A 106398-nucleotide genomic window follows, 5' to 3' on the forward strand; every position below is an offset into this window, starting at 1 on the left:
GATTCGTCGCCCGCGAGATCTACCGCCACCTACCCCGCACGATCCAAACCACTGAATCGCTCCCACAGACCGCTTGACGATCTATAGGAGCTTCCCTTCGGACGGTGATGACCGACCGGGTCAGCTTCTGCGCGCCATCCCGACCGGTCGTTCAGAAGCAGGTCACGCCACGCCTCGACGAGAGCGCCCACAGCCGCATCGCACCACCCGAATCCAACGCTCGGATCGCCGCTGGTCCTGTCGGCGCGCCCTTGACCGACGGAACGAAGCGTCAAGTGCGGACGCTTTGGTGGGAATCGTCGGTGTCCACTGCCAACGGTGCGTGACATCGGTCGGTTCCCGTCGTTCTCGGCGCGTTGGGCGGTCCGCGCGCGGCGCGGGCACGCTCGACCACACCGTGCGGTCGACCGCCCTCACCAGTGTCCCATCGACGCTCCGCGAGGGCCCGCGGTGTCCGGACACCCACCGGTTCAGCGCTCGACGGAGAGCCTGAGGAAGTGCGCTGAGCAGGAGATACACGGATCATGGTTGCGGATCGCCCGCTCGCTCAGCGCGGCCAGCTCGGCGTCCTCGGCGGGCGGCCCGACGACCAGGCGGGCGCGCACCACGCGCATCACGTCCGACTCGATCGCGCCCTGGTTCTGCGCGGTCGGAGGTACCAGGACGGCATCGCTCACGGTTCCGTCGGCGGCCAGCGTGTAGCGGTGGTAGAGCAGGCCGCGCGGCGCTTCGGTGGCGCCGTGGCCGGTTGCGGCGCGGGCGGGGACCGGGAGGTGCGGACGCGCCGGGGCACGGTACTCGTCGATGATCCGCAGCGCCTCGTCGACCGCGTACAGCACCTCGATCGCCCGGATCACGATGCTGCGGTGGGGGTTGCGGCTGACCGCGCCGGTGCGGGGGTCGCCGAGGCCGCCGGCCATGGCGAGGTCCAGCAGTTCGGCCGGCAGCAGGTGCCCGCTCACCGCGAACCGGGCGAGCGAGCCGGTCAGGTGCCGGCGGCCGTCCAGCCGGGCATGCAGCGCGGTCGAGTACAGCACCTGGTGCTCGACCACGTGAGTCCCGAACTCGGCCAGGGGGAAGGTGCGGACGGTCCGGCGGTCGCCGTCGGTGCGCAGCACGGTGGGGGTGCCGGACTCGATGGCGTAGCGGTCGGGTTCGGCGAGTGCGAACAGGTCGGCGTCACAGACCGCGTCGGGGAAGTCGAAGCCGCTCACCCAGCGGACCGACTCCACCGCGTCGTCCCGCACCCGGCGCAGGAGTTCGGCCAGCGGCCGCAGTTCGGCCTGGGTGGGCACCCGGTGGAAGCCGCCGAGCCGGACGTTGACCGGGTGGATCGCGCGGCCGCCGAGCAGTTCGACGATCGCGTTGCCGGCCTGTTTGATCCGCAGGCCGCGGGCCACGTCCTCGCGGTGGGTGCGGGCGAGTGTGATGGCGCTGTCGCAGCCGTGGAAGTCCGGGGCGTGCAGCAGGTGGACGTGCAGGGCCTGGCTCTCGATCCACTCGCCGCAGTACAGCAGCCGACGCAGCGCGGCCACCTGGCCCTCGACGCGCACCCCGCAGGCGTCCTCCAGCGCGCGGCAGGCGCTGAGCTGGTAGGCGACCGGGCAGATGCCGCAGATCCGGGAGGTGAGGTCGGGCGGTTCGGTGTGGCCGCGGCCGCGCAGGAACGCCTCGAAGAACCGGGGCGGTTCGTAGATCGCCAGTCGGGCGCCGGTGAGTTCGCCGTCGCGCAGCACCAGGTGCAGCGAGCCCTCGCCCTCGACCCGGCCGAGCGGGCCGAGGTGCAGCTCACGGGTGTCGTCGCCGGTCACCGCTCCGCCTCCTCGGCGATCTGCCGCGCGGCGGCGTCGAACTCGGGGGCGGCGGTGTTGAAGGTGCGCAGCACCCGCACGGCACCGGGTCCGGCCAGTCCGTCGCGGCGCAGCAGCGGGACGAAGGCGGGGAGGTTGGTCGAGTTCGACGGGCCGAAGCAGCCGTAGCAGCCGCGCGCGTAGGCGGGGCAGAGCGCGCCGCATCCGGCGTGGGTGACCGGCCCCAGGCAGGGCGTGCCGTGGGCGACGGTCACGCAGACGGTGCCGCGCCGCTTGCACTCGAAGCAGACGCTGTGCCGCGGCACGTCGGGCGTGCGGCCCGCGAGGTACGCGGTGATCACCTCGACCAGTTGCCCGCGGTCGATCGGGCAGCCGCGCAGCTCGAAGTCGACCGGGACGTGGGCGGCGATCGCCGTGGAGGTCGCCAGGGTCTCGACGTACTCGGGCCGCGCGTACACCACGGCCCGGTACTCGGCCACGTCCGCGGTGTTGCGCAGGGCCTGGATGCCGCCGGCGGTGGCGCAGGCGCCGATGGTCACCAGGTACCGGGACGCGGCCCGGACGCGGTGGATGCGCTCGGCGTCCTGGGCGGTGGTGATCGAGCCCTCGACCAGCGAGAGGTCGTACGGGCCTGGGGCCGGCGCGGTGGCCGCCTCCAGGAAGTGGCTGATCTCCACCCGCTCGGCGAGGGCGAGGAGTTCGTCCTCGCAATCGAGCAGGGTGAGCTGGCAGCCGTCGCAGGAGGCGAACTTCCACACCGCCAGCCGGGGTCGGTCCATCTCACAACTCCCTCACCATGAGCTGGTGTTCTGCCGTGTCCCAGGTGACCACCGGGCCGTCGCGGCAGAGCAGCAGGGGGCCGAGCTGGCAGTGGCCGCAGTGGCCGATGCCGCAGTGCATGGTGCGCTCCAGGGAGACCTGCACCCGGTCCGGGGCGAACCCGCGGTGCACCAGGTCCCGGGCGACCGCCCGGATCATCACTTCGGGCCCGCAGAGGAAGGCGGTGGTGCGGGTCGGGTCGATGCCAGCCCGGTCGAGCAGGGTGGTCACCACGCCGACCTCGCCGCGCCATGCGCCGTCCGGCCGGTCGACCGTTGTCAGCACGCGGGCGCCCGCCGACCGCCAGCGGTCGAGGTCCGCGGGGTGGAGCAGGTCGGCGGGTGTGCGGGCGCCGACCAGGACCGCCACGGCTCCGGTGCGGTCCCATTCGGCGAGTGCCGACTCCACCAGCGGCCGCAGCGGTGCCAGGCCGATGCCTCCGGCAACCACCAGCACGTCCGCCCCGGGCGTCCCGGGCAGCTGCCACGCGGTGCCGAATGGTCCGCGCACGCCCACCGTCTCCCCCGGCCGCAGTCCCTGCAGCGCACGGGAGACCGCGCCGACCGCGCGTACGGTGTGCGCCAGTCGGAGGCCGTCGATCCCACTCACCGAGAACGGGGCGTCACCGACACCGAAGGCGTAGACCATGGCGAACTGTCCCGGTGCGAACGGCCCGAGGGAGTCGCCCGTCGGCTCGATCACGAGCGTGGCCGTGTCCGACGTGTCCACCGTGCGCGCCACGACCCGGTAGGGGACGGGCAGTTCGGCTGCGGCGCCGTCCGTGTGGGCCGTCACCACGCAGACCCGTTCCCTTCGGCACCCGGTCCGCCGGTGTAGAGGTCGAGCAGCCGGGTGCGGGCCGCGTGCAGCCGCGGTCCGATCGCCTGGGCGCCGATCAGGCGCATCAGGTCGAGTCCGAACGCCGGGTCGTCGTCCATCGCCTCCCGTACGGCCCGGGCATCGAACTCGGTCGCCTCCACCGCGCCCCGGGCCACCGCCCCGAGCTGCCAACGGTACGGCTCGAACATCCATGACCAGCCGAGGAGTTCGCCATCGCCGAGGGTTTCGACGACGAGCGCGCCACGGCCCGGCGCGTGGACGTCGAGCGCGACCAGGCCGCTGCGGACCAGCCAGAACCGGTCGGCCGGCCCGCCCTCCTCGAAGATCCGGGTACCGTCGGGCCAGGCGACGTCGCGGCCGAGGGCGAGCAGGCGGTCCCGGTGCGCGGTGGCCAGGCCGGCGAGCAGGTCCGTCACGGCGCCTGCCGCAGGTCGTCCACGGCCCGGCGCTCCTGGTCGAGGGCGTGGGCCTCCTCCGTGATGTCGATCCCGACCGGGCACCAGACGATGCACCGGCCGCAGCCCACACAGCCGGAACTGCCGAACTGGTCGTGCCAGGTACCGATCTTGTGGGTGAGCCACTGCCGGTACCGGCTGCGCGGCGACGAGCGGACCGGACCGGTCGGCAGGTGGGTGAACTCCAGGTCGAAACAGGACTCCCAGCGCCGCCAACGCTCGGCGTGGTCACCGGTCAGGTCGGTGACGTCCTCGGCCGTGGTGCAGAAGCAGGTGGGGCACACCATGGTGCAGTTTCCGCAGGTCAGGCAGCGCGCGGTGACCTCGTCCCAGCGCTCGGCGTCCAGGGTGTCGCGCATCAGGGCCTGCAGGTCCACCGGCGGCATGGCGCGGCCCATCCGGTCCGCCGCCTCACGCACGACCCGGTCGGCCGCGTCCCGGGTGTCCGGGTCGGACGGGCGGCCGGGCAGCGCCGCCAAGACCTGTTCGCCCTCCGGGCTGCCCGCCCGGACCAGGAACCGGTGGCCGTCCTCGTCGACCAGCTCGGTCAGGGCCAGGTCGTAGCCCGGTCCGGCCGCAGGTCCGGTCCCCATCGAGACGCAGAAGCAGGTGGCGCCCGGCTCGGTACACTCCACGGCCACCAGGAACGCCCGGGTGCGCCGGGACCGGTACCGCCCGTCGGCATGCGGTCCGCCGGTGAGCACTCGGTCCTGGATCGCGATGGCCCGCAGGTCGCAGGGGCGCACGCCGAGGAAGGCGTAGGAGACGGTCGGCGGCGGGTCGGCGCGGAACGCCGGGCCGCCGTCGGCGGCCCGGTCCGCGCTCCACTGGCGCTCGCGCTGCGGGTGCAGGAACGCCTTCCACGAGTTCGGCCCCGCGCTGTGGGCGAAGGCCGCGCCGTCGGGACGGGGGCGGAGCCGGTAGTGGCCGGCCTCCAGCTCGACGCCCCAGCCGTACGGCAGCTCGTCACCGGATGCCAGTTCGGCCAGGACGACGGCGCCTTCGCGCACGGTCGGCCCGACCACGGTGCGGCCCTGCGCAGCGAGCACCCGGATCAGCGCGTCGAGCCCCGCCCGGTCGATGACCGCGGCGGCCGCCGGAGCACTGGTCATGAAGGTAACCTCCCGGTGCTGATGGGCGCCACCGGGCAGCCAGGCCCGACGTCGCCCGCCCATCCTGCGCCGCCGACGCCGGAAAGCCGCGCAGCGGCCCGCCGCCGCGCCGGACCGACGCCACGGCTCCCCCGGACGGGCGACGTGTCCGGGTCGACCGCGGCGCCGGACGGTCATCGCCGACCCGCGCGGTGCCTAGCCACGATCGCGCGCACCGCCGCCGCGGCATCGGGGACGGCCTCGGCGACGGCGGGGCCGAGTCCATGCCCGAGTCCGAAGGCGCTCCCCCCGATCGCCAGCAGGACCAGCTCGCGGGGCACCCGGTCCAGGGCCTCGGCCAGCGCGAGGGCATGGCCGAGGCCGAGGCCGTGCGACCCGGCTGCGGCCGGCTCGGCGGTCACCGTCCCGGCCACAGACGCCCCCGGCCCGGTGAGCCGCAGCCGGTGCAACCGGCCCGCCCGCTCCGGCGACACCCTGACCGCGTCCAGCACGACGGCCAGCTCCGCACCGTCCCAGAGCTCGATCAGACGCGCGGGTTCACCGTCACAGGCCGCCAGGCGCGCCACCGGGTACGGGTCGGCGGCCAGCACGTCCACCACGGCGGCGCCCACGCCGTCGTCGCCCCGCAGCCGGTTGCCGACCCCGATGACGACGATGCGACCGGGCGGCGAGGCCCGCCCGGCGGTGCCACCCATGCGTCCTCCCCAGCGGCGCCGACCCGGACGCCCGGGTGGCTCCGATCCTGCACCCGGAGGGCCCCATTGGCCCCGCGGCGCGCGGGTCCGCCCGGTCGGACAGCAGCGGAGGAGCCGATCGACACGAGCGGCCGGAGCCCGGTCAGGGTCTGTCAACCCGCGATCGGGGCCGACCGGCACCGGTCGCCGTAGCGGCCGGCGGGCGGGACGGACAGCAGACCAGCCCGTCCGAGCCTCTCGGAGGTCGCCGTGAACGCCCCGATCACCGTCGGATACGACGGATCACCCGAAAGCACCGCCGCCGCGCAGTGGGCCGTGCGCGAGGCGGAACTGCGCGGGCTGCGCCTGGAGCTGCTGCTGGCCTGGCCCTGGATGGCCGAGGAGATGCTCGGGCAGCCGGACGTGGCGCCGGTCGGGTTGTCGACGACGACGGTGTCGTAGCCTCGGCGATGCCCCGGGACGCCCTGGGAGGTGAGGACCATGCCGACGGCGAAGCGGTCGATGCGCCCGGCGGTGCCGACGGCTCCGCCGCTGCTGCCGGAGTAGGTACGACTCCGGTCGGAGGAACGATGATCGACCCTGGAGAGTCCCGTTCCGTCGTCGTCGGTGGACGTGCGGGACAGCGCGCGGTCGGACCCGGGTGCGTCAGGTCCGCCCGGTGAGGAAGGCAGCGGCGCTGCTCAGGGTGGTCAGGCGGGGGTAGTCGTCCTCGTCGATCCGACAGCCGGCGCGCTCGGTCAGTCGTTCGACGAGGCTCAGGAAGTCCAGCGAGTCGAGTTCGAGGGCTTCCCGGAAGGCGGTGTCGGGTCCGATCGTGGTGAAGTCTGCATCCGGGACGATCTCGGTGAGCGCCTCCTGGACGAGGAGCAGGGCCTGGTCACGGTTCACAGTTCCTCCGGTGTGCGCAGTAGCCGTTCGAGCACCATCAGGTAGCGGGCGCCGGTGGCGCCGTCGCTGGCCCGGTGGTCGGCGGAGAGGGTCGCTGTCACCACGGGACGCACGCCGAGCAGGCCGTCGACGGCCCAGGGGCGGTCGACCACCTTGCCCAGGCCGACGAGGGCGACCTGGGGAGGGTGGATGACACCGAAGACCGCTTCCACGCCTTGGTCGCCGAGGCTGGTCACGGTGATGGTGGGGTCGGTGGTCTCGGAGCCGCGCAGCCGACCGGACCGGGCCCGGGCCACCAGGTCCCGGAGCCGGGCCATGAGTTCCGCCGGCGACAGGTCGGCCGCGTGGTGGATGGCAGGAGCCACCAGGCCGCTGCCGCGCAGCGACACCGCGACGCCCAGGTGGACCTCGGGCGCCGGGACGAACCGGCCGTCGGCGAAGAAGCCGTTGAGCTGGGGAACCTCACGGGCAGCCCGCGCTACGGCCTTGAGCAGCAGGGCGGCGGGGACCAGGCGCTCGGAGACCGGGAGCCCGCGGTTCTGCTCGCGCAGCCACGCCACCGCCGGGCCCAGATCGATGGTGGTGGACAGGTAGTAGTGCGGGATCTCGCGCTTGGAGCGTGTCATCAGGTCACCGATGGCACGGCGCATCGCCTCGGAACGATCGGCGGTCTCGGCGTGCCGGTCGGGGGTGGGCGGCACTTCGACGGTGGGAGCGGTCCGAGCGGCGGGAGCGGTCTCGGAGCCGGTCAGCACGGCCCGGACGTCGGCGACCCGGATCGCACCGTCCGTTCCGGTACCCCGAACCCCCGCGAGATCGACCCCACTCTCCGCGGCCAGGCGCCGTGCCATCGGCGTCGAACGGACCCGGCCTGTCGTCCTCGCCGGCGGGGGCACTGCGGGCGCGGCAGCGACCGGGGGCGCGGTCACCGCCCGGCCCTGCGGCGACGCAGCCTCGGCCTCGGGCTCAGGCTGCGGGGCGGCCGGCACGTCGGCACGGGTGATCCGGCCGCCGGGCCCCGTGCCGTGCACGGAACTCAGGTCGACCCCGCGCTCCTCGGCGAGGCGACGTACCAGCGGGGTCGGTGCTGGCGCGCGTGCGGCTGTCGGCTCGGCGGGTGCCGGCGGGGCTGGCCGCTGTGTGACAGCGTTCACCGGGTTGATCACTGCCAGCGGCGTCCCGACCGGCACGGTCTCGGCCGGCTCGACCAGCAGGCGCTCCACGACACCGCTCTCGAAGCACTCCACCTCGATCGCGGCTTTGGCGGTGTCGACGACGGCGACGATGTCACCCTTGTGCACCTGGTCGCCGGGGTGAACGAGCCATTCGAGCAGGGTGCCCTCGGTCATGTCGGCGCCGAGTGCGGGCATCGTGAACTCGGCCATCTCAGCCCACCGCCCTGAGCGCTGCCGCCACGATGTCGGGGACCTGGGGCAGCGCGGCCTGCTCCAGTTGCGCGGCGTACGGCACCGGCACCTCCGCGCCGCACGCCCGCTCGACCGGCGCGTCGAGGTCGTAGAAGGCCTGCTCGGTGATACGTGCCGCGACCTCGGCGGACAGGCCGCCGCTGCGCCAGCCCTCGTCGACGATCACCGCGCGGTGGGTGCGACGCACCGAGCCGATGACGGTGGCATCGTCGAGCGGGCGCAGGCTGCGAAGGTCGACCACCTCGGCGTCCACCTGGTCCTGGGCCGCGAGTTGCTCGGCGGCGGCCAGGGCCTTGCCCAGCGAGCCACCGTAGGTGACGAGGCTGACGTCGGTGCCGGGTCGGCGTACTGCGGCGCTGTCGAGGTCGACCGGTCCGGGGTCGTCCGCGGTGTTGTCGGTGCCGTTGTAAAGGGAGCCGTGCTCGAAGACGATCACGGGGTCGGGGTCGGCCAGTGCCGGGGCGAGCATCCACCGCGCGTCGGCCACGGTGGCGGGGGCGAGGACCCGGATGCCGGGGATGTGCGCATAGAAGGCTTCGAGACTGTGCGAGTGCTGGGCAGCGAGTTGGCGTCCGGCGCCGGTGGTCATCCGGATCACCAGCGGGACCGCCACCTGCCCGCCGGACATGTGCAGCAGCGTCGCCGCGTTGTTCAGGATCTGGTCCAATGCGAGCAGGCTGAAGTTGACCGTCATGATCTCCACGATCGGACGCAGCCCGGCGATCGCCGCACCGATGCCGGCCCCGACGAAGCCCGACTCCGAGAGCGGGGTGTCCCGGACCCGCTCGGGGCCGAACTCCTCCACCAAACCCAGACTGACACCGAAGGCCCCACCGTAGCGGCCCACGTCCTCACCCATCAGGAAGACCCGCTCGTCGGCCGCGAGCGCCTCCCGCATCGCTTCCCGCATCGCCTCGCGGTAGCTCATCGACTCGGCCCGACGGGCCCCGCCACCGGTCATGACGACCCCCCAGCCGGGCTGTACACAAAGCGCAGCAGATCCTCCACCGGTTCGGTCCCGCCCTGTCGCGCGTGGTCGAGAGCCGTGGCCAGCTCCTCGCTGACCTCCTTCTCCACCGCGGCCAGCGCCTTGTCGTCAAGGCCGTCCTCGGCCCGCATCCGGGTGCTGAGCACCTGGATCGGGTCACGCTCCTTCCAGCGCTCGACCTCTGCCTTGTCCCGGTAGCGGTCCGGGTCGTACATGGAGTGCGCGCGGAAACGGTAGGTGCGCAGTTCCAGGAAGACCGGTCCGGTGCCGTCCCGGATCGCCCGGGCGGCCCGTGCGACGGCCCGCTCGACGGCCAGCACGTCCATCCCGTCGACCTCCCAAGCCACCAGGCCGTACGAGGCCGCGCGTGCGACCAGGTCGGTCTGGGCGTGTTCGCGGTTCAGCGCGGTGCCCATGGCGTAGAGGTTGTTCTCGCAGGCGAGCAGCAGCGGAAGGTCCCAGAGTGCGGCAAGGTTGGCCGTTTCGTGGAACTCGCCCTCGGCGAGTGCGCCGTCGCCGAACAGGCAGCAGGTCACCTGTTCCTGTCCGCGTATCCGGTCGGCGAGGGCCAGCCCGGCGGCGACCGGCAGGCCGCCCGCCACGATGCCGTGGCCCCCGTAGAACCGCCGGCTCACGTCGAACAGGTGCATCGAACCGCCCCGGCCCCGACTGCAGCCGGTCACCCGGCCGAGCATCTCGGCGAACACCGACTCGGCGGGGATACCGCGGGCCAGCGCGTGGCCGTGCTCGCGGTAGGTGCTGACCACCGCGTCTTCAGGTCCGAGAGCGCCGAGGACGCCCGCGGAGACGGCCTCCTCGCCGATGCACAGGTGGACGAAGCCCCGGACCTCGCCACTGCTGTAGAGCTCGACACAGCGCTCCTCGAACTGTCGGATGCGCACCATCTCCCGCAGGAGATCTCGGCGGTGGGCCGCCTGCGCGGCGGGTCCGCTGCGGCTGCGCGCACGGGTCCTGCCACGCGCCGCGGTCGGTGCTGCCGCCGTTCGGCGCGGGCTCATCGGGACTCCTCCAGGGCCGAGGTGTCACCCTCCGGCAGGCCCAGCTCACGGGCTTTCAGCAGTCGGCGCATCACCTTGCCGCTGCGGGTCTTGGGCAGGTGCTGGTCGAAGGCGATCTCGCGGGGCGCGATGGCCGGTCCGAGTCGCCTGCGCGCGAAGGCGGTGATCTCGCGGGCCAGGCCGGTGCCCGGCTCGAATCCCGGTTTGAGGGAGACGAACGCCTTGACGATCTCGCCGGCGACCGGGTCGGGACGGCCGATCACCCCCGCCTCGGCGACCGCCGGATGCTCCATCAAGGTGCTCTCGACCTCGAACGGCCCGATCAAGTGGCCGGCAGACTTGATCACGTCGTCGGCGCGGCCGACGAACCAGTAGTAGCCGTCCTCGTCGCGCCGGGCCACGTCGCCGGTCAGGTACCACCCGCCGGCGAAACAGGCTGTGTAGCGCTCCTGTGCGTGCAGGTAGCCGCGGAACATCGACGGCCAGCCCGGCCGCAGCGCCAGCTCGCCCTCCCGCCCCGGCGTCCTGATCTCCCGTGCCTGGCCTTCCGTCACTACTGCTCGCCCGTCCGGCCCTCGTTCCAGCAGGCCTGCCACGACGCCGGGCAGCGGGCGGCCCATCGAGCCGGGCCTGATCTCGGTGGCCGCGAAGTTCGCGATCATGATCGCGCCGGTCTCCGTCTGCCACCAGTTGTCGTGTACCGGCAGACCCAGGACCTCCTGCCCCCAGCGGACCGCCTCCGGGTTGAGCGGTTCGCCGACGCTGGCGATGAACCGCAGCGCCGACAGGTCGAAGGATCGCGGCAGGTCGGGCGGGCTCCCCCGAGGGCTTGCCCGCATCAGCATCCGGATCGCGGTCGGAGCCGTGTACCAGACGCTCACCCGCTCCTCGGCAAGGATGCCGTACCACCGGCGGGCCTCGTACTCCCCTGCGTCGACCACCATCGTCACCCCGTGGGTGAGCGGCGCGATGATCCCGTAGGAGGTGCCCGTGACCCAGCCCGGGTCGGCGGTGCACCAGAACACGTCGTCGGGATGCAGGTCGAGGGCGAACGCGGCGGTGGCGTGGTGGGCCACCACGGCCTCGTGCACGTGGATCGCACCTTTCGGGGTACCGGTGGTGCCGCTGGTGAAGTGCAGCAGCGCCATCTCCTGCGGGTCGGTGTCCGGGATCGTGAAGTCCTCGGACGCCTGCGCCAGCAGCGCGTCGAAGGAACGGGTGCCCGGCAGCGGCTCGGCGCACGGTCCCACGATCAGCACCGTTTCCAGCTGCGGCACCTGCTCGCGCAGCGCAGCCACCTTCCGCCGGTAGAGGTCCTCGGTCGTGACCAGGACCCGCACACCGCCGAGCCGCAGGCGCTCCTCGACCGGGACCGGTCCGAAGGCGGGGAAGAGCGGGCAGAACACCGAGGTGTTCTTCAGAGTCCCGAGAGCGGACACGTACAGCTCCGGACACCGGCTCAGCAGCGAGGCGACCCGGTCGCCGCGGCCGACACCCAGTGAACACAGCACGTTCGCGAAGCGGTTCGTCCGGCGGGCCAGCTCGTCGTACGTCACCGTGCCGACCTGCCGATCCACGGCAACGCAGCGCAGCGCGGCGTGTTCGCCGCGTCCGGCGGCGACGTGCCGGTCGACCGCCTCGTACCCGATGTTGAGCCCCCGACCGCCCGGCAGCCCGTCGAGCGCCGCACGCGCCGACTCCCACGAGAAATCGCACCGGGCCCGCTCGTAGTCGGCGAGATTGGGCGCGATTCCTGGCACCGTCCTGGCCCGAATGGCCTCGGCTTCCATGGCCGCTCCCTTCCGGATCGCCGACAGGGCCTCTTCCAGCCTGGCAGACACAGGACCGTCCGGCCTGGGGGGCGCGGCACGGCCCGACCGCCCGCCCGCCCGCCCGCTCCGGGAACGCCGTGGGTAACCCGTCAGTGCAGGAGATCCTGCACTTGGGTGGGCCGGTCACGACGGCAGTAGGCCCGTTCGGCCCTGTCGCTCGCTCCGGGTGCGGGGCAGGCTCGCGGTAGGAGGGTCGAAGACCGGCCCCCCGCCTCCCGGTCGCTCTGCTCGCGGCGGCACGTTCCCGGGCCCGGCTGTTGCCGCAGGTCCGCCAACGGAGGGAGCCGAAACGACCGCCTTGATCGCCCGACTCGCGGCCAAGCCCGTTCACCTGCCTGCGGCCGACCCCGTACACGTACCGGCGCCCAGGGGGGCAACCGGGATCCCGTAGACATCACCGTCCCCTTCCGGCCGAGGCCGAGGGGACACGGCGGCCGCCGGCGACGGATGGAGCGCAGCACACGGAAGGTCCACGAGAAGATGACGCAGCCGTTCCACACACCGCATCACGGGTCGCAACGCATCGTCGAGCGCTGGAGGGCCATGGCGGCCGACCGCCGCGCGCGGGCCGCCGCCCGGCGGTGGCGGCACGTCGGCACCGAGCCCCGCTGGGCGCGCAGCGATCTTCCGGCCCGGCGGCTACTCGGACGGATCTTCGTCCCGTTCTTCCTGCTCGGGACCATCGTCTTCACGTTGCTTGCGGCGAACGCACTCCCCGCACCGCGCGCCGACCGTCCGTTCTTCACGGGCCTCGCAGTGCTGTGCGCCGTGTCCACGGTCGTGGCGGTGATCGACCTGGTCGTCGTCCGGCGCCGGATGGCAGAGCAACGACGGTGGCACCGCTGACGCGGCCGAGCGGAGGACAGGGTCGCGTGGCCGTGGCAACCCCACCGCGGGAAATCGACCGAGTGCCGCCGCGGCAGCTGAGGATCGGCGGTACCCGTCGCAGTCGCGATCGGCGGCGGGCCTGCCTACGGTTGACATCAGCACGACGCCGATGCGTCCGCCTCCTGGAAGCGCAATGCGTCGAAGGTGTGGTCGTCCAGCAGGGGAATCGAAGGTGGGCCGGGTGGATCCGGAGGATGGATCCGGGTGGGCGGAGGTTTCAGACCGCAGCCACCGAATCGACGATGAGATGGACCGGATCGTCGAACGTCTACGGGACCTGGCCCACACCCAGCGCCGTTTCCAGGACCTGCTGGACGCGGTGATAGCGGTGGGCCGGGACCTGGAGCTGCCGGTCGTGCTCCGCCGGGTGATCACCACGGCGATGGGCCTGGTCGACGCCCGCTACGGTGCACTCGGCGTGCTGAGCGAGGACGGCGAACACCTGGAGGAGTTCATCCCCGTCGGGCTGAGCGAGCCGCAGGTCGCAGCGCTGGCCGGCGTCTCGCTTCCGCACGGCCGCGGACTCCTGGGACACCTCATCGACCACCCCGAACCGCTCCGTGTCGCGGACATCGGCGCCCACCCGGACGCGGTCGGATTCCCGCCGGGCCACCCGCCGATGCGGACACTGCTCGGGGTGGCGCTCACCGGCCGTGGACGGGTCTACGGCAACCTCTACCTCTGCGAGCGGCGCGACGGACAGCCCTTCGACGACCACGACCAGGACATCCTCGTGGCGCTTGCCGGCGCAGCCGGCCTCGCCATCGAGAACGCCCGCCTCTACCGACAGGTCCGCGCCAACGCCGAGCACTTCCAGCGTCTCCTCCTTCCCAGCCTGCCCGATGTGGCGCCCTTCTCCGTCGCGGCGATCTACCGGCCCGCCGCCGTCCCGGACCACGTCGGCGGCGACTGGTACGACGCCCTGATGCTCCCCGACGGCGCCTGCGGCCTGGTCATCGGCGACGTCGCCGGACACGACCTGAAATCCGCCGCCACCATGGCCCAGACCCGCAACATGCTGCGCGCCCTCCTCTACGACCGCCGCACCCCGCCCAGCGGTGTCCTGACGCAGCTCGATCGAACCCTCCAGGCGATCACCGACAACCCGGTCACCACCACCTGCCTCGCCCGCATCGAACCCGCCCAGGACGGCTGGACGCTCCACTGGAGCAGCGCCGGACACCCGCCACCGCTCCTGATCGGCCCCGACGACACCGCCCGCTACCTGCACGGCGACCCCGGCCTGCCCCTCGGCGTCGACCCGGACGTGCCCCGCCCCGACCACAAGCACCCCCTGCCCGGCAACGCCACCCTCGTGCTCTTCACGGACGGCCTGGTCGAGCACCCCCACCGCTCCCTGAACGCCGGCCTCACCACCCTTGCCCAGGTCGCCGCCGCCCACGCCGCCCTGCCCCTCGGAGACCTGTGCCGGACCCTGGCCGACGCCCACCTCTCCGATGGACGCGACGACCTCGCCGTCCTCACCCTGCGCACCCCGCCCACCGCACCTGATCCGAGGAGCGAGCACGACATCCGCCGCTGCGGACCCGTCCATGGCGACGTCGCAGTTCGGCCCGCCGACGCCGAAGCGGCGACCGTCGGCGGGCACGGACGGCCGGGGGCAGTTCGGTCATGAGCCGGTTTGCCGTCCTATTCGCACCGCGGGGTAGAGGGACTCGGCCACCTCTCGATCGAACGGTTCGGTGTCGGGGGTGAGCACCGATGCGGCGGCCACGGCCACCCCGAGGGCACAGGCCTCCACCGGATCGTCGCCTGCGGCCAGCCGAAGCGTGAGGGCGGCCACCATGGCGTCTCCGGCCCCGGCATCGCTGAGCGGCTCGCCGGGCGACGGCGGGGCTCGCAACTCGGTGTGACCGTACCTGGTCGAACAGAGTGCGCCGAGTTCCCCGAGGGTGGTGACGGCGATCTCAGTCGCTCCTGCGGCGAGTAGTGACTCGTTGACGCTGCGGGCGTCGTCGAAGCTCCGGACCGCCCGGCCGACGAGGCCGGCGGCTTCGTGATTGTTGCACCTCCGCAGGAAGACGCCCTCGTGGAGCGACTCGCGCAGGGCCCGCCCCGAGGTGTCCAGCACCAGCCGGGCCCCGGACTCCTTGACCCGGCGGGCGACAGCGGCGTAGAAGGTCTCGGGCAGGCCGCTGGGCAGGCTTCCACTGGCCACGACGTACTGGTGACCGCCGGCTGCTCGGCCCAGCGCGTCCAGGAGACGCTCTCCCTCCGCGTCGTCCAGGCGCGGGCCTGGCGGCACGATGTGATAGCTGCGGCGTGACTCGGTCTCGAACAGCACGAACGCTTCGCGGGTCTCACCCGCGATCCCGACGGGGAGGTGGTCGACCCCCTCCTCGTCCAGTAGCCGGTTGAGGCGCTGGCCGACCTCGCGGCCGGCAGTGTGGACGGCAATCGCCCGCCCTCCGAGCCGCGACACGCCCCGGGCGACGTTGATCCCTCCGCCGCCGGCGGCCACGAACCTGACCCTGGCACGGGTCTTGCCGATGTCCGCCAGGCGGTCGACCTCGCAGCAGATGTCGACGGTGGGGTTCACCGTCAGGGTGAGGATCGGGGGCACGGTCTCCGGCCGCGGACTCCTCCCGCCGCTACCTGCCGCAAGCGGACCGGACACGTCAGGGCCGTTCATCGCGGTGACACGGCGGTTGCGATGTCGGTCGAAGGCCACCAGTACCCACGTCGGTGGAGCAGGGCGCCGACCATCTCGATCTCCTCATTCGGTCACTCCTTCCATCGTGCTGCGCGAGCGCAGGAGGCACGATCGGGGGAACCCCGCAGCCCCCGATGGGCGAATCCCACCTGTGCCACCCGCGGTCAGGCCCGTTCGGCGGCGGCCACGTGCTCCTTCACGGCCACGAGGCTGTCCGGCGCCACCGAGATCGAGTCGATCCCGGCACTCACCAGGAACCGGGTGAACGCCGGGTCGTCACTGGGCCTCTGGCCGCGCAGGCCCACCGGGCGGCCGACCGCGTGCGCTGTGGCGATCAAGGCCTCGATGCTCCGAGTGACGGCAGGATCGGTCTCCGCCCGCTACGCCTCCGCGCGGGAGCGCATCTCGCTCGCGACCTGGTGGGCCCAGCTCTGGATCTGCTCCGGGTTGCGAAAGTCCCCGCCCTTGCCGTGCCGGACCAGTGAGCGGGCGATCCGGCCGGGTGTCCCCGCAGTGATGCTGCCACCGAAGGTGACGTGCCCCTGTGCGTGCAGACGCCCCATCTCCTTGGCCACACCACGCACGGGCGGGATGTCGTGCTGCTCGGCGGAGCTGTCCACCGGACCGCTGCTGAACAGCCAGACCGGCCGCTCCACCAGCGCCTCGGCATTGCGATGGGCACAGCGGAGAGCGTCGCGATGCCAATGCCCGGCGTAGAGCGAACTGCCGAGGATCACGGCGTCGTACCCGGCCACGTCACGGACGTCGGCCGCTGGGACGACGGCCGCCTCGAAGCCGTCCCGATCCAGTGCCCGGCCGATCTCGTCGGCGATGCCCGCCGTGGCGCCGTGTTTGCTGCCGTACGCGACCAGGATCTTCTGCTTCTTCATAGCGAGCCTCCGTCGAGACTGTGACCGGTCTGGTCCGGACCGGCCGGCACATCCAGGATGCGGCGGCGCACACTCCCGCACCAGGGCCGACCGCCCCGCGCATGGGGGCGGTCGGCCCTCCTACCGCAGGTCTGCGGCGCACTGTGATGGAGCCACGGAGATGAGAGCCGGGAGGCACGCGATGAAGGTGTTCGTCGGATTTGCGAGCGCACGGCTCCACGCGCGGTGTTGCAGAGCGCATCGCATCGGCGCTGAGGCTCCATGGCCATCAGGTCGTTGTCGGCCCCCTCGACCGGCACACCGACCCGCGAGGCTTCGCCGCCGCCGTGCTCGGCTCCGGCGTGACCTTGACGACCTCGGGGGTCATCGTCTCGCCCACGGTCCGGCGTCCCATCACGCGCTCTCCGGAAGACCCGCCAGATCAAGGATCTCGGAGACCGGCCTGCGGGGTGTCGCCGCGCCGGGCGGGCCGTAGCCGACCCGGACCACCATCTGCACATGGCCGGGTCCCTCGGACGGGTCGCGGAGCAGCCTGCGGGTGTCGGGCCACTCGACCGCCTGGTGCAGCACGGAGACCCGCACCCCGCGGGCGGTCGCCAGCAACCAGGCGTGTTCCAGCGCCTGACCGGCGCGCAGCCAGTCCTCCGGCCGGTCACCGTGAGTGGTGAGGGTGCACACCTGCGGCAGCGCCTCGAAACGCTCGGACGGCACCGCCGGCACGGGCCCGGTGAAGCTGCGCATCGGCACCCGGGCCTCGTGGTCCAGAGGCCCGAGGGCAGCGGCGGGGATTCCGTCGGTTGCGGACTCCTCCAGGCGCAGCCAACCGAGGGTCTCGGCCTGGCGAACGACGTCGGCGGCGATCCGCTGCTCGGCCTCGGCGGTGAGCGCCAGGACCTGGCGGACCCCGGCCTCTTCCAGCGGGGAGAGCACCACACCCTCGGCTCCCGCGGCCGCGATCAACTCCCCGAGCACGGCCTCGGGCACGTCACGGTTGGTGAACGGACGGCGGCTGGAGTGCCGGTGCGGGATCGCCGCGTACAGGTCCGGGTCGAGCGTCGATGCCGACTCCGAGAACTCAAGAACAGCGGCCAGCTCCGGCTCCGCCGGGTCGGGCAGCAGCCGCACCGCCGCTCCTCGTCCGAGATGGTCGGCAGCCGTCCGAAGGTTGAACAGTGCAGCACCGACCGATATCCACCGGGCCCGCCCGGCCGGGTCGGTGACCGGGACGGCGCGGGCCGGATCGCCGTACACCTCGAGACCGCGCGCGTCCGCCGTGGGACGGAAGCGCCACGGCTGGCTGTTGTGCAGCGAGGGTGCCGCTCCCCCGGCGGCGGCCAGCAGACGGTACTCGGCGGGGGTCAGCGACGGCTCGGTCATGGCGGTCATCTCCTTGCTCCCCGGGCAGCGGCTCGAGACGGTGCGATCGACGAGTCCGATGTGCCACGGGTCGCGACGCCTGTCGGGAAGCTCAAGGCGCCTACGTCGGTCGGCATCGACCTCTACGACCAGCATGTCCGCAGCAGCACCGTACGACCATTCGCGATGCATTCGGGCTGCGCCGTCGCCCCGGCGCGCCCCTCCGTCCTGCGCCCGATCGAGGGGCGGGCCAAGGGCAGGCGGCCCGTTCGTCGTGGGCCCGTCGGCCCTCGCGCCCGACCGCTGCCGGACTTACGGTGCCGGTATGGGCACGGCGGCCGGCCACGGCTCGCCGACCCCGCACGGGTGGAGGAGAACCATGGCGTCCGCCAGCGAACGCCGTCCGATCGTGTTCGGCGTAGACGCCCTCGAACCGGAGCCCATGGCGCTGGCCTGGGCCGCCGACGAGGCCGACCGGCGCGGCCTGCCTCTGCGGCTGCTCAGCGCCTTCTCGGTGACCGTCCCGGTGAGCGCCCAGGCGCACTGCCCGGTGGTCGTGGTGCGCGCACCCGAGCACATCACCCAGGACCCGCCCTACGTGGTGGTCGGGGTCGACGGCAGCGAATCGTCGGCTGCCGCCGTCGACGTCGCCTTCGACCTGGCGGCCCGGCGGGGCCCCGCGCTGCGGGCGGTGTGGGTGTGGCAGTCCCAGCTGATCGCGCGCTTCGACGAGGAGGGGGCCGTCCGGACGTTGTGGCGGCTACTGGCCGAGACCACGGCCGGGCGGTCCATGTCCTCTCCCGACCTGGAGCTCACCCATGAGGTGATCCGCGGCCACCCGGTCGAGGAACTGGCCAAGGCTTCCGAGCACGCCCTGGCCATCGTGGTGGGGCGTCGCGGCCGCGGCGGGTTCGCCGGTATGCGGCTCGGCTCCGTTCCGCACGGGCCGCTGCACCGCGCCCACTGCCCGGTCGTCACGGTTCCCCGGCTCCCGTCCTGACCATGTCCTCCGAGGCAGCGGACACCATCCACCAAGCCGGGGAGGCCGCGGCAACCGACGGCCCGGACCCGCGCGAGCCGCTCGCCCTGCTCTTCCGCGATCTGCGAACCTCCCCGCAGGGCCTCACGGAGCGTGAGGCGGCGCGCCGCCTGACGGTCTACGGACCCAATGCCCTCGCACGGCGCGGCGGACGTCGCTGGCCCCGGGAGCTGGCACAGCAGTTCACCCACCCGCTGGCGCTGCTGCTGGCGTTCGCCGCGCTCCTGGCAGCCCTCAGCGGCGCTCTCGCGCTGGCGGCGGCAATCCTGGTGGTGATCCTGCTCAACGCGCTGCTCGCGTTCGTTCAGGAGCGCCAGGCCGAGCAGGCCGTGGAAGCGCTCGCCGACTTCCTGCCCGAGCAGGCGACCGTGGTGCGCGCCGGAGTGCGTCGCCAGGTCACTGCGGCCACGCTGGTGCCCGGTGACGTCCTGGTGACCGAGGAGGGCGACCAGGTCTCCGCCGACGCCCGCCTGCTGTCGGGTGGCGTGGAGGTCGACCTGTCCGCACTGACCGGCGAGTCCGTCCCGGTGTTCCGCTCCGCCGAGTTCGCGGATGACTCCGGGCCCGTCCTGGGGGCGCGCGACCTGCTCTTCTCCGGCACCGCCTGTACGGGAGGACAGGCTCTGGCCGTGGTCACCGCCACCGGTATGCACACCGAGCTGGGTCGGATCGCGGCGCTGAGCCAGCGCACCCGGCGGGAGGAGAGCCCGCTGGAGCATCAGGTCAAGCGAGTCGCCCGGCTGATCGCCGTGATCGCCATCGGCGTGGGGGTGGCGTTCCTGCCGATGGGCCTCGCCGCCGGGCTGTCCCTGGCGGCGGCGGTGTCCTTCGCGATCGGTCTGCTGGTCGCCAACGTGCCCGAGGGCCTGCTGCCGACCATCACCCTCGCCCTCGCCGCCGGGGTCCGCGACCTGGCCCGCCGCGGTGCCGTGGTCAAGCGGCTGTCCGCGGTGGAGACACTGGGCTCGACCACGGTCATCTGCACCGACAAGACCGGAACGCTGACCGAGAACCGGATGCGCGTCACAGCTGTCTGGATCCCCGCCGGTGAGGTCCCCCTCGACGGCGCTCCGCAAGCGCCCGCCGACCTGCTCCCGCTCGCCGACGCGGCCGCCACCTGCACCACGGCCGACCCGGGAGCCGGCCACGGCGACCCGACCGAACTCGCGCTGCTCGAGCTGGCCGCCCGCCTCGGCATGCCCTGCCCGCCCGAGCAGCGAGAGCGTGGACGCCGGGCGGTGTTCCGCTTCGACCCGCACGTCAAACTGATGACCACCGCCGACGAACGCGACGGCAGGGTCGTCCTACACAGCAAGGGCGCCCCGGAGGAGGTCCTCACCCACGCCGTCGACGTGCTCGACCACGGCACCGTACGCGCGCTCGCCCCCGCCGACCGCAGCGAAGTCGTGCAGGCCGTCGGCCGACTGGCCGCGCGCGGGCTGCGGGTCCTCGCCGTGGCTCGGCGGCCGCTCGCTCCCGGGCAACAGCCACCGGCCCGCCGCGAGGACGCAGAGCAGCGGCTGTGCCTGATCGGCCTGGTCGCCATGGCCGACCCACCCCGGCCGGAGGTCGCCCGATCCATCGAACAGGCCCACCGCGCCGGGATCACCGTGCATGTCGTCACCGGTGACAACGGCCTGACAGCGGCCGCCGTCGCCGAGCAGGTCGGCATCGGCCACCGCGGCATGCGCATCGTCACCGGCACGGAGCTGGATGCGATGGGCGACGACCGGCTGGACGCGCTGCTGGGCCGCGGCGAGGAGGTGATCTTCGCGCGCACCTCGCCGGAGGCGAAGCTTCGGATCGCCGATGCTCTGCGCGCCGAGGGCCACACAGTGGCGATGACCGGGGACGGCGTCAACGACGCCCCCGCGCTCCGGCGGGCCGACATCGGTGTGGCGATGGGTCGCTCCGGTACGGACGTCGCCCGTGAAGCCGCGACGATGGTGCTGACCGACGACAACTTCGCCACCATCGTGGCGGCGGTCGAGATGGGCCGGCGGACCTACGACAACATCCGCAAATTCATCGTCTACATCTTCAGCCATGCGGTCCCCGAGGTCGTCCCGTTCCTGGTGTTCGCGCTCGCGGGCGGCACCGTTCCGCTGCCGCTGACGGTGATGCAGATCCTCGCCATCGACCTCGGCACCGACACCCTGCCGGCCCTCGCCCTCGGCCGGGAGAGGGCCGAGCCCGGGCTGATGGACCGCCCGCCCCGCCCGCGTGACGAGCGGGTGATCCGAGGAACCATGCTGGCCCGCTCCTGGGGGTTCCTCGGTCTGATCTCCGCCGTCCTGATCATGGGCGGCTACTTCCTCACCCTCACCTCGGGCGGCTGGCACCCCGGCGACCCGACCGGCGCGGGCACCGCGCTGCACCTGACGTACCAACAGGCCACCACCGTCGCCTGGCTCGGCATCGTCTTCTGCCAGATCGGCACCGCCTTCGCGGCCCGCACCGAACACGCCCCACTGCGCGCGATCGGTGCCCTCAGCAACCCGCAGCTGCTCGGTGGCATCGCCTTCTCACTGGCCTTCGCCGCCACGATCGTGTACGTCCCCGCCCTGCACCGGCTGTTCGGCACAGCGGCGCTCACCCCGACGCAGCTCGCAATCGTCGTCCCCTTCCCGTTCGTGGTCTGGGGTGCGGACGAGCTGCGCCGGGCCCTCGTCCGGCGCCGTACTGCCGCTCTCCCGGTCCCGGTGCCGTCTGCGCCCGCCCCTCCCCTGCCGGTCCGGCCGGCTGCCGAGGAGCCCGGCCACCACCCGCTGACCGTCCTGCTCGCCCGCCACGGCTGGAACGCCCACCGCCTCGTCCACGCGCTGGGCGTCAGCGAGCACGCAGCGGCCGAGATCGTCGCCCACGCCCGCCGGATCGCCGCCGAGCACGGGCACCGGATGTCCTGACACGCCGGTCCCCCGACACCGCCCCGCTCACGGCGCTGCCGCTGCTCACCGCCCCGGAGCGCCGGGGCCGACCCGGTCGGCCCACCGTCCCGCCCCCAGTGCGACTACCGTGACCACGGCTCCGAGGCACAGGACACGCTGCCACACGCCGGCCCCCAGCAGGTGCTCGTTCGGCGGCCGGCGCGGGCGCCGCATCGCCCGGCCGGAGACGGGCTCCGACCGCGGCCCCGGTCAGCCCATGGGTGAGGAGGTTGATCCAGAGGATCTGGCCCGCGCGCAGCGGCAGCGCGAGGCCCAGGAACGGGCCCAGGAGCATCACCAGGATCTCCGCCGCACCGCCGGACATCGCGTAGACCAGGAAGTGGATCGGTGCGCGCGAAGACCCGCACCCGCGAAAGGTCCGGCACGGCCCCAGCGGCGAGCTCCCGACCGGCGTCCACGCGGGCCGCCGTCTCACCGTCCTTCAGCAGGCCCGCGCGGTCGGCGATCGCGCGGGCGGTGGCGGGGTGGTCCCCGGTGATCAGCACCGGGGTGATTCCGGCCCGGTGGCAGGCTGCGACGGTCGCGCAGCGCCACCTCGGTCGGGTCGCCGAGGGCGGTCCACTGATCGTCGTCCGCCGAGGGCGGCAGCAGCGTGGCGTCGTTGCACAGTGCGGTCACCCGCAGCAGGGCCCGCGCCGCGGGCTGCGCCACAGCGCAGCGAGGTCGCGATCCGGCCCAGCGCGCGGTCCGGGCCGGTGGCCGAACCGGACCCCGAGGTGGGGGCCGGGCGGCCCTTGGGTTGCGACACCCGGCGGTGCACGGTCGGATCGGGTGCGACCGCATTGCTCCCGAGCCGAGAGCGGGGTACGAGATGGACACCGCAGTCCCTCACGAGCGACGGATCGTCGTCGGCGTTGACGGCTCGTCCCCGTCCAAGCGCGCACTGCGATGGGCCGTCGGACAGGCCGCCGCGACCGGCGCCACGGTCGAGGCGGTGATCTGTTGGCGGTTCCCGAAGGTCCACGGCTGGGCGCCGGCATCGGTCGACCGAGAACTCGGAACGGTCGCCGGCAGGATGCTGGCACAGGCCATCACTGAGATCACTGCGGACGACGAGCCGGTCGAGATCCGCCAGATCGTCGAGTCCGGCCACGCCGCGGAGGTGCTTCTCGAACGGGCGCGCGGCGCTGAGCTCCTGGTCGTCGGCAACCGCGGGCTCGGCGGCTTCGCCGGCACACGGCTGGGCTCAGTGGGCCAGCACTGCGTCCAGCACGCCCCGTGCCCGGTCGTCGTCGTCCGCGGCGACCAGGCCTGACAGCCGGGGCCGCCGGCACCGTCGCCGGGCGGCCGTGAACGAGGTTCCCGGACCTGCGATTGCGACCGAGATCAGACAGAGTAAGACTTCTTAGGCAAGGCTTACCTATTAGCTGACCGGACATGATGGGCTCCGAAGAAGCGCGATAGTCATGACAGGCGACGGCTCGCAGATCGCGCTGCTCGGTGCCATCGCCGGCCTCGCCGTCTTCCTCGGTCTTCCGATCGGACGCCTGCTGTCCGGGTGCGTCGGGCCTGACCGAACAGCTTGCCCCGCGGGCCAGGTGTCGGCCCCGCGCTCGCGGGGGTTGGAGGTAGTTCCAGGACCAGGACATTCCGGAATGATTCGCATTCGAATCGGTGGGCCTCCGGCGAAATGGCTTCCATCCGCTGGCGCATCGAGCTCCGCGTCGCCTCGCCCGGTCCGGGCGGGTGAGGCGACAGCCACGCCGAGTGGTGGGACGGCCACGCGCCGGTCACCGTGGCGTACGACATCGGCGGCTGAGGTCACGGTCGGGTCCGCGGTTCGCGCGTCGATGCCGAGGCCGCGCCCCCTGGATAGACTGACCAGGCGTTCCAGGAACGGACCGGGCGCGGGCGGCGGAGCACCTACGGCGCCACGTCGTCGCGCGTGTACGCCACTCTCCGTGACCGCAGCGGGCAGGGGCGAGCCGGTCGTGGGGCGGCGGGCCATCGATCGGACGGGAGCCCTGCCATGGCAAACGCGTCCAGGTCTCCGGGCGGCTACGACCCCCGGATCACCCGCCCCGTGTCCGCCCGCGCCCCGTCGCCGTCGGCGGCCCGCCAGGGCGCCGCCGAGCCGACCGCGGCCAACGACCGGCTGGCGCTCAACGGCATGGGCAGCTTCGACTGGGACCTCGACAAGGACACCTACCACCTCGACGACGTGGGCCTGGACGTGTTCGACCTCCGGGCCGACGAGTTCGACGGACACCCCTCGTCACTCTCCGCCAGGGTGCTGCCGGCGGACAGCGAGCGGCTTGACGAGGCCGTCTCGCTCGCGCTGCGCGAGGGGCACCTGACCTTCGCGTGCTACTTCCGCCTGGTCTGCCGCGACGGGTCCCTGCGCTGGGCGCACACCCAGGGGCGCGTCCTGCGCGACCCGCAGGCCCGGCCGTACCGCATCGTCGGCATCGTCCGCAACGCCGAGGAGGAGCTGGCCCACGCCGAGGGGATGCGCACGCTCGCCGCCGACCGGCGCCGCCAGACCGACTCCGTGCGCGCCACCACCGAGGCCCTCGCCCGCGCCATCACCGTCCGCGACGTGACCGGCGTGCTGACCGACAGCGAAGGGCTGCGACGCTTCGGCGCGGACGGACTGGCCCTCGGGCTGGTCGACGGGGACGTGATGCGCCTCGTCGCCGCGACCGAGCAGCCGTCGGCGGAGCTCAGGGCCCGGGACGACCTGTCGCTGACCCACCTGGGCGACGGCCTGCCGCTGTCCGAGGCCGTGCTCACCCGGCGCCCGCGGTTCGTCAGCACCAGGGAGGAGCTCACCACCCGCTACCCCCGGCTGCTGCCCTACGCCGAGGAGATGGGGATCGAGGCGGCGGCCTTCCTGCCGCTGGCCGCCCAGGCCCGCTCCATCGGCGCGCTGGGCCTGTTCTACCGGGACGGGCGCCCCTTCAGCACCGAGGACCGCAATATCTGCATCGCGCTCAGCAGTGCCGTCGCGCAGTCCCTGCAGCGCGCCATGCTCTTCGACCAGGAGCGCGAGTTCGCGACCACGCTCCAGAACACCATGCTGCCGCGCCGCATCCCCGAGATCACCGGCGGCGAGGTGGCCGTCCGCTACCGTGCCGGCCACAGCGGACGCGAGGTGGGCGGGGACTGGTACGACGTCATCCCCCTGCCCGGTCGGCGGGTCGGTCTCGTGGTCGGCGACGTGGAGGGGCACGACAGCCACGCGGCCGCCATCATGGGCCAGTTGAGGATCGCCCTGCGGGCCTACGCCACCGAGGGACACACGCCCGCCACGGTGATGGCCCGCGTGTCCAGGTTCCTCGCCGACCTCGACACCGAACGGTCCGCGACCTGCATCTACGTCGACGCCGACCTGGAGACCGGGACGCTGCGCCTGGTGCGGGCCGGCCACCTCGAACCGCTCGTGCGGCGCGGCACCGGCCTGACCGCCTGGGCCGGCGTCCGCGGCGGTCTGCCGCTCGGCGTGGCCACGGTGTTCGGCCAGGACTCCTACCCCGAGACCCGCCTCGACCTCAACCCCGCGGACACCCTGCTGCTGTGCACCGACGGAATGGTCGAACACCCCGGCCGGGACATCACCGACGGCCTCGACGCGCTCGCCGCCGCCCTGCGCGCCGGCCCGCTCGACACCGAGGCGCTCGCCGACCACCTCTGCGGCAGCCACCCCAGCCGCCTCGACAACAGCGACGACCTGGCGCTCCTGCTGCTGCACCGCGCAGCCGTACCCGGCGCCCACACCACCCGGCAGATGACCCAGCACGTCCACCAGGCCGACCCGGAGGGGCTGGCGGAGACCCGGGCCATGCTCCGCCAGGCCCTGGCCGCGTGGGGTGCGACCGACCTGCTGTCCGACGTCGAACTCACGGCGGACGAACTGATCACCAACGCCCTGGTCCACACCGACGGGGGCGCACTGCTCACCATCGAACTGCGGGCCGGAACCGCCCCCTGCATCCGCCTGGAGATCCGGGACCGCTCCAGCGTCCTGCCGCGCCGCCGGGCCCCCGGCGAGACCGCCACCTCCGGCCGCGGGCTGCTGCTGGTGGACGCCCTCGCCGGGAGCTGGGGCGTGGAGCCGCTCGGCAGCGGCAAGAACGTCTGGTGCGAGTTCCCGCTGGCGGCCTGACCGCCGCGCCTGACCGCCGCGCCCGGCCGACCGCGGCACGGCCCGCGGCCGCGGGGCCAGCGGCGGTGGGGTCAGCGGCCGCGGGGTCAGCCACGGTGGGGTTGCGGGGCGCCGAGGCAGGGGGACGGGTGCGGGGTGGTGGGGGCCGTCGCGTCCCAGGCCTGGAGGGCGGCGAGGGCGGCGGCGCGTTCGGCCGGGGCCGGCCGGTCGCCCTCCGCGGTGAGCAGGTAGTCGGCGACCGGGGTGAGCAGCAGGGTGGCGGCGCCGGCCGGCAGCAGGAGGGCCTCGTCCCAGCGGTGCCGGATGACGGTGCGGCGCAGCAGGGTGCCGTGCCGCGGCCGGAGCGGGCGGGCCTCGGTGCGGCGGCGCCGGAGCTCGGGGCCGACCTCGGCCTCCAGGACGGTGCGCACTCCGCCCAGCGGGCCCAGCGGCACGTGCTCGGCGGCGAGGTCGAGCAGGGCGACGGCCTCCGGGGCCAGCCGGTAGGCGGCGACCACCGCGGCGGTCTCGACGGGTTCGAAGGGCTGTCCGGCCAGCTGGGCCACGTCGATGACGTCGCCCGGGCCGAAGGGGCGGCGGAGCCCGTCCTCGGCGAGGGCGATCAGGCACTCGACGTGGTCGTCGGCGGCCAGGTAGGGGCGGACCGGGACGGTGGCGAGGTCGCCGGTGAGAGCGGCGGTCGCGACCCGTACCTGGTACCAGGGGTCGAGCAGCGGGTCCTCGGCCGGCCAGCGCAGGGTGACGGCGGTGTGCCGGGGCCGCTCGCCGAGAAGGGTGACCTCGACGGACTCCACCGGGTGGTCGGTGACCAGCCGGTTGACGGCCTGCCAGAGCGTGGCCTCGGTCGGGCTGACGAGGGCGAGTTCGCCCAGCGGCCGCGGCAGGTCGGACGGGTAGTGGGCGGCCAGCGGCAGGTCCCGGATCGGCCGGACCCCGGTGGCGTCGGCGAGGTCGTCGGCGATCCCGGCGTAACAGCGGGCCCGTTCGCGGGCGCGCTGCAGCTCGGCGCGGGCGTGCTCGCCCATCCGGACGCCCTCCCGGTCCAGCGCGGCGAGCACCAGGTAGGGGAGGTTCCGGCCTGCGCGGGCCCGGTGGAGCAGTTCGACCGGGCCGGCGCCCGGATCGAGCTCGAGCAGCCGGTAGAGCAGGTCGGTGTTCATGGGTGTCCGCCTCCGAGGGCCGTGGGTGGTCGCCGGGCGGTGGCGGGGCGACCGGGTGTGTGGCGGGTCCAGCGGTGCGTGCCGCGCCGACCGTGGACGCCACACCGGTGATTGTGGTGGGCGCCGATCAACACCGGATCACCACGGGCTCTACGATCCCTCGACATTTCGACGGGTGCCGTGGGTTGATAGGGGCTCATCAATCGGGGGCGGGCACGTGCTGGGGCGGGGGCGAGCACATGAAGCGGGCAGGTGCAGGAATGGGTGATTTCCGGTTCTCCGTGCTGGGGCTGATGCGGGCGCAGCGCGGTACCACCGTGTTGAAGGTCGGCAGCCCGCAGCAGCAGGCGATGCTGGCGGTGCTGCTGCTGCGGCCGGGGCACGGTGCGAGCGCCACGGACCTGATCGACGCCCTGTGGGGCGAGGAGCCGCCGAGCACCGCGATGACGACGGTCCGGACGTACGCCTGGCGGTGGCGCAAGGTGCTGCACGGCGAGGGGCCGGACGCGCCGAACGTGCTGACCTCGGTCGGGGACGGCTACCGGCTGGTGCTGCCGAAGCACGCCGTGGACGCGGCGCAGGCGGAGGAGCTGGCGGCGCAGGCCGAGCGGACGGCGGCGGCCGGGGGGCCGCAGCAGGCGCGTGATCTGTTGAACCAGGCGCTGGAGTTGTGGCAGGGCGAGCCGCTGGTCGGCATCCCGGGGCCGTTCGCGCAGCGGCAGCGGCAGCGGTTGCAGGAGCTGCGGCTGACGCTGCTGGAGGAGCGGATCGCCCTGGACCTCGCGCTGGGGCGGTTCTCCCGGTGCATCCCGGAGTTGACCTCGCTGACCACCGAGCACCCGTTGCACGAGCGGGCGTACGGGCTGCTGATGCGCGCGCTGTACCAGGCCGGAAGACAGGCGGACGCGCTGGCGGTGTACCGGAGCGCGCGTCAGTTGTTCCTGGCGGAGCTGGGGGTGGAGCCCGGGTCGGAGCTGGAACTGCTGCACCAGCGGATCCTGGAGGGCGACCCGTCGCTCGCCGCGCCGGCGCCGTCGGCGGTGGTCGTGTCCGGCCCGGACGGCGCGAACGGCTTGAACGGCTTGAACGGCGCGAACGGGCTGAACGGCGCGATCGGGCTGAACGGCGTGCACGGCCCGAGCGGCCCGAGCGCCCCGAACGGGTCGGCCGAGCCGCGGGTCGAGCCGCCGTACCCGCCCGCCGCGCCCGCCGTGACGGACAGGGAGTCGGCCGCCACACCCGCCGGGGCCCCGGCGACCGCCCCCCGCCCGGCCCAACTGCCGCCCGACGCTGCGGACTTCACCGGCCGCACGGTACTGGTCGAGCGGCTGGGCGAGGCGCTCGGCGCCCCGGACCGGCGGGCGCTGGTGATCGCGACCGTGGTCGGGATGGGCGGGGTCGGCAAGACCGCGCTGGCCCTGCACGTCGCCCACCGGGTCCGCGACGCCTATCCGGACGGGCAGCTCTACGCCGACCTGCGGGGCGCCGACGCCACCCCGGCGGACCCGGAGGCGGTGCTCTGCGGCTTCCTGGTGGCGCTCGGCGTGCCGGCCGACGCGGTGCCCGAGGGGCTGGACGCCCGCTCGGCGCTGTTCCGTTCGGTCGTCGACGGCCGGCGCCTGCTGCTGGTGCTCGACAACGTCCACGACACCGCTCAGATCAGACCCCTGCTGCCGGGTGCGGTCGGCTGCGCCGTGCTCACCACCAGCCGGACCCGGCTGTCCGGCCTGCCCGCGCCCGTCCAGGCCGATCTCGGGGTCTTCGAACCGGAGGAGGCCCTGGAGCTGCTGGGCCGCACCATCGGCGCGGAGCGGCTGGCGGCCGAGCCGGAGGCCGCCCGGGACCTCCTGGTCGTCTGCGGCCACCTCCCGCTCGCGGTCCGGATCGTGGCGGCCCGGCTGGCGGCCCGGCCGAGCTGGACGGTGCAGACGCTGGGCCGCCGGCTGGCGGTCGAGCGCCGGCGGATCGACGAGCTGCGCATCGGCGACCTCGAGGTGGAGGCGGCCTTCGAACTGAGCTACCGCCAGTTGTCGCCCGCCCAGGCCCGGGCGTTCCGGCTGGTCGCCTCGGTGGACGGGCCGGACATCGGGCTGCCCGCCGCGGCCGCCCTGCTGGACCTGGACGAGTACGACGCCGAGGACCTGCTGGAGGCCCTGGTGGACGTGGCGATGATGGAGTCGCCGTTCCCCGGCCGTTACCGCTACCACGACCTCCTGCGCGCCTTCGCCCGGCGACGACCCGACGGCCCCGGCACGACGCTGGAGGCCCGTGACCGGCTGCTCGACCACCTGCTGGCCACCGCCTGCTCGGCCTTCCAGTACGCCGTCCCCGGGGACCCGGCCGCCGGCGCGCTCGGTCCGGCGCGCGGGCCGGGCGTGGCGCTCGGCAGCCCGGACGGCGCCCGGGCCTGGGCCGAGGCGGAGGGCTCGGGGGCGATCGCGGTCGCCGCCCAGGTCGCCGCCTGGACGATGGCCGAGGCGCCGGCGGCACCGGACGGCACCGGCGCGCAGGGCGCCCTCCCGGATCCGCTGCGGGCCGCGATCGACCTGCTGATCGCGCTCACGCCCTTCGTGCTGGCCCCGCCCGGTGCCCGGCTGGCCGCCACGGCGGACGCCCTGGCGGCCGCGGCGGACCACCGCGCCGACCCCCGGGCAGCGGGCCGGGCGCACTTCCTGCGCGGCAACGTCGCCCTGGCCACCACCCGGCTGGAGGAGGCCGAGGCGGCGGGCCGCCTCGCCGTGGCCGCCTCGCGCTCGGCGGGAGACACGGTGATCCTGCGCCAGGCGCTGAACGACCTCGGTCTGGTCTGCCAGTTCCTCAGCCGCTACGACGAGGCCGTCGAGCACTACGACGAGGCGTTGCTGCTGGCCCGCGAGCTCGGCCACCGCTCGGGGGCGCTGGTGACGACGGTGAACGCGGCGCTGGCGCGGGTGCGCAGCGGCCGGGCCGCCGAGGCGGTGGAGATCTGCCACGAGGCGCTGGCCGAACTGCGTACCCGGCACGACGATCCGGGCCGGGCGTACACCCTGTACGTGCTGGGGCTGGCGCTGCACGGGCTGGAGCGGCACGAGGAGGCGGTGACCTGGTTCGGCGAGTGCCTGGCGGTGGCCACCGCGGCCGGTCTGCAGGCCCGGGCCGCGCACGCCCGCTACCGGCTGGCGGACAGTCTGCGGTCGCTGGGCCGGACGGAGGAGGCGTTCGAGCACGCCGGGCGGGCGCTGGAGCTGTGCGAGGAGCTGGGGGCGGAGCGGGACCAGGCGCAGGCGCTGGTGGTGCTGGGCCGGACGCTGGCGGACCTCGGGCGCGGGGCCGAGGCGCGGGGCCGGTGGCGGGCGGCGCACGCGATCTTCGTCCGGCTGGGGCTGCCGGACGCCCGGGAGGTGGCGGGGCTGCTGGCCCGGGGATCCGGGGAGGGCCCGTCGGTCGCGGGCGGGGACGGGGGCCCGTCGGTCCGGGAGGGGGACGCCGTCGCGTCGGTCCGGGAGGAGCGACGGGGGAAGGACCGGGAGGCGGCGGTCGTGCCGCTGACGGGCTGCCGGCCGGGGCGTTGACCTGCTGCGGCGGTCGAGGCGACGCGGGGGCGGGTCACACGCCGGGTGGCGCGGGGGCGGGTCACACGCCGGGTGGCGCCGGGCCGGGTCACCGCCGGGCGGGGTGACGGGTAGGGGCCGCTGCCGGGCGGGGTGATCCCCAGGGGGTCACCGCCGGGCCGGATGTCCCGGGAAGAATCGATCCTGCAGTCGGAGCCGCCCGCTCAGGAGCCGGTGCTGTTCCAGTCGCCGGTGCTGCCGTGCACGGTGGTGGAGGTCGGGGTCGGGGCGGCGGGGGTGGGAGTCGGGGTCGCGTCACCGACCACCACCGTCGCCGACCCGGTGCCGGCCGCCCCCGCCACCGCGGCCGTGGCGGTGACGCCTGCGCCGAGGGCGATGGCCACCCCGAGGCCGGCGGCGAACAGGCGGCGGCGGGCGGAGGCGGTGGCCGGACGCTTCGTCATCTCTGGTGCTCCCTTGGTCGCTTCCCTGGTGGGGAAGGGCTCCTTCGTGGTGTGGCACCAGTCTTGCGGGGGCCGTTCAACGGCCGATCTACGGCGGAGCACCGATGGTCACCGACCGCCGGATCAGGCCGCCGCGCGGATCTCCAGGGTGCAGCACTTGACGCTGCCACCGCCCTTGAGCAGCTCGCTCAGGTCCATCCCGATCGGCCGGAAGCCGCGCTCCCGCAGCCGCGCCGCCAGGCCCACCGCCGCCTCCGGCAGCACCACGTGCAGGCCGTCGCTCACCGCGTTCAGCCCGAAGACCTCGGCGTCGGCCTCGCTCACCAGCAGGGCGTCCGGGAAGAGCCGGCGCAGGACGGCCCGGCTGCCGGGCGAGAACGCCTCCGGGTAGTACATGATCTCGTCCCCGTCGAGCACCGACAGCGCGGTGTCGAGGTGGTAGAAGCGCGGGTCGACCAGCTCCAGGCCGACCACCGGCCGGCCGAAGAACTCCTGCGCCTCGGCGTGGCCCTCCGCCACGCTGCGGAAGCCCCGGCCGGCCAGCACGTAGCCCGCGGTCAGCAGGAGGTCGCCCTCGCCCTCGTTGACGTGCTCGGGGTCGTGCGTCGCGAAGCCGCGGTCGCGGAACCACTCCAGGTAGGCGGGGCCCTCCGCGGCCCGTTCGGTGTTGCGGAAGCGCGCGCCGAGCACCCTGCCGTCCACGACGGTGGCCCCGTTGGCCGCGTAGACCATGTCGGGCAGGCCGGGCAGCGGGTCGATCAGGTCGACCCGGTGGCCGAGTTCGGCGTAGAGGGCGTAGAGCCGCTCCCACTGGGCGACGGCGAGGTCGGTGTCCACCGGTTTGGCCGGGTCCATCCACGGGTTGATGGCGTAGGTGACGTCGAAGTGGGTCGGCCGGCACATCAGGTAGCGGCGCGGACGGGCGGTGCGGGTCATCGGGATCCTCCGGATGCGGGGCGGGGAGAGGTGGGGGAGACGGCGGGAGAGGGGACGGGGAACGCGGGTGCGGCAGGAGCGGATGACGGATGGTCAGGCCGCGGGCTTGGACGGCCGGGTCGGGAAGTCCCGCAGGCCGCGCAGCGGGCTGGCCAGCAGCAGCAGACCGGCCGAGAGCAGCACCCCGGCCATCACCCAGATGGTGGTGCGGGCGCCGAGCACCTCGCCCAGGTAGCCGCCGAGCAGGGCGCCCACCGGGATGGCGCTGTAGTTGAGGGTCGCGGAGCTGGCCCGGATCCGGCCGATCAGCTCGGGCGGGCAGTAGGCCTGGGAGAAGCTGCCGGCCAGGACGTTGCCGGCGACCACGCCGCAGACCGCGACGGCCCAGGCGAGCGCGCTCACCGCCAGCGGCAGCCGCTCGCCCGCCAGCGGCAGCAGCAGGATGAACGGCGCGGCCACCAGCTCGCAGGCCAGCAGGCCGCGCGCGGTGCCCAGCCGGCGGGCGATCCGCCCGGCCAGCATCGCCCCGGCCAGGCCGCCGACGCTCACCAGGGCGAACACCGCGCCCACCGCGCCCGGTTCGATCCCGACGCTGCGGACCAGGAAGACCGTCTGCACCGCCTGGATGCCGTTCAGCCCCAGGTTGCCGACCGCCGCGAAGCAGGCGAAGGTCCGCAGGTACGGGTCGCGCAGCAGGAACCGCACGCCCTCGCCGATCTCGCGCGGGATGCCGCGCCGCTCGGACGCCGGCGGGGGGTGCTCCTGCGTCCTGATCCGCCGCAGGCAGATCGCCGACACCAGGTAGGTCAGCGAGTCGACGAGCATCCCGCTGGCGGCACCGAAGGCCTGCGAGAGCAGACCGGCCGCGCCCGGCCCGGCGATCTCCGCCGCCGAGGCCCCGGAGCGCAGCTTGACGTTGGCCTCCAGCAGGTCGGCCTTCGCCACCAGGGTGGGCAGCACCGCGCCGTACGCGGTGGAGAAGAACACCTTCACCGCTCCGGTCAGCAGGGCCACCACCACCAGCTGGGCGAGCGAGAGCGCCCCCAGCCAGGCGGCCACCGGGACGCTGCCGAAGAACAGGAGCAGCAGGAGGTCGCAGACCAGCATCACCCGCAGCCGCGGCCAGCGGTCCACCCAGGCGCCGGCCGGAAGGCCGAGGAAGAGCCAGGGCAGCCAGGCGGCGGCGTTGATCACGCCCACCGCGAGCGGGCCTGCGCCCAGGGTGACCACGGCCACCAGGGACAGCGCCACGCTCCCGACGGCGGTGCCGAGGTTGCTGGTGGTCTCACCGATCCAGAGCCGGCGGAAGTCCCCGTGGGCCCAGAGCCCCCACCGGCTGCGCGGCGGGCGCGGCGGCGCCGGTGACTCGATCGGGACGGTGGTGGTCATCGCGGATCACGCTCCAAGCTTCTCGGCGAGCACGGCGGCGATCCGTGCGAGGGGTTCCGGCCCGGCCAGCTCGCCGTGCGCGCAGTCCAGGCGGTGGGGCTCGACCGCCCCGTCCAGGTACGGGTGCCAGGCCTGCTCGTACGGCCAGTCGGCGGGCTTGCCGGTGGTGGCCCCGAAGAAGACGACGGGGCCCCGGTAGCGGCTGGGCACGTGCTCGGCCATCAGCTTGCGGTGCCGGTCGAAGACCTCCGGCAGGACGGCGACCGCCTCGCCGAGCACGGCCCGCAGGTCGGCGAGCCCCCGGCCGTCCGCCGGGTCGTAGCCGAGCGAGTGGAGCAGTTCGGCCAGCGTGTCGACGGCCTCGACGGGCGGGGCGTCGTCGGTGCGGGCCGCCGGCGCGCCGTCCAGCAGGGCGAGCAGGCCGACCTCGGCGCCCTCCGCCTGCAGGCGGACGGCCATCTCCTGCGCGACGACCGCGCCGAAGGACCAGCCCAGCAGGTGGTACGGGCCGTCGGGGCGGACCGCGCGGATCTGCCGCACGTAGTCCTCGGCGATCTCGGCGACGCTCGCCGGTGCGCCGCCGCGCAGGCCGCGGGCCTGGAGGCCGTAGACCGGCTGGTCGGGGCCGAGGTGGCGGAGCAGGCCGGAGTAGACCCAGCTGATGCCGGCCGCCGGGTGGACGCAGAACAGCGGGGGGCGGTCGCCGCCGGTGCGCAGCGGCAGCAGGACGTCCAGGGCGTCGGCGGCCGGGCCGTGGTCGAGCCGCCGGGCGAGCCCGGCCACGGTGGGCGCCTCGAACAGCGCCCGCATGCCGGGGTCCGTGCCGAGGGCGGTGCGGACGCGGGCGAGCAGCTTCATGGCGAGCAGCGAGTGGCCGCCGAGGTCGAAGAAGTCGTCGTCGATGCCGACGGTCTCCAGGCCGAGGGTCTCGGCGAACAGCTCGCAGAGGAGCTCCTCCTGCGGTGTCCGGGGGGCGCGGCCGCCGGTGAGCAGTCCGAAGTCCGGTGCGGGCAGTGCCGCCCGGTCGAGCTTGCCGCTGCCGGTGAGCGGCAGCGCGGCCAGCGGGACGACGGCGGCGGGCACCATGTAGCCGGGCAGGTGTCCGGCGGCGAAGGCGCGCAGTTCGGCGGTGTCGACCGGGCCGTCGGTGACGACGTAGGCGACCAGCCGCAGGCCGTCCGGGTCGGGCAGGACGGCGGCGGCGCCCACGCCCGGGTGGAGGGTCAGCACGTGCTCGATCTCGCCGAGTTCGATGCGGAAGCCGCGGATCTTCACCTGGTGGTCGGTGCGGCCGAGGTACTCCACGCCGCCGTCGCGGGTGCGGCGGGCGAGGTCGCCGGTGCGGTACATCCTCCCTCCTTGCCCGCCACCGGGCAGGAGGGTCCCGGTTTGCCCGCCACCGGGCAGCAGGGGCCCGGTTTCCGGCTCGAAGGGGCAGGCGACGAACCGTTCGGCCGTCAGGCCCGGCCGGCCCAGGTAGCCGCGGGCCAGACCCGGACCGGCCAGGTACAGCTCCCCCGGCACGCCCGGGGGGACGGGGTTGAGGTGCTCGTCCAGGACGTACGCCCGCACACCGGCGATCGGGCCGCCGAGCCCGGGGCGCTCCACCGCGTCCAGCGGCTGGGCGAGGGCGTAGACGGTGGCCTCGGTCGGGCCGTACAGGTTGTGGGCGGCGGTGCCCGGTGCCGCGCGCAGGCTCGTCCACAGCTGCTGTCCGACGGCCTCGCCGCCGAGCACCAGCACCGGCGGTGCGGCGGCGTCGAGCAGGCCCTCGGCGAGGAGCTGCTCGGCGTAGGACGGGGTGACGTCCATGGCCCCGATGCCGGCCGCGCGGACGTGCCGGACCAGGGCGGCCGGGTCGCGGCGGAGCTCGTCGCCGATCAGGTGCAGCTCGTGCCCGGCGAACAGCCAGAGCAGGCTCTGCAGGGATCCGTCGAAGCCGAGCGAGGCGGTGAGCGCGACGCGCAGCCGGCCGTGGGCGGCCTCGGCGGTGGCGATCAGCCCGCCGCGGTGGGCGGCCAGCAGGGCGGCGATGCCCCCGTGCGGGACGACGACGCCCTTGGGGCGGCCGGTGGATCCGGAGGTGTAGATGAGGTAGGCGGCGTTGTCGGCCGTGGCGCGCGGTGCCGGGTCGGTGTCCGGTCCGTCGGCCGCGCCGAGGTCCAGGATGGGCCGTGCGGTCAGGGCCTCGGGCTTCGGCCAGCCCTCGTCGGTGAGGACGAGGGCTGCGCCCGCGTCGGCGAGGGTGGCGGCGGTGCGCTCGGCCGGGTGGTCCGGGTCCAGGGGCAGGTAGGCGGCGCCCGCCTTGAGCACGGCGAGGATCGCGACCACGCTCCCGGCCGAGCGCGGCAGGGCCAGGGCGACCACCGACTCGGGGCCGACGCCCGCCCCGATCAGGTGGTGGGCGAGCCGGTTGGCGCGGGCGTTCAGCTGGGCGAAGGTCAGCCGGGTGTCGCCGCAGACCAGGGCGACGGCCTCCGGGGTCGCGGCCGCCTGGGCCGCGAAGGCGGCCGGCAGCAGCGGGACCTCGGCCGGCAGGACGGGGCCGGCCGTGGGCAGGGCGGCCCGCTCCTCGGCGGAGAGCAGCTCGACCCGGCCGATCGGCAGCCCGGGCTGCGCGGCCACCGCGGCCAGCAGCCGGCCGAACCGGACGGCGATCGCCTCGACCGTCGCGCGGTCGAACAGGTCGGTGGCGTAGTCGATCGCGCACTCCAGCCCGGCGGGCGCGCCGTCCGCGTCGAAGGACTCGCCGAGGCCCACGCTCAGGTCGAACTTGGCGACCGTCCCGTCGGAGGACTCGACGGAGGCGTCGAGCCCGGCCGGGGCGAACGGCGCGGAGTCCCCCTGGCCCTCCAGCAGCAGCGCCACCTGGAAGAGCGGGTGGCGGGCCAGCGAGCGGGCCGGGTTGAGCTCCTCGACGAGCCGCTCGAAGGGCACGTCCTGGTGGGCGTGGGCGTCGAGTTGGGTCTCCCGGACCCGGGCCAGCAGCTCGGTGAAGCTCGGGTCGCCGGAGGTGTCGGTGCGCAGCACCAGGGTGTTGACGAAGAAACCGACCAGGTCGTCCAGGGCCTCGTCGGAGCGCCCGGCCACCACGGAGCCGATCGGCACGTCGGTGCCCGCGCCGAGACGGGTGAGCAGGGCGGCGAGCGCGGCCTGCAGGGTCATGAACATCGTCACCCGGTGCTCGCGGGACAACTCGCCCAGCGCACGGTGGAGTTCGGCGCCGTAGGGCACCACGACCCGGTCGCCGTGGTGGCCGGCGGTCGCCCGGCGCGGCCGGTCCACGGGCAGCGACAGCTCCTCCGGCAGACCGGCCAGCGCCTCGCGCCAGTAGCCGAGTTGGCGGGAGAGCAGGCTCTCCGGGTCGTCCTCGGCACCGAGCAGCCCGCGCTGCCAGAGCGCGTAGTCGGCGTACTGGACGGGCAGCGGCGCCCACTGCGGGGCGGCGCCGTCGGTGCGGGCCGCGTAGGCCGTGGCGAGGTCCCGCAGCAGCGGGCCCATCGACCAGCCGTCCCCGGCGATGTGGTGCAGGACCAGGGCGAGCAGGTGCTCGCCGGGCGCGGACGGGATGACGTGGGCGCGGACGGGCAGGTCGGCGGCCAGGTCGAAGGGCCGGGCGGTGCAGCTCGCCGGCGCGGTGCCGGGCGGCAGCAGCTCGACGCGGACCCGGGCCTGCTCGGCGGGCAGGATCCGCTGGTGGGGGGTGCCGTCCTCCTCGGCGATCAGGGTGCGCAGGCTCTCGTGCCGGGCCACCACGTCCCCGAGCGCCAGCTCCAGCGCGGCGGTGTCCAGCTCCCCCGCCACGCGCAGGACGAGCGGCAGGTTGTAGAGGGCGCTGGGGCCCTCCATCCGGTCGATCAGCCAGAGCCGCTGCTGGGCGAAGGACAGCGGCAGCCGCTCCGGCCGCGCACCGCCCCCGGTGAGTGCCGGGCGCCCGGAGCCCTCGCCGCCCAGGCGGGCGGCCAGCCCGGCCACCGTCGGCGCCTCGAAGACGTCCCGGATGCCCAGTTCCGCGCCCGACGTGGAGCGCACCCGGCTGAGCAGCTTGGTCGCCAGCAGCGAGTGCCCGCCCAGGTCGAAGAAGTCGTCGTCGATGCCGACGGAGTCCAGCCCGAGCACCTCCGCGAACAGCCCGCAGAGGATCTCCTCCTGCGCCGTGCGCGCCGCCCGGCCGGCCGACAGCGCACCGAAGTCCGGGGCCGGCAGGGCCCGGTGGTCGACCTTGCCGCTGCCGGTCAGGGGCAGCGAGTCGAGCAGGACGACGGCGGCGGGCACCATGTAGCCGGGCAGCGATTCGGCGGCGAACCGGCGGAGCTCGGCGGCGAGTTCGGGCGTGTCCCGGTCCACCGTGCAGTAGCCGACCAGCCGGTCGCCGGTCTCGCTCTCCCGGACGGTGACCACGCACTGCCGGACGGCGGGGTGGCGTGCCACCACCTGCTCGATCTCGCCGAGTTCGACCCGGAAGCCGCGGATCTTCACCTGGTGGTCGGTGCGGCCGAGGTACTCCACGCCGCCGTCACGGGTGCGGCGGGCGAGGTCGCCGGTGCGGTACATCCTCCCTCCTTGCCCGCCACCGGGCAGGAGGGGCCCGGCACCCGGCTCGAACGGGCAGGCGACGAACCGTTCCGCCGTCAGGCCCGGCCGGCCCAGGTAGCCCCGGGCCAGACCGGTGCCGGCCAGGTACAGCTCCCCCGGCACGCCCACCGGCACCGGGTTGAGGTGCTCGTCCAGGACGTACGCCCGCACACCGGCGATCGGGCCGCCGAGCCCGGGGCGCTCCACCGCGTCCAGCGGCTGAGTGAGCGCGTACACGGTGGCCTCGGTCGGGCCGTAGAAGTTGTGGCCCGCGGTGTCGGGGTGCTCCCGCAGCCGCTGCCACAGGGCCTGGCCGATCGCCTCGCCGCCGAGCAGCAGCAGGCGCGGGGCGGGCGCGTCCAGCAGGCCCTCCTCGATCAGCTGCTCGGTGTAGGACGGGGTGAGGTGCAGGGCGTCGATGCCGGCCTCGGCGGTGTGGCGGACCAGCGCCGCCGGGTCGCGGCGCAGCTCGCCGATCAGGTGCAGCTCGTGCCCGGCGTACATCCAGAGCACGGGCTCCAGGGAGGCGTCGAAGCAGAGCGAGGCGGTGAGCGCGATCCGCTGCCGGCCGTGGGCCTGTTCGGTGCGCTGGATCAGGGCGGCCCGGTGGGCGGCCAGCAGGGCGGCGACGGCGCCGTGCGGGACGACGACGCCCTTGGGGCGGCCGGTGGAGCCGGAGGTGTAGATGACGTAGGCGGCGTCGCCCGGGTCGACGGCGCGCTGCGGGTCGGCGGAGCGGGCCGGGTCGAGGGCGTGCTGCGGGTCGGCGCTGCAGCGCGGGTCGGCGGCGCCGTCCGCGGGGGGTTCGGTGACGTCCAGGGTCCGCAGCCCGGCCAGGACCTCGGGCAGCGGCCAGCGGTCGTCGGTGAGGGCGAGCGCCGGGCGGGCGTCCGCCAGCATGTGGGCGGTGCGCTCGGCCGGGTACTCGGCGTCCAGCGGCAGGTAGGCGGCGCCCGCCTTGAGCACGGCCAGCATGGCGACCACCGTCTCCGCCGAGCGCGGCAGGGCGAGGGCGACCACGGACTCCCGGCCCGCGCCGGCGGCCAGCAGGTGGTGGGCGAGCCGGTTGGCGCGGGCGTTCAGCTGGGCGAAGGTCAGCCGGGTGTCGCCGCAGACCAGGGCGACGGCCTCCGGGGTCGCGGCCGCCTGGGCCGCGAAGGCGGCCGGCAGCAGCGGAGCCTCGGCCGGCAGGGCGGGGCCGGCCGTGGGCAGGGCGGCCCGCTCCTCGGCGGAGAGCAGCTCGACCCGCCCGATCGGCAGCCCGGGCTGCGCGGCCACCGCGGCCAGCAGCCGGCCGAACCGGACGGCGATCGCCTCGACCGTCGCGCGGTCGAACAGGTCGGTGGCGTAGTCGAGGGCGCAGTCGATCCCGGTGAGCTCGCCGTCGGGGCCGAAGGACTCCTCGGCGATCAGGCTGAGGTCGAACTTGGCCGATCCGTTGCCCGCTCCGAGGGGTTCGACGCGCAGGCCCGCCGTGGCCGGCTCGGCCTGCTCGTTGCTCTGCAGCACCAGCATGATCTGGAAGAGCGGGTGACGGGCGAGTGAGCGGGCCGGGTTGAGCTCCTCGACCAGGCGCTCGAACGGGGTGTCCTGGTGGGCGTAGGCGCCCAGGGCGGTCTCCCGGGCGCGGCCGAGCAGCTCGGTGAAGCTCGGGTCGCCGGAGGTGTCGGTGCGCAGCACCAGGGTGTTGACGAAGAAGCCGACCAGGTCGTCCAGGGCCTCGTCGGAGCGCCCGGCCACCACGGAGCCGATCGGCACGTCGGTGCCCGCGCCGAGACGGGTGAGCAGGGCGGCGAGCGCGGCCTGCAGGGTCATGAACATCGTCACCCGGTGCTCGCGGGACAACTCGCCCAGCGCACGGTGGAGTTCGGCGTCGAGGCCGAGCGCCACCCGGCCCCCGCGGTGGGAGGCGACGGGCGGGCGGGGGCGGTCCGCCGGCAGCGTGGCCTCCTCCGGGAGGTCCGCCAGGGTCGCTCGCCAGTAGGCGAGTTGGCGGGCGGCCAGGCTCTCCGGGTCGTTCTCCTCGCCGAGCAGCCCGCGCTGCCAGAGCGCGTAGTCGGCGTACTGGACGGGCAGCGGCGCCCAGCCGGGGGCGGCGCCGTCGGTGCGGGCCGTGTAGGCCGAGGTGAGGTCGCGGACCAGCGGGCCGAGGGACCAGCCGTCGCTGGCGATGTGGTGCAGCGCCAGGACCAGCACGTGCTCCTCCGCGGAGACCCGCAACAGGGTGGCGCGGAGCGGGAGTTCGGTGCGCAGGTCGAAGGCGTGCCGGCACAGCCCGGCCACCGTGTCGGGCACCTCGTCGGCCGGGCACTCCCGGGTGTCGAGCCCGACGGCGGCCTCACCGACGGGCAGGATCCGCTGGTGGGGGGTGCCGTCCTCCTCGGCGATCAGGGTGCGCAGGCTCTCGTGCCGGGCCACCACGTCCCCGAGCGCCAGCTCCAGCGCGGCGGTGTCCAGCGGCCCGGTCAGGCGCAGCGCCAGCGGGGCGTTGTAGAGGGGGCTGGGGCCCTCCATCCGGTCGATCAGCCAGAGCCGCTGCTGGGCGAAGGACAGCGGCAGCCGCTCCGGCCGCGCACCGCCCGCGGTCAGCGCCGGGCGCCCGGAGCCCTCGCCCAGGCGGGCGGCCAGCCCGGCCACCGTCGGCGCCTCGAAGACGTCCCGGATGCCCGGCTCGGCGCCCAGCGCCACCCGCACCCGGCTGAGCAGCTTGGTCGCCAGCAGCGAGTGCCCGCCCAGGTCGAAGAAGTCGTCGTCGATGCCGACGGAGTCCAGCCCGAGCACCTCCGCGAACAGCCCGCAGAGGATCTCCTCCTGCGCCGTGCGCGCCGCCCGGCCGGCCGACAGCGCACCGAAGTCCGGGGCCGGCAGGGCGGAGCGGTCCAGCTTGCCGTTGGCGTTGAGCGGCAGCGCGTCCAGGGCGACGACCGCGGCCGGGAGCATGTAGCCGGGCAGCGTCCGGGCGGCGGCGGCACGCAGCCCGGCGGTGTCCAGCAGGCCGTCGGCGACCACGTAGGCGATCAGCCGCAGCCCGTCCGCGTCGGGCAGGACGGCGGCCTGGAGCACCTGCGGGTGGGCCGTCAGGGCGCGCTCGATCTCGCCGAGCTCGATCCGGAAGCCGCGGATCTTCACCTGGTCGTCGGTGCGGCCCAGGTACTCCAGCTCGCCGTCGCGGGTGCGGCGGACGAGGTCACCGGTGCGGTACATCCTGGCGCCCGGCTCGAAGGGCGAGGCGACGAAGCGCTCCGCGGTCAGGCCCGGGCGGTGCAGGTAGCCGCGGGCCAGGCCGGCGCCGGCCAGGTACAGCTCCCCCGGCACGCCGACCGGGACGGGGTTGAGGTGCCCGTCCAGGACGTGGGCGCGGGTACCGGCGACGGTGCGGCCGAGGACGGGCCGCCCGGTCGCCGCCAGCGGGTGGGTCAGGGCGTCGACGGTGCACTCGGTGGGGCCGTACAGGTTGTGGGCGGCGGTGCCCGGGGCCTCGCGCAGCCTGGTCCAGAGCGCCTGGCCGACGGCCTCGCCGCCGAGCAGCACCAGGGCGGGTGCGGGCTCCTCCAGCAGGCCCTCCTCGATCAGCTGCTCCGCGTAGGAGGGGGTCACCTCCAGCACGCCGATCCCGTGCTCGCGCACGTGGCCGACCAGGGCCCGGGGGTCGCGCCGCACGTCGCCGCCGATCAGGTGCAGCTCGTGGCCGGCGACCAGCCACAGCAGGCCGTCCCAGGAGGCGTCGAAGCAGAGCGAGGCGGTGAGCGCGACCCGCTGCCGGGCGGTGCCCGCCATCACGCCGGTGCGGTGGGCGGCGAGCAGCGCGGCGATGCTGCCGTGCTGGACCACGACGCCCTTGGGGCGGCCGGTGGAGCCGGAGGTGAAGATGACGTAGGCGGCGTCGGACGCCGCGGCCCGCGGGGCCGGGTCGGTCTCCGGGGTGGCGGCGTCGTCGCCGAGGTCCAGCACCGGGTGCCCGTGGAGGACCTCGGGCAGCGGCCAGCGCCCGTCGGTGAGGACCAGCGCCGGGCCCGCCTGCGCCAGGGTGTCGGCGGTGCGGTCGGCCGGGTACTCGGCGTCCAGCGGCAGGTAGGCGCCGCCGGCCTTGAGCACGGCGAGGACGGCGACCACCGTCTCCGCCGAGCGGGGCAGGGCCAGCGCCACCACGCGCTCGGGGCCGATGCCCGCGGCGATCAGCCGGTGGGCGAGGCCGTTGGCCCGGGCGTTGAGCTGCGCGAAGGTCAGGGAGAGCTCGCCGCAGACCAGCGCCACGGCGTCCGGGGTGGCGGCGGCCTGCGCCTCGAAGGCGGCCGGCACCAGCGGCACCTGCCCGGGCAGCGGCGTGTGGGCGTCCGCGGCCCGCTCCTGCTCCGTCAGGACGTCCAGCTCGGCGACGGAGCGGCCGGGGTCGGCGGCGACCTGGCGCAGGATGGTGTCCAGGGCGGCGGCGAGCCGTTCGGCGGTCTCGCGGTCGAACAGGTCGGTGGCGTACTCGAGGACGCCGGCCAGCCCCTCGCCGGCGCCGCCGGCGCCCTGCCGCTCGACCAGGCGCAGGGTGAGGTCGAAGGTGGCCGTGCCGAAGTCGACCGGCTCCTCCGTCACCGTCACGCCGGGCAGGTCCGGGCCGTCCTCGGCGGCGCCGGCGAAGGCCAGCATCACCTGGAACAGCGGGTGGCGGGCGGTCGACCGGGTCGGGTTCAGCTCCTCCACCAGCCGCTCGAACGGCACGTCCTGGTGGGCGTGGGCGGCGAGGTCGGTCTCCCGCACCCGGGCCAGCAGGTCCGCGAAGCTCGGCCGGCCGGACAGGTCGGTGCGCAGCACCAGGGTGTTGGCGAAGAAGCCCACCAGCTCGTGCACGGCCTCGTCGAGGCGCCCGGCCAGCGGGGTGCCGACGGGCACGTCGGTGCCCGCGCCGAAGCGGTGCAGCAGGGTGGCGTACGCGGCCCGCAGGACCATGAAGAGGGTGACGCCGTGCTCGGCGGCGAGTGCGGTGAGCCGGGCGTGCAGGGCGGCGTCGAACTCCAGCGGGACGACGGCGCCGCGGTGGGTGGCGACCGGCGGCCGCGGGCGGTCCAGCGGCAGCGGCAGCTCCTCGGGGACGCCGGCCAGCGCCTCGCGCCAGTGCGCGAGCTGCCGGGAGACCGGGCTGTCCGGGTCCTCCTCCGAGCCGAGCAGTTCGTGCTGCCAGAGCGCGTAGTCGGCGTACTGGACGGGCAGCGGCGCCCACTGCGGGGCGTCGCCGTCCACGCGGGAACGGTAGGCCCGGGTGAGGTCGCGGTAGAGCGGGCCGAGTGAGGCGCCGTCCCCGGCGATGTGGTGGACGACCAGGACCAGGACGTGCTCCCCGGCTCCCTCGCTGCGCAGGTAGGCGTGGACGGGGAGGTCCGCGGCGAGGTCGAAGGTGTGGCCGGCGAGCTCGTCGGTCGGGCGGTCGGTGACGGTGAGCAGGCCGGTGGCGGGGGCGTCGAGGACCCGCTGGTACGGCGTGCCGTCCTGCTCGCCGAAGACGGTGCGCAGGGCCTCGTGCCGCCGGACGACGTCGCCGAGGGCGGCCTCCAGGGCGGCCGGGTCGAGCGGGCCGTGCAGCCGCAGGGCGAGGGTGACGTTGTAGGTGGCCGAGGGGCCGTCGGCCTGGGCGAGGAACCAGAGCCGGCGCTGGGCGAAGGAGAGCGGCACCCGCTCGGGCCGGGCGACGGGCCGCAGGGCGGGGCGGGCCGGGGCGGGGGCCTCGGCGGCGCGGTCGGCGAGCCGGTCGACGAGTCCGGCGACGGTGGGGGCCTGGAAGAGGTCCCCGATGGAGAGCTCGACGCCCAGCTCGGTGCGGGCCCGCCCGGTGAGGCGGGTGGCGAGCAGCGAGTGGCCGCCGAGCGCGAAGAAGTCGTCGTCGATGGTGATGTCGTCGATGCCGAGCAGCTCGCCGAAGAGCTCGCACAGGGCCCGTTCGCGCTCGTCGCGCGGGGCGCGGCCGGTGCCGTCGGCGGCGAGGTCGGGGGCGGGCAGGGCCCGGCGGTCGACCTTGCCGTTGTCGTTCAGCGGCAGGGTGTCGAGGACGACGACGGCGGCGGGGACCATGTAGCCGGGCAGCGAGGTGCCGGCGAAGGTCCGCAGCTCCTCGGGGGTGAGCGAGGCGTCGGCGGTGCAGTAGGCGACGAGGCGGGTGTCCCCGGGGCGGTCCTCGCGGGCGATCACGATGACCTGGCGGACGGCGGGGTGGCGGGAGAGCGCCGCCTCGATCTCGCCGAGTTCGATCCGGAAGCCGCGCAGCTTGACCTGGCCGTCGATCCGGCCGAGGAACTCCACGGCGCCGTCGGCGCGCAGCCGCACGAGGTCCCCGGTGCGGTACATGCGGGAGCCGGGTTCGTCGGACGGGTCGGCGAACGGGCAGGCGACGAAGCGTTCGGCGGTCAGGCCGGGCCGGTTGAGGTAGCCGCGGGCCAGGCCGGCCCCGGCGATGTACAGCTCGCCCGGGACGCCGGGCGGGACGGGCTGCAGCCGGGCGTCGAGGACGTGGCTGCGCATGTTGTCCAGCGGGCCGCCGATCGGCACCCGGGGGCCGTCGAGGTCGGCGTGGGTGAGCGGGTGGTGGGTGGCGAAGGTGGTGGTCTCGGTGGGTCCGTAGACGTGGGCGAGCAGCAGGTCGGGGCAGGCGTCGAGGACGCGGCGCATCAGGACGCCGGAGGCGGCCTCGCCGCCGGTGCAGACGACGCGCAGGGCGGCGAAGGTCTCCGGGGCCTGTTCGGCGACCAGGTCGAACAGGGCCTTGGTGAGGAAGGCGGCGGTGACGCCGTGGCGGCTGGTGACGGCGTGCAGGGCGGCGGCGTCGAGGGCGCCGGGCGGGGCGACCACGACGGTGCCGCCGGCCAGCAGCGGCGTCCAGATCTCGTAGGTGGCGGCGTCGAAGGCGTGCGGGGAGTGCAGCAGGACCCGCTGGTGGCGGCCGTCCTGCCAGCGGCGGTCGGCGGCCAGGTCGAGGACGTCGCGGTGGCGCACGGCGACGCCCTTGGGCCGGCCGGTGGAGCCGGAGGTGTACATCGCGTAGGCGAGCTGGTCCGGGTGGACGGGCACGCCGGGGCGGTGGGCCGGGGCGCCGCTCTCGTCGCCGGGGCGGACGACCGCGGCCCGGTGCGGGAAGCCGGGGTCGGCGCGGTCGGTGAGCAGCACGGGGGCGCCGGTGTCGGCGAGCACGTCGGCCATCCGCTCGGGCGGCAGGCCGGGGTGCATGGGCACGTAGCAGCCGCCGGCCTTGAGGACCGCCAGGGTGGCGACGACGACGTCGACGGAGCGTTCCATCAGCATCGCGACGGGGGTCTCGGTGCCGACGCCGAGGGAGATCAGGTGGTGGGCGAGCCGGTTGGCGCGGGCGTCGAGCCCGGCGTAGTCGAGGGTGCCGCCGTCGTGGGCGAGGGCGGTGGCGTGCGGGGTGAGGTCGGCCTGCTGCTCGAAGGACTCGGCCAGGGTGCCGGTGCGGCGCGGGGCGGCGGTGGCGTTCCACTCGGTGAGGATGCGGGTCCGCTCCTCGGGGCCGAGGACGTCCAGCGTGCCGATGGGGGCGTGCGGGTCGGCCGCGGCGACGGCGAGGAGGCGGCCGAGCCGGTCGGCCAGGGCGGCGACGGTGGTGCGGTCGTAGAGGTCGGCGGCGAACTCGATGGAGCCGGTGAGCCCGGCGGGGGTGCCGTCGGGGCCGTGCTGCTCGGCGATGCCGATGTTGAGGTCGAACTTGGCGACCCGCAGGCCGATCGGTTCGGGGGCGGACTCCAGCCCCGGCAGGTCGAGTCCGGCGTCCTGCCCGTGGTTCTGCAGGACGAGCAGGGTCTGGAACAGCGGGTGGCGGCCGAGGGCGCGGGGCGGGTTGAGCTCCTCGACCAGGCGGTCGAAGGGGATGTCCTGGTGGGCGAAGGCCTCCAGCTGGGCCTCCCTGACCCGGCCGAGCAGCTCGGCGAAGCCCGGGTCACCGGACGTGTCGGCCCGCAGCACCAGCGAGTTGACGAAGAAGCCGACCAGGTCGTCCAGCGCCTCGTCGGAGCGGCCGGCGACACCGGTGCCGAGCGGGATGTCGGTGCCGGCGCCGAGCCGGGTGAACAGGGCGGCCAGGCCGGCCTGGAGGACGGTGAACAGGGTGGTGCGGTGGGTGCGGGCGAGGTCGAGCAGGGCGGTGTGCAGGTCCGCGCCCCAGGCGAGGTCCACGGCGTCGGCGGCGCCGCTGGGGGCGGGCGGTCGGGGGCGGTCCGTCGGCAGCTCCAGTTCCTCCGGGAGCGCGGCCAGGACGGTTCGCCAGTGGTCGAGTTGGCGGGCGAGCAGGCTTTCCGGGTCGTGTTCGTCGCCGAGCAGGTCGCGCTGCCAGAGCGCGTAGTCGGCGTACTGGACGGGCAGCGGCTCCCAGTCGGGGCCGCGGCCGGCGAGCCGGGCCCGGTAGGCGGTGGCGAGGTCGCGCAGCAGCGGGCCGAGCGACCAGCCGTCACCGGCGATGTGGTGCAGGACGACGAGCAGCACGTGCTCGGTCGGTGAGAGGGTGAACACCGTGATCCTGATGGGCGGTTCGCCGCTCAGGTCGAAGGTCTCGGCGGCGGCCGCGTCCCGGTGGCCGGGGTAGTCGGCCGGTGCGCAGTCCACGACCCGGAAGCGCGGCTGCGCCTCCTCGGCCGGCAGGATCTGCTGCACCGGGACTCCCCCGACCACCGGGAACACCGTGCGCAGGGACTCGTGACGGGCGACCACGTCCGCCGTCGCGGCGCGCAGCGCGGCGGTGTCGAGCTCGCCGCGCAGACGCAGGGCGAACGGCAGGTTGTACAGCGCGGTCGGCCCCTCGATCTGGTCGATCAGCCAGAGACGCTGCTGGGCGTACGAAACCGGGATCACGGTGCTTCCTCTACTCACGTCACGGCACGGGGTGTTCGGAGGGGTCAGGCGTCGGCCAGGACGGGCCGGACACTGGGCCGGCAGTCCAGGACGTCGACGGGCTGCCCCATCGAGACGGCGATCCTGCGGTCGCCGCGGTACGGGTCGCGGCCGTGGGCACAGAGCACGTTGTCGACCAGCATCACGTCGCCGACCTGCCAGCGTTCGCGCACGGTCGCCGCGTGGTAGGCCTCGTTGAGGGCGTCGACGTCGGCGCGTCCGAGCGGTTCGCCGTCACCGAAGCCGGTGTTGAACGGGAAGCCGTCCGGTCCGAACTCGTCGGTCATCGCCTCGCGGATGTCCGGGTCGAGCGACCACTCGTTCCAGAACGCGAGGTGGTTGAACCAGACCTCCTCGTCGGTGGCCGGGTGGCGGATGGTGCCGGGGCGCAGCTGCCGGGTGCGCAGGTTGCCGTCCGGCAGCCACTCGCAGGTGATGCCGTTCTCCCGGCAGTAGGCCTCGACCTCGGACCGGTCCTCGGTGGCGAAGGCGGTGCGCCAGCCGAGCGAGACGTAGTCGGAGTAGTTGCGGGTGAGCGTCCAGCCGGAGGCCCGCATCCGCTCGACGAGGTGCGCGGGCAGCTCGTCGAGCACCCGGCGGCAGTCGGCGGTCGGGGTGGCCCCGCCCTCCTCCGGGGCGACCAGGCAGGCGAAGAGCAGCCGGCCGGGGAAGGTGAGGGTGTAGCTGTTCTCGTTGTGCATCCGGATCGGCTGGGCCGGCGGCAGGTCGGTGGAGGAGAAGACGCCGTTGCCGTAGTCGCTGCGCGGGGTGGCCTTCTCCCGGTACGGAGTGCGCTCGGGGATGAGGACGTCGCGCACGGCGGCGACGTCCTCGGTGCTCGCGACCGGCAGGCCGCGCAGGAAGATCGTGCCGTGCCGGTGCAGGGCCTCGGTGAGGCCCGCCTCGTTCTCGCGCAGCCACTCGCAGGCCTCGCCGAGGTCCGCGGTGCGCGGCGCGTGGGCGAGGGCCGGGCGGCCGGGGTTCAGTTCCCAGGTCGGCATGGTGGCACTCACTGACCGGCGAGGGAGGCGGTCAGGCTGGCGGGCCTGATGTCGGTCCAGTTGGCCTCGATGTAGTCGAGGCAGCCCTGGCGGGTGTCCTCGCCGTGGACGGTGGTCCAGCCGGCCGGGACGTCGATCCAGACGGGCCACAGGGAGTGCTGGTCCTCGTGGTTGGCCAGCACCAGGTAGCCGGCGTTGTCGTCCTCGAACGGGTTGCTCATGGTGTCCTCCTTGGGTTGCTTCGAAGGTATGGCCGGGGCGGGGGACGGAAGGGCAGGAGTCGAGGCAGGAACTGGGCAGTTCGGCCGGTGCGGGACGACCGCCCGGGCGGGACCGGCCGGCGCGGGCCGGGGTCGGGCGCGGGCGCGGGCCGGGCTCAGCGCGGGGTGAGCCGGACCGGGAAGTGGTCCAGGCCGAAGTTGATGATCGAGCGGTTGTGGGTGACCGGACCCGTCGGCTCGATCGTGGCCACGCGGTCGAGCATCGCGGTGAACAGGGCGCCGAGTTCGGCCTTGGCCAGCGGCGCGCCGATGCAGTAGTGGGCGCCGAGGCCGAGCGCGAGGTGCTTGTTGGGGGCGCGGTCGAGCAGGATCTCCTCGGGCCGGTCGAAGGCCTCCGGGTCCCGGTTGGCGGACCACACCCAGACCGCGACGCGGTCGCCGCGGCGGATGGTGCGGCCGTCGAGTTCGGTGTCCCGGCTGGCGGTGCGCAGGGTGTGCAGCCCGACCGAGGTCCAGCGCAGCAGTTCGTCCAGGGCGGTGTCCATGCCGACCTCGCCGCGCTGCAGCTGCCGCCACAGGTCCGGGTGCTGGACGAGCGTGTGCAGCCCCATGGCGGCGGTGTGGCGGACGGTCTGCACGCCGCCGACCACGATGTTGTCCAGGTTGAGGACGACGTCCTCGATCGGCAGCAGCCGGCCGCCGACCCGGTAGGTGGCCATCTTGCTGATCAGGTCGTCGCGCGGGTCGGTGCGGCGCAGCATCACCTGGTGCAGCAGGTACGGGATGAGCTGCTGGTGGCCGGCCCGGCGCTCCTCGGGGGTGCGGCCGAGGAAGGCGACGTCGCAGACCCGTTCGACCATCTCCCGGTCGCCCTCGGGGACGTCCAGGAGGTCGCACATGACGGACAGCGGCAGGGCGGAGACGGCGTCGACGAGGTCCACCTCGCCCAGCTCGACGGCCCGGTCGACGATCGAGGCGGCGAGGTCGGTGATGCCGCGGGCCGCGCCGCGCACCGGGCCGGGGGCGAAGAACGGGTTGGCGGGGGCGCGCAGTTCGCGGTGCCGGGGCGGGTCGGTGAGGGCCATCATCCGGCCGGAGCCGACCGGCACGTTGCCCTCGCCGGCGCCGAGCAGCGAGCCCTGTTCGGAGCTGTAGAGGGCGGCGTTGCGCAGCACCTCGGCGGAGTGCTTGTACGAGAGCACCGACCAGACCGGCCCGTCGTCGACGGTGTCGGTGCGGTGGACGGCCGCCTCGCTCCGCAGCTCCGCGACCAGCTCGGGGGTGTCGGGGCGGGCCCAGAGGTCCGGGTCGGTGAGGTCGATCGCGGTGGTGGTCAGCATGAGTACTCCGTGGTGGGCTGGTGGGCGGCGCCGCGCCGCGCGATGAGGGAGGTCAGCAGGTCGACCGGGCCGGGCCCGTCGACGGTGGCGAGCAGGTGTCCGCCGGGGACGACGTGGTGGCCGGAGCCGCCGCGGGTGTGCTCCGCCCAGCCCTCCAGCCGGGCGGCTCCGAGCATCGGGTCGTCGGCGCCGATGACGGTGTGCAGGTCGGAGCCGATCGGGGGGTGCGGGCGGGGCCGGTAGGTGGCGACCACGGCGAGGTCGGTGCGGATGCCGTGCAGCGCGTGTTCCTTCAACTCCGCCTCGCTCTGGACGAGTTCGCCCATCCCGGCGAGGCGCAGCAGGTCGTCGGCGGTGTGCTGGGGGCGGTCCCGGCCGGTCCAGGTGGCGGGCGGCGAGGCGGAGGCCGCGACGACCAGTTCGGGCCGCCGCTCGGCGGGCAGCGCCCGGGCGACCTCGTAGCCGAGCAGGGCGCCGAAGCTCTGCCCGTAGAAGCCGAACCGACCGGTCAGGTGCGGGGTGAGGGCCTCCACGACCTCGTCGACCAGGAGGTCGAAGCTCGCCGGCATCGGGTGGCCGAAGCGGCCGCCGCGGGCGGGCGGGCGCAGCGCCCAGACCTCCGCGGCCGGGGCGAGGGCGCGGGCGAGCGGGGTGTAGGCGGTGGCGTCCCCCCCGGCGTGCGGGAAGCAGAACAGCCGGAACGCGGGCCGGGGCTGGGGCGCGGGGACGAACAGCCAGTCCCCCTCGACGCGGGGTCGCACCCGCGTGGCGGTGGTCATGCGCCGCTCACCGGGCCCGGGCGGTCAGGGCCGGGCGGGGCGCGGCGGTGCCGGCCTCGACGGCCCGCCCGACGGTGGCGGTGAAGGCGGCCAGGTCGGCCGAGTCGAGCAGGTGGCGCAGCTGGAGCTCGATGCCGAGCCGGCGGCGCAGCAGGTGGACGACCCGCAGCGCGGCGAGGGAGTGCCCGCCGAGGGAGAAGAAGTCGTCGGTGGGCAGGACGCCGCTCACGCCGAGCACGGTGCTCCAGACCTCGGCGACCTGCTCCGCCAGCCCCCCGCCCCCCTCGGCCCCGGCGTCGGCGGCGGACGGCTCCGCGGCGGCGGCCGCGGGGGCGGGCAGCGCCACGAGGTCGACCTTGCCGTTCGGGGTGAGCGGCATGGCGTCCAGCACGGTGATCACCGAGGGCACCAGGTGGGCCGGCACGGTGGCCCGCAGCCGCTCGGTGAGCTCGGCGGCGGTGACGGCGCCGGTGACGTAGCCGGCGAGCCTGCGGTCGCCGGGGGCGGGCTCGTGCACGGTGACGGCGGCGGCCCGGACGCCGTCCAGCCCGGCCAGGGCGTGCTCGACCTCGCCGAGCTCGATCCGGTAGCCGCGCACCTTGACCTGGCGGTCCACCCGGCCGACGTACTCCAGCCGGCCGCCCTCGCCGCGCCGGGCCTGGTCCCCGGTGCGGTACATGCGGGAGCCGGGTTCGTCGGACGGGTCGGCGAACGGGCAGGCGACGAAGCGTTCGGCGGTCAGGCCGGGCCGGCCGAGGTAGCCGTGGGCGAGCCCGGGCCCGGCCAGGTAGACCTCGCCGACGACGCCGTCGGCGACCGGGGCGAGCTTCTCGTCGAGCAGGTGCAGGCGCACGCCCGGCAGCGGCTCGCCGAGGTGCGGGCCGGGGCCGCTGATCGGCGCGGTGACGGCGTCGACGGTGCACTCGGTGGGCCCGTACAGGTTGAGCGCGTCGATGCCGCCGTCGGCCAGTTCGCGCCAGGTGCGCTCGGGGACGGCCTCGCCGCCCATGAACAGCCGCGGCACCCGGGCGCCGCCGAGCGGCTCGCGCAGCAGCTCCCAGTGCGAGGGGGTGAGGTCGAGGTCGGTGACGCCGTGCTCGGCGAGCAGGGCGGCCGTCCTGGCCGGGTCGGCGCGCTGCTCGTCGCCGATGACCAGGACGGTGTCGCCGCGGCAGATCCGGGCCCACTGCTGGACGGAGGCGTCGAAGGAGACGCTGGCGTTCCAGCCGACCACGCCGGGCTCGGCGCGGTAGGCGCCGGCGGCCTCCAGCGCGGTCACCAGGGCCGCGACGGCGCCGCGGGACACCTCGACGCCCTTGGGGCGGCCGGTGGAGCCGGAGGTGTAGATGACGTACGCCGGGTCGAGCGGGTTCACCTGCCCGGGGAGGTCGTCGGCGGTCGGCTCGGGGCCGTCCTCGGCGGCGGCGTCGGGGTGCAGCACCGGCACGCCCTGGGCGGCCGGGAGGCCGTCGGCGCTGATCAGGGCGGCGAGCCGGGCGTCGGAGGCCATGAAGGCGAGGCGCTCGGCCGGGTAGGCCGGGTCGAGCGGGACGTAGGCGGCGCCGGCCCGCCAGACGGCGAGCAGCGCGACCGGCAGGTCGGCGGTGCGGCGGAGGTGGACGCCGACCCGGTCGCCGCGGCCGACGCCGAGCCCGCGCAGGGCGCGGGCCAGGGCGGCGGTGCGGCGGTCGAGGGCGGCGAAGTCCAGGCTGGCGGTGCCGGTCTCCCCCGCGGGGGCGAGGACGGCGATGCGCGCGGGGTGGGCGGCGACGGCGGTGCGCAGGCGGTGCAGCAGGTCGGTCATGACGGTTCCTCAGGACTCTCGGGCCGCGGTGGCCATGGTGTGCAGGGCTGCCGTGTAGGCGTCGATGAACTGCTCGGCGGCGGTGTCGGTGACCAGGGACCGCTGGTGGTCGACGGCGAGCAGCACGCGCTGCGAGACCGGGTCCTGGATCAGCGAGGCGCCGAAGGCGAAGCTGTTGGGCTCGTGGCGCAGGGTCGGCTCGCAGCCGATCCGGCCGTCCACGATGCGGGCCGAGCTGAGCCGGCCCAGGGCGTGGAAGCGCAGGTAGCCGAACTGGCTGTCCAGCGCGGTGTCGGTCATCAGCCGGGCCAGGCGGGCGAAGGGCACCCGTCGGTGCGGCATCATGTCGAGCTCCTCCCGGTGCACCTCGCGGGCCAGGGCCAGCAGGTCGTCGGTGGGCTCGCAGCTGAGCGGGACGGTGTTGAGGAACAGCCCGTACACCTCGGTGCCGCCGAGCCGCTCCAGCCGGCCGTTGACGGCGAGGCCGGTGGTGACGCGCCGCCGACCGGTCATGGCGGCGAGGGCGTGCAGGTGGGCGGCGAGCGCGACCGACTTGATCGGCACGGCCAGCGCGTCGGCGACCTCCCGCAGCTGGTCGGGCGCCTCGGGCAGGACCCGTTCGACGGTGCGCGGCGCCTCGTGCACGTCCTCGCTGCCGGGGAACAGCTGGCCGCTGGCGCCGGAGAGCCGGTCGCGCCAGTAGGCGAGCGACTGCTCGTCCCCGGCGGCCCGCCGTTCGACGGCCACGAAGTCGCGGAAGGCGGTGCGCGGCGGCGGGGTGGGGGCGCCGAGCGGGTCGGCGGCGAGGGCGGTGTGGCGTTCCAGGATCTCGGTGAGCAGGGAGGTGAAGCTCCAGCCGTCCAGGATGGCGTGGTGCTCGGAGACGGTGAGCTGGAAGGCGTCCTCGGCGAGGCGCTGCACGGTGATCCGGAACAGCGGCGGGGCGGTGAGGTCGAAGGGGGTCCGGCGGTGGGTGTCGAAGACCTCCCGGACGGCCGCGTCCTGGTCGGGTTCGCCGCGCAGGTCGGCGAAGTCGACGGGGGCGGGCAGCCGGCCGTGGACGAGCTGCAGGGGTTCGCCGTAGCCGGACAGGTCGAGGCCGGTGCGCAGCACCGCGTGGCGTTCCATGGCCTCGGCGACGGAGCGGCGGAAGGCCTGTTCGTCGAGGTGGCCGGAGATCCGGTAGGAGTTGACGTTGTGGTAGCTGTCGGTGCCGCCGGCGATCTCCATGTGGAAGACCATGGAGAGCTGCATGGACACCATCGGGTAGGCGTCGGCGAGCCCGGGCGGCAGGTCGGCGCGGTCCTCCGGGGTGAGCAGGGCGAACGGCTCGCGGGCGTCCGCGTCCTCCTCGACGGGCTGCGCCAGGGGCAGCAGGGCGGCGACGGTGGGGGCGTTGAAGACGTCCCGCAGGGTGACCCCCCAGCCGCGCTCGTGCAGCGCGCCGGCGAGCTGGACGGCCCGGATGGAGTCGCCGCCGAGGTGGAAGAAGTCGTCGTGGACGCCGATGCCGTCCACGCCGAGGACCTCCGTCCAGACGGCGGCGAAGGCCTCCTCCTCCGGGGTGCGCGGCTCGACGTGGCGGCCGCCGGCGGCGGTGCTGCGCTGGCCGGGGGCGGGCAGCGCGGCGCGGTCCACCTTGCCGTTGACGGTGAGCGGCAGCGACTCCAGCACGGTGTAGCTCGCCGGGACCATGTACGGCGGCAGGGTGCGGCCGAGGAAGGCGCGGACGTCGGCGGGCTCGCGCCCGGTGACGTACGCGGCGAGCCGGTCCTCGTGCACGGTGACGACGCAGGCGTCGACGTCCGGGTGGGCGGCGAGCGCGTTCTCGATCTCGCCGAGCTCGATGCGGAAGCCGCGCAGCTTGACCTGGAAGTCGGCGCGCCCGATGTACTCGAGTCCGCCGTCGGGCAGTCGGCGGGCGACGTCTCCGGTGCGGTAGAGCCGGGCCCCGGGCGGGCCGTACGGGTCGGCGACGAAGCGGCCGGCGGTGAGGCCGGGGCGGCCCCAGTAGCCGTGGGCGAGGCTGCCGCCGCCGATGTACAGCTCGCCGGCGGCGCCGGGCGGCGCCGGCCGCAGCCAGTCGTCGAGGACCTGCGCGGTCAGGTGCGGCATGGGCGCGCCGATCAGGCTGCGCTCGAAGCCGGTGCTGCCGGCCAGGTCGTGGGTGGTGACGTGGACGGTGGTCTCGGTGATGCCGTACAGGTTGCAGAGCCGGGCCGGCGGGGGCGGGTCGAGTTCGAACCAGCGCTGGACGACGGCCGGGTCCAGGGCCTCCCCGCCGAGCATGATCCACTTCAGTGCGGACAGGTCGCGCGGGCTGCGGCGCAGCACGGGCTCCAGCTGGCGCAGCGCCGAGGGGGTGAGGCAGAGGAAGGAGACCCGCTCCTCCTCCAGCAGCTGGGCGAACTCCTCGGGCGAGCGGCTGGTCACGTAGGGGACGACGACCAGGCGGGCGCCGTGCAGCAGGGCGCCCCACATCTCCCAGACCGTCCAGTCGAAGGCGTAGCTGTGGAAGAGCGTCCAGGTCTCCTCCGGGCCGAACCCGAAGTGCTCCGCGCCGTCCGCCATGAGGCGGCTGACGTGCTCGTGGGCGACGGCGACGCCCTTGGGGCGGCCGGTGGAGCCGGAGGTGAAGATGATGTAGGCGACGTCGCCGGGGCGGCCGGCGGCGGGCGGGCGGGTGTCCGGCCGGGCGGCCAGGTCGGCGGCCTCGGCGGTCAGGTCGTAGGCCTGCCAGGGGCCCTCCGGCACGCGGTCCGGTCGGTCGGTGACGACGAGGGTGACGTCCGCGTCGTCGAAGACCAGCGCGGCGCGGCCGGCCGGGGCGGCCAGGTCGACGGGCACGTACGCGGCGCCGGTCTTCAGCACGCCGAGGACGGTGACCAGGACGTCGGCGGTGCGGTCCAGCAGCATGCCGATCCGGTCGCCGGGGCCGGCCCCGCGGGCGCGCAGGGCGTGCGCCAGGCGGTTGGCCCGGCGGTCGAGCTCGGCGTAGTCGAGGGTGCGGTCGGGGTCGCTGACGGCGGGCCGGTCGGGGTGGGCGTCGGCGGCCCGTTCGAACAGGTGGTGCAGGCAGTGGCCGGGGGTGTCGGTGGCCCGGGGGGCGTCGGCGCCGCGGGTGGTCAGCCGCAGCACGGTGGCGTCGGGTTCGTCCAGGGCCGCGGTGAGCAGGGCGTCGAACTCGGTGGCGAGGCGCCGGACGGTCTCCGGGTCGAACAGCTCGCTGCGGTACTCGGCCTCCCCGCGCAGCTCGCCGTCACCGCCGTCGGCGTCGCCGCCGTCGAAGACGGACCAGGTGAGGTCGAACTTGCTGGTGCCGTTGGAACGCACCCGGGTCTCGGCGGTGGCCGGGCCGAGCGCGAGCGGGGTGCGGTCCTCGCTGTGGGCCCCGAACACCACCTGGACCAGCGGCGGGTGCTGTGCGCTGCGGGGGGCGCCGAGGTGGTCGACCAGCTGGTCGAAGGGCACGTCGAGGTAGCCGTAGGCCTCGAAGGCGACGTCCTGGACGTGCTCCAGCAGGCTGCGGAAGCCCATCGCCGGCGCGAGCCGCAGGCGCAGCGGCAGCAGGTTGACGAAGTAGCCGAGGAGGTGCTCCAGTTCGGGGCGGTCGCGGGTGGTGACCGGGGTGCCGATGACCAGGTCGTCGGCGCCGGTCCAGCGGTTCAGCAGCAGGGCGAAGGCGGCCAGCTGGACGGTGAACGGGGTGACGCCCTCCTCCTCGGCCAGGGCGCGCACCCGGGCCGCCGTGCCGGGGGCGAGGCCGAACGCCTCGGTCCGTCCGGCCGCGCCGCGCTCCGCCGGACGGGGCCGGTCGGTGGGCAGTTCCAGCAGCGGGGGCGCGCCGTCCAGCTGCTCCTTCCAGTGGGTCAGGTGCTCCTCGTACGAGGTGCCGAGCAGCTCCTCGGCGTGGTCGGCGCACTGCACGGTCAGCTCCGGCAGCACGGCCTCCCGGCCCGCCACGGCGGCGCCGTACAGCTCGGCCAGCTCGCGCCCGAAGACCTCCGCCGACCAGCCGTCCCAGACGATGTGGTGCACGGTGAACAGCAGCGTGGTGCGCTCGTCGGCGAGCCGGAAGGCCTCGGCGCGCAGCAGCGGGCCGGTGGCCAGGTCGAAGGGCTCGGCGCAGCGGGCCGCGAGCAGCTCCTCCAGGTGCTCGGCCTGCCGCGGGCCGGCGGCCCGCAGGTCGGTCACCGCGAGCGGGACGGCGAGGGCGGGGTGCACCTGCTGGCGCGGCCCGTCGGGGTGCAGCGCGAAGGTGGTGCGCAGCGCCTCCTGCCGGGCCACCACGGCGTCCAGCGCGCCCTGGAGCAGCGGCAGGTCGAGCGGGCCGGTGACGTCCACCGTCCAGGGGGTGCAGTAGGTGACGGCCTGCGGGTCGAGGCGGTCGAGGAACCAGAGGCCGCGCTGCAGCCCCGAGACGGGCGCGGTGCGCTCCGGGTGGTCGGACGGGCTCACGGCCTCGTTCCCTTCGTGTGCGGTCCGGCCCGTCATCGGGCGGCCAGGCGTTCGGCGATGGCGCTCACGGTCCGGGCCCGGAACACCAGTTGCGGGGGGACGCGGGTGCCGGTCTCCCGGGACAGCCGCATCGCGACCCGGACGGCGGCCAGCGAGTTGCCGCCGATCCGGAAGAAGTTGTCCTCCCGGCCCACCTCGGCGAGGTCGAGCACCTCGCGCATCGCGTCGGCGACCAGCCGTTCGGCCCCGGTCAGCGGCTCGGTGGCGGCGGCCCGGCGCCCGGCGGGGGCGGGCAGCGACCGTCGGTCCACCTTCCCGTTGTGGTTGAGCGGCAGCGCGTCCAGGACGTCGAGGGTGGCGGGCACCATGTGCTCGGGCAGCAGACCGGCCAGGTGGTCGAGCAGGGCGTCCGGGCCGGGCGCGTCGGCGCCGACGGTGACGTAGGCGGCGAGGCGGCGGTCGCCCGGGGCGGGCTCGTGGACGGTGACGGCGGCCTCCCGGACGGCCGGGTGGCGGGTGAGCGCGTCCTCGATCTCGCCCGGCTCGACCCGGAAGCCGCGGATCTTGACCTGGTCGTCGATCCGGCCGGTGACCTCCAGCAGGCCGTCGGCGCCGACGTGGCCGAGGTCGCCGGTGCGGTAGAGGCGTTCGCCGGGGGCGCCGAACGGGGAGGCGACGAAGCGCTCCGCGGTCAGGCCGGGCCGGCCGAGGTAGCCGTACGCGAGTCCGCCGCCGGAGGCGTACAGTTCGCCGGTCACCCCGGGCTCGACCGGGCGCAGCAGTTCGTCCAGGACGAGGACGCCCTTGCCGTTCAGCGCTCTGCCGATCGGGACGGAGGCGCCGGTGACGTCCTCCGGGCCGACCTGGTGGCAGGTGGTCAGGCCGAGGCTCTCGACCGGGCCGTAGCCGTTGGCGACCGCCAGGCCCGGGTGGTTCTCCAGGGCCTTGGCCACGTGGGTGACGGAGGCCCGCTCACCGGCCGTGATGGCGAGCCCGAGGCCGTCGTAGGTCTCCGGGAACTCCTCCAGCAGGAAGTTGAACAGGCTCGCGGAGAGCTGGAGCTGGGTGACGCCGTGGCGGCGGGTCAGTTCGGCGATGGTCTGCGGCTCCGGCCGCTGCCCGGGCTGCAGGACGCAGACGGCGCCGAAGCAGAGCGCGCCGTAGAGCTCCAGCGCGAAGGCGTCCCAGGAGACCGGCGAGCACTGCAGCCAGACCTCGTCCGGCCCGAAGCGGGCGTAGTCCTGGCCGAGGTAGGTGGTGGTGAGGGCGCGGTGCGGGACGGCCGTCGCCTTGGGGCGTCCGGTGGAGCCGGAGGTGAACATCACGCAGGCGAGGTCGGCGCCGTCCACCGGCAGGCCGAGGTCGTGCGGGGCGTACCGGGCCAGTTCGGCGGCCGAGGCGTCCAGGTCGACCCGGTTCGGCACGGCGAACGGCACCGGTCCGTTCCGGTGGGTGATCACCGTGGCGGCGCTCGTGTCGGCGACCGCGCCGGCCAGCCGCTCGGCCGGGAAGTCCGGGTCGAGCAGGGTGTAGGCGGCGCCGGTCTTGAGCGCGGCGAGCAGCCCCGTGACGAGGTCCGGTCCGCGCTCGGCCAGCACCGCGACGGTGTCGCCGCGGCCGATGCCCCGGCCCGCCAGGTGACGGGCCAGCCGGTTCGCCGAGGCGTTCAACTCGCCGTAGGTGACTGTCCGTTCGCCGGAGACCAGGGCGGTGGCCCGGGGCGCGCGGGCGGCCTGCGCCTCGAACAGGGCGTGCACCGGCACCTCCACGGCGGCGGCCAGGGTGCCCAGCCACTCCTCGCACAGGCCGGCCATGGTGGCGGCGTCGAAGAGGTCGCTGTCGTACTCGAAGCGGCCGGTGAACCCGGTGCCGCGGTCGTCCACCGAGACCGACAGGTCGAAGCGGGAGACCGGGTTGGAGTGCAGGGCGCGGGTCACGGCGTGCCCGCCGACCGTGAACGGCCGGGAGTCCAGCGGGTGCAGCTCCAGCAGCACCTGGCAGAGCGGGTTGCGGTCCTCGGGGCGCTCGTCGAGCACCGCGTTGGCGATGTCGTCGAAGGGCACCTCCTGGTGGCGGTAGCCGCCGATCGACACCTCCCGCACGTGCCGGACCAGCTCACGGAAGGAGACGCCCTCCTCGACGGTCAGCCGCAGCGGCAGCAGGTTGACGAAGTAGCCGATCAGGCCGTCGAGTTCGGCCCGGCCGCGGACGTTCACCGGCGAGCCGAGCACCAGGTCGCGCTGCCCGGAGCGGCGTTGCAGGGTGAGGGCCAGCCCGGCGAGCAGCACCATGAACGGGGTGGCGTCCTCGCTCCGGGCGAGCGCCCGGACGGACTCGGCCACCGGGCCCGGCATGGTGAACCGGTGGAAGGCGCCGCGGAAGGCCTGTTCCTCGGGCCGGGGGTGGTCCGGCACCAGCGCCGGGGCGGTCGGCGCGTCGCGCAGGGTCTCCCGCCAGTAGTCGAGCTGGCGTTCCGCGATGTCGTCCCGGTACTGCCAGGCCGCGTAGTCGCCGTACTGGACGGCGAGGTCCGGGAGCTCGGCGGGCCGGTCCTCGGCCAGGGCGGCGTACAGCTCCTGGAGTTCGGCCTCCAGGACGGGCAGCGAGCCCTCGTCCCAGACGATGTGGTGGAGGAGCAGCAGCAGGGTCGTCGCGCCGTCCGCGCGGAAGACCCGGGCCCGCAGCAGCGGGCCCCGCGCGAGGTCGAAGGGTTCCAGGGCGGCCTCGGCGACCAGGTCGTCCACCCGGTCCGCGGTGGTCTCGGTGAGCGTGAACGGCAGCTCCACCGCCGGGTGGACGACCTGGCGCGGACCGTCCTCGGCGAGCTCGAAGGTCGTCCGCAGGCTCTCGTGCCGCGCCACCACCCCCTCCAGCGCCCGCCGCAGCAGCTCGGGATCGACCGGCCCCGAGAAGCGGAACACCCAGGGCACCACGTAGGTCGGGGCGTCCGGGTTCCACTGGTCGAGGAACCAGAGGCCGCGCTGGAACTTGGACAGCGGGGCCTCGGTGGCGCCCGAGCGCTCCAGCGCCGGGCGCTCGCCGCCGGCCGCGGAGCTCACCGCGGCGGCGAACTCGGCCAGCGTCGGCGCGTCGAAGATGGTGTACGGCGACACCATGCCGAAGACGTCGAAGACCCGGCCGACCACCCGCACGGCGGTCAGCGAATCGCCGCCCAGGTGGAAGAAGTTGTCGTCGGCGCCCACCTCGGGCACGCCGAGCACGTCCGCCCAGACCGCCGCGATCAGCTGCTCGGCGGGGGTGCGCGGCGGCCGGCCGACCGGCTTGCCCTCGGGCACGGCCTGCGGCTCCGGCAGCGCCCCGCGGTCGACCTTGCCACCGGCCGTCAGCGGGAACGCCTCCAGCGCGGTGACCGTCGCCGGGACCATGTGCTCGGGCAGCCGCTCGGCCAGCCAGGCGCGGAGCTCGGCGTACCCCGGCACCTCGCCGGTCGCGTAGGCGGCCAGCCGGCCCTCGTGCGCCACCACGACGCTGCCGGTGACACCGGGGTGCCCGGCCAGCACCTGCTCGATCTCACCGGGCTCGACCCGGAAGCCGCGGATCTTCACCTGGTGGTCGCTGCGCCCGAGGAACTCCAGCGGCCCGTCCTCGGCGGTGCGGCGCACCAGGTCCCCGGTGCGGTACATCCGGGCGCCGGCGCGGCCGGCGGCGGCGTCGGCGGGTGCTCCGGCGGGCGGCTCCACGGGCTCCTGCGCGACGGCCGCCGCGAACGGGTCGGCGACGAAGCGCTCGGCGGTGAGGCCGGGGCGCCCCAGGTAGCCGGAGGCCAGCAGCGGCCCGCCGACGTACAGTTCGCCGGCCGTGCCGGGCGGCACGGGCCGCAGCCGCTCGTCCAGGACGTACAGCCGGCGCGCGCCGACCGCGTCACCGATCGGGACCAGGGCCTGCGGCTCCTCTCCCGCCAGCCGGTGGGTGGTGGCGGTGACGACCGTCTCGGTCGGCCCGTACGCGTTCAGCAGCGGCACCCCCGTCGCATCCCACCAGGCGGCGGCGGTCGCGGGCTCCAGCTTGTCGCTGCCCGAGATCATCAGCCGCAGGGTGCGCGGCGCCCGGCCCCCGAGGGCCGCGACCACGTCGCCGAAGTAGCCGGCGGCCAGGTTGGCGACGGTGACGCCCTCGGAGTCCAGCAGGTCGGCCAGCGCGGCCGGGGCGAGCAGCCCGTCCTCCGGGAGGACCAGGCAGGCGCCGACGGACAGCGCGCCGAGCACCTGCTCCACGGCCACGTCCACGGTCGGGCGGGCGAACTGCAGGACGACGTCGCGCTCGGTGAGCCCGAAGGTGTCGACCACTGCCGCCAGGTGGCCGGTCAGCGCGGCGAGCGGCACGTGCACGCCCTTGGGGCGGCCGGTGGTGCCGGAGGTGTAGATGACGTAGCCGGCGCCGCCCGCCGCCGGGCGACCGGGCCCGGACGCCGCACCGGCCCCGGCGCGCCCGGTCGGCTCCTCGCCGTCGAGGACGAGCGAGGCGCCGGCGTCCTCGGCGATCCAGCGGTTGCGGTCCTCCGGGGCCTTCCGGTCCAGCGGCAGGTAGGTGCCGCCGGCCCGCAGGACCGCCAGCAGCCCGACCACGTGGTCCAGCCGGTCCCGGCCGGAGACGGCGACCGTCCGCCCGGGGGCGAGCCGGGCCGCGAGGGCGGCGATCAGGCCGTCCAGCTCCCGGTAGCTGATCGTCCGGCCGCCGGTCCGGACGGCCGGCCGCTCCGGGAAGCGTCGGACGGCGGCGGCGAAGGGCGCGAATCCGGCTTCCGCGAACCCGGTCTCCGTGAATCCGGTCTCCGTGAATCCGGCTTCCGCCGGTCCACCGTCCGCGAGTTCGTGTGCGGTGAATTCGGCAGGGAATCCGCGTGAGGACATCATCCACCCCAGATCGTGAGAATGTTCGGCGACGAGAACGACGATAGGGGGAATGTCGTGGCCCTATCGGCAGAATGAGCGGAGGGAAATCGGCAGTTTCCTGGTGCCGCCTCCCGAACAGGCAGGACGTACGGCAGGAACTACCGGCTCGGGGTTCCCGGGAAATCCGCGGGGGACCACACGTCATCCCGGTCCAGGTCCTCCGGGGCGTATTTCCCGAGCGCACTGATCAGCAGTCGGAGTTCCAGCGCCAGGCATTCCGCGAAACGGTGGAGCCCGGATTCCCGGTCCTCCGCGACGGCGATCAGCGCCGCACGTCCGAGGCCCACCGCGCGGGCCCCCAGCGCCAGGCTCTTGACCGCCCGGGCGCCCTCCCAGATCCGCCCGGAGACCAGCAGGGAGGGCGGCGGCGCGGGGGCCAGCCGGCGCAGGCACTCCGCGAGCGGCAGCCCGACGTGCGGCAGGAACACCCCGGGCGCCCAGCCCGTGCCGCCCTCCGCACCGTCCACCACGACGGCGTCCGCCCCGGCATCGTGCGCCACCCGGGCGGCCTCGGCCACGTCCCGGCCGGGGTAGAGCTTCACCCAGATCCGCACCCGGGGGTAGTTGTTGCGCATCAGTCGGATCTGCTGGCGCAGGATCTCCGCGGTGAAGGTGCCGGGGGTCGCCGAGCGCAGCACCCGGCCGTCGCCGAACAACGGGTCCAGCCCGAAGCGGTCGCCGAGCGCCGCGGCGGCCGCGGCGTCGAGCACGGTCATTCCGCCCAGGCCCGGCTTCGCGCCCTGGCCGACCTTCAGCTCGAAGGCCAGCCGGCCGGACTCCAGCAGCGGCAGCGCGGCCGGATCGCTGTGCACGAGGTTCCACACCTCGGCGTCGGCGTCCTCGGTGCTCTGCTGGACGGCCACGCCGCCGAGCCCGTCCGGGAGTTCCTCGGCGTAGGCGCGCAGCCGGCCGAGCAGCGTGCGGTCGGCCGCCTCGCCGAGCCGGCCGTAGCCGTTGACCGGCACCACGTTCTCGCCGATCACCATCGGGATCCCGAGCGCACCGGCCTGCCGGCTCAGCGCCAGCCCGACGTCGCCGCCGGCGGCCCGGGTGGAGCCCGTCGCGGAGACGTAGACCGGCAGGGAGGAGGCGAACCCGCCGATGGGGGTGGCGAGTTCGACGTCCCGGTAGTCCGGCTCCCGGCCGAGGTCGATCAGCTTGGCGAGCCGCTTCGGCAGGAACAGCGGCGGGACGATCCGCAGCGCGTCCAGTGCGTCGGGCTCCGCCGCCGCCCCGTCCGCCGGCCCGGGCCGGCCGGCGCCGAACAGCACCCGGCCGTAGTCCTCGGCGGGCGGGAAGGCGGCGGCCGCCCCGGCCCGGGCCCGGCGCCGGACCTCCTGCTCCGGGAACCCCGGTGCGCTGAGGTCCCGCTCGGTGTCCACGCCGCCCGGACCGGCGGGGGTGGGCTGCCCGGCAGGGGCGGGCGTTCGCCCGCCCGGCTCGGCGAGGGCCTCGCTCGGCGCGGTCACGGCGACACCACCCCGGCGACCTTGGGGAAGGCGCTGGCCTGCCAGACGGCGTCCAGCCCGGCGACGTAGCGGGTGAACCGCTCGACGCCGATGCCGAAGCCGGCGCTGGCCGGCACGCCCTCGCGCACCAGGTCCAGGTACCAGCGGTACTTCTGCGGGTTCTCACCGGTCTCCCGCATCCGGGTGATGATCTCCGCGTAGTCGTTGGTGCGCTGGCTGCCGCTGCACAGCTCGCCGTAGCCCTCCGGCGCGAGCAGGTCGAAGTTGCGCAGCAGGCCCGGGTCGTCCGGGTGCTCCCGGTCGTAGAAGCCCCGTGAGCCCTTCGGGTAGTCGGTGACGAAGAACGGCCGGTCCCGCCGGGCCGACAGCAGGGCCTCGCCCTCCCAGTCGAGTTCGGCCTCGGCGCTCTGCGGGTGCCCGATCCCGCGCAGTTCCTCGACGGCCTCCGCGTGCCGGAGCCGGCCGAAGGAGCCCTGCAGGAGCTCGGCGAACGCCTGCGGGTCGCGGCCGAGTTCGGCGAACTCCTTGGGCAGCTCGCGCACCGCGCCGTCCACCATGTGCACCACCAGCTCCTCGGCCAGCTGGACGACCTCGTCCCGGCTCGCGCCGGCGACCTCCACGTCGAGCTGGTGGAACTCGGCCAGGTGCCGGTTCGTCCCGGCGGTCTCCAGCGGTTCCAGCCGGACGTTCGGGGCGATGCAGAAGATCTTGTCGAAGGCGAGCAGCGAGGCCTGCTTGTACAGGATCGCGCTGGTCATCAGCTTGTAGCGGTGGCCGTAGAAGTCGATGTCCACCTGCTTGGAGCCGCGCGCACCGGGGTCGGTGACCGGGCCGATGATCGGCGGCAGCAGCTCGGTGAAACCGCGGCCGCGCAGGAACTCGCGGGCGGAGGACAGCAGTTGCTGCTGGACGCGGAGCGCGCTCCGGGTGGTCGGCGCGGTCAGGTGCCGGCCCGGGTCGGTCGGGGGCAGGGGCGTGGCGTCGGGCATGGTCGGGGTCCTCTTCTCGCGGGGGGTCGGTGGGCGTGCGGGTGCTGGGTGATGGGAGGCCCGGCGCGCCCGGGGAGGGGCGGGGGCCGTGGAAGGGCGCGAGCCGTGGTCGGGCCGTGGTGAGCGGTGGACGGGGGGTGCGCCGCCGGTCGGCTCAGCGCGCGGCCGGAACGCTGCGGGCGGCGGCCGGCTCGGAGGCGTCCCCGGCCCGGCCGTCGTAGCTCCGCTGGACGTGGGAGAGCGCGGTCAGCAGTCCGGCCGAGCCGAGGATCGGCGGGCGGCCGCCCTCGACGAGCCCGGCGATCGGCATCGAGCCGACGGCGGACCAGTACAACCGCCCGTCCGGGCCCAGCGAGCTGCGCGCCCGCCCGGCGTTGTCGGGGTGCAGGCAGTAGGGCACGTCCAGGTAGCCGGCGGCGAACGCCCGGACCAGGGCCCGCCCGAGGTCGGCGTCGAGGTCGAGCACCGCGCCGATCAGCGCCCTGGCCTCGGCCTCGATGCCGGTGCCCGGCAGCGCGGCGGGCCGCGGGCGGTCGCGCTCGGCGGCGGCCGCCGCCGCGGCCGTCTCCAGCGCCCGGACGTTCTCGGCGACGGTCGGGATGCGGTGTGCCTCCGCCGTGGTCTTGACGATCAGTCTGGCGGCGCCGCCGCGCACGGCGAGCCGCGCCGCGTCCTCCAGCAGCAGCCGCGCGCCGCCGGGCGAGCGCGGGTAGACGCCCATGTAGGCGTAGACCACGAGGTGCCGGTCGACGTCCGGGAGCAGCTCGCCCGAGATCCGGCCGAGGGCGGCCAGCGCCTCCTCGTCCTGGCGCGCGTCGGCCTGCTGGGCGTAGCTGAGCGAGATGCTGCGCAGGCCGTGCTGGCGGAAGAACAGTGCCTCCAGCACGCTGATGGCGATCAGCAGGGAGGGCGGGCAGAGCTGGCCCATCATGCAGCCGCCGAAGGTCTCCAGGTGCGGATCCGCACCGAACTCCCGCACCGAGGCCAGGAGTTCGCAGCTGCGCTGCCAGTTGGACACGGCCTTGTGGAGCGGGGTCCGGCCGTACGGCAGGCAGTAGGAGACGGGCCCGCCCTCGGTGGCGTCCAGGCCGACGGCCAGCAGCGCCTCGACGATCCGCTCCGGCGCGGCCGAGCCGTGCCGCACCTGCACCGGGAAGCCCGCGTCCGCCACCCCGTGCAGCACCGCCCGGGTGACCTCGACCGGATGGGTGGCGATCGGGTAGCCGTTGAGGCCCGCCCCGGCCGCCAGGGCGCGCCGCGCCGCGTCGAGGTCGCCGGTGCGGGTGTAGCTGTCCAGGGTGATGGTGCCGACGGTGACGGCGGCCGCCCCCCGGGTGGCGAGCAGGCCCTCCCGCATCCGGGACGCCTCCGCCATCCCCATCCGGGGCTGGACGACCAGGGCGCCGGCCTCCGCGGCCTGCGCCACGAACCCTCCGAAGCTCGTCACAGCAGGACCCGGGAGCGCAGCCCGCCGACGAACTCGCGGAACCCGGCCACCGAGCCGCCCTCCTCGAAGACCGCGTCGAATCCGGCCTCCAGCAGGGTCCGTTCGCGGTCGGGGTCGTCGGCTCCGGCGATGCCGAGCTTGCCGCCGATGACGGTCGGGGTGGTCCGCAGCTCCGGGCAGGCCCGCAGGGCCGGGATCACCCTGAGGCCCTCCTGGTGGCCGTGGCCGTTGACGCTGCTGATGACGATCAGGTCCGGTTCGATCCGGCGGCACTCGGCGAGCAGCAGCCCGTCCGGGACGCAGGCGCCCAGGTTCGTCACCCGGTGGCCCAGTTCCTCCAGCAGCAACTGCAGGAAGACCAGGTTCCAGGTGTGCGAGTCCGAGGCCATCGTCGTCACGACGACGTCCAGCCCGGTCTGTTCGGCATTTCCGTGCTCCACAACTCAGCCCTCATCGGTAGAGATCGTCGATGGCGTGCCGCCGACGCCCCGGCCGGCGGTCCGGGAACTCCGGCGCGTGTTCCGCGGCGGCCCCGGCCCCGGGGAGAACGTTAGGAACGATCGGGCCCGGCAAGCGGCAGGTCGGGCGGCAGGTCAGGCGGCAAGAAGCGGCAGAACCGGCGCCGGCGGAAGCGCCGCCGGCACGGCCGGCCGGCCCCGGGCGGGCAGGCGGGCGCGGCCGGTGGGCACGGTCGGCCGTTCGGCCTGCCGCCGGTCAGACCGCGGCGGCCAGCAGCGGGAGCTCCCCGGACGGTGCGAGCCGGAATCCCGGTTCCTCCCGGACGAGGCGCCGGCACAGGTTGAGCACCGTGAAGCGCACGCCGTCGCGGGCGGGCACGCTGCGGATCAGGCCGCGCGAGAGCAGTTCGTGCACCGTCTCCAGGCAGGTCTGCAGCGACCAGCCGCTGCGGACCACCGCGTCCTCCCCCGACCAGTCCCCCGGCTCGTCCACCAGCACCTCCAGCAGGTCGCGCTGGCGGTCGGTCAGCCGCCGGATCGCCGGTTCCACCTCGTCCCGCACGTCACCGCGCGCCCCGAACACCACCGGCGGGGCCGCCAGCGTGAACGGGACGGCCGTCAACCGGGCCACCAGCTGGGACGTGGACTGCACCAGCGCCCACCCGGCCGCGCGCTCCAGCGCACCCGGCAGGCCGTCCAGGTGGCGGCAGAGTTCCGCGACGGCGGGCGCCTCGGAGGGCTCCAGGGTGTAGCCGGGCCGCAGCCTGCTCAGGTGCGAGAGCAGCAGCCGGACGGCGCCGACCTGCGCCAGCGCCTCCGGATCGGCGTCCAGCTCCGGCTCCGGGACGGGCAGCGGCGCGAGCGGGATGACCTGACCGCCGGGGAGCGGGCGGGCCTCCCGGGCGGTGATCAGCACCCGCAGCCCCGGGCAGTGGTGGAACAGCTCGTCCAGCCGGCCGGCGTCCACCCCGCCGTCGGCGCCGTCCAGCACCAGCAGGGCGGGCTGGTTGCCGAGGTTCCGGATGATGTCGTCCAGCAGCCCGCGCCAGGGGTGCGGGCCCCCGCCGCAGTCCACCCACCGCACCGACCAGCGGGCGGCCAGGTGGAGCCGGCCGGCCACCTCCAGGGCGAGCCGGGTCTTGCCGACGCCGCCGAGCCCGACCAGGGAGACCAGCCGGTCGCCGTGCACCGCGAAGGCGTCGGCCAAAACCTGGGCCTCCATCTCCCGCCCGACGATCGCCCCGCGCGCCACCGGCGGCGCGGCCGGTGCGGCCGGCGCGTCGTCGGCGAGCGGGTGCCGGCGGGCGGCCTCCTCGAAGTCCGTGCGGCTGCGGCCCTCCAGCCGCAGCGCGTCCGCCAGCAGCCGGACCGTCTCGTTGCGGGGCCTGCGCACCCGGCCGCTCTCCATGTCCCGGATGGCCCGCACGCTCAGGGTCGCGTGATCGGCCAGGCACTGCTGGGTCAGCCCGACCCGCTCGCGCCGTAGCCGCAGCAGCTCGCCGAAGCCCGCCGCCGTTCTCACCGCTTGCACCGACTGCCCGCCGTCCATGCCTCGTCTGCCCTTCGTGGTCCGGACTCCTACTGGGGTCGGGTCCGGTGACGGCATCAGCCCCGGGTACCCGCGCGGCCCGTGGTCCGGCCGCACGGGCACCGGTGGTCAGGCTGTGGCCTCCGAACCGGTTCCCTCTGGTCCCCGATGCTCCAGGCTTGCCGTCTACGCACGATCAACGGCCGATCACCGGCCCCACCCACGACCTTCACGGCTGCCTCACAGCCCTCCCGGAACCCCTGCTCACGGCCCCGCCCGGAGCACCGCGCGGCCCCGCCCGGCCCGCCCCCGGCCCCATGACGAGCGCCGCCCGCTCCGCCGTCGGAGTGACGGCGGAGCGGGCGGCGCTCGTGTCCTGCGGTGAGCCTGTCGGGTCAGTACCGCTGGGCCTGGGTGACCTTGGCGACCAGTGCCTTGTCCCGGTCGATCGGGCTGAAGGCCGTCCGGGTGGCCTTGGCCCCCGCGGCGACGTCCGGGATGCCGAGGTAGGAGGTGTCCACGACCTTGCCGGTCTCGTCGAGGAACTCGACCTTGACCGCGTACGACGTCGTCGAGCCGGTGCTGTTGACCACCGTCACCAGGGCGGCGTTGAATCCCGCGGCCTGGGCCTTCGGCAGGCCGGTGAGCGTGACGTCCGAGACGGCGTTGCCTGCACCCCCGGTCTTCGACAGGACGTCCTGCGCCTTGGCCCGGTCCGCGGCCACCTGGGCCGAGACGGACGACTCGAACGCGGACGCCGCCGCCGACAGCGACTCCATCGCCTTGGAGGCGGCGGCCGAGGCCGCGGACGCGGCCGCCGAGGCCGACTCCAGCAACGAGGACTTGGCCGAGGCCACGGAGGAGGGCAGCTGGCCGGAGAAGGAGTTCACGTCCGGGGAGAAGGAGCGCGACGGCGTGGGCGAGGAGGAGCCCGAGGAGCCGCAGCCGGCGGCGACCAGCACCGTGCAGCCCAGCGCCACCGCGGCGAGTCCGGCCCTGCGGCCCGTCCGACCCGACGCCCGTCCCGGCCTGTCGTTGAAACGCGGCATGCCCCTGTCCCTGCCTCACGGCCGAACCCTCAGCGGCCCGATCCTGCTCGGCACCAGCCTCCGCCGCTCCCCGCCGTTCCCGCCACCGGGCCTGCTGCGAACAGGTCACCGCGGGCCGGCGGCCGGAGTCCCGGCCCGGGTACGCGGCAGGGCCCGTACGGTGCGACCGGTCGTACCGTACGGGCCCGGTTCCGGGGGGCTCGGCCGGGAGAACCCGCGGGTTCTCAGTTGGCGGCGAGCTGGGCCGCGAAGATCGCGTGGTTGAAGTAGGCCTTGGCCTCCTGGATCAGGCCCTCGCCGTTCAGCTGGTAGACGTTGATGCCCGACCAGTTGACCGGCTTGCCGTCCTTCGCGACGGCCGCGCCGTGCCAGGAGACGGCGGTGAACTCGCCGACGTTGTGGGCCTCCAGCGGGGTCAGGCCGAGGAAGGGGTCGAAGTTGGGGATGACGGACTTGATGAAGGTCCGGATCGCCTCGCGACCCTTGATCGGCTCGGTGCCCACCGGGTCGTGGAAGAGCGCGTCCTCGGCGAAGGCGTCGGCCCAGCGGTCGGCGTCGGCCGACTGGGAGGCCTCGAAGAACTGCAGGACGGCCTTGGGCATGGCGGGGAGAGTCATCGACTCGCCTTTCTGTCGGGGTGTTCGGGATATCTCGTGATGGCTGCCGAACGGGCTCCGGGCCCGTCGGGCAGGTCTGGGGGGTGAGGGCGGCCGCCGCGGTCCGGCGGCCGGCTCAGGGGGGCGGGCGGCCCGGTCAGGCCGGGCCGGCGTCCACGGTGCGGCGCTGCCGCAGCAGGTCGACCCGGCACAACTCGTCGGCCTGGAGGCGGTAGTAGAGCCGGGTGCCCTCGCGCCGCCGGGTCAGCAGGCCCGCGTAGAGGAGCATCTTCAGGTGGTGGCTGATCGTCGGTCCGGACTGCTCGAAGGAGTCCAGGAGTTCGCCGACGAAGGCCTCGTTGGCCTCCCGGCCGAGCAGGATGGAGACGATGCGCAGCCGGATCGGGTCACCGAGCGCCTTGAACAGACCGGCCAGTTCGTCGTGCGGGAGCGTCTCGGTCGCGGCTGCCGCCCGGGTGCCGGCGGCGGTGCCGGCGGCGGCGCCCGTGGCGCTCGGGAGGGGACGGACGGAGTGGGGAATCATTGCTCTCCTCACGGGCGAGTGGGCGGGAACCGGCTCAGCCGGCCACCGGGTGGCGGCGGTCGTGGCGGCGCATCAGCGGGACGGTCAGCAGACCGACCGCCGCGAGCACGGCCTGGACCGCGCAGACCCCGCCCCACCCGTAGGAGCCGAAGCAGGCGCTGGCGACCGCCGCGGAGACCGCCCCGCTGAGGAAGACCGCGACCATGTAGACGGTGTTGGCCCGGCTGCGGGCGTTGGGGACGTAGGCGAAGATCCGGGCCTGGTTGGCGATCTGGCTCCACTGCACCCCGACGTTGGCCAGGACGATGGCCACCACGAGGGCGACGAGCAGCGAGCCGCCGAGGGCGTAGGCGCCGGCCGAGACCAGGGTGAGCACCAGCGAGGCGATGATGATCGGCTGCGCGCCCTTGCGGTCGATGTAGCGCCCGGCCCACGGGGCGGACACCGCACCGGCCAGGCCCAGCACGCCGAACAGGCCCGCCACCGCACTGCTGTAACCGTAGTGACTGTTCGTCAGGACGAGCACGAGGGTGGTCCAGGTGGCGCTGTAGGCGCCGAACAGCGCGCCGTGCAGCACGCAGGCGTGCCGTACGGCCGGCTCGTCGCGCACCAGCCGGGGCAGCGAGGCGAGCAGGCTGCCGTAGCTCATGGCCGGGCGGGCGCCCTCCTTGGGCAGCAGCGAGACGGTGAGGGCACCGGTGGCCGCGGTCAGGACGGCGGCCAGCAGGTAGACGGCCCGCCAGCCGGCCAGTTGCCCGACCGCGCCACCGATCACCCGGGAGCCCACGATGCCGGTCATCAGGCCGATCTGGACGTTGGCCACCACGGCGGCGCGCTTCTCCGGCGGTGCGAGTTCGGAGGCGAGCGGCACCAGGACCTGCGGGATCACGGTGGCGGCGCCGATCGCCGCGGTGGCGGCGGCCAGCACCCCGAGGCCGGGGGCGGCCGCGGCCACCAGCAGCACGGCGGTGGTGACGCCCAGCATGGTGGCGAGCAGCGGCCTGCGCCGCCGGACGTCGCCCATCGGGACCAGGAAGAGGATGCCTGCCGCGTAGCCGAACTGGGCGCAGGTGACCACGATGCCGGCGGAGGAGTGGGAGATCCCCAGGCTGTCGCTGAACAGTTTCAGCAGCGGCTGGGCCAGGTAGACGTTGGCGACGGTGGCTCCGCTGCACACCGCCATCACCAGGAACAGCATGGGGCGGACGGTGGTGGGGCCGGGAGGGTCGGCCACGGCACGGGGGAGAACCGGAGTGTCTGTCATGACAGATCCTTGGTCACGCGGATGGGGTGAGCGGGCTGGTGCGCTGATCGCGCCGGGGAAGGACGGATCCCCGGGCACGGCGAGGGTGTTGAACCGGCCGTGTGGCACCGGCGGAGGAGGCAGCCGGTCGGTCGGCGGCGTCACGACGAGTTCTACACCAACCAGATGGTTTATTCAATCGGTTGGTCGGGCTTGACCCGGCCGACTAAACTAACCAGTCACTTGTTTACCCCTCCCCCCGTCCGCGAGACCCGAGGATGCCTGGCCGATGACCTCACGCTCCGAGCAAACCCGGAACCGGATCTACCAAGCCGCGCTCGACGAGTTCGCGCGCTACGGCGTCGCCGGCGCGCGCGTGGACCGGATCGCTCGGGAGGCCCAGGCCAACAAGCAGGCGATCTACCTCTACTTCGGCGACAAGGAGACGCTCTTCGCCACCGTGCTCAAGCGGTCGCTGGGCGAGCTGGCGGCCGCCGTGCCGCCGCCCACCGCCGACGGCGAGGTGGACGTCACCGACTACCTCGACCGCCTCTTCACGTACCACCAGAACCACCCCGAGGTGACCCGCCTGCTGCTCTGGGAGGCGCTGGAGTTCACCGACCAGACCGTCCCGGACGAGGAGTCCCGCCGGGCGCACTACCAGCAGAAGGCCGCCGACCTGAACAGCGTGCGGTCCGCCGAGTCCGAGCAGATCAGCGCGATCGACGCGCCGACGCTCCTGCTGATCTTCACCGGGCTGGTGGGCTGGCCGATGGCCGTCCCGCAGGTCAGGCGCATGATCGTCGGCGACGACGAGGGCGCCCTGGAGCGGGTGAAGGCCTCCGTCATCGCCGCGGCCGTGGCCATCGCCGGCCAGAAGTGACCCGGCCCGCCCGGGGGTGCCGCACGCACCCCCGGGCGGCCTGACCGGGCGGCCCGACCGGCTCCGCACCCGGCCGGCGGACCGGCACCGGACGCCCTCCCGGCCCGCTCCGCACCCGGCCGGCGCCGGTACTTCCACCTTCATCGAAAAGCTTGTCCGGGCGCGGGGCCCGCCCTAGGTTGGGGGCTCAGCCACGGCTCACGCGTTCCCCGCGGGCCGGAGGCCCCCGAGCCGCTCCCCGGCAGTCCGCGGGTCGAGCCCCCGCCTGCCCGGATACCCCTGCGAGGTGCCCCGGCCTCGATCCCGGCGGCGCGCGACCGACCCGGCCGGGGAGCGGCGTCCCCGTGGTTCGGGGCCCACCGACCGAGAGGCGGCCGCGGGCCCACCGACCGAGAGACAGGTGAGTACCCCATGAGTACGGCAGAGCAGGCCCTGGTCGGCCGTCGCACGGCCCTCGGCTTCGGCGCGCTGCTGGGCGCCGGCGCGCTGACGGGCGGCCTGGCCGCCCCGGCCTCCGCGGCGCCCGCCCGCGACGAGGCGGCCCCCGACGCGAAGCACTACCAACCGCCGCACGGCTACGCCGGGTTCCCCGCGATGCCGGCCTCGGTGCTGCAGTTCTTCGCCGCCTCGCAGCGCGCCGACGCCCGCGCCTGGGCGGACGCCTTCGCCGAGGGCGCGGTCTTCCACGACCCGGTCGGCCGGCCCCCGATCACCGGCCGCGCGGCCATCCGGGCCCGGATCGCCTCGGTCCTGCCGAACTTCCGCCCCTTCCTGGGCATCACCCCGCTGGAGGCGCACGCCACCGCCGACTTCGTCGCCGTCACCTGGCGGGGTGCGGCGGTCACGCTGTCCAACCGGCCCGTCAACTGGTCCGGGATCAACGTCTTCCAGCTGGATTCCGCCGGTCTGATCAAGGAGTGCAGGGCCTACTTCGAGTACGCCGTCTTCCAGGCCCAGCTCGACCCGAAATAGACAACCACCTTCGACAAATCCACCACCGGATCCGCGACGGAGCTCCCGCGGACCGCACGCCGCCCCGCCCGGGCCGGCACCGCGGTCCGCGGGAGCTCTTTTGCTTCCGCCGTGTTTCGGGCCGCCATTCCGGTACCCGGAAGGTAGGTCGCCGGTAGGGCGAAAGAACGTTCGACTGTTTCGATGGGAACTGTCCTCGAGGGGCCCGTGCGGGTCTCCGACGGTGGGTCATCACCGCACCTCAGGACCGGACGGCGCCAAGTCCGTCGCCTTCTCGACAGCTACCAGAGGAGCTTTCCCATGCACATTCTGGTGACCGGCGGCGCCGGATTCATCGGTAGCAACTACGTCCGCCGTCTGCTGACCGGCGGACTGGGCACCGATGTGACCGGCGTCACCGTTCTCGACAAGCTCACCTACGCCGGGAATCTGGAGAATCTCGCCCCCGTCTCCGGCGACGGCCGACTGCGGTTCGTCCACGGCGACATCGCCGACGAGGAGCTGGTCCCCAAACTGCTCTCCGAAGTGGACGCGGTGGTGAATTTCGCCGCCGAGTCCCACGTGGACCGCTCGATCGGCAACTCCGGCGAATTCGTGCGCACCAACGTCGTCGGCACGCACAACCTGCTGCGGGCCGCCCTCCAGGAGGGCCTGGCGCGCTTCGTCCACGTGTCCACCGACGAGGTGTACGGCTCGATCGACGAGGGCTCCTGGACGGAGGAGTGGCCGCTGGAGCCCAACTCCCCGTACGCCGCCGCCAAGGCGAGCGCCGACCTGCTGGTGCGCGCGTTCGCCCGCACCCACGGCCTGAACGTCAGCATCACCCGCTGCAGCAACAACTACGGCCCGTACCAGTTCCCCGAGAAGGTCATCCCGCTGTTCGCCACGACGCTGATGCGCGGCGGCACCGTCCCGCTCTACGGCGACGGGCTGAACGTGCGCGACTGGCTGCACGTGGACGACCACTGCCGCGGCATCGACCTGGTGCTGCGCGAGGGCGCCCCCGGCGAGGTCTACAACATCGGCGGCGGGCGGGAGTTGACCAACAAGGAGCTCACCGGGGTACTGCTCCACGCCCTCGGCAGGGACTGGAGCTCGGTGCGCGCGGTCGCCGACCGCAAGGGGCACGACCGCCGCTACTCCATCGACGACAGCAAGCTGCGCCGGCTCGGCTACCGCCCGCAGGTCAGCTTCGAGGACGGCATCGCGCAGACCGTGGCCTGGTACCGGGAGAACTCCGCCTGGTGGCAGCCGCTGCTGGCGAACGCCGCCTGATCCGACTCAGTTCCGGAAGACGCACACCTCCGCACCAGGAAGGAACAGCTCATGCGCGGCATCATCCTCGCCGGCGGGTCCGGCACCAGACTGCGCCCGCTGACCAGCGTGCACTCCAAGCAACTTCTGCCGGTCTACGACAAGCCGATGATCTACTACCCGCTCTCGGTGCTGATGCACGCCGGGATCCGCGAGGTCCTGATCATCTCCACCCCGCACCACCTCGACGTCTACCGCGAACTGCTGGGCGACGGCGGGGACCTGGGCATCGAGCTCAGCTACGCCGTCCAGGAGAACCCCGGCGGCCTGGCCCAGGCCCTGCTGATCGGCCGGGAGTTCGTCGGCGACGAGGACCTCTGCCTGGTGCTCGGCGACAACATCTTCTACGCCCACGAGCTGCCGACCATGCTCCGCCGCGAGGTCGAACGGCTGGACGGCTGCACCCTGTTCGGCTACCCGGTCAGCGACCCGGAGCGGTACGGCGTGGCCGAGATCGACGAGAACGGCGCGATCGTCAGCCTGGAGGAGAAGCCGGACCGGCCGAAGTCCAACCTGGCCGTCACCGGTCTGTACATGTACCACAACGAGGCCCTGGACCGGGCCGCCCGGCTCACCCCGTCGGCCCGCGGCGAGCTGGAGATCACCGACCTCAACCTGACCTACGTGCGGGAGAACCGGGCCCGGCTGGTCAACCTCGGGCGCGGCTCGGCGTGGTTCGACACCGGCACCCACGACAGCCTGCTGGAGGCCTCGACCTTCGTGCAGATCCTGGAGAAGCGCCAGGGCATCCGGATCTCCTGCGTGGAGGAGGTGGCCTACCGGATGGGCTTCATCGACCGGGAGCAGCTGACCCTGATCGGCAAGCGGCTCTCGTCCTCCTCCAGCTACGGCCAGTACGTCCTGGAGCTGGCCGGCGCATGACCCCGCCGACCGACACCGCACCGCACGACGGCGCGCTGGTGGAGCCCCGCACCCGTACCCACGGTTCGACCGTGGGCCCGGGCTGCTGGGTCCGCCACGGCGTCTCCCTGGAGGACAGCACGCTGGCCGCCGGCGTCTTCATCGGCTTCCGCAGCGCGATCGCGGCCGCCGACTTCGGGCCGGGCGCGATGGTCGCCTCCCTGGCCCGGGTCGGGGAGCCGGGCGGCGCCCGGGTCACCGTCGGGGCCGGCGCCTGGATCGCCGCCCGGGCCGTGGTCGCCCCCGGCGTCCGGCTCGGCCGGGGCGCGGTGGTGGCGGCCGGCGCCCACGTCACCCGCGACGTCCCCGACGACACCATCGTGGTGGGCCGGCCGGCGCGGATCCTGCGCCACCGGACACCGGTCGAGGACGGCCTGCCGGACCCGTCGGCGATCGTCGCCCTGGTCCGCCGCCGCGCACCCCGCGCGGTCACCCTGCCGCCGAGCTGGCGGGTGGGCACCGGCGGGCTGCTGGACGCCGAGTTCGGCGGCGGCGTGGACGTCCGGATCGGCCCCGGGCCGATCGCGCTCGGACGCCCCGACGGGCCGTCGCCCCTGGGCGGCATCCGGCTCGGCACCGGCGTGCGGATCGGCGCCCGCGCCGTCCTGGAGGCCGGCGGCGGACTGTCGGTCGGCGACCGCACCGTCCTGGGCCCCGACGTCCAGGTCCTCTCCAGCGGCCACGACCTGGGCCGGCGTTCACTGCCCTGGCGGGCCGGCCCGGTCTCGATCGGCGCGGACGTGCTGATCGGCTCGGGCGTCACCGTCATCGGGCCCTGCACGATCGGCGACCGGGCCCGGGTGGCCGACGGCGCGATCGTGGTGGGCGACGTGCCGGAAGGCCGCACCACCCACGGAGTACTCACCCCTTCCGACACCAGGAGCCCGCGATGAAGATCCTGTTCGCACCCGCCGCCACCGGCTCGGGACACAACATGCGCGTCCTGTCGCTGGCCCGGGAGATCCTGGCCCAGCAGCCCGACGCCGAACTGACCGTGCTGCTCGGCTCGTTGCAGTCCACCTTCACGCCGCTGTTCACCGAGGCCGGCGTGACGGTGGTGGACCTCGCGGCCGGCCGGCCGGTGGACTACGCCACCAAGAGCAACCTGGGCCGCCGGATGGACTGGGACGGCTACATCGGCGGCTACCTCGCCCCGGCGTTCGTCAACGGCGAGCGGATCCTGCAGTACCTGGCCCTGATCCAGGAGCACCGGCCCGACCTGCTGGTCAGCGACTACAACATGTCCGCCAGCATGGCCGCCGCCATCCTCGGCACCCGGCACGCCCTGGTCACCGAGCGGTACGACTTCACCCTGTACCAGCTCGACGACCAGACCCTGGTCGACGGCGGCTTCGACATCGAGCCGGAGGACCTGCGGCGCGGCCGCCAGGCCCTGCACGCCTGCTTCGAGTGGATCGTCTCCGGCGCCGAACTGGTGCTGACCGACAAGCCGCTGGTCCCCGAGCTCGACGAGGGCACCGCGGTGGCCCGGGCCCTGCGCCCGGGCGGCAACGCGGTGTTCACCGGCCCGATGGTGCGCCGGATCCCGCCGTCCGACGCCGAGGGCAAGGCCCGCGCCGAGCTCGGCATCCCCGAGGGGCCGCTGATGGTCGGCTCGGTGGGCGGCACCACGATGTTCCTGGAGAACAAGCAGAAGGTCGTCGACCGCTACCTGGAGGCCTACGAGCTGCTCCGCGGGCAGCACCCCGACCTGCAGTTCGTGCTGCTGGGCCGGGAGCCCGTCCCGGCGCCCGAGTCGGTGATCCAGCTGCCCTACCTGCCGGAGTGGATGCCGCTGCTGCGGGAGGCCAACGTGCTGCTCTCCGCGCCCGGCTGGATCACCGTCACGGAGGTGGCGGCGATGCGCATCCCGACCGTCTTCGTGCTCGGCAGCCTCGGCGAGTACCACGAGGTCGAGGCGGCCCGCAGGCTCGACCTGCTCGGCTTCCCGACCTGCATCGACCCCACCGCGGAGCAGCTCGCCGCGACGGTCGCCCCGCTGCTGGCCGTCCGGCCCGACCACGACGCCCCGACCCCGGGCCAGCTCGCCGTCGCCCCCGAGGGCCCGGGCACCGCGCTCGCCGCCCGGCACCTGCTGGCGGCCGCCGGCCGCGCCCGCTGATGGCGGCACCCGCCACCCTCGCACTGCCCGTCGCGACCCGGATGCTGCTGGCCAGCGACGGCTCCACCACGGTGCTGCTGGAGTCGCTGCTGGGCCGCCGGCTGTCGGTGCGGGTCTCGCTCCAGCACCGGGTCGGCGCCGGCCAGGCACCGCCGCAGGCCCTCGCCTCGCTCGGGCTCGGCCCCGAGCACACCGTGGTCGAGCGCCACTCGGTGCTGGTCACCGACGACGACGAGGTCGTCAGCCGCAACCTGGTGGTCTTCACCGCACCCCCGCGCGGCTGGTCCGGCGCCGCCAACGACGCCGTCCCGCTCGGCCACCGGCTGCGCGACACCCTGACCCTGCAGCACCGCCGGCTGCTCGGGAGCGGCACCGACCGCTGGAGCCCGGACGACGAGCCGTGCGCCTACAAGGAGTACCTGATCAGCTGCGACGACGGCGCCCGCCTGTACGTCCACGAGCGCTTCGACCCGCGCTTCGTCCCGCTTCCCGAAACCGTCTGAGACCGACCGAGGAGTCCCGATGTCCCGACCGCCCTCCCTGCACGACTTCTTCACCGAGAACTTCGTGGACGCCCGGGGCCGCGTCCCGGCCGTCCTCGGCCGGGACGCCGCCGACCCGGTCACCCCGGACCGCACCCTGCGGGACGCGGCCCTGGCCGTGCTGGTGCTCGCGAAGGCCGAGGAGCCCGAGCTCACCCGCACCCTGCTGACGGCCCTGCGCGAGTTCGACGACGCACAGGCGGCCGGCTTCCACGAGCTGCTGGACGTCACCGGCACCGTGCACCCCGTCGGCGACGTGCGCACCCCCGCCACCCAGGCGCTCGCCTGGTGGGCGCTGCACCACGCGGGCACCGCCCTGGACGACCCGGCGACGGCCGCCGAGGCCCGGGCGGGGCTGCGCCCGCTGGCCGAGTCCGTGCTCGCCGGCGGCTGGCCGGCCCGCCTGCACCGCGACGGGGCGACCGTGCTGGACGGCGCGAGCCTGCTGGAGCAGGTCGCGGTGCTGGTGCTGGCCGCGCACGCGGTGGACGACGGCGACGCGTTCTGGGCCTCGTTCCTGACCGCCGCCGCCGAGCAGCTGGCCGCGTTCGACTCCGCGGACGGCGCCTGGGCGGCACTGACCGCGCGCGGCGAGCCGGACGCCTTCCACGGCTACCGGCTGCGCTCCAGCGCCCTGGCGGTGCTGGCCTGGTCCGCCCTGCACGAGCGCGCCACCGCCGCCGGATCGCCGGACCTCGGCGCCCTGGAGCACGCCCGCAAGGTGCTGCGCCACCTGGACACCCACGAGCACACCCGCGGCCGCGGCCTGTGGGACCGGGTGTCCGCCGACTCGCAGACCCGGGTCGACCCGCTGCTGGCGCAGTACGGCCGCCCCGACTCGCCGTTCCCCGCGAAGCTGATGCCCGACCACGCGCTGGCCGTGCTGGCCGCCGACCGGGTCGCCGAGCTGTCCGACGACGTGTGGGCCAAGGAGCTGTCCGCGCTGGCCGCCGCCGAGCTCTGGCGCTACACCGACACCGCGGTCGGCGGGATCTTCCAGGGCCAGGGCAGCTGGTTCTCCACCCCGGTGGACGCCACCGTCCCGCTCGCCCGGCACGTCATGGTGCCGCCGCGCTCCGCGGGAGCCTTCTCCGTCGGCAACACCGCGTACGTGCCGTTCCACGAGAAGCACGCCACCACCCAGCTGCTGGCGCTGGCCGCCCTCGGCGACCGCGAGCAGCCCGCGCCGACCGTGCCCGGCCCGGCCCCCGAGCTGAAGCCCTGGCCGCTGGAGCGCGACCTCTCCTACGTCTCCCGCGAGCCGCTGTCCGAGGGACTGATCGACCTGCCGGCCTACCTGGCCTGGCTGCGCTCGACCGCCTCGGGCCTGGGCTACGGCCTGACCCCGTACCGGGCACCGCTGGGCCTGCGCTCGGACCGCACCGCACAGACCTTCTCGGTGCTGCACGTGGTGTCCGACCTGATGGCGCTGAACGAGCCGATCGCCAACCGCGACCAGCTGCTGGCCGGCATCTACGCGACCCAGAACCCGGACGGCGGCTTCGGCGAGCAGCCCAGCCTGCTCTCGGAGGCGTTCACCACCTACTGCGCGGTGCTGACGGCGACCGTGCTCGGCGGCACGGACTACGACACCGACCAGTGCGCCGCGTTCCTGCAGGCCTGCCAGCACGCCGAGGGCGCCTTCGGCAACGCCCCCGGCTACCCGGGCGACGCCTGGCACTGCAACCTGGCCGTCCTGGCGCTGCTGGCCCTGGGCCGGCGCCCGGAGCGGGAGGCCGACCTGGTCGCCTACTTCGCCGCCTGCCGCAACCAGGACGGCGGCTACGGCAACCAGCCCGGCCACCCCTCGGACACCTTCGCGACCTTCCGGGTGGTCGACACCCTGATCGCGCTCGGCCTGGAGCCGCCGCGCCACGAGGAGACCATCGCCTGGCTGCGCGGCCTGCAGACCGAGGCCGGCGGCTTCCGCTACCGCCCGTCGGGCCCGGAGAGCTTCGTCGGCTCCTACCACGCGATCGCCTCGCTGTACGTGCTGGGCTCGGAGCCCGCCGACCCGGCCGCCTGCCGGGCCTGGATCGCCGCGCGGCAGAGCTCGGACGGCGGCTTCGGCCGGGTGCCCGGCGGCGCCTCGGAGACCACCGACGAGGGCTTCATCGCGATCCAGGCGCTGCACATGCTGGAGGGCAAGCTGAACCCGTACTGGGCCGTCATCATGACCTGATCCCGGGTCACCCCGGGCGACCGCGCGGGGCTCCGCACGCCCCGCGCGGTCCACCACCCGCCATGCGCCGTTCCCCACGGGCCGCAGGCCGCTCGCCGCACGCCGCACGCCGTTCACCACGACCGAAGGACACCTTCCGATGATCTTTGACTGCCACCAGCACGTCGTCCTGCCGACCTCCGCCCAGATCGCCGCGATGGACGAGGCGGGCATCGACCGCGCGGTGCTGCTGTCGACCCTGCCGCACATCGAGCACTCCACCGACATCGCCTCGTTCAAGAGCGAGATGTCCGTGCTGCACCGGGTCCTGCAGGGCGAGGCGGACGGCCGCGAGCGGCCCAGCCGGGAGCTGCGGGAGGCGCTGGCCGAGGGCGGCGACCGGTTCGTGGCCTTCGGCAAGGTGCCCGTGGGCCTGTCGTACGAGGACACCGTCAAGGCGCTCCAGCAGGAGGTCCTCGAGCCCGGCTACGCCGGCGTCGGCGAGCTGACCTTCGGGTCCGACGAGGCGGCCAAGCTGGAGCCGGTGTTCCGGGCCGTGCAGGAGGCCGCGGTCGGCGGTCGGGCGCTGCCGCTGCTGGTGCACGGGTTCGCCCCGCAGACCGCCGGGGACATCCGCACCACGGCCGAGCTGGCCCGCCGCTTCCCGTCCGTACCCGTGGTCATCGGCGTGCTGGGCGGCCTGAACTGGCTGGAGACCATCGAGCTGGTGAAGGAGATCCCCAACCTCTACCTGGACCTGGGCTCCTCCTTCGTCTCGCTGGCACCGCGGCTGGCCGCCGCGGAGGTGCCGGAGCGCTGCCTGTTCGGCTCCAACACCCCGTTCGCCGACATGTACACCAACCGGATCCTGGTGGAGCGGGTGATCCCGGACGCCGGCGCCCGGGCCCGGGTGATGGGTGAGAACCTCGCGGAGCTGCTGGGGATCGCGGGCTGAATCTTCACCGAATCTGACGATTCGACAGTCTGACTGAACGTCAGAATCCTTGCAGGGGGCGGACGGGAGCGATTCCCGCCCGCCCCCGCTGTCATGTAGGTCACGTTTCACCGGCCCGGGGCGGCCATGGCGCGGATTTCCGCTGGTCGCAGACCTCGTGACGCTCTGTTATTTAAACCAACCAGTTGCATGAAAAGGACTGATTGAGTCACCCTTACGTCATGCTAGTCCCCGAGATCCCCGCCAAAGCTTCACAGACCCCGGCCGCACGCCGGCTCGGCCGAACCGGCCCCCACCTGCCCTGCGTAGGACTCGGCACCTGGCGCCGCTTCGACCTCCCCGCCGGGCGCGAGCACCTGGCCCGCGAGATCGTCGCCCTCGCCCTCGCCCACGGGGTGCGGGTCTTCGACACCGCGCCCGTCTACGGACGCTCCGAGGAGGTGCTGGCCCGCGCCCTGGGCACCGCCCGGCAGGAGGCCTTCGTCGCGACCAAGATCTGGGCCGACGGCCCCGCCCGGGGGAGGCGCCAGTTCGAGAACCAACTGCGCCTGTTCGACGGCCGGGTCGACCTGCTCCAGCTGCACCACGTGATCGGCTGGCGCAACCACACCGACTGGCTCCAGCAGGAGCGCGAGCGCGGCCGGATCGGCCGGATCGGCCTGACCTACTGGCGCGACCACGCCTTCGGCGGCGGCACCGCGGCCGACCTGGAACAGGCCATGCGCACCGGCGTCTACGACACCGTCCAGATCCCGCTGAACCCGCGCGAACGCGCCGTCGAGCAACGCATCCTGCCGCTGGCCCGGGAACTGGGCATCGGCGTGCTGGTGATGCGCCCCTTCGCCGAGGGCGGCCTGCTGAACCGCACCCCCGACCCCCGCCGACTGGCGGCCGCCGCCGACTGCACCGACGCGTCCGAGGCCCTGCTCCGCTGGGGGCTGTCCGACGAGCGGGTGCACGTCACCCTGCCCGCCACCCTCGACCCCGCCCACCTGCTGGCCAACGTCGCGGCGGGCGCCGCGCCGCCCCTGACCGCCGATCAGCGCACCGCACTGGCCGAGCTGTTCGTCTGACCCTGCCCATCGCCGCCACTGACGGAAGGATCGACACCCATGAACAGTTCCACCGCAGCGCTCGCCTCCGCGGGCTTCCGGCTGCCCATCGTCCACGGGCCGTCCAACGGGGTCGGCAAGCTCGCCCCGCGGGAGGCCTTCCACGTCAGCCTGCTGGGGGCGCCCGCCATCCGGATCAACGGCGAGCCCGTCAACATCCGGGGCGACGCCACCAGACGAGTCCTGGTCCACCTGGTGCTCTCGTCCCCGCACGTGATCCCCAACCACCGGCTGATCGAGTCCACCTGGGGCGGCAACGAGCCCGACAGCGCGATCGACCAGATCCGCAAGATCATCTCCAAGCTGCGCCAGGGCCTGCCCGACGGCAAGGACCTGATCCGCACCGAGCCCGGCGGCTACCGGATCCTGCTCAACGCCCAGCAGAGCGACGTCGTCCTGTGGCGGGACGCCGTCCGCCGGGCCCGCGTCCTGCTGCAGAACGGCGAGGAGCGGGTCGGCCTGGAGCAGTTCACCGACGCCCTGGACCTGTGGCGCGGGCCAGCCCTGGACGGCCTGGAGGGCCACCCCTTCGCCAACGAGGCGGTCTCCCTGCACGAGGAGCGCAACGCCGTGCTCGAGACCTGGTGCCAACTGGCCGTCAAGCAGCTCGGCGCGCCCGCGGTGGTCGCCCGGCTGCGCCGCGAGGTCACCCAGCGGCCGCTCCAGGAGCGGCTGTGGGAGCTCCTGATGACCACCCTCGCCACGTCCGGCCGGGTCCTGGAGGCCCTGGACGAGTACAACAACCTGCGCAAGATCCTCTCCAACCTGCTCGGGGTGCTGCCCTCCCCCCACCTGCAGGCGCTCTACCGCAGCCTGGGGACCAGCGCCCACGGCCTCGCCGCCGCCCCGGCGGCCCCGACCGTGCCCAAGCCGCGCACGGCCGACCGGACCCGCCCGCAGGTACCCGACTGGATCAAGGAACTGCTGCGCGGCCAGGAGCCCAACCCCGGCTACGTGATGGACTCGCGCTGGAACATCCTGCACGGCAACCACGCCATGAAGCGCTGGTTCCCCTCGCTGGCCGGCGACGACGCCAACCTCCTGCGCTGGGCCCTGGCCGACCCGATGGCGAGGGTCACCCTGCACGACTGGGACAGCCACGTCCTGGTCTACCTCGGCATGCTGAAGCTCGCTCTGTCCAAGCACCCCGGCGACCCGGTCCTGACCGGCATCCTGAACGCCTTCAAGGCCCGGGGCGAGCGCGCCTCCACCCTGATGCGGGACGCCATCGAGGTCGAGACCCGCGAGAACCACCAGTACACCGTCAGCGTCCCGCAGATCACGCCGGCACCGGTGCAGGTGGTCTCCCACCTGCTCACCCCGATCGGGAACCCCGACCTGCGCATCGTGATGCTCACTCCGCCCCAGGGGCGGCCCGTCGTCTGACTCCCCCGCGGGAGCCGCTGGAGGTTCGGACACAGGTCGGACAGCGCCGTCCACCTGTTCTCCGACACCCGCCGGGCGGCACCGGGCGGCCCTGCTCAGCACCGGGCGGCCCGCACATCGCGGCCGGGCCGCCATCAGCTTGCAGCCGCGAGCATCACCTGTCAATCCGGTGACTCGCAGGCGATAACTCCCCACCAACTCCATAGGGCAGAACCCTACCCTCGCTGCGTCACCGGCTTGACTGGTGACGGTCGCATCGGGCAGTCTCATCACCTGTCAGGACGGTGACGGGGCCGACGAGATCGGCCCGTCCCGTCGTCGGGAGGTCCGAAAGGTGGGGTTCGACGTGGTGGACATCAGGGGTGGGCGCAGCCGGCTGGCAGCCGGAGCGGTCTCGGCACTCGCGGCGGGCCTGGCGCTCAGCGCGTTCGCCCTCACCGGGATCGCCGACGGCGCGACCACCGGCGCCGGGGCCGACGCCTTCGGCGGCCGCGCCAGGCCGACCATCGTGCTGGAACACGGCGCCTTCGCCGACGGCTCCAGCTGGAACGACGTCATCGCCGAACTGCGCGCCGACGGCTACCCCGTGGTCGCCGCCGCAGACCCGCTGCGCGGACCCGCCTCCGACGCCGCCGCGCTGCGCACCGTCCTGGACCACGTCAAGGGCGACAAGATCCTCGTCGGCCACTCCTACGGCGGCAACGTCATCAGCCAGGCCGCCACCGACGACCCGCTGGTCAAGGGCCTGGTCTACGTGGCCGCCTTCCTGCCGGCCCCCGGGGAGAGCGCCCTGGAGCTCACCGGCAAGTACCCGGGCTCCACCCTCCCGGACGCCCTCGACCCGGTCACCTACCGGCAGGCCGACGGCAGCACCGCCACCGACCTGTACATCCGGCAGGACAGGTTCCGCCAGCAGTTCGCCGCCGACGTGCCCGCCGACCGGGCCGCGCTGATGGCCGCCGCGCAACGCCCCGTCGCCCAGTCCGCACTGACCGAGAAGGCCACCTCCGCCGCCTGGGAGACCAAGCCGAGCTGGGCCGTCGTCACCACGCGCGACCTCAACATCCCGGTGGCCGTGCAGCGCTTCATGGCCGAGCGCGCGCACGCCCGCACCACCGAGGTCGCCGCGTCCCACTCCGTGGCCGTCTCGCACCCGCGCCTCGTCGCGGACGTCATCGAGCGGGCCGCCCGCGCCACCGCCCGCTGACCGGGACGCCGCCTAGTGCTGTGACCGCATAGGTTCACCGGATTGGCGGGTGGCGCGGTTGGATGGGTGGTGACGTCCATTCCGATTACTGGAGGTGGGGTGGCCGAGCCTGTGCGGGTCCGCAGACTGACCGATCAGGAAGGACAGAAGCTGCAGCAGATCGTCCGCCGGGGCAGCACCAGCTCGGTGCGCTACCGGCGGGCAATGATGTTGTTGGCGTCCGCCGGCGGGAACCGGGTGCCGGTTATCGCCCGGTTGGTCCACGCCGACGAGGACACTGTGCGGGATGTGATCCACCGGTTCAACGAGATCGGTCTGGCCTGCCTGGACCCTCGATGGGCGGGAGGCCGTCCCCGCCTGCTCACCCCTGACGACGAGGACTTCGTCGTCCAGACGGCCACCACCCGCCCCGCCAAGCTCAGCCAGCCCTTCACCCGCTGGTCGGTACGCAAACTCGCCGACTACCTGCGGAAAGTACACGGACGCATCATCCGTATCGGCCGGGAGGCCTTACGCTGCCTGCTCCGGCGCCGCGGCATCACCTTCCAGCGCACCAAGACCTGGAAGGAGTCCCCCGACCCCGACCGCAACGCCAAGCTCGACCGGATCGAGCATGTTGTGGAACGCTTCCCGGACCGGGTCTTTGCCTTCGATGAGTTCGGACCCCTGGGGATCCGGCCCACCGCGGGCTCCTGCTGGGCGAAGCAGGGCAGGCCCGACCGGCTGCCGGCGACCTTCCGCCGCACCCACGGCATCACCTACTTCCACGGCTGCTACTCCGTGGGCGACGACACACTGTGGGGCGTCAACCGCCGCCGCAAGGGCACCGCCAACAGCCTGGCCGCACTGAAGTCGATCCGCGCCGCCCGGCCCGACGGCGCCCCGATCTACATCATTCTGGACAACCTCTCCGCCCACACCGGCGCGGACATCCGCCGCTGGGCGAAGAAGAACAAGGTCGAACTGTGCTTCACCCCGACCTACGCCTCCTGGGCCAACCCGATCGAGGCCCACTTCGGACCGCTGCGGCAGTTCACCATCGCCAACTCCCACCACCCCAACCACACGGTCCAGACCCGGGCCCTGCATGCCTACCTCCGCTGGCGCAACGCCAACGCCCGCCACCGCGACGTCCTGGCCGCCGAACGTAAGGAACGCGCTCGCATCCGCAGCGAGAGAGGCATCCGCTGGGGCGGACGCCCACTCGCCACTGCGGCCTGAGCGAACCGGTGAACCTATGCGGTCAGAACAACTAGCGCTGACTGGGCATCGGCTCGGCAACCTCCGAGAAGGCGCCTGATAGGTGGTCCCGGTCAGCCAAAGTGACCTATCCATAGGGTATTTTGACTGGCCTTCTATCTCAAACCGACTATCCAGGACGAATGAAAGGAGAGCACCATGAGCATCACCAGGACCGCACGTAGGACGCGGGCCAAGATGACCGTGTCCATCGCGGCCCTGGCCGCGGGCTCACTCATACTCACCGCCTGCAGCGGAAGCAGCGACAGCGCCAGCAAGCTCGACGGTACCTACTACGTCAAGGACGTCAACGGCACGTCCGACCTCGGCCAGCTGGTCGTCAAGGGCAACAGTGTCTCGCATCATGAGTACAGCTGCGACGGTGTCTACGAGAAGCCGGGCGTGACCAGCACCGGCGAGTTCAACAAGGATCAGTCCCAGATCATCTGGACGGTCGCCGGAGACGACAGCCGCAACAAGCGGACCGGCAGCGAGCCGATCTCAACCAGCACCACCTCGATCAGCATCAGCGGTAGCGCGTACGTGCGGGACAACTCCGATGCGGGCAAGGCTCTGTTGGACGGCTTCAAGACCAAGTGCGGGAAGTAGCGTCGACGTCCCGCTCGGCCGGCCAAGCAGCGCAGAACCCCGTGGGCATCGCGTCCACGGGGTTCTGCCCTTCCTCGGCTGGTCAAGCCTCTGACGTCTACTCCTGAAGCTGCAGCGCCCGGTATTCCTCGATCGTCTCCGGCGGCTGGCCGTATTTCGGGGCATGCCGCTCGACGAAATCGAGTTCGGCCCACGCCTCTGGCCTCCGAATCCTCGACTGGGCCACCACGACGAACATCACGGCGCTGACGCCGATGTTGGACAGACACCACCCCGTCAGCAGCACCATCAGCACCACAGGCAGATCATTCTCGATCTCCATGGTGCCCAAAACGCCCAAGCCTGCGCCGTTGACCAGAAGGCCCGCCACGTACCCCTCGACCGAGCCGACCAGACGCGCCAGGATCCTCGGCTCGTCACGATGCCGCACGGCGCGCACCATCTCGCCGACGAACACTACGGTAGCCACAGCCGCCGCAGCACTCAGTGCCTGCTCACGGATCCCGGTGACCCACCATCGCGCCGAGCTCTACCAGCCACGCGGGAACTCGCCGCGAAGCCTTGATCCGGGCCTCATGCTCCCCTCCTCCTCACGCTCCTCAAAGGACGACGCACCGGGTGAGGGTGATCGTTCTCACCGGGTGCGTCAGCCCTCCACGCTCGCCGTCGATCGGACGATCAGTCTCCCTCGCGCCGGCCTCGGCGGAGGCCACCGGCTGGCTGCTGCTGCGGCTTTGGGGGCCAACTCCCACCACCCCAACCACACGGTCCAGACCCGGGCCCTGCATGCCTACCTCCGCTGGCGCAACGCCAACGCCCGCCACCGCGACGTCCTGGCCGCCGAACGTAAGGAACGCGCTCGCATCCGCAGCGAGAGAGGCATCCGCTGGGGCGGACGCCCACTCGCCACTGCGGCCCGAGCGAACCGGTGAACCTATGCGGTCAGAGCAACTAGGCACCGCGCGCCGGCGAAGGCAGTCGGATGACTCAGGGGTGACGGCCCAGCGGCCGCGCCCGTGAGCCGCACCGACCCGCAAGGAACCAGCCCCACCGCCGGGTGACGCCGGCCCGGAACGCCGACGTCACCGGCCAGAACAGTCACGCATTGTGAGGACACCCCATGGCAGTCGTACGGCTCTCCCTCGTCTCCACGCTCAGCACCGAGGACGTGCTGGCGGTGCTGACCGACTTCGGCCCCTCCCGCCCGGGGGCCTGGTCCACCATCGACGCCGACCACTTCGAGGTCCACGACCTCGGCGACACCTGGGCCGAGGTCACCGAGGGCACCGCCGCCGCCTGGGAACGCGCACGCTACGACTGGCAGCCGGGCGGCGACACCGTCACCGTCACCACCCTGGACTCCAAGCTGTTCGGCGCCGGTGGCGGCTGGGTCTTCCGGATGACCCCGGAGGGCGACGGCACCCGGGTCGACGTCGAGCTGACCAGGCGGCCCACCACCCTCAAAGGCAGGATGCTCGCGGCGCTGCTGCCCGTCGCCGCGCCGCCGGCCCTGCGCAAGTCCCTCGCGGGGCCGCTGCAGGCCGCCTGACCGGACCGGACACCCGCCCGATCGCCCGACCCGCCCGATCGCCCGACGGGGTACCGCACCGCATGACGAAGGGGCCGGCAGCACGCGCTGCCGGCCCCTTCGTCATGCGCGCCCGTCGCGCGTCCTGCGGCCCCGTCACGCGTCCCGCCGCCCGCCGCGGCCCGGCAGTCGACCGTCAACTGACCGATGCCCGCGGTCCGCCCCCGGCCGAGAGTGGAGCCACACACGACGCACCCCGGAGGGGAACCCCTGCCATGCACCGAGACCGATCACCGCTGCGAGCACCCGCGGCACCCGGGCAGCTGCCCGCGCTGCTCCTCGACCTCGACCAGCTGCTCGACGAGTTCACCCGCCACCCCGTGCGGGCGGAGTTCCGCTTCGACCCGGCACTGCCCGCGGTGATCACCGTCGAGTTCCTGGCGGAACGCGGCCCGGGCCTCGTCTGGCGGTTCGGCCGTGAGCTGCTGCACGGCGGACTGACCTCGATGAGCGGCTGCGGCGACGTCCGGATGTGGCCCGCCCAACCCGGCGAGCGGCCCTCGTCCTGGCTGCTCCTCGAATCGCGGGAGGTGGAGGCCCTGTTCGAGGTGCCGACGGCACCCCTCGCGGCCTGGCTCGACGCCACCTACCGGATCACCCCCGCCGAGGCGGAGCTGACCGGACTCGACTGGGACGGCTCCCTCCGCCGGCTGCTCGACGGACCGGGAGCGCCCACCGCGTGAGTGCCGCCGCCCGCCCGCCGGGTGCACCCGCCCCCGGGCCCACCGCCGGGCCCCGGCCTTCCGCACGGCCCGCCCCCACCTCGGCCCCCGACACAGGAGACACCCCGTGAGCCTGCCCGAACCGCGACCCGGCCAGGACGGCCGAGTCGTCATCGACGCCGCCTTCAAGGCGGACGCCCCCGCACGCTACGCCCGGCTCCGGGCGCTCGGCCCCGTCCACCCCGCCGAGTTCCAGACCGGACTGGAGGGCTGGGTGGTCGTCGGCTACGACCTGGCCCGGGAGGCCCTCACCCACCCCGCCCTGCTCAAGGACGCCACGCCCGCCGCCGAGGCCCTCGCCGCCGCCGGCTTCGTCCTCCACCAGCCCTCGGTCGGGCTCGGCGCGCAGATGCTGGAGGCCGACCCGCCCGAGCACACCCGGCTGCGCACCCTCGCCGCGGCCGCGTTCACCCCCCGCCGCACCGCCGAACTGGCGCCGCGCATCGAGCGGATCGCCCACGGGCTGATCGACGCGATGCCGCCGTCGGGCGTGCTCGACCTCGTCGAGGCCTTCAACGCCCCGCTGCCCGCCGTGGTGATCGCCGAACTCCTCGGCATCCCGCCGGAGCACCACCTGGACTTGCGCCACTGGGCGGGCGAGGCGCTCCAGGTCGACTCCCCCGGGCACCGCCCGGCGCTCGCCGCCCTGCACGCGCTGCTGGCCGGCCTGATCGCGGACAAGCGCCGCCACCCGCAGGACGACCTGCTCTCCGCCCTGGTGGCCGTGCGCGACCAGGAGGACGGCCGGCTCTCCGAGCAGGAACTGGTCGGCACCGCCATGATGCTGGTCGTCGCGGGCTACGAGAGCACCGTGAACCTGCTGGGCAACGCCGTGCTGGCGCTCCTGCGGCACCCGGACCAGCTGCGGCTGCTGCGCGAACGCCCCGATCTCCTCCCCGGCGCCGTCGAGGAGTTCCTGCGCCACGACACATCCGTCGAACGCTCGACGAACCGCTACGCCGCGACCGACCTCGAACTGGGCGGTGTGCGGATCCCCCGCGGCGGGATGCTCACCGTCGCCCTCGGCTCGGCCGGCCACGACGCCCCGCAGGCCGGCGGTGATCCCGCGGTCCTCGACGTGACCCGGCCGGCGGCCCGCCACCTGGCCTTCGGGCACGGCGTCCACCACTGCCTGGGCGCCCCGCTCGCCCGTCTGGAGACGGTCGTCGCGCTGCGCACCCTGCTGTCCCGCGTCCCGGAGCTGGAACCGGCCGCCCCGGTCGACTCGCTCGACTGGATCGGCTCCGGGATCATCCGGGGCGTGCGGTCGCTCCCGGTGCGCTACCGCGTCGGCTGACCGCACCGCACCGGCGCGGACAAGCCGTCCCGACGCGGACAAGCCGTCCCGACGCCGACGCCCCGTTCCGGCCCGCAGCACGGGGCGCGGGCCGGAACGGGGGCGGGGTGGGGCGGGGTGGGGCGGGGTGGACGGGCGGGGCGGGCCGACAGGGGGAAGAGTTCGGGGGCGGCCCCGGGGGTCAGTGCCGGGAGGGCAGGACGCAGCGGAAGCTCGTGGCGACGCCCGGGTCACCGTGGCCCGAGTAGCGGGAGACCGCGGGGTAGCGGCAGAGGTCACGGGCGACGCTCTGCCCGGTGGCGGTGACCAGGGTGGCCGGAAGCGTCGCGGGGGCCTCGCCCCGCTCGACCCAGGCGGTCAGCGCGGCGAGGTCGTCGACCGTTCCGGCGCCGCGGTTGAGGCCGCAGTGGACCGCCCCCGGCACGAGGAAGAGCCGGTAGAAGTCGTCGACCCGCCCGGCACCGCCCATCGTCCGCTCGACCTGCCGGCGGTAGTCGACGGTGCCCTGGGCGGGGACGTACTGGTCGGCCTGGCCGTGCCAGCTGAGCAGCTTGCCGCCGGACCTGTGGAAGGCCGACAGGTCCGGGTCGTCGCTGCCGATGATCCCGCCGTACTCGGCGCGGGACTGCTCGAACAGCCGGGTGAACTGGCCGTAGGTGATCGTCGAGACGTCGAACGACGGCTGCCTCTTCAGCCAGGTCGCGACCCAGTACTGCGGCACGGGGAACGGCGCGCCCTTGACCGCGCCGTCCGCGTCCGGCTCCGTCACCCCGGCCAGCGCCGACAGGTCCGCGCCGACCGGGACGCCGGACCACAGCCGGCGGCCCGACTCCGTGCGCGGGCCCTCCCAGATCCTGCGCACCACGTCCGCGACGGCCGCGGTGACGGTCAGCTCCCGGCCGTCGCACACCACCGTGGTGCCGATCAGCCGGCGCGGGTCGAAGTCGCACCGCGCGGCGTCGTTGACCAGGCCGTCCCGGATGCCGTCCAGCGGGTCGCAGGCCTTGACGGCAGCGTCGGTGAAGGCCTTGAACTCGCAGGCGGACGGGTAGGTCCGCTCGTTGTTCATCACCACCTGCGGCCAGAGGGTGGCCACCTCGAACGCGTCCCAGTGGACGGCGGGCGCGTTGGCGAGGATCCCGTCGAAGTCGTCCGGGTAGCGCTGGGCCTCCGTGTAGCCCTGCCGTCCCCCGGTGGAGCAGCCGTTGAAGTAGGAGTAGGAGGGACGAGCGCCGTAGACCCCGGCGACGACCTGCTTGCCGACGACCGAGGCCTCGTGCTGGGAGCGCGAGGCGAGGTTCTCCAGCAGCGCGGTGTTCACCCTCCCGGCGCCGTCCAGCCCCCAGCCGACGTCGACGGCGTCGCCGAGGCCGGCGTCGGTGGTGGTCGCCGCGTACCCGTTCTTGACCGCGGTGCCGAGTCCGACGCCGTTGTCCCCAGCCGCGTAGGCGCTGCCGCCGAGTGCCTGGAAGCGGCCGTTCCAGCCGTCCGCGGGCAGCCAGGTGCGCACCCGGGCGTGGTCGCCGTCACCGGGGTGGGTGAGGGTGACGGTCACCTCGCAGTAGGCGGGGACTCCGGTGACGGTGCCGCCCACGACCCCGGTGCCGTCGACGGTGCCGCCCTCCCGGCGCAGCGCGGTCACGGATTCCACCCTCGTCCCGGCGGGGGCGGTCACGGCGGGGGTCGAGCAGCGGGACGCCGCGGCGACGGAGCCGTCCGCGGACGCCGCGGACGCCGCCGGCAGGTTCACCGCCGCGACCAGCGGCACGCCGGCCGCGAGGACGGTCAGGAGTCGCTTCATGGGTTTCCCCTCCAGGGAAGTGCGTAGAGGTCCGCAGGTCTGCGGGTGCCCGCGGGCTCGGGGTGCGCGGGCTCGGGGTGCGCGGGTGACGGCCGGGCGTCGGAACGGCCAGCCTGACGTCACCTTTCCGAGCGGTGACTCTTCACCTCTTTCGAGGGCATTCCGGCCGACCCCCGGCCCTTGACATGCCGATGAACGCTGGCGTACTACGGCACGGCGACCCGGCCCGGACTGCCGTTCGCCATCCGGTTTCGTCACCCTTTCAACTGGTGACGATGCTGGCATGGCGTCACCTGAGCTGTCAACGAGGCGGCCGGGAGCGCCCCTTGACCGCACGGTCGACCTCCGGAGGCCCGCCCGCCCGGAAAATGCCGAGCGGACCGGCGAGGGCGGCTGTTACGCTCGGATGGACACGAACCGTGTGATCGAGGAGTCGCAGACGTGGTGGGTGAAGACGACATCTCCGGGTGAGACCCGGTCCTGACGGCCGCCGTCCGGTGCAGCGAAGCACCGCCGAGGCGGTCCGTTTCGTCGTCCCCTCTTCCCCTCCCCCACGCCTGCCCAGGGCGGAAGGCCGCTTCCTGCCCTCCAGCACCCCCGAGGTCACCCCATGTCCGACGCCGCCGTCATCTGCTCCGACCTGTCGTTCGCCTGGCCCGACGACACCCCGGTCTTCCACGGCCTGTCCTTCACCGTCCCCGCCGGCCGCACCGGCCTGGTCGCCCCCAACGGCTCCGGCAAGAGCACGCTGCTCAAGCTGATCGCCGGTGAACTCCGGCCCACCGCAGGGTCGGTGACGGTCGGCGGGGTGCTGGGCCACCTCCGCCAGAGCCTCCCGCTGACCGGCGACCTCACGGTCGCCGAGGTGCTCGGCGTCGCCGACGTGATCCGCGCCCTGGACGCCGTCGAGTCCGGGGACGTGAGCGAGGAGCACTTCGCCACCATCGGCGACGACTGGGACGTCGAGGAGCGCACCCGCGCCCAGCTCGACCGCCTCGGCCTCGCCGACCTCACCCTCGACCGCACCCTGCACACGCTCAGCGGCGGCCAGATCGTCTCCCTCGGCCTCGCCGCCCAACTCCTCCGGCGCCCCGACGTGCTGCTGCTCGACGAGCCGACCAACAACCTCGACGCCGCGGCCCGGCACCGGCTCCACGACGCACTGGCCGACTACCCCGGCTGCCTGCTCGTGGTCAGCCACGACCGCGCGCTGCTCGACCGCATGGACGGCATCCTCGAACTCGACGGCGGGCGACTGCGCTTCTTCGGCGGCAGCTTCACCGCCTACGAGGAGGCCGTGCGGGCCGAGCAGGAGGTCGCCGAGAAGAACGTCCGCAACGCCGAACAGGAGCTGAAGCGCGAGAAGCGCGAGATGCAGCAGGCCCGCGAGCGCGCCGAGCGCCGCGCGGGCAACGCCGCCCGCAACCTCAAGAACGCCGGCCTGCCCCGGATCTTCGCCGGCACCATGAAGCGCGGCGCGCAGGAGTCCGCGGGCAAGGCCGGCCAGCTGCACGCGGCCCGGGTGGGCGAGGCCAGGGCCCGGCTCGACGAGGCCGGCCGCGCCCTGCGCGAGGAGCAGCACATCGCCCTGGAACTGCCCGACACCCGGGTGCCCGCCGGGCGCAACCTCTTCCTGGGCGCGGGGATGCAGGTCCACCACGCCGGCCGGGCCGTGTTCGCGGACGGCGGCGTCGACCTCGCCGTCCGCGGCCCCGAGCGCATCGCGCTGACCGGGCCCAACGGCGCGGGCAAGACCACCCTGCTGCGCCTGATCACCGGCGACCTCACCCCTGAGGGCGAGCGGGGCGACGGCGGGAAGGCCGGGGGCGGGCCGGGCAACGACGAACGGGGCGACGGCGGCCGGAGCGACGGCGAGCGGGTCGAGGGCGACATCAGGCGCGGCGACGGCCGGATCGCCCATCTCTCGCAGCGACTCGACCTGCTGGACCTCGACCGCACCGTGGCGGAGAACTTCGCCGCCTTCGCCCCCGAGCGGCCCGAGGCGGAGCGGATGAACCTGCTCGCCCGCTTCCTCTTCCGCGGCGCCCGGGCGCACCTGCCGGTCGGGGTGCTCTCCGGCGGCGAACGGCTGCGCGCCACCCTGGCCTGCGTCCTGTGCGCCGAGCCGGCCCCGCAGCTGCTGCTGCTCGACGAGCCGACCAACAACCTCGACCTGGTCAGCGTGGCCCAGCTGGAGAGCGCGCTCGACTCCTACCAGGGCGCCTTCGTGGTGATCAGCCACGACGAGCGCTTCCTCGCCGGGATCGGCGTGGACCGCTGGCTCCGGCTGGCCGACGGGGCACTGACGGAGACCGCCGCCCCCGGAAGGTGAGCCGACGGGGAGGCGGGGGCCGTCCCGCTCCCGCCTCCCCGTCCCGCCCTCGGATTCCCGGGCGGCGCCCGCCCGCGCCGCTCCGGCCGGCCGGTGACGCTCCTTGCGCCCGAAACCGTCACCTGCCAGCATGGTGATGTGAACCTCGACCATGTCTTCGTCTGCGGGCACCCCGCCCTCGACTTCGCGGCCACCCTCCGCGCACGCCGCTCGACCCGGTTCGAGATGTTCGTGACGCCGGAGCGGCTGAACGCCTGGTACGTCGAGAGCGGCCTGGTGGACAGCATCGCGCCCGGCTGCGAGCAGGACGTCCGAACCGCCACCACAGTGCGCGAGGCCGTCTACCGGCTCGTCACCAACCGCGTCCACGGCGAGGAGTTCGACCGCGAGGCGCTCGCCGTACTCAACGGCGCCGCCCGCAGGGAACCGGTGACACCCCAACTCACCCTCGCCGGGCGGCACAACGAGGGCACCCCGGACCAGGCGCTGGCGACCGTCGCCCGCCAGGCCGTCGAACTGCTCAGCGGCCCGGACGTCCCGCTGCTGAAGGAGTGTGGCAACCCGGAGTGCACCCGGATCTACGTCGACCGCTCACGGGGCACCCGGCGCCAGTGGTGCGGCATGGACTCCTGCGGGAACCGGATCAAGGCCGCCGCCTACCGCGCCCGGAAGAAGACCTCCCCCGCCCTCGGCGCGCACTGAACCACGGGCCGGCACGCCGGGACCACCGGTCGAGCCGGTGACGGCCGCCGCCGCAATCTCCCCCGCCCCCACTCCCCTGCCTTCACTGCGCCTTCCCTACGCTTGACCTCAAGTCGACTTGAGGTCCTACGGTGATCGACGTCCCGGAAATCACCGCACGAGGGGGAACGTGGAGATGGCACCGAAGAAGACGGCACTGAAGGAGTACCCGCGCGAGGAACTGGCCGCCCAGCCGATCGGCGCGTGGACCGGCCAGGCGTACCGGCTGGTGACGGACGCCCTGCGCGCCCAACTGGCCCAGGAGGACCTCACCCAGCCGCACTGGTGGACGCTCAACCACGTCGCCGGCTCCCCCGGGCAGTGGACCAGGGCGGCACTGGTGGAACGGCTCGCCCGCTACGACGACCTCGGGACCGACTTCGACACGGTCTTCGACGACCTCGCCGGCCGGGGCTGGCTGCACGAGGAGGCGGGGGCGCTCACCCTGACCACGGCGGGCGAGGAGGGCCGGCTGCGGGCCCGCGACCGCAACCTCCGGGTCCACCGCCGCATGCACGAGGGCGTCGACGAGGCGGACTTCGTCACCACGATCGAGGTGCTGCGCCGAATGGTCGCCAATCTGGGCGGCGACGGCGACCTTCCCGGCTGACGGGGAGTCGACGGCGGGCGGGCGGGGCACGGGCCGGGCAGGCCGATGCGGTCCCGGTACGGCCGGGGACCGGGCCAACCGTTACTGCTTGACAGGGCGCGTAATACTGTAACGCGCGTGCCCCGGGACGCGGCCGGCACACCTCGCGCCGCCCGCGCCCGCGGGCCCGGCCGCCGCCCCTCCCCCGCAGCTCGGAGCACCACATGCATCCCTTCCTCGACCACCGGGGGCCGCTCGCGTTCGCGCACCGGGGCGGCGACCTCGGCCACCCCGAGAACTCGCTCGCCGCCTTCGAGGCCGCCGTCGCCCTCGGGTACCGCTACCTCGAGACGGACGTGCACGCGACCGCCGACGGCGTGCTGGTCGCCTTCCACGACAGCCGGCTCGACCGGGTGACCGACCGGTCCGGCGCCGTCGCCGAGCTGCCCTGGAGCGAGGTCCGGCAGGCCCGGATCGGCGGCACCGAGCCCGTCCCGCTGCTGGAGGAGCTGCTGGACGCGTTCCCCGGGGCGCGGTTCAACATCGACGTCAAGGCCGCACCGGCCGTCCTCCCGCTGATCGAGGCGGTCCGCCGGACCGGCGCGTGGGACCGGGTCTGCGTCGGCGGGTTCTCCGACACCCGGCTCGCCGCCGTCCGCGCCGCCGCCGGCCCCCGGCTGGCCACCTCGCTCGGGCCGCGCGAGGTGGCCCGGCTGCGGCTGCGCTCGCTGGCCGGGCCGCTGCTGCCCGGGCGCGGGGCGCCGTGGGCCGGCGTGTGCGCCCAGGTCCCGGAGCGGCACCGGGGCGTCCGGGTCGTCGACCGGGCCTTCGTGCGCACCGCGCACCGCCTCGGCCTGCAGGTTCACGTCTGGACTGTGGACGACCCCACACGGATCAGGGCTCTACTCGACCTGGGTGTGGATGGCATCATGGCCGATCGCATCGACGTACTGCGGGACGTCCTCGGCGAGCGCGGCTGCTGGTCAGACGGCAGCAACGGCTCCAGCACGGTGATTGGAACCCCATGAGCACCGCGACCCACCTGCCCGACCACCCGGCGACCGCCACCGATCCCCGCGCCCTGCGCCGGATGCAGTTCAGTTGGTACGTCAACGACTGGGCCAACGCCGCCTTCTCGGCCACCGTCCTGACGGTGTTCCTCGGGCCCTACCTGACCTCCGTCGCCAAGAACGCCGCCGACGCGGCCGGCGACGTCCACCCGCTCGGCCTGTCGGTCCGCGCGGGCTCGTTCTTCCCGTACACGGTGTCCTTCTCGGTGCTGATCTCCGTCGGGGCGATGCTGCTGGCCGGCACCGTCGCGGACCGCACCGGGCGGCACAAGGAGCTGATGTGCGGCTTCGCCTACGTCGGCGCGGCCGCCACCATGGGCATGTTCTTCCTCGACGGCGACCGCTACCTGCTCGGCGGCGCACTGCTGGTGGTCGCCAACATCGCGTACGCGGTGTCGGTCGCGCTCTCCTACGCCTACCTCCCGAGCCTGGCCGGCCCCGACGAGCGCGACGCGGTGTCCTCCAAGGGCTGGGCGTACGGCTACGCGGGCGGCGGGCTGCTGCTGGTCGCCAACCTCGCCCTGTTCGAGGGCCACGACGCACTCGGCCTCTCCTCCGGCACGGCCGTGCGGATCTGCCTCGCCTCGGCCGGCCTGTGGTGGGCGCTGTTCACCGTCGTCCCGATGCTCCGGCTGCCCTCCCGCGCCGGCGCCGCCCCCGCACCGACCGCACCCGCCGGGGACCGCCCGGCCGCGGGCAGCCTGCGCGAACTCGCCCGCACCCTGCGCGGCATGCGCCGCTACCCGCTCACCCTGCTCTACCTGGGCGCCTTCCTCTGCTACAACGACGGCATCCAGACCGTCGTCTCGCAGGCCTCGCTGTACGGCAGCGAGGAGCTCGGCATGGACCAGACCTCGCTGGTCGTCGCCGTCCTGCTGGTCCAGATCGTGGCGATCGGCGGCGCGCTGCTCCTCGGCCGGATAGCCCACCGCTACGGCGCCAAGCGGACCGTCCTCGGCTCGCTGGTCGGCTGGGTGGTCACCCTCGCGCTCGGCTACTTCATGCCCGCACACCAGCCCGCCTGGTTCTACGCGCTGGCCTGCATGATCGGCCTGGTCCTCGGCGGCAGCCAGGCGCTCTCCCGCTCGCTGTTCTCGCACCTCATCCCGGCCGGTCGGGAGGCCGAGTACTTCAGCGTCTACAAGGTCAGCGACCGCGGCACCAGCTGGATGGGCCCGCTGGTCTTCGGCCTCGCCTACCAGATCACCGGCAGCTACCGCTCGGCGATCATCTCGTTGCTGGTCTTCTTCGTCATCGGCTTCGCCGTCCTGGCGAAAGTCCCCGTCCGCCGCGCCATCGAAGCCGTCGGCAACCCCGTCCCCGAACGCCTCTGACCCCACCGGCCCCCGACGGCCCGGCCTCCGGCGACCCCGCCCGAGCCCGGGCCGTCCCCGTCCCCCCGCCTGGTGGAGCCCGCCCTCCGGCTCGCGCTCCCGGCCTCGGCCGACCGCGTTCGCACGGGTGGACATATCGCCAACTCGTTTTGTTCGCATGACCATTCGACCGGCAAAGAGGAAACGGGAAACCCCGCCGATACCCGTTTGACCGGCCCGTTCGCATGCCAGGATTCCAGGCGGAAGCGGCGGGAGACCGCGTCCGGCCCACACCACGGCGGATGCCTGGGCGGGTGAATCCAGAACGGGGGTTGGCATGCACGCGCCTGAAACGCCGTCCGAGGAGTTCGGCCCGGAGCTCCGCAGACGGCGGATCGCCGCCGGACTCACCCTCACCCGGCTCGCCGAACTGCTCAGCTACAGCAAGGGCCACCTCAGCAAGATCGAGCGCGGCCACAAGGCCCCGCCGCCCGAGTTCGCCCGCCGCTGCGACGTCCAGCTCGCCGCCGCCGGCGAGCTGGAGCGGCTCCTGCCGACCGGCCGCCGGCGGCCCCAGGCCGACCCGCACGCGCCCGCCGGCCCCCGCCAGGACCCACCGCTCCCCCACCAGCGCGGAGGAACCGGCGCCCCCGGAGGGCTCGGACGACGGCAACTGCTCGCCGCCGGAGCCACCTCCCTGCTCGGAGGCGGACTCGCCACCGCCCTGCCGGCCGCCGCCGCACCCGCCGGCGCAGCGGACCAGGAGTCCACCCCGGTCGAGGTCTTCCGGACCCACTTCGACCAGATCCGCAGGCTCGGCCAGAACAGCGACCCCGGCACGCTGCTCCCCCTGCTCACCGTCCAGACCCACACCCTGCGCGAACTCGCCGGCCAGGCCGACCCGGTCAACCGCGGACGGCTGCTCGTGCTCGCGGCCCGCTACGCCGAGTACGCCGGCTGGATGGCCCAGGAGGCCGGCGACGACCCCTCGGCGCTCCGGTGGACCGCCCAGGCCGTCGAACTCGCCGAGGGCGGCGGCGACCACGACCTGGCCTCGTACGCCCTGGTCCGGCGTGCCCTGATCACCTTCTACGCGGGCGACGCGGACCGGACCGTCCAGCTCGTCCGACCCGCGCAGGACGGCCGCCTGCCGCCCCGGATCCGCGGCCTCGCCGCCCAGCGCGAAGCCCAGGGGCACGCCCTCGCCGGCAACCGGGAGGCATGCCTGCGCAGCCTCGACCGCGCTCGCCGGCTCCTCGCGACCGCCGCCGACCAGGACGCCGGCGCCCCCGTCCTCGGCACCACCACCGTGGCCGACCCGGCCGCCGTGGTCACCGGGTGGTGCCTCCACGACCTCGGACACCCCCGCAGGGCGGCCGAGGTGTTCGACCAGGAGTACCCGCGGATCCCGGCCCACGCCGTCCGCAGCCGCGCCCGGTACGGACTCCGGCACGCCCTCGCCCACGCCGCCGACGGTGAACCGGAGCACGCCTGCGCACTCGCCGCGGACCTCCTACCCCTCGTCCCCGCCCTGCGCTCGGCCACCATCCGGGCCGGCGTCCGCCAGCTCGCCCGCGAACTCCAGCGGTTCCGCTCCAGCCGGTCCGTCCAGGACCTCCAGCCCGCGCTCGCCAGGGCTCTGCACCCGTAGGGCCCGGGGAGAGCTCCGGCGCGGCCTCCGGACCGCCACCCGCACGCCACCGCCGGACCGTCACCGGAACCGACCGTCACCAGAGAGGTGCTCCGCCATGCCCGACGTCTTCGTCAACTACCGCACCGACGACGAGGAGGCCACCGCCACCCTGATCGAGCGCGAGCTCTCCCGGCGCTTCGGCGACCGGCGCGTCTTCCGCGCCAGCAAGTCCATCGGGATCGGCCAGGCCTTCCCCCGGGAACTGCTGACCGCCGTCCGGCGCAGCAGCGTCCTCCTCGCCGTCATCGGCGCCCGCTGGGCCGACGCACGCAAGGCGGACGGGCGCCGCGCCCTCGACGACCCGACGGACTGGACCCGCCGCGAGATCGTCGAGGCCTTCGAGAGCGGCGCTCTGGTCGTCCCGGTGCTCGTCGGCCGCACCACCCGGCTGGACCGGCACGCCCTGCCGCCAGAGCTCGCCGAACTCGCCGACTGCCAGTACCTCCGCTTCGACACCCGGGACGCGGACTCCGGCCTGCGGCGCATCGGCGACGAACTGGCCAGGACGATCCCCCAGCTCGCCGAGGCCGAACAGCGGATCGACGGGGAGCCCGGCGCCGTCCAGACCCGCAACGAGGTCGGCCGCGTCGACGGCAGCGCCGTGCAGGCCCGGGACTACCGGCACGACCAGAGCGGGGGCATCGGCAACGTGGGCCGCGACGTGGGGACGTTCATCAACAACGCGAGCGGACCGGTCCACACCGGGAGCGGCGCACAGCACAACACCACCCGCCACGGCGGCGTCGAGATCCACGGGGACGGCGGCTCCTACGTCGAACGCGGCACCGTCAACAACGACTTCGGCGGCCGCCGCGACCGCGAGGGCCGCCGGTGATCGAGGCTGGGGACACGACCTCGATCGGCAGCACGCAGGGACCGACTCACACGGGTAACGGCAGCCAGTACATCACCAACAACAACTACTTCGGTTCATCGGAGGCACCGGGTCGTGGCGGTGCCCCTCAGCTGGTGACGCTCGCGCAACGCGAATGGCTGCGTCAGCGTTTCGTCGGACCGCCCGGGTACGGGGCCGCGGCCGCGCGGCTGGAGACACCGGGCACGGTCGTCCTGCTCACCGGCGCTCCCGGAAGCGGGCGCCGTGCGGCGGCCATCGTGTTGCTGCACGGCGCCGGTGAGGGGGGTGACGCACTCCGGGAGGTCTCGCTCGACGACTGGCTGAAGCAGAACGAGTCGGCTGAGCCGGTCGGCGGGGAGCGCATCCTGTTCGACCTCTCGGCCGTCTCGGCACCGGAGTTCATCGATGCCCAGAGCCGCCTGGGTACGTCTTGGGAGAAGCTACGCCGTCTGGATGCGCGGATGGTCATGGTGATCCCCCGGGATCACGAACGCCACCTGCGACCGGACTTCCACCAGCTGTTGGTTCCGATCGGACGCCCCGACGAGGCGGGTGTCCTGGCCCGGCACCTGAGACCCGCGGGAATCGAGCTCTCCCGCACCGAACTGCGGCACTCGGTCTTCCGCCCGCTTCTCGGCCGTTCCCCCATGCGGGAGCTGCAGCAGCTCTCCGCACTGCTGGTCCAGGCCAGATCCGCGGGCGGCGTCTTCGCCACATGGGCAGCCGAAGCGCTCGCAGCCGTCAAGGATCGGACCGTCGAGGTCGCCGAGCAGATCGCCGGTCTCGACGACGGCCGGCAGAAGGCTCTGCTGTTCACCTCCGCAATGCTTGACGAGGCTCCGGCGGATGCGGTGATCCGGCTGTCCGAACGGCTGCTGGCGAAGCTCGGCCACCCCGAGGACACACAGCCCCGCCTCGACCGTCCCGATCCGCTCCAACGCCTACAGGACGTAGGGGTCAAGGTCGAGGACGAGCGGGTCCGATTCGCCGCGCTGGCGTACGGAGCGGCGGTGCGGTCCCACTTCTGGCTCTACTACCCGGACCTTCGCCCGGCGTTCGGCGGCTGGGTCACGGACGCGGTCAGGGAGACCCCGTGGCTGGAGTCCGTCGACCGGCAGCGGCTCATCGGCCGGTACACCGAGCAGACCCTCCGCATCGGTGACGTCCGCACACTGACCGATCTGGTGGAGTCCTGGGCCCAGGACCCCCGGCTGCTCCCCGAGGCGATGCAGGTGCTGGGGCAGGGGCTGCTCAGCGAGGCCTGGGGCACGGAGTTCCGACGGAGGATCTACGACTGGTCGACGACTCCCCGGCTGCCCGGCAACCTCGCCCGGGTCCTGGCGCGGACGTGCGTCGAGGTCCTGGCGCCGCGCTTCCCCGACCAGGCGCTGGTGCGGCTGCACCAGCTGGCTCGCAGGGAGCTCGGCGCCGATCCGCCCGAGGTCCTGGACCTCCTGCTCGGGCTGGTCCGCCGGGACAGGCGGCTCTACCTCCGCCTCCTCGACCGGCTCTGCACCGGCCTGGAGAAACCGGCGCCGGAGCGGTCGGACGCCGGGATCTTCCTGGCCCTGGTGGAGTGCCTGCCCACCTGGGTGCCGCAGCGGGACGTCGCCCGCGGCTGGCGGGGAGTGCTGACCGTGGCACGGGAATCCCGGACCTGGGAGCCCGCCGTGCGGGCCTGGCTCTCGGCGGCCCGGCGGGAGCGGGACGGGGGTGCGCGGCTGATGGGGATCCTCGTCGAGGCCGCCTGCGGCCGGGTCGACGTGCTCAGCCGCTTCTACCTGCTGGCACACGGCTGGGCCGCCGGCCCGGACGACGAGCCGGCTCCGCTGACCCGTAGCGAGGTGGCGGCCCGCTTCTGCCGGGCGATCGACCGCGCACAGGGGATCGAACCGCTGGACCCGGCCGCGGCCGGGCCGGCCGAGGGGAGCACTGCGTGAAGGGCAGCGGAAAGGCGCCGCTCGTCGGTCTGGCCGTCGGGGCCGGTCTGGTGACGGTGGTTCTCGGGGTGTCGGCCAGGTGGCCGGTGTGGCTGTGGGGCGTGCCGGCGGCGGTGGCGCTGGTGCTGGCCGTCCTGTTGGCCTCGGCGAGGTCACCGGTGCCCGAGCCGGATCCGGAACCCGGCCCCGAACCGGAGCCCTGGCCCGAGTTCGAAACCGTCACCGCCCCGGCGGAGCCGCCCTGGGAGGAGACCCGGGTGGACGGCGTGGCGCTGCCGAGCCGGGTGCCCGACTACGACTTCCACTTCTCGGCCACGGTGTGGTGGCGCCCGATCCCGAACACGACCGGGCTGGTGCACGCCGACCCGGCCGGTCTGGCGATCGAGACGGTGCTGGCCCGCGCCCGCCAGGTGACCGAACTCGAGGTGCCCGAGCGGCTGGACCTGGTGCGGCACCGCTTGAACGGTGTGCTCGGCACCCAGCGGCCGGACGCGTCGGCGCTCGTGGAGGCCATGGGCGGACGGGTCGACCTGAGGCTGTCGGAGGACGACCGGACCAGGCTCGGAAAGCTCTCCGAGGTGCGCAAGTCCGAGGAGGTCTGGGAGCACGAGCGCCGCCAGGAGCAGAGCAGGCGTGCCTATCTGGGTGACGACGTCCTGAAGTCGCCCGGTAGCGCGGTGGTGTGGTGGTTGGCCCGGCACGACGACAAGGTCCGGGAGGCCGTCGACATGATCGGTCCGCTCGCCCAGCTGTCGGCGGCGGCCAACGACGAGGACGTGGACGGCCTGTACGAGCACCTGGTGCCGTACCCCGCGCCGAGGCCGGTCCCGTTCCTGGACGCGGTGGCGCCCACCCCGGGGCACCGGGAGGACGACGGGGACGACGGGGACGAGGGCGGGCCGCCCGACCGGCCCGGGCCGACGGAGCCGACCGGGCCGACACGGGGGCCGGCCGTGGTCGGTCCGCTGACCGAGCTGCTGGACGACGTCGATCTGGTGACGGACTCCCCCGAACGGACGGTCTACCTGCACCGGGTCGCTCAGGCCACCGATGCCGCCGGCCGCTCCGAGCAGGCCAGGCTGATCCGGGAGAGCCTGCTCGGAGACGGCTCCGGGCTCCCCGCGGCCGCGCCCGACCCGAGCCGGACCGCGGGCGGTACCGGCGACGGCCCCGGCGTTCCCTGGGCGAAGGTCGGCGGAGCGGTGAACGGTTCCGCCGTGAACGGTTCCTCGCCCGGCCAAGTGCCCGGTCCCGGGGCCCCGTGACGGCGGCTCGGCCGGATGCGCCGCCACCCCCGGCCGGGGCGGTGGGGCGCCGGGCCGGGGGTGGGTGAGTGGGTGGGGTGGGGGTCGCTGCGGGCGGGGGTTACTGCGGGGTGACGTAGGCGCCGGAGATGCCGCCGTCGACGAGGAAGGTGTTGGCGGTCATGAAGGAGGAGTCGTCGGAGGCGAGGAAGGCGACCGCGGCGGCGATCTCCTCGGGCTCGGCGAAGCGGCCGAGGGGGATGTGGACGAGGCGGCGGGCGGCGCGCTCCGGGTCCTTGGCGAAGAGCTCCTGGAGCAGCGGCGTGTTGACCGGCCCCGGGCAGAGGGCGTTGACGCGGATGCCCTCGCGGGCGAACTGCACGCCGAGCTCCCGCGACATCGCGAGGACGCCGCCCTTGGAGGCGCTGTAGGAGATCTGCGAGGTGGCCGCGCCCATGACGGCGACGAAGGAGGCGGTGTTGATGATCGAGCCCTTGCCCTGCCGCTGCATGTGCGGGATCGCGTACTTGCAGCAGAGGTAGACGCTGGTCAGGTTGACCTCCTGGACGCGCTTCCAGGCGTCCAGGCCGGTGGTGAGGATGGAGTCGTCGTCGGGCGGGGAGATGCCCGCGTTGTTGAAGGCGATGTCGACCCGGCCGAACGCGTCGGCGACGCGCTGGAAGAGCGCGCTGACGGCCTGCTCGTCGGTGACGTCGGCCTGGATGAACAGGCCGTCGACCTCGTTGGCGGCCTTGGCGCCGGTCTCCGCGTCGAGGTCGACGCAGACCACCTTGGCGCCCTCCTGGGCGAACCTGCGCGCGGTGGCCAGGCCGATGCCGCTGCCCGCGCCGGTGATGACGGCCACCCGGCCGTCGAGTCGCTTGGTCATGCTGCTCACTCCTCCGTGGAGATGAAGACGTTCTTGGTCTGGGTGAAGGCGTCCAGGGCGTCCGGGCCGAGCTCGCGCCCGAGGCCGGACTGCTTGAAGCCGCCGAAGGGCGTGGTGTACCGCACCGAGGAGTGCGAGTTGACGGAGAGGTTGCCGGCCTCGACGCCGCGGGCGACCCGCAGGGCGCGGCCGACGTCCCTGGTCCAGATGGAGCCGGACAGGCCGTACTCGGTGGCGTTGGCGATCCGCAGCGCGTCCTCCTCGTCGCGGAACGGGACGACGGCGACGACCGGGCCGAAGATCTCCTCGGTGAAGGCGCGGTCGTCGTGCCGCACCGGTGCGAGCACCGTCGGCGGGAACCAGAAGCCGGGCCCGTCGGGGGCGGTGCCGCGGAAGGCGACGGGCGCGTCGTCCGGGACGTAGGAGGCGACCCGGCTGCGGTGGGCGGCGGAGATCAGCGGGCCCATCTCGGTCTGCTCGTCGCCCGGGGCGCCCACCTTGACGCCCTTGACGGCGGGCTCCAGCAGTGCCATGAAGTCGTCGAGGACGGACTCCTGGACGAGGATGCGGGAGCGGGCGCAGCAGTCCTGGCCGGCGTTGTCGAAGACCGCGTACGGGGCGGTGGCGGCGGCGCGGGCGAGGTCGGCGTCGGCGAACACGATGTTGGCGCTCTTGCCGCCGAGTTCGAGGGTGACCGGTTTCACCTGCTCGGCGCAGCCGGCCATGATCTCCTTGCCGACCCGGGTGGAGCCGGTGAACACGACCTTGCGCACGTCGGGGTGGGTGACGAAGCGCCGGCCGACCACCGGGCCGCGGCCGGGCAGGATCTGCAGGACGCCCTCCGGGATGCCCGCCAGGAGGGCGAGCTCGCCGAGCCGCAGGGCGGTCAGCGGGGTGAGCTCGGCCGGTTTGACGATGACGGTGTTGCCGGCGGCGAGGGCCGGGGCGAGCGCCCAGGCGGCGATCGGCATCGGGAAGTTCCAGGGAACGATGACGCCGACGACGCCGAGCGGCTCCTGGAAGGTGACGTCGAGCCCGCCCGCGACCGGGATCTGCCGGCCGAACAGCCGCTCGGGCGCGGCGGCGTAGTACTCGATGACGTCCCGCGCGTTGCCGGCCTCCCAGCGGGCGTTGCCGATGGTGTGGCCGGCGTTGGCGACCTCCAGGGCTGCGAGGTGCTCGCGGTCGGCGTCGACGGCGGCGGCGAACGCGCGCAGCAGTCGGGCCCGGTCGGCGGGGGCGACCCGGCGCCAGCCGTCGAAGGCCGCGCGGGCGCGGGCGACGGCGGCGTCGGTCTCGGCGAGGCCGGCCAGCTCGACGGTGGTGATCACCTCCTCGGTGGCGGGGTTGACGACCTCGTGGAGGTCCGGTTCGGTCATCGGGCGCTCTCCCTGTGGTTCGCGGACGGGCTGCCGGGGTGGCTGCCGGGGTCGGTGCTGGACGGGGTGCCGGGCCGGGTGCCGGTCCCGGCGCCGGGCTGGAGCTCGGACGGGGTGCCGGACGGGGTGCCGGACGGGCCCGCGACCGGGCCGGCGGACCGGCAGGCGGCGACCAGCGCCTGGAAGATCCGCTGGTCGTACGAGTCGGTCTCGGGGTGCCACTGGACGCCCAGCGCGAAGTGCCGGTCCGGCAGTTCGAGCGCCTCGACCGTCCCGTCGGTGCTCCGCCCGGTCACCCTCAGCCCGGCGCCGATCCGGTCGACGGCCTGGTGGTGGTAGCACGAGACCTCGGTGACCGGCCCGAGGACGGCGGCGAGCCGGCTGCCCTCGGTGAGGTCGACGCGGTGCCGGACGAAGGCGGCGGGGACGGTCTGGTGGCTGCCGTCGGGCAGGTGCTGGAGCAGGGTTCCGCCGAGTTCCACGTTGAGCAGCTGCATCCCGCGGCAGACGCCCAGCAGCGGCAGGTCGCGGCTGAGGGCGGCGTGCAGCAGGGTGCTCTCCCAGTCGTCGCGGGCGTGGTGGGGCGGGCCGGTGCGCGGGTCGGCGTCCGCCGCGTACCTGGCCGGGTCGATGTCGGGCCCCCCGGCGAGGAGCAGCCCGTCCAGGGCGTCGAGCAGGTGCTCGACGCCGCCGGGCTGGGGCGGCAGCAGCACCGGGGTGCCGCCCGCCCGGGCGACGGAGTCGACGTAGGTCTGCGGCACGAGCGAGGCGCGCTGGCGCCAGACGGACCAGGCGGCCTCGTCCTGGTAGCTGGTGATGCCGATCAGGGGCCGTCGGCGGTCGTCACGGGTCATGGTGGTTCTCCTGTGCCGTGGTTCAGAGTCGTTCGAAGCCGCGGCGGCGTTCCCAGTCGGTGACGGCCCGTTGGTGGGCGGCGAGTTCGGTGCGTCCGGCGTGGGTGTAGT

The 106398-nt window shown here is 74.2% G+C and carries 74 protein-coding genes and 3 pseudogenes; 35 read left to right on the plus strand and 42 right to left on the minus strand.

The features are described from left to right. Positions 1-470: 470 nt before the first annotated feature. The 6 genes from AB0N04_RS24645 to AB0N04_RS24670 form a co-directional block, all read right to left on the minus strand. Positions 471-1811 (minus strand): nickel-dependent hydrogenase large subunit, encoded by a 1341-nt coding sequence (locus tag AB0N04_RS24645; protein ID WP_360210977.1) that lies wholly within the window; start codon positions 1809-1811, stop codon positions 471-473. Then, positions 1808-2590: an oxidoreductase gene (locus tag AB0N04_RS24650; protein ID WP_360210979.1), complete on the minus strand. Its 783-nt coding sequence runs from the start codon at positions 2588-2590 to the stop codon at positions 1808-1810. Before AB0N04_RS24650 ends, AB0N04_RS24645 begins: the two co-directional genes overlap by 4 nt. A gap of 1 nt (position 2591) precedes the next feature. After that, positions 2592-3428, minus strand: coding sequence for an FAD/NAD(P)-binding protein (locus tag AB0N04_RS24655; protein WP_363365273.1), 837 nt, complete (start codon positions 3426-3428; stop codon positions 2592-2594). Next, complete coding sequence (locus AB0N04_RS24660; protein WP_360210983.1) at positions 3422-3886, minus strand: cyclic nucleotide-binding domain-containing protein; 465 nt, start codon at positions 3884-3886, stop codon at positions 3422-3424. The genes AB0N04_RS24655 and AB0N04_RS24660 overlap by 7 nt, the downstream gene beginning before the upstream one ends. Further along, a complete protein-coding gene (locus AB0N04_RS24665) occupies positions 3883-5037 on the minus strand; it encodes a 4Fe-4S dicluster domain-containing protein (RefSeq protein ID WP_360210985.1) in 1155 nt (384 codons plus the stop codon). The genes AB0N04_RS24660 and AB0N04_RS24665 overlap by 4 nt, the downstream gene beginning before the upstream one ends. A gap of 173 nt (positions 5038-5210) precedes the next feature. Then, the gene (locus AB0N04_RS24670; protein ID WP_360210987.1) at positions 5211-5732 is read right to left on the minus strand and encodes a hydrogenase maturation protease; all 522 of its coding nucleotides are present in this window, start codon (positions 5730-5732) and stop codon (positions 5211-5213) included. A 249-nt stretch (positions 5733-5981) separates the two neighbouring features. Here AB0N04_RS24670 and AB0N04_RS24675 point away from each other — a divergent pair, with 249 nt between their 5' ends. Beyond that, the gene (locus tag AB0N04_RS24675) at positions 5982-6173 is read left to right on the plus strand and encodes a universal stress protein (RefSeq protein WP_360210989.1); all 192 of its coding nucleotides are present in this window, start codon (positions 5982-5984) and stop codon (positions 6171-6173) included. 204 nt (positions 6174-6377) lie between these two features. On the opposite strand, the gene AB0N04_RS24680 is transcribed toward AB0N04_RS24675, so the two are convergent. The 5 genes from AB0N04_RS24680 to acsA form a co-directional block, all read right to left on the minus strand. Beyond that, entirely contained in the window at positions 6378-6620 is a 243-nt protein-coding gene (locus AB0N04_RS24680; protein ID WP_360210991.1) for an acyl carrier protein, read from the minus strand. Then, positions 6617-8005, minus strand: a complete 1389-nt coding sequence (locus AB0N04_RS24685) for a 2-oxo acid dehydrogenase subunit E2 (protein ID WP_360210993.1) — start codon at positions 8003-8005, stop codon at positions 6617-6619. Before AB0N04_RS24685 ends, AB0N04_RS24680 begins: the two co-directional genes overlap by 4 nt. 1 nt (position 8006) lies before the next feature. Next, positions 8007-9008: an alpha-ketoacid dehydrogenase subunit beta gene (locus tag AB0N04_RS24690; RefSeq protein WP_360210995.1), complete on the minus strand. Its 1002-nt coding sequence runs from the start codon at positions 9006-9008 to the stop codon at positions 8007-8009. Beyond that, positions 9005-9940 carry a pyruvate dehydrogenase (acetyl-transferring) E1 component subunit alpha gene (gene pdhA / locus AB0N04_RS24695; protein WP_360210997.1) on the minus strand — a complete coding sequence of 312 codons (936 nt, stop codon included), beginning with the start codon at positions 9938-9940 and terminating at the stop codon, positions 9005-9007. The genes AB0N04_RS24690 and pdhA overlap by 4 nt, the downstream gene beginning before the upstream one ends. A gap of 110 nt (positions 9941-10050) precedes the next feature. Next, positions 10051-11844 carry an acetate--CoA ligase gene (acsA, locus tag AB0N04_RS24700; RefSeq protein ID WP_360210999.1) on the minus strand — a complete coding sequence of 598 codons (1794 nt, stop codon included), beginning with the start codon at positions 11842-11844 and terminating at the stop codon, positions 10051-10053. A gap of 522 nt (positions 11845-12366) precedes the next feature. Between acsA and AB0N04_RS24705 the strand changes: the two genes are divergently transcribed. Both AB0N04_RS24705 and AB0N04_RS24710 read left to right on the plus strand, forming a co-directional pair. Further along, positions 12367-12732 carry a hypothetical protein gene (locus AB0N04_RS24705; RefSeq protein WP_360211001.1) on the plus strand — a complete coding sequence of 122 codons (366 nt, stop codon included), beginning with the start codon at positions 12367-12369 and terminating at the stop codon, positions 12730-12732. A gap of 289 nt (positions 12733-13021) precedes the next feature. Beyond that, on the plus strand, positions 13022-14410 hold the full coding sequence (locus tag AB0N04_RS24710) for a GAF domain-containing SpoIIE family protein phosphatase (RefSeq protein WP_360211003.1): 1389 nt from the start codon (positions 13022-13024) through the stop codon (positions 14408-14410). Here the strand turns inward: AB0N04_RS24710 and AB0N04_RS24715 are convergent. From AB0N04_RS24715 to AB0N04_RS24730, 4 genes and pseudogenes are all read right to left on the minus strand, one after another. Further along, entirely contained in the window at positions 14405-15427 is a 1023-nt protein-coding gene (locus AB0N04_RS24715; RefSeq protein WP_363365297.1) for a hexose kinase, read from the minus strand. The two genes, AB0N04_RS24710 and AB0N04_RS24715, sit on opposite strands and share 6 nt — an antisense overlap. Before the next feature lie 185 nt (positions 15428-15612). Then, a pseudogene (locus tag AB0N04_RS24720) lies at positions 15613-15810 on the minus strand (putative PEP-binding protein); the annotation flags it as partial. Between the two features lie 18 nt (positions 15811-15828). Further along, positions 15829-16338, minus strand: coding sequence for a flavodoxin domain-containing protein (locus tag AB0N04_RS24725; protein ID WP_360211007.1), 510 nt, complete (start codon positions 16336-16338; stop codon positions 15829-15831). A 393-nt stretch (positions 16339-16731) separates the two neighbouring features. Next, on the minus strand, positions 16732-17724 hold the full coding sequence (locus tag AB0N04_RS24730; protein ID WP_360211009.1) for a hypothetical protein: 993 nt from the start codon (positions 17722-17724) through the stop codon (positions 16732-16734). 349 nt (positions 17725-18073) lie between these two features. Here AB0N04_RS24730 and AB0N04_RS24735 point away from each other — a divergent pair, with 349 nt between their 5' ends. Further along, positions 18074-18694, plus strand: coding sequence for a universal stress protein (locus tag AB0N04_RS24735; protein WP_360211011.1), 621 nt, complete (start codon positions 18074-18076; stop codon positions 18692-18694). A gap of 2 nt (positions 18695-18696) precedes the next feature. Continuing rightward, on the plus strand, positions 18697-21639 hold the full coding sequence (locus tag AB0N04_RS24740; protein ID WP_360211013.1) for a cation-transporting P-type ATPase: 2943 nt from the start codon (positions 18697-18699) through the stop codon (positions 21637-21639). Between the two features lie 111 nt (positions 21640-21750). Here the strand turns inward: AB0N04_RS24740 and AB0N04_RS24745 are convergent. Then, a pseudogene (locus AB0N04_RS24745) lies at positions 21751-22205 on the minus strand (cation transporting ATPase C-terminal domain-containing protein); the annotation flags it as partial. Positions 22206-22492: 287 nt separating this feature from the next. Between AB0N04_RS24745 and AB0N04_RS24750 the strand changes: the two are divergent. Further along, complete coding sequence (locus tag AB0N04_RS24750; protein WP_360211015.1) at positions 22493-22936, plus strand: universal stress protein; 444 nt, start codon at positions 22493-22495, stop codon at positions 22934-22936. Positions 22937-23650: 714 nt separating this feature from the next. Then, positions 23651-25786: a SpoIIE family protein phosphatase gene (locus AB0N04_RS24755; protein WP_360211017.1), complete on the plus strand. Its 2136-nt coding sequence runs from the start codon at positions 23651-23653 to the stop codon at positions 25784-25786. A gap of 86 nt (positions 25787-25872) precedes the next feature. Here AB0N04_RS24755 and AB0N04_RS24760 read toward each other — a convergent pair whose 3' ends face one another. Continuing rightward, positions 25873-26946, minus strand: a complete 1074-nt coding sequence (locus tag AB0N04_RS24760; RefSeq protein ID WP_360211019.1) for a hypothetical protein — start codon at positions 26944-26946, stop codon at positions 25873-25875. Between the two features lie 260 nt (positions 26947-27206). Between AB0N04_RS24760 and AB0N04_RS24765 the strand changes: the two genes are divergently transcribed. After that, positions 27207-30497 (plus strand): BTAD domain-containing putative transcriptional regulator, encoded by a 3291-nt coding sequence (locus AB0N04_RS24765; protein WP_360211021.1) that lies wholly within the window; start codon positions 27207-27209, stop codon positions 30495-30497. A 203-nt stretch (positions 30498-30700) separates the two neighbouring features. On the opposite strand, the gene AB0N04_RS24770 is transcribed toward AB0N04_RS24765, so the two are convergent. The 20 genes from AB0N04_RS24770 to AB0N04_RS24865 form a co-directional block, all read right to left on the minus strand. Then, on the minus strand, positions 30701-30940 hold the full coding sequence (locus AB0N04_RS24770; RefSeq protein WP_360211023.1) for a hypothetical protein: 240 nt from the start codon (positions 30938-30940) through the stop codon (positions 30701-30703). 123 nt (positions 30941-31063) lie between these two features. Beyond that, positions 31064-31876 (minus strand): dimethylargininase, encoded by an 813-nt coding sequence (gene ddaH, locus AB0N04_RS24775; protein ID WP_360211025.1) that lies wholly within the window; start codon positions 31874-31876, stop codon positions 31064-31066. A gap of 93 nt (positions 31877-31969) precedes the next feature. Next, entirely contained in the window at positions 31970-33265 is a 1296-nt protein-coding gene (locus tag AB0N04_RS24780; RefSeq protein WP_360211027.1) for an MFS transporter, read from the minus strand. A gap of 6 nt (positions 33266-33271) precedes the next feature. Next, positions 33272-46678, minus strand: a complete 13407-nt coding sequence (locus tag AB0N04_RS24785; RefSeq protein ID WP_360211029.1) for an amino acid adenylation domain-containing protein — start codon at positions 46676-46678, stop codon at positions 33272-33274. A 44-nt stretch (positions 46679-46722) separates the two neighbouring features. Beyond that, positions 46723-47718: a TauD/TfdA family dioxygenase gene (locus AB0N04_RS24790; protein ID WP_360211031.1), complete on the minus strand. Its 996-nt coding sequence runs from the start codon at positions 47716-47718 to the stop codon at positions 46723-46725. 8 nt (positions 47719-47726) lie between these two features. Continuing rightward, the gene (locus AB0N04_RS24795) at positions 47727-47939 is read right to left on the minus strand and encodes an MbtH family protein (RefSeq protein WP_360211033.1); all 213 of its coding nucleotides are present in this window, start codon (positions 47937-47939) and stop codon (positions 47727-47729) included. A 155-nt stretch (positions 47940-48094) separates the two neighbouring features. After that, positions 48095-49279, minus strand: coding sequence for a cytochrome P450 (locus AB0N04_RS24800; RefSeq protein WP_360211035.1), 1185 nt, complete (start codon positions 49277-49279; stop codon positions 48095-48097). After that, the gene (locus AB0N04_RS24805) at positions 49273-50058 is read right to left on the minus strand and encodes a thioesterase domain-containing protein (RefSeq protein ID WP_360211037.1); all 786 of its coding nucleotides are present in this window, start codon (positions 50056-50058) and stop codon (positions 49273-49275) included. Before AB0N04_RS24805 ends, AB0N04_RS24800 begins: the two co-directional genes overlap by 7 nt. A gap of 7 nt (positions 50059-50065) precedes the next feature. Next, positions 50066-51862, minus strand: a complete 1797-nt coding sequence (locus tag AB0N04_RS24810; RefSeq protein WP_360211039.1) for a non-ribosomal peptide synthetase — start codon at positions 51860-51862, stop codon at positions 50066-50068. Between the two features lie 9 nt (positions 51863-51871). After that, positions 51872-56320, minus strand: a complete 4449-nt coding sequence (locus AB0N04_RS24815; protein WP_360211041.1) for an amino acid adenylation domain-containing protein — start codon at positions 56318-56320, stop codon at positions 51872-51874. Between the two features lie 32 nt (positions 56321-56352). Then, positions 56353-61194, minus strand: coding sequence for an amino acid adenylation domain-containing protein (locus AB0N04_RS24820; protein ID WP_360211043.1), 4842 nt, complete (start codon positions 61192-61194; stop codon positions 56353-56355). Positions 61195-61331: 137 nt separating this feature from the next. Then, on the minus strand, positions 61332-62615 hold the full coding sequence (locus AB0N04_RS24825; RefSeq protein WP_360211123.1) for a glutamate synthase-related protein: 1284 nt from the start codon (positions 62613-62615) through the stop codon (positions 61332-61334). 83 nt (positions 62616-62698) lie between these two features. Next, positions 62699-63691 carry an asparagine synthetase A gene (locus tag AB0N04_RS24830; RefSeq protein WP_360211045.1) on the minus strand — a complete coding sequence of 331 codons (993 nt, stop codon included), beginning with the start codon at positions 63689-63691 and terminating at the stop codon, positions 62699-62701. Positions 63692-63845: 154 nt separating this feature from the next. Further along, positions 63846-65138 (minus strand): methylaspartate mutase, encoded by a 1293-nt coding sequence (locus AB0N04_RS24835; RefSeq protein WP_360211047.1) that lies wholly within the window; start codon positions 65136-65138, stop codon positions 63846-63848. Beyond that, entirely contained in the window at positions 65135-65578 is a 444-nt protein-coding gene (locus tag AB0N04_RS24840; RefSeq protein WP_360211049.1) for a cobalamin-dependent protein, read from the minus strand. The genes AB0N04_RS24835 and AB0N04_RS24840 overlap by 4 nt, the downstream gene beginning before the upstream one ends. 274 nt (positions 65579-65852) lie before the next feature. Beyond that, a complete protein-coding gene (locus AB0N04_RS24845; RefSeq protein WP_360211051.1) occupies positions 65853-67118 on the minus strand; it encodes a helix-turn-helix domain-containing protein in 1266 nt (421 codons plus the stop codon). 401 nt (positions 67119-67519) lie between these two features. After that, positions 67520-68173 carry a hypothetical protein gene (locus AB0N04_RS24850; RefSeq protein WP_360211053.1) on the minus strand — a complete coding sequence of 218 codons (654 nt, stop codon included), beginning with the start codon at positions 68171-68173 and terminating at the stop codon, positions 67520-67522. Positions 68174-68397: 224 nt separating this feature from the next. Beyond that, positions 68398-68790: a nuclear transport factor 2 family protein gene (locus tag AB0N04_RS24855; protein ID WP_360211055.1), complete on the minus strand. Its 393-nt coding sequence runs from the start codon at positions 68788-68790 to the stop codon at positions 68398-68400. A gap of 136 nt (positions 68791-68926) precedes the next feature. Beyond that, positions 68927-69313, minus strand: coding sequence for a metalloregulator ArsR/SmtB family transcription factor (locus tag AB0N04_RS24860; RefSeq protein ID WP_360211057.1), 387 nt, complete (start codon positions 69311-69313; stop codon positions 68927-68929). Positions 69314-69347: 34 nt separating this feature from the next. Beyond that, entirely contained in the window at positions 69348-70577 is a 1230-nt protein-coding gene (locus AB0N04_RS24865; protein ID WP_360211059.1) for an MFS transporter, read from the minus strand. Positions 70578-70845: 268 nt separating this feature from the next. Between AB0N04_RS24865 and AB0N04_RS24870 the strand changes: the two genes are divergently transcribed. The 14 genes from AB0N04_RS24870 to AB0N04_RS24935 all read left to right on the plus strand — a co-directional run bounded on the left by AB0N04_RS24870 (position 70846) and on the right by AB0N04_RS24935 (position 85979). Next, the gene (locus AB0N04_RS24870) at positions 70846-71439 is read left to right on the plus strand and encodes a TetR family transcriptional regulator (RefSeq protein WP_360211061.1); all 594 of its coding nucleotides are present in this window, start codon (positions 70846-70848) and stop codon (positions 71437-71439) included. Between the two features lie 411 nt (positions 71440-71850). Further along, complete coding sequence (locus AB0N04_RS24875; protein WP_360211063.1) at positions 71851-72411, plus strand: nuclear transport factor 2 family protein; 561 nt, start codon at positions 71851-71853, stop codon at positions 72409-72411. Positions 72412-72711: 300 nt separating this feature from the next. Then, complete coding sequence (gene rfbB, locus AB0N04_RS24880; protein WP_360211065.1) at positions 72712-73686, plus strand: dTDP-glucose 4,6-dehydratase; 975 nt, start codon at positions 72712-72714, stop codon at positions 73684-73686. Between the two features lie 51 nt (positions 73687-73737). Further along, on the plus strand, positions 73738-74607 hold the full coding sequence (gene rfbA / locus AB0N04_RS24885) for a glucose-1-phosphate thymidylyltransferase RfbA (RefSeq protein ID WP_360211067.1): 870 nt from the start codon (positions 73738-73740) through the stop codon (positions 74605-74607). Beyond that, on the plus strand, positions 74604-75539 hold the full coding sequence (locus AB0N04_RS24890; RefSeq protein ID WP_360211069.1) for a DapH/DapD/GlmU-related protein: 936 nt from the start codon (positions 74604-74606) through the stop codon (positions 75537-75539). The genes rfbA and AB0N04_RS24890 overlap by 4 nt, the downstream gene beginning before the upstream one ends. Further along, positions 75536-76768, plus strand: coding sequence for a hypothetical protein (locus tag AB0N04_RS24895; protein WP_360211071.1), 1233 nt, complete (start codon positions 75536-75538; stop codon positions 76766-76768). Before AB0N04_RS24890 ends, AB0N04_RS24895 begins: the two co-directional genes overlap by 4 nt. Further along, positions 76768-77271, plus strand: a complete 504-nt coding sequence (locus AB0N04_RS24900) for a hypothetical protein (RefSeq protein ID WP_360211073.1) — start codon at positions 76768-76770, stop codon at positions 77269-77271. Before AB0N04_RS24895 ends, AB0N04_RS24900 begins: the two co-directional genes overlap by 1 nt. Before the next feature lie 19 nt (positions 77272-77290). Further along, the gene (locus AB0N04_RS24905) at positions 77291-79492 is read left to right on the plus strand and encodes a prenyltransferase/squalene oxidase repeat-containing protein (RefSeq protein ID WP_360211075.1); all 2202 of its coding nucleotides are present in this window, start codon (positions 77291-77293) and stop codon (positions 79490-79492) included. A 139-nt stretch (positions 79493-79631) separates the two neighbouring features. Beyond that, the gene (locus AB0N04_RS24910) at positions 79632-80426 is read left to right on the plus strand and encodes an amidohydrolase family protein (RefSeq protein WP_360211077.1); all 795 of its coding nucleotides are present in this window, start codon (positions 79632-79634) and stop codon (positions 80424-80426) included. Positions 80427-80647: 221 nt separating this feature from the next. Further along, positions 80648-81499, plus strand: coding sequence for an aldo/keto reductase (locus tag AB0N04_RS24915; RefSeq protein WP_360211079.1), 852 nt, complete (start codon positions 80648-80650; stop codon positions 81497-81499). A gap of 39 nt (positions 81500-81538) precedes the next feature. Beyond that, on the plus strand, positions 81539-82924 hold the full coding sequence (locus AB0N04_RS24920) for a BTAD domain-containing putative transcriptional regulator (protein WP_360211081.1): 1386 nt from the start codon (positions 81539-81541) through the stop codon (positions 82922-82924). A 346-nt stretch (positions 82925-83270) separates the two neighbouring features. Beyond that, the gene (locus AB0N04_RS24925; protein ID WP_360211083.1) at positions 83271-84131 is read left to right on the plus strand and encodes an alpha/beta hydrolase; all 861 of its coding nucleotides are present in this window, start codon (positions 83271-83273) and stop codon (positions 84129-84131) included. Positions 84132-84230: 99 nt separating this feature from the next. Next, positions 84231-85352, plus strand: coding sequence for an IS630 family transposase (locus AB0N04_RS24930; protein WP_360211085.1), 1122 nt, complete (start codon positions 84231-84233; stop codon positions 85350-85352). Between the two features lie 177 nt (positions 85353-85529). Continuing rightward, entirely contained in the window at positions 85530-85979 is a 450-nt protein-coding gene (locus tag AB0N04_RS24935; protein ID WP_360211087.1) for a hypothetical protein, read from the plus strand. 97 nt (positions 85980-86076) lie between these two features. On the opposite strand, the gene AB0N04_RS24940 is transcribed toward AB0N04_RS24935, so the two are convergent. Beyond that, complete coding sequence (locus tag AB0N04_RS24940; protein ID WP_360211089.1) at positions 86077-86436, minus strand: hypothetical protein; 360 nt, start codon at positions 86434-86436, stop codon at positions 86077-86079. 283 nt (positions 86437-86719) lie between these two features. Here AB0N04_RS24940 and AB0N04_RS24945 point away from each other — a divergent pair. The 4 genes and pseudogenes from AB0N04_RS24945 to AB0N04_RS24960 all read left to right on the plus strand — a co-directional run. Beyond that, positions 86720-86911: pseudogene (locus AB0N04_RS24945) on the plus strand (IS630 family transposase); the annotation flags it as partial. A 188-nt stretch (positions 86912-87099) separates the two neighbouring features. Beyond that, positions 87100-87528 (plus strand): hypothetical protein, encoded by a 429-nt coding sequence (locus tag AB0N04_RS24950; RefSeq protein WP_360211091.1) that lies wholly within the window; start codon positions 87100-87102, stop codon positions 87526-87528. A gap of 254 nt (positions 87529-87782) precedes the next feature. Beyond that, entirely contained in the window at positions 87783-88250 is a 468-nt protein-coding gene (locus AB0N04_RS24955; protein ID WP_360211093.1) for an SsgA family sporulation/cell division regulator, read from the plus strand. Between the two features lie 106 nt (positions 88251-88356). After that, positions 88357-89586, plus strand: a complete 1230-nt coding sequence (locus tag AB0N04_RS24960) for a cytochrome P450 (protein ID WP_360211095.1) — start codon at positions 88357-88359, stop codon at positions 89584-89586. Positions 89587-89767: 181 nt separating this feature from the next. Here AB0N04_RS24960 and AB0N04_RS24965 read toward each other — a convergent pair whose 3' ends face one another. Beyond that, positions 89768-91387, minus strand: a complete 1620-nt coding sequence (locus AB0N04_RS24965) for a tannase/feruloyl esterase family alpha/beta hydrolase (RefSeq protein WP_360211097.1) — start codon at positions 91385-91387, stop codon at positions 89768-89770. Between the two features lie 610 nt (positions 91388-91997). Between AB0N04_RS24965 and AB0N04_RS24970 the strand changes: the two genes are divergently transcribed. The 9 genes from AB0N04_RS24970 (at position 91998) to AB0N04_RS25010 (ending at position 103186) form a co-directional block, all read left to right on the plus strand. Further along, entirely contained in the window at positions 91998-93719 is a 1722-nt protein-coding gene (locus AB0N04_RS24970; protein ID WP_360211099.1) for an ABC-F family ATP-binding cassette domain-containing protein, read from the plus strand. A gap of 138 nt (positions 93720-93857) precedes the next feature. Beyond that, positions 93858-94421, plus strand: a complete 564-nt coding sequence (locus AB0N04_RS24975; RefSeq protein WP_360211101.1) for a CGNR zinc finger domain-containing protein — start codon at positions 93858-93860, stop codon at positions 94419-94421. A 175-nt stretch (positions 94422-94596) separates the two neighbouring features. Next, positions 94597-95070: a MarR family transcriptional regulator gene (locus AB0N04_RS24980; RefSeq protein WP_360211103.1), complete on the plus strand. Its 474-nt coding sequence runs from the start codon at positions 94597-94599 to the stop codon at positions 95068-95070. A 203-nt stretch (positions 95071-95273) separates the two neighbouring features. Continuing rightward, positions 95274-96077 carry a glycerophosphodiester phosphodiesterase gene (locus AB0N04_RS24985; protein WP_360211105.1) on the plus strand — a complete coding sequence of 268 codons (804 nt, stop codon included), beginning with the start codon at positions 95274-95276 and terminating at the stop codon, positions 96075-96077. Then, positions 96074-97453, plus strand: coding sequence for an MFS transporter (locus AB0N04_RS24990; RefSeq protein ID WP_360211107.1), 1380 nt, complete (start codon positions 96074-96076; stop codon positions 97451-97453). The genes AB0N04_RS24985 and AB0N04_RS24990 overlap by 4 nt, the downstream gene beginning before the upstream one ends. A gap of 316 nt (positions 97454-97769) precedes the next feature. Then, a complete protein-coding gene (locus AB0N04_RS24995) occupies positions 97770-99083 on the plus strand; it encodes a helix-turn-helix transcriptional regulator (RefSeq protein WP_360211109.1) in 1314 nt (437 codons plus the stop codon). Between the two features lie 97 nt (positions 99084-99180). Continuing rightward, positions 99181-99960 (plus strand): toll/interleukin-1 receptor domain-containing protein, encoded by a 780-nt coding sequence (locus tag AB0N04_RS25000; protein ID WP_360211111.1) that lies wholly within the window; start codon positions 99181-99183, stop codon positions 99958-99960. A 134-nt stretch (positions 99961-100094) separates the two neighbouring features. Continuing rightward, positions 100095-101921 (plus strand): hypothetical protein, encoded by a 1827-nt coding sequence (locus AB0N04_RS25005; protein WP_360211113.1) that lies wholly within the window; start codon positions 100095-100097, stop codon positions 101919-101921. Next, on the plus strand, positions 101918-103186 hold the full coding sequence (locus tag AB0N04_RS25010; RefSeq protein ID WP_360211115.1) for a hypothetical protein: 1269 nt from the start codon (positions 101918-101920) through the stop codon (positions 103184-103186). The genes AB0N04_RS25005 and AB0N04_RS25010 overlap by 4 nt, the downstream gene beginning before the upstream one ends. A 100-nt stretch (positions 103187-103286) precedes the next feature. Here AB0N04_RS25010 and AB0N04_RS25015 read toward each other — a convergent pair whose 3' ends face one another. From AB0N04_RS25015 to AB0N04_RS25025, 3 genes are read right to left on the minus strand one after another with little or no spacing between them, the layout of a single operon-like run. Then, a complete protein-coding gene (locus AB0N04_RS25015) occupies positions 103287-104054 on the minus strand; it encodes a 3-oxoacyl-ACP reductase (protein ID WP_360211117.1) in 768 nt (255 codons plus the stop codon). A gap of 5 nt (positions 104055-104059) precedes the next feature. Next, positions 104060-105433, minus strand: a complete 1374-nt coding sequence (locus tag AB0N04_RS25020; protein ID WP_360211119.1) for an aldehyde dehydrogenase family protein — start codon at positions 105431-105433, stop codon at positions 104060-104062. Next, entirely contained in the window at positions 105430-106287 is an 858-nt protein-coding gene (locus AB0N04_RS25025; RefSeq protein WP_360211121.1) for a gamma-glutamyl-gamma-aminobutyrate hydrolase family protein, read from the minus strand. The genes AB0N04_RS25020 and AB0N04_RS25025 overlap by 4 nt, the downstream gene beginning before the upstream one ends. Positions 106288-106398: the final 111 nt, after the last annotated feature.

The sequence above is a fragment of the Kitasatospora sp. NPDC051702 genome (assembly GCF_040681575.1).
GTDB lineage: Bacteria > Actinomycetota > Actinomycetes > Streptomycetales > Streptomycetaceae > Kitasatospora.

Bases quoted from the DNA above. Each gene is read 5' to 3' on its own strand.
- AB0N04_RS24650 (WP_360210979.1), bottom strand. From the start codon at position 2,590: ATGGACCGACCCCGGCTGGCGGTGTGGAAGTTCGCCTCCTGCGACGGC.
- AB0N04_RS24665 (WP_360210985.1), bottom strand. From the start codon at position 5,037: ATGACCAGTGCTCCGGCGGCCGCCGCGGTCATCGACCGGGCGGGGCTC.
- AB0N04_RS24670 (WP_360210987.1), bottom strand. From the start codon at position 5,732: ATGGGTGGCACCGCCGGGCGGGCCTCGCCGCCCGGTCGCATCGTCGTC.
- AB0N04_RS24685 (WP_360210993.1), bottom strand. From the start codon at position 8,005: ATGGCCGAGTTCACGATGCCCGCACTCGGCGCCGACATGACCGAGGGC.
- AB0N04_RS24690 (WP_360210995.1), bottom strand. From the start codon at position 9,008: ATGACCGGTGGCGGGGCCCGTCGGGCCGAGTCGATGAGCTACCGCGAG.
- pdhA (WP_360210997.1), bottom strand. From the start codon at position 9,940: ATGGTGCGCATCCGACAGTTCGAGGAGCGCTGTGTCGAGCTCTACAGC.
- acsA (WP_360210999.1), bottom strand. From the start codon at position 11,844: ATGGAAGCCGAGGCCATTCGGGCCAGGACGGTGCCAGGAATCGCGCCC.
- AB0N04_RS24705 (WP_360211001.1), top strand. From the start codon at position 12,367: ATGACGCAGCCGTTCCACACACCGCATCACGGGTCGCAACGCATCGTC.
- AB0N04_RS24710 (WP_360211003.1), top strand. From the start codon at position 13,022: ATGGACCGGATCGTCGAACGTCTACGGGACCTGGCCCACACCCAGCGC.
- AB0N04_RS24715 (WP_363365297.1), bottom strand. From the start codon at position 15,427: ATGAACGGCCCTGACGTGTCCGGTCCGCTTGCGGCAGGTAGCGGCGGG.
- AB0N04_RS24725 (WP_360211007.1), bottom strand. From the start codon at position 16,338: ATGAAGAAGCAGAAGATCCTGGTCGCGTACGGCAGCAAACACGGCGCC.
- AB0N04_RS24730 (WP_360211009.1), bottom strand. From the start codon at position 17,724: ATGACCGCCATGACCGAGCCGTCGCTGACCCCCGCCGAGTACCGTCTG.
- AB0N04_RS24735 (WP_360211011.1), top strand. From the start codon at position 18,074: ATGGCGTCCGCCAGCGAACGCCGTCCGATCGTGTTCGGCGTAGACGCC.
- AB0N04_RS24740 (WP_360211013.1), top strand. From the start codon at position 18,697: ATGTCCTCCGAGGCAGCGGACACCATCCACCAAGCCGGGGAGGCCGCG.
- AB0N04_RS24750 (WP_360211015.1), top strand. From the start codon at position 22,493: ATGGACACCGCAGTCCCTCACGAGCGACGGATCGTCGTCGGCGTTGAC.
- AB0N04_RS24755 (WP_360211017.1), top strand. From the start codon at position 23,651: ATGGCAAACGCGTCCAGGTCTCCGGGCGGCTACGACCCCCGGATCACC.
- AB0N04_RS24760 (WP_360211019.1), bottom strand. From the start codon at position 26,946: ATGAACACCGACCTGCTCTACCGGCTGCTCGAGCTCGATCCGGGCGCC.
- AB0N04_RS24765 (WP_360211021.1), top strand. From the start codon at position 27,207: ATGGGTGATTTCCGGTTCTCCGTGCTGGGGCTGATGCGGGCGCAGCGC.
- AB0N04_RS24770 (WP_360211023.1), bottom strand. From the start codon at position 30,940: ATGACGAAGCGTCCGGCCACCGCCTCCGCCCGCCGCCGCCTGTTCGCC.
- ddaH (WP_360211025.1), bottom strand. From the start codon at position 31,876: ATGACCCGCACCGCCCGTCCGCGCCGCTACCTGATGTGCCGGCCGACC.
- AB0N04_RS24780 (WP_360211027.1), bottom strand. From the start codon at position 33,265: ATGACCACCACCGTCCCGATCGAGTCACCGGCGCCGCCGCGCCCGCCG.
- AB0N04_RS24790 (WP_360211031.1), bottom strand. From the start codon at position 47,718: ATGCCGACCTGGGAACTGAACCCCGGCCGCCCGGCCCTCGCCCACGCG.
- AB0N04_RS24795 (WP_360211033.1), bottom strand. From the start codon at position 47,939: ATGAGCAACCCGTTCGAGGACGACAACGCCGGCTACCTGGTGCTGGCC.
- AB0N04_RS24800 (WP_360211035.1), bottom strand. From the start codon at position 49,279: ATGCTGACCACCACCGCGATCGACCTCACCGACCCGGACCTCTGGGCC.
- AB0N04_RS24805 (WP_360211037.1), bottom strand. From the start codon at position 50,058: ATGACCACCGCCACGCGGGTGCGACCCCGCGTCGAGGGGGACTGGCTG.
- AB0N04_RS24810 (WP_360211039.1), bottom strand. From the start codon at position 51,862: ATGACCGACCTGCTGCACCGCCTGCGCACCGCCGTCGCCGCCCACCCC.
- AB0N04_RS24820 (WP_360211043.1), bottom strand. From the start codon at position 61,194: ATGATGTCCTCACGCGGATTCCCTGCCGAATTCACCGCACACGAACTC.
- AB0N04_RS24830 (WP_360211045.1), bottom strand. From the start codon at position 63,691: ATGCCCGACGCCACGCCCCTGCCCCCGACCGACCCGGGCCGGCACCTG.
- AB0N04_RS24850 (WP_360211053.1), bottom strand. From the start codon at position 68,173: ATGCCGCGTTTCAACGACAGGCCGGGACGGGCGTCGGGTCGGACGGGC.
- AB0N04_RS24855 (WP_360211055.1), bottom strand. From the start codon at position 68,790: ATGACTCTCCCCGCCATGCCCAAGGCCGTCCTGCAGTTCTTCGAGGCC.
- AB0N04_RS24860 (WP_360211057.1), bottom strand. From the start codon at position 69,313: ATGATTCCCCACTCCGTCCGTCCCCTCCCGAGCGCCACGGGCGCCGCC.
- AB0N04_RS24865 (WP_360211059.1), bottom strand. From the start codon at position 70,577: ATGACAGACACTCCGGTTCTCCCCCGTGCCGTGGCCGACCCTCCCGGC.
- AB0N04_RS24870 (WP_360211061.1), top strand. From the start codon at position 70,846: ATGACCTCACGCTCCGAGCAAACCCGGAACCGGATCTACCAAGCCGCG.
- AB0N04_RS24875 (WP_360211063.1), top strand. From the start codon at position 71,851: ATGAGTACGGCAGAGCAGGCCCTGGTCGGCCGTCGCACGGCCCTCGGC.
- rfbB (WP_360211065.1), top strand. From the start codon at position 72,712: ATGCACATTCTGGTGACCGGCGGCGCCGGATTCATCGGTAGCAACTAC.
- rfbA (WP_360211067.1), top strand. From the start codon at position 73,738: ATGCGCGGCATCATCCTCGCCGGCGGGTCCGGCACCAGACTGCGCCCG.
- AB0N04_RS24890 (WP_360211069.1), top strand. From the start codon at position 74,604: ATGACCCCGCCGACCGACACCGCACCGCACGACGGCGCGCTGGTGGAG.
- AB0N04_RS24895 (WP_360211071.1), top strand. From the start codon at position 75,536: ATGAAGATCCTGTTCGCACCCGCCGCCACCGGCTCGGGACACAACATG.
- AB0N04_RS24900 (WP_360211073.1), top strand. From the start codon at position 76,768: ATGGCGGCACCCGCCACCCTCGCACTGCCCGTCGCGACCCGGATGCTG.
- AB0N04_RS24905 (WP_360211075.1), top strand. From the start codon at position 77,291: ATGTCCCGACCGCCCTCCCTGCACGACTTCTTCACCGAGAACTTCGTG.
- AB0N04_RS24910 (WP_360211077.1), top strand. From the start codon at position 79,632: ATGATCTTTGACTGCCACCAGCACGTCGTCCTGCCGACCTCCGCCCAG.
- AB0N04_RS24915 (WP_360211079.1), top strand. From the start codon at position 80,648: ATGCTAGTCCCCGAGATCCCCGCCAAAGCTTCACAGACCCCGGCCGCA.
- AB0N04_RS24920 (WP_360211081.1), top strand. From the start codon at position 81,539: ATGAACAGTTCCACCGCAGCGCTCGCCTCCGCGGGCTTCCGGCTGCCC.
- AB0N04_RS24935 (WP_360211087.1), top strand. From the start codon at position 85,530: ATGAGCATCACCAGGACCGCACGTAGGACGCGGGCCAAGATGACCGTG.
- AB0N04_RS24950 (WP_360211091.1), top strand. From the start codon at position 87,100: ATGGCAGTCGTACGGCTCTCCCTCGTCTCCACGCTCAGCACCGAGGAC.
- AB0N04_RS24955 (WP_360211093.1), top strand. From the start codon at position 87,783: ATGCACCGAGACCGATCACCGCTGCGAGCACCCGCGGCACCCGGGCAG.
- AB0N04_RS24965 (WP_360211097.1), bottom strand. From the start codon at position 91,387: ATGAAGCGACTCCTGACCGTCCTCGCGGCCGGCGTGCCGCTGGTCGCG.
- AB0N04_RS24970 (WP_360211099.1), top strand. From the start codon at position 91,998: ATGTCCGACGCCGCCGTCATCTGCTCCGACCTGTCGTTCGCCTGGCCC.
- AB0N04_RS24980 (WP_360211103.1), top strand. From the start codon at position 94,597: ATGGCACCGAAGAAGACGGCACTGAAGGAGTACCCGCGCGAGGAACTG.
- AB0N04_RS24985 (WP_360211105.1), top strand. From the start codon at position 95,274: ATGCATCCCTTCCTCGACCACCGGGGGCCGCTCGCGTTCGCGCACCGG.
- AB0N04_RS24990 (WP_360211107.1), top strand. From the start codon at position 96,074: ATGAGCACCGCGACCCACCTGCCCGACCACCCGGCGACCGCCACCGAT.
- AB0N04_RS24995 (WP_360211109.1), top strand. From the start codon at position 97,770: ATGCACGCGCCTGAAACGCCGTCCGAGGAGTTCGGCCCGGAGCTCCGC.
- AB0N04_RS25000 (WP_360211111.1), top strand. From the start codon at position 99,181: ATGCCCGACGTCTTCGTCAACTACCGCACCGACGACGAGGAGGCCACC.
- AB0N04_RS25015 (WP_360211117.1), bottom strand. From the start codon at position 104,054: ATGACCAAGCGACTCGACGGCCGGGTGGCCGTCATCACCGGCGCGGGC.
- AB0N04_RS25020 (WP_360211119.1), bottom strand. From the start codon at position 105,433: ATGACCGAACCGGACCTCCACGAGGTCGTCAACCCCGCCACCGAGGAG.
- AB0N04_RS25025 (WP_360211121.1), bottom strand. From the start codon at position 106,287: ATGACCCGTGACGACCGCCGACGGCCCCTGATCGGCATCACCAGCTAC.